The 115,343-nt window shown below is 59.5% G+C and carries 99 protein-coding genes, 2 tRNA genes, 1 other RNA gene and 1 pseudogene (2 of these 103 only partly in view); 65 read left to right on the forward strand and 38 right to left on the reverse strand.

Annotation, left to right across the window (positions count from 1 at the left end):
• On the reverse strand, positions 1-93 hold the start of the coding sequence (locus JMV15_RS16895) for an Lrp/AsnC family transcriptional regulator (RefSeq protein ID WP_014720049.1). Its footprint begins 369 nt before the window's first position; the window shows 93 of its 462 coding nt (coding positions 1-93); its start codon is at positions 91-93; its stop codon lies beyond the left edge, outside the window.
• 160 nt (positions 94-253) lie between these two features.
• Here JMV15_RS16895 and yedA point away from each other — a divergent pair, with 160 nt between their 5' ends.
• Together yedA and JMV15_RS16905 are read left to right on the forward strand one after the other, a co-directional pair.
• Positions 254-1,150 carry a drug/metabolite exporter YedA gene (gene yedA / locus JMV15_RS16900; protein WP_014720048.1) on the forward strand — a complete coding sequence of 299 codons (897 nt, stop codon included), beginning with the start codon at positions 254-256 and terminating at the stop codon, positions 1,148-1,150.
• Between the two features lie 48 nt (positions 1,151-1,198).
• Positions 1,199-2,533 carry a DEAD/DEAH box helicase gene (locus JMV15_RS16905; RefSeq protein ID WP_014720047.1) on the forward strand — a complete coding sequence of 445 codons (1,335 nt, stop codon included), beginning with the start codon at positions 1,199-1,201 and terminating at the stop codon, positions 2,531-2,533.
• 113 nt (positions 2,534-2,646) lie between these two features.
• Here the strand turns inward: JMV15_RS16905 and JMV15_RS16910 are convergent, their stop codons facing one another.
• Positions 2,647-3,873 carry a TIGR03862 family flavoprotein gene (locus tag JMV15_RS16910; RefSeq protein WP_038451603.1) on the reverse strand — a complete coding sequence of 409 codons (1,227 nt, stop codon included), beginning with the start codon at positions 3,871-3,873 and terminating at the stop codon, positions 2,647-2,649.
• Between the two features lie 171 nt (positions 3,874-4,044).
• Positions 4,045-4,965 carry a histone deacetylase family protein gene (locus JMV15_RS16915; protein WP_032904157.1) on the reverse strand — a complete coding sequence of 307 codons (921 nt, stop codon included), beginning with the start codon at positions 4,963-4,965 and terminating at the stop codon, positions 4,045-4,047.
• A gap of 77 nt (positions 4,966-5,042) precedes the next feature.
• Between JMV15_RS16915 and JMV15_RS16920 the strand changes: the two genes are divergently transcribed.
• From JMV15_RS16920 to JMV15_RS16930, 3 genes are read left to right on the forward strand one after another with little or no spacing between them, the layout of a single operon-like run.
• Complete coding sequence (locus JMV15_RS16920) at positions 5,043-5,612, forward strand: GNAT family N-acetyltransferase (RefSeq protein WP_014720044.1); 570 nt, start codon at positions 5,043-5,045, stop codon at positions 5,610-5,612.
• Between the two features lie 38 nt (positions 5,613-5,650).
• Positions 5,651-6,520 carry an acyl-CoA thioesterase II gene (tesB, locus tag JMV15_RS16925; RefSeq protein WP_038451600.1) on the forward strand — a complete coding sequence of 290 codons (870 nt, stop codon included), beginning with the start codon at positions 5,651-5,653 and terminating at the stop codon, positions 6,518-6,520.
• Positions 6,517-7,104 carry an HAD family hydrolase gene (locus tag JMV15_RS16930; RefSeq protein ID WP_014720042.1) on the forward strand — a complete coding sequence of 196 codons (588 nt, stop codon included), beginning with the start codon at positions 6,517-6,519 and terminating at the stop codon, positions 7,102-7,104. The genes tesB and JMV15_RS16930 overlap by 4 nt, the downstream gene beginning before the upstream one ends.
• Positions 7,105-7,236: 132 nt before the next feature.
• Here the strand turns inward: JMV15_RS16930 and JMV15_RS16935 are convergent, their stop codons facing one another.
• From JMV15_RS16935 to JMV15_RS16945, 3 genes are read right to left on the reverse strand one after another with little or no spacing between them, the layout of a single operon-like run.
• A complete protein-coding gene (locus JMV15_RS16935; protein WP_038451597.1) occupies positions 7,237-8,211 on the reverse strand; it encodes a lipoprotein in 975 nt (324 codons plus the stop codon).
• On the reverse strand, positions 8,212-9,099 hold the full coding sequence (gene ypfJ / locus JMV15_RS16940) for a KPN_02809 family neutral zinc metallopeptidase (protein WP_014720040.1): 888 nt from the start codon (positions 9,097-9,099) through the stop codon (positions 8,212-8,214). It lies immediately after the preceding gene.
• 45 nt (positions 9,100-9,144) lie between these two features.
• Positions 9,145-9,558 (reverse strand): lipoprotein, encoded by a 414-nt coding sequence (locus JMV15_RS16945; RefSeq protein ID WP_014720039.1) that lies wholly within the window; start codon positions 9,556-9,558, stop codon positions 9,145-9,147.
• A 199-nt stretch (positions 9,559-9,757) separates the two neighbouring features.
• On the opposite strand from JMV15_RS16945, the gene JMV15_RS16950 reads away from it, so the two are divergent.
• The gene (locus JMV15_RS16950; protein ID WP_003194370.1) at positions 9,758-10,636 is read left to right on the forward strand and encodes a DMT family transporter; all 879 of its coding nucleotides are present in this window, start codon (positions 9,758-9,760) and stop codon (positions 10,634-10,636) included.
• Between the two features lies 1 nt (position 10,637).
• On the opposite strand, the gene JMV15_RS16955 is transcribed toward JMV15_RS16950, so the two are convergent.
• Positions 10,638-11,972, reverse strand: a complete 1,335-nt coding sequence (locus JMV15_RS16955) for an MFS transporter (protein ID WP_032904159.1) — start codon at positions 11,970-11,972, stop codon at positions 10,638-10,640.
• Between the two features lie 226 nt (positions 11,973-12,198).
• Between JMV15_RS16955 and quiC the strand changes: the two genes are divergently transcribed.
• Both quiC and JMV15_RS16965 read left to right on the forward strand, forming a co-directional pair.
• Positions 12,199-14,100, forward strand: coding sequence for a 3-dehydroshikimate dehydratase QuiC (gene quiC, locus JMV15_RS16960; protein WP_038451593.1), 1,902 nt, complete (start codon positions 12,199-12,201; stop codon positions 14,098-14,100).
• A 77-nt stretch (positions 14,101-14,177) separates the two neighbouring features.
• Positions 14,178-14,843 (forward strand): TetR/AcrR family transcriptional regulator, encoded by a 666-nt coding sequence (locus JMV15_RS16965; protein ID WP_014720036.1) that lies wholly within the window; start codon positions 14,178-14,180, stop codon positions 14,841-14,843.
• A 53-nt stretch (positions 14,844-14,896) separates the two neighbouring features.
• Here JMV15_RS16965 and JMV15_RS16970 read toward each other — a convergent pair whose 3' ends face one another.
• Positions 14,897-15,745 carry a shikimate dehydrogenase gene (locus tag JMV15_RS16970; protein ID WP_038451591.1) on the reverse strand — a complete coding sequence of 283 codons (849 nt, stop codon included), beginning with the start codon at positions 15,743-15,745 and terminating at the stop codon, positions 14,897-14,899.
• Positions 15,745-16,191, reverse strand: a complete 447-nt coding sequence (gene aroQ, locus JMV15_RS16975; protein ID WP_019818037.1) for a type II 3-dehydroquinate dehydratase — start codon at positions 16,189-16,191, stop codon at positions 15,745-15,747. Before aroQ ends, JMV15_RS16970 begins: the two co-directional genes overlap by 1 nt.
• A 39-nt stretch (positions 16,192-16,230) precedes the next feature.
• Between aroQ and JMV15_RS16980 the strand changes: the two genes are divergently transcribed.
• The 3 genes from JMV15_RS16980 (at position 16,231) to JMV15_RS16990 (ending at position 17,435) form a co-directional block, all read left to right on the forward strand.
• Entirely contained in the window at positions 16,231-16,458 is a 228-nt protein-coding gene (locus JMV15_RS16980; protein WP_155766222.1) for a hypothetical protein, read from the forward strand.
• An 84-nt stretch (positions 16,459-16,542) separates the two neighbouring features.
• The gene (locus JMV15_RS16985) at positions 16,543-16,971 is read left to right on the forward strand and encodes a DUF4160 domain-containing protein (RefSeq protein ID WP_038451588.1); all 429 of its coding nucleotides are present in this window, start codon (positions 16,543-16,545) and stop codon (positions 16,969-16,971) included.
• A complete protein-coding gene (locus JMV15_RS16990; RefSeq protein ID WP_038451586.1) occupies positions 16,968-17,435 on the forward strand; it encodes a DUF2442 domain-containing protein in 468 nt (155 codons plus the stop codon). Before JMV15_RS16985 ends, JMV15_RS16990 begins: the two co-directional genes overlap by 4 nt.
• Positions 17,436-17,490: 55 nt before the next feature.
• On the opposite strand, the gene trmA is transcribed toward JMV15_RS16990, so the two are convergent.
• Positions 17,491-18,570, reverse strand: coding sequence for a tRNA (uridine(54)-C5)-methyltransferase TrmA (trmA, locus tag JMV15_RS16995; RefSeq protein WP_032904164.1), 1,080 nt, complete (start codon positions 18,568-18,570; stop codon positions 17,491-17,493).
• Positions 18,567-19,862 carry an NCS2 family permease gene (locus JMV15_RS17000; protein ID WP_038451583.1) on the reverse strand — a complete coding sequence of 432 codons (1,296 nt, stop codon included), beginning with the start codon at positions 19,860-19,862 and terminating at the stop codon, positions 18,567-18,569. The genes trmA and JMV15_RS17000 overlap by 4 nt, the downstream gene beginning before the upstream one ends.
• Before the next feature lie 188 nt (positions 19,863-20,050).
• Between JMV15_RS17000 and JMV15_RS17005 the strand changes: the two genes are divergently transcribed.
• From JMV15_RS17005 to JMV15_RS17020, 4 genes are all read left to right on the forward strand, one after another.
• Positions 20,051-20,497: a DUF4879 domain-containing protein gene (locus tag JMV15_RS17005; RefSeq protein ID WP_032904795.1), complete on the forward strand. Its 447-nt coding sequence runs from the start codon at positions 20,051-20,053 to the stop codon at positions 20,495-20,497.
• A gap of 96 nt (positions 20,498-20,593) precedes the next feature.
• Positions 20,594-21,118 carry a (2Fe-2S)-binding protein gene (locus JMV15_RS17010; protein ID WP_019818032.1) on the forward strand — a complete coding sequence of 175 codons (525 nt, stop codon included), beginning with the start codon at positions 20,594-20,596 and terminating at the stop codon, positions 21,116-21,118.
• On the forward strand, positions 21,115-22,104 hold the full coding sequence (locus JMV15_RS17015) for an FAD binding domain-containing protein (protein ID WP_020301733.1): 990 nt from the start codon (positions 21,115-21,117) through the stop codon (positions 22,102-22,104). The genes JMV15_RS17010 and JMV15_RS17015 overlap by 4 nt, the downstream gene beginning before the upstream one ends.
• Complete coding sequence (locus tag JMV15_RS17020) at positions 22,101-24,284, forward strand: xanthine dehydrogenase family protein molybdopterin-binding subunit (RefSeq protein WP_038451580.1); 2,184 nt, start codon at positions 22,101-22,103, stop codon at positions 24,282-24,284. Before JMV15_RS17015 ends, JMV15_RS17020 begins: the two co-directional genes overlap by 4 nt.
• A 28-nt stretch (positions 24,285-24,312) precedes the next feature.
• Here JMV15_RS17020 and JMV15_RS17025 read toward each other — a convergent pair whose 3' ends face one another.
• Both JMV15_RS17025 and JMV15_RS17030 read right to left on the reverse strand, forming a co-directional pair.
• Entirely contained in the window at positions 24,313-27,282 is a 2,970-nt protein-coding gene (locus JMV15_RS17025) for a membrane-targeted effector domain-containing toxin (protein WP_063613469.1), read from the reverse strand.
• A gap of 152 nt (positions 27,283-27,434) precedes the next feature.
• Positions 27,435-28,673, reverse strand: coding sequence for an MFS transporter (locus JMV15_RS17030; RefSeq protein ID WP_032904166.1), 1,239 nt, complete (start codon positions 28,671-28,673; stop codon positions 27,435-27,437).
• A gap of 316 nt (positions 28,674-28,989) precedes the next feature.
• Between JMV15_RS17030 and JMV15_RS17035 the strand changes: the two genes are divergently transcribed.
• From JMV15_RS17035 to JMV15_RS17045, 3 genes are read left to right on the forward strand one after another with little or no spacing between them, the layout of a single operon-like run.
• The gene (locus JMV15_RS17035) at positions 28,990-30,429 is read left to right on the forward strand and encodes a cytochrome ubiquinol oxidase subunit I (protein WP_003194330.1); all 1,440 of its coding nucleotides are present in this window, start codon (positions 28,990-28,992) and stop codon (positions 30,427-30,429) included.
• 1 nt (position 30,430) lies between these two features.
• Entirely contained in the window at positions 30,431-31,438 is a 1,008-nt protein-coding gene (gene cydB, locus JMV15_RS17040; protein ID WP_034126946.1) for a cytochrome d ubiquinol oxidase subunit II, read from the forward strand.
• Positions 31,439-31,450: 12 nt separating this feature from the next.
• Positions 31,451-31,615 (forward strand): DUF2474 domain-containing protein, encoded by a 165-nt coding sequence (locus JMV15_RS17045; RefSeq protein WP_003194328.1) that lies wholly within the window; start codon positions 31,451-31,453, stop codon positions 31,613-31,615.
• Between the two features lie 49 nt (positions 31,616-31,664).
• Here JMV15_RS17045 and JMV15_RS17050 read toward each other — a convergent pair whose 3' ends face one another.
• Both JMV15_RS17050 and JMV15_RS17055 read right to left on the reverse strand, forming a co-directional pair.
• Positions 31,665-32,789, reverse strand: a complete 1,125-nt coding sequence (locus JMV15_RS17050) for a methyltransferase (protein WP_014720022.1) — start codon at positions 32,787-32,789, stop codon at positions 31,665-31,667.
• A gap of 138 nt (positions 32,790-32,927) precedes the next feature.
• Positions 32,928-33,639, reverse strand: a pseudogene (locus JMV15_RS17055) (helix-turn-helix transcriptional regulator).
• A 436-nt stretch (positions 33,640-34,075) separates the two neighbouring features.
• Between JMV15_RS17055 and JMV15_RS17060 the strand changes: the two are divergent.
• A complete protein-coding gene (locus tag JMV15_RS17060; protein ID WP_019818025.1) occupies positions 34,076-34,852 on the forward strand; it encodes a ferredoxin--NADP reductase in 777 nt (258 codons plus the stop codon).
• Positions 34,853-34,893: 41 nt separating this feature from the next.
• Here the strand turns inward: JMV15_RS17060 and mscL are convergent, their stop codons facing one another.
• Positions 34,894-35,310 carry a large-conductance mechanosensitive channel protein MscL gene (gene mscL, locus JMV15_RS17065; protein WP_014720019.1) on the reverse strand — a complete coding sequence of 139 codons (417 nt, stop codon included), beginning with the start codon at positions 35,308-35,310 and terminating at the stop codon, positions 34,894-34,896.
• Between the two features lie 287 nt (positions 35,311-35,597).
• Here mscL and katB point away from each other — a divergent pair, with 287 nt between their 5' ends.
• The 3 genes from katB to radA are packed head-to-tail and all read left to right on the forward strand — an operon-like array spanning position 35,598 to position 39,139.
• On the forward strand, positions 35,598-37,139 hold the full coding sequence (gene katB / locus JMV15_RS17070; RefSeq protein ID WP_020301753.1) for a catalase KatB: 1,542 nt from the start codon (positions 35,598-35,600) through the stop codon (positions 37,137-37,139).
• A 57-nt stretch (positions 37,140-37,196) separates the two neighbouring features.
• Positions 37,197-37,736, forward strand: a complete 540-nt coding sequence (locus tag JMV15_RS17075) for an ankyrin repeat domain-containing protein (RefSeq protein WP_014720017.1) — start codon at positions 37,197-37,199, stop codon at positions 37,734-37,736.
• Between the two features lie 35 nt (positions 37,737-37,771).
• Positions 37,772-39,139, forward strand: a complete 1,368-nt coding sequence (gene radA / locus JMV15_RS17080) for a DNA repair protein RadA (RefSeq protein WP_019818022.1) — start codon at positions 37,772-37,774, stop codon at positions 39,137-39,139.
• Positions 39,140-39,267: 128 nt separating this feature from the next.
• Here the strand turns inward: radA and JMV15_RS17085 are convergent, their stop codons facing one another.
• Entirely contained in the window at positions 39,268-39,636 is a 369-nt protein-coding gene (locus tag JMV15_RS17085) for a PilZ domain-containing protein (protein ID WP_020301754.1), read from the reverse strand.
• A gap of 174 nt (positions 39,637-39,810) precedes the next feature.
• On the opposite strand from JMV15_RS17085, the gene JMV15_RS17090 reads away from it, so the two are divergent.
• The 3 genes from JMV15_RS17090 to yjiA all read left to right on the forward strand — a co-directional run bounded on the left by JMV15_RS17090 (position 39,811) and on the right by yjiA (position 43,231).
• The gene (locus JMV15_RS17090) at positions 39,811-41,877 is read left to right on the forward strand and encodes a carbon starvation CstA family protein (RefSeq protein ID WP_201491813.1); all 2,067 of its coding nucleotides are present in this window, start codon (positions 39,811-39,813) and stop codon (positions 41,875-41,877) included.
• Between the two features lie 15 nt (positions 41,878-41,892).
• Positions 41,893-42,090: a YbdD/YjiX family protein gene (locus JMV15_RS17095; protein WP_003194308.1), complete on the forward strand. Its 198-nt coding sequence runs from the start codon at positions 41,893-41,895 to the stop codon at positions 42,088-42,090.
• A gap of 184 nt (positions 42,091-42,274) precedes the next feature.
• On the forward strand, positions 42,275-43,231 hold the full coding sequence (gene yjiA, locus JMV15_RS17100; protein WP_014720013.1) for a GTPase: 957 nt from the start codon (positions 42,275-42,277) through the stop codon (positions 43,229-43,231).
• Positions 43,232-43,419: 188 nt separating this feature from the next.
• Here the strand turns inward: yjiA and glyA are convergent, their stop codons facing one another.
• The gene (gene glyA, locus JMV15_RS17105; RefSeq protein WP_003194304.1) at positions 43,420-44,673 is read right to left on the reverse strand and encodes a serine hydroxymethyltransferase; all 1,254 of its coding nucleotides are present in this window, start codon (positions 44,671-44,673) and stop codon (positions 43,420-43,422) included.
• Between the two features lie 235 nt (positions 44,674-44,908).
• On the reverse strand, positions 44,909-48,760 hold the full coding sequence (locus tag JMV15_RS17110) for a sensor domain-containing protein (RefSeq protein ID WP_038451569.1): 3,852 nt from the start codon (positions 48,758-48,760) through the stop codon (positions 44,909-44,911).
• Positions 48,761-49,045: 285 nt separating this feature from the next.
• Here JMV15_RS17110 and ettA point away from each other — a divergent pair, with 285 nt between their 5' ends.
• Positions 49,046-50,710: an energy-dependent translational throttle protein EttA gene (ettA, locus tag JMV15_RS17115; RefSeq protein ID WP_014720011.1), complete on the forward strand. Its 1,665-nt coding sequence runs from the start codon at positions 49,046-49,048 to the stop codon at positions 50,708-50,710.
• 66 nt (positions 50,711-50,776) lie between these two features.
• Here the strand turns inward: ettA and JMV15_RS17120 are convergent, their stop codons facing one another.
• Positions 50,777-51,706: a LysR family transcriptional regulator gene (locus tag JMV15_RS17120; RefSeq protein ID WP_019818018.1), complete on the reverse strand. Its 930-nt coding sequence runs from the start codon at positions 51,704-51,706 to the stop codon at positions 50,777-50,779.
• Between the two features lie 95 nt (positions 51,707-51,801).
• On the opposite strand from JMV15_RS17120, the gene JMV15_RS17125 reads away from it, so the two are divergent.
• From JMV15_RS17125 to gdhA, 7 genes are all read left to right on the forward strand, one after another.
• The gene (locus JMV15_RS17125; protein ID WP_020301756.1) at positions 51,802-52,995 is read left to right on the forward strand and encodes an MFS transporter; all 1,194 of its coding nucleotides are present in this window, start codon (positions 51,802-51,804) and stop codon (positions 52,993-52,995) included.
• A 34-nt stretch (positions 52,996-53,029) separates the two neighbouring features.
• Entirely contained in the window at positions 53,030-53,854 is an 825-nt protein-coding gene (locus JMV15_RS17130) for a hypothetical protein (RefSeq protein ID WP_038451565.1), read from the forward strand.
• Positions 53,855-53,887: 33 nt separating this feature from the next.
• A complete protein-coding gene (locus tag JMV15_RS17135; protein ID WP_019818015.1) occupies positions 53,888-55,105 on the forward strand; it encodes an MFS transporter in 1,218 nt (405 codons plus the stop codon).
• 39 nt (positions 55,106-55,144) lie between these two features.
• A complete protein-coding gene (locus JMV15_RS17140; RefSeq protein WP_038451562.1) occupies positions 55,145-56,374 on the forward strand; it encodes a pyridoxal phosphate-dependent aminotransferase in 1,230 nt (409 codons plus the stop codon).
• A gap of 24 nt (positions 56,375-56,398) precedes the next feature.
• The gene (locus JMV15_RS17145) at positions 56,399-57,244 is read left to right on the forward strand and encodes a hypothetical protein (RefSeq protein ID WP_019818013.1); all 846 of its coding nucleotides are present in this window, start codon (positions 56,399-56,401) and stop codon (positions 57,242-57,244) included.
• A gap of 48 nt (positions 57,245-57,292) precedes the next feature.
• Complete coding sequence (gene aepX, locus JMV15_RS17150) at positions 57,293-58,183, forward strand: phosphoenolpyruvate mutase (RefSeq protein WP_032904173.1); 891 nt, start codon at positions 57,293-57,295, stop codon at positions 58,181-58,183.
• Between the two features lie 346 nt (positions 58,184-58,529).
• Complete coding sequence (gene gdhA / locus JMV15_RS17155) at positions 58,530-59,867, forward strand: NADP-specific glutamate dehydrogenase (RefSeq protein WP_038451559.1); 1,338 nt, start codon at positions 58,530-58,532, stop codon at positions 59,865-59,867.
• On the opposite strand, the gene JMV15_RS17160 is transcribed toward gdhA, so the two are convergent.
• The 4 genes from JMV15_RS17160 to JMV15_RS17175 form a co-directional block, all read right to left on the reverse strand.
• Positions 59,864-60,361 carry a GreA/GreB family elongation factor gene (locus JMV15_RS17160; protein ID WP_201491816.1) on the reverse strand — a complete coding sequence of 166 codons (498 nt, stop codon included), beginning with the start codon at positions 60,359-60,361 and terminating at the stop codon, positions 59,864-59,866. The genes gdhA and JMV15_RS17160 overlap by 4 nt on opposite strands.
• 153 nt (positions 60,362-60,514) lie before the next feature.
• Positions 60,515-60,871, reverse strand: coding sequence for a hypothetical protein (locus tag JMV15_RS17165; RefSeq protein ID WP_019818009.1), 357 nt, complete (start codon positions 60,869-60,871; stop codon positions 60,515-60,517).
• 197 nt (positions 60,872-61,068) lie between these two features.
• Positions 61,069-62,922: an Lnb N-terminal periplasmic domain-containing protein gene (locus JMV15_RS17170; RefSeq protein WP_019818006.1), complete on the reverse strand. Its 1,854-nt coding sequence runs from the start codon at positions 62,920-62,922 to the stop codon at positions 61,069-61,071.
• 92 nt (positions 62,923-63,014) lie between these two features.
• The gene (locus JMV15_RS17175; RefSeq protein WP_003194274.1) at positions 63,015-63,503 is read right to left on the reverse strand and encodes a DUF3015 domain-containing protein; all 489 of its coding nucleotides are present in this window, start codon (positions 63,501-63,503) and stop codon (positions 63,015-63,017) included.
• Positions 63,504-63,766: 263 nt separating this feature from the next.
• Here JMV15_RS17175 and JMV15_RS17180 point away from each other — a divergent pair, with 263 nt between their 5' ends.
• Together JMV15_RS17180 and JMV15_RS17185 are read left to right on the forward strand one after the other, a co-directional pair.
• A complete protein-coding gene (locus JMV15_RS17180) occupies positions 63,767-66,205 on the forward strand; it encodes a Lon protease family protein (protein WP_201491818.1) in 2,439 nt (812 codons plus the stop codon).
• 314 nt (positions 66,206-66,519) lie between these two features.
• Positions 66,520-66,837: a PA4575 family protein gene (locus JMV15_RS17185; protein WP_003194269.1), complete on the forward strand. Its 318-nt coding sequence runs from the start codon at positions 66,520-66,522 to the stop codon at positions 66,835-66,837.
• Between the two features lie 59 nt (positions 66,838-66,896).
• On the opposite strand, the gene JMV15_RS17190 is transcribed toward JMV15_RS17185, so the two are convergent.
• The gene (locus JMV15_RS17190) at positions 66,897-68,720 is read right to left on the reverse strand and encodes a hypothetical protein (RefSeq protein ID WP_081339087.1); all 1,824 of its coding nucleotides are present in this window, start codon (positions 68,718-68,720) and stop codon (positions 66,897-66,899) included.
• Between the two features lie 162 nt (positions 68,721-68,882).
• On the opposite strand from JMV15_RS17190, the gene JMV15_RS17195 reads away from it, so the two are divergent.
• Positions 68,883-69,371 carry a TIGR00645 family protein gene (locus JMV15_RS17195; RefSeq protein ID WP_014719996.1) on the forward strand — a complete coding sequence of 163 codons (489 nt, stop codon included), beginning with the start codon at positions 68,883-68,885 and terminating at the stop codon, positions 69,369-69,371.
• Positions 69,372-69,386: 15 nt separating this feature from the next.
• Here JMV15_RS17195 and JMV15_RS17200 read toward each other — a convergent pair whose 3' ends face one another.
• The 4 genes from JMV15_RS17200 to JMV15_RS17215 form a co-directional block, all read right to left on the reverse strand.
• Positions 69,387-70,820: an ArnT family glycosyltransferase gene (locus tag JMV15_RS17200; protein WP_038451553.1), complete on the reverse strand. Its 1,434-nt coding sequence runs from the start codon at positions 70,818-70,820 to the stop codon at positions 69,387-69,389.
• A 116-nt stretch (positions 70,821-70,936) separates the two neighbouring features.
• Positions 70,937-71,962: a hypothetical protein gene (locus tag JMV15_RS17205; RefSeq protein ID WP_038451551.1), complete on the reverse strand. Its 1,026-nt coding sequence runs from the start codon at positions 71,960-71,962 to the stop codon at positions 70,937-70,939.
• Positions 71,963-72,068: 106 nt separating this feature from the next.
• A complete protein-coding gene (locus tag JMV15_RS17210) occupies positions 72,069-72,323 on the reverse strand; it encodes a DUF6124 family protein (RefSeq protein WP_038451549.1) in 255 nt (84 codons plus the stop codon).
• 348 nt (positions 72,324-72,671) lie between these two features.
• On the reverse strand, positions 72,672-73,190 hold the full coding sequence (locus tag JMV15_RS17215) for a cysteine hydrolase family protein (RefSeq protein ID WP_038451547.1): 519 nt from the start codon (positions 73,188-73,190) through the stop codon (positions 72,672-72,674).
• A 383-nt stretch (positions 73,191-73,573) separates the two neighbouring features.
• Here JMV15_RS17215 and JMV15_RS17220 point away from each other — a divergent pair, with 383 nt between their 5' ends.
• Genes JMV15_RS17220 through JMV15_RS17240 form a run of 5 tightly spaced genes read left to right on the forward strand, consistent with a single transcriptional unit; the run spans position 73,574 to position 81,009 of the window.
• Positions 73,574-76,399 carry a Z1 domain-containing protein gene (locus tag JMV15_RS17220; protein ID WP_201491820.1) on the forward strand — a complete coding sequence of 942 codons (2,826 nt, stop codon included), beginning with the start codon at positions 73,574-73,576 and terminating at the stop codon, positions 76,397-76,399.
• A 3-nt stretch (positions 76,400-76,402) separates the two neighbouring features.
• The gene (locus tag JMV15_RS17225; protein ID WP_038451544.1) at positions 76,403-78,448 is read left to right on the forward strand and encodes a hypothetical protein; all 2,046 of its coding nucleotides are present in this window, start codon (positions 76,403-76,405) and stop codon (positions 78,446-78,448) included.
• The gene (locus tag JMV15_RS17230) at positions 78,445-79,404 is read left to right on the forward strand and encodes a hypothetical protein (RefSeq protein WP_201491822.1); all 960 of its coding nucleotides are present in this window, start codon (positions 78,445-78,447) and stop codon (positions 79,402-79,404) included. Before JMV15_RS17225 ends, JMV15_RS17230 begins: the two co-directional genes overlap by 4 nt.
• Positions 79,401-80,099: a hypothetical protein gene (locus JMV15_RS17235; RefSeq protein WP_051661116.1), complete on the forward strand. Its 699-nt coding sequence runs from the start codon at positions 79,401-79,403 to the stop codon at positions 80,097-80,099. Before JMV15_RS17230 ends, JMV15_RS17235 begins: the two co-directional genes overlap by 4 nt.
• Complete coding sequence (locus tag JMV15_RS17240) at positions 80,092-81,009, forward strand: PD-(D/E)XK motif protein (RefSeq protein WP_038451539.1); 918 nt, start codon at positions 80,092-80,094, stop codon at positions 81,007-81,009. The genes JMV15_RS17235 and JMV15_RS17240 overlap by 8 nt, the downstream gene beginning before the upstream one ends.
• Before the next feature lie 69 nt (positions 81,010-81,078).
• Here the strand turns inward: JMV15_RS17240 and JMV15_RS17245 are convergent, their stop codons facing one another.
• Positions 81,079-81,504 carry a very short patch repair endonuclease gene (locus tag JMV15_RS17245; RefSeq protein ID WP_051661114.1) on the reverse strand — a complete coding sequence of 142 codons (426 nt, stop codon included), beginning with the start codon at positions 81,502-81,504 and terminating at the stop codon, positions 81,079-81,081.
• Positions 81,505-81,822: 318 nt separating this feature from the next.
• On the opposite strand from JMV15_RS17245, the gene JMV15_RS17250 reads away from it, so the two are divergent.
• Entirely contained in the window at positions 81,823-83,505 is a 1,683-nt protein-coding gene (locus JMV15_RS17250; protein WP_081339085.1) for a DNA cytosine methyltransferase, read from the forward strand.
• Between the two features lie 195 nt (positions 83,506-83,700).
• Here the strand turns inward: JMV15_RS17250 and ssrA are convergent.
• From ssrA to JMV15_RS17270, 4 genes are all read right to left on the reverse strand, one after another.
• Positions 83,701-84,097, reverse strand: a transfer-messenger RNA (tmRNA) gene (gene ssrA / locus JMV15_RS17255).
• 94 nt (positions 84,098-84,191) lie between these two features.
• Positions 84,192-84,470 carry a hypothetical protein gene (locus JMV15_RS17260; protein ID WP_003194233.1) on the reverse strand — a complete coding sequence of 93 codons (279 nt, stop codon included), beginning with the start codon at positions 84,468-84,470 and terminating at the stop codon, positions 84,192-84,194.
• A gap of 136 nt (positions 84,471-84,606) precedes the next feature.
• Positions 84,607-87,417 carry an FAD-binding and (Fe-S)-binding domain-containing protein gene (locus JMV15_RS17265; RefSeq protein WP_038451534.1) on the reverse strand — a complete coding sequence of 937 codons (2,811 nt, stop codon included), beginning with the start codon at positions 87,415-87,417 and terminating at the stop codon, positions 84,607-84,609.
• A 70-nt stretch (positions 87,418-87,487) separates the two neighbouring features.
• Positions 87,488-89,182 carry a lactate permease LctP family transporter gene (locus JMV15_RS17270; RefSeq protein WP_034126995.1) on the reverse strand — a complete coding sequence of 565 codons (1,695 nt, stop codon included), beginning with the start codon at positions 89,180-89,182 and terminating at the stop codon, positions 87,488-87,490.
• Between the two features lie 251 nt (positions 89,183-89,433).
• Here JMV15_RS17270 and JMV15_RS17275 point away from each other — a divergent pair, with 251 nt between their 5' ends.
• A complete protein-coding gene (locus JMV15_RS17275) occupies positions 89,434-90,201 on the forward strand; it encodes an FCD domain-containing protein (protein ID WP_014719963.1) in 768 nt (255 codons plus the stop codon).
• Between the two features lie 27 nt (positions 90,202-90,228).
• Here the strand turns inward: JMV15_RS17275 and smpB are convergent, their stop codons facing one another.
• The gene (gene smpB, locus JMV15_RS17280; protein ID WP_014719962.1) at positions 90,229-90,711 is read right to left on the reverse strand and encodes an SsrA-binding protein SmpB; all 483 of its coding nucleotides are present in this window, start codon (positions 90,709-90,711) and stop codon (positions 90,229-90,231) included.
• A gap of 167 nt (positions 90,712-90,878) precedes the next feature.
• Here smpB and JMV15_RS17285 point away from each other — a divergent pair, with 167 nt between their 5' ends.
• Both JMV15_RS17285 and JMV15_RS17290 read left to right on the forward strand, forming a co-directional pair.
• Positions 90,879-91,313, forward strand: a complete 435-nt coding sequence (locus JMV15_RS17285; RefSeq protein WP_003194226.1) for a type II toxin-antitoxin system RatA family toxin — start codon at positions 90,879-90,881, stop codon at positions 91,311-91,313.
• On the forward strand, positions 91,306-91,608 hold the full coding sequence (locus tag JMV15_RS17290; protein WP_014719961.1) for an RnfH family protein: 303 nt from the start codon (positions 91,306-91,308) through the stop codon (positions 91,606-91,608). The genes JMV15_RS17285 and JMV15_RS17290 overlap by 8 nt, the downstream gene beginning before the upstream one ends.
• Positions 91,609-91,914: 306 nt before the next feature.
• On the opposite strand, the gene JMV15_RS17295 is transcribed toward JMV15_RS17290, so the two are convergent.
• Complete coding sequence (locus JMV15_RS17295) at positions 91,915-92,442, reverse strand: outer membrane protein assembly factor BamE (RefSeq protein ID WP_014719960.1); 528 nt, start codon at positions 92,440-92,442, stop codon at positions 91,915-91,917.
• Between the two features lie 98 nt (positions 92,443-92,540).
• Here JMV15_RS17295 and fur point away from each other — a divergent pair, with 98 nt between their 5' ends.
• Entirely contained in the window at positions 92,541-92,945 is a 405-nt protein-coding gene (fur, locus tag JMV15_RS17300) for a ferric iron uptake transcriptional regulator (RefSeq protein ID WP_003194220.1), read from the forward strand.
• Between the two features lie 81 nt (positions 92,946-93,026).
• Here the strand turns inward: fur and recN are convergent, their stop codons facing one another.
• On the reverse strand, positions 93,027-94,700 hold the full coding sequence (gene recN, locus JMV15_RS17305) for a DNA repair protein RecN (RefSeq protein WP_038451530.1): 1,674 nt from the start codon (positions 94,698-94,700) through the stop codon (positions 93,027-93,029).
• Positions 94,701-94,954: 254 nt separating this feature from the next.
• Here recN and grpE point away from each other — a divergent pair, with 254 nt between their 5' ends.
• From grpE to JMV15_RS17345, 8 genes are all read left to right on the forward strand, one after another.
• Complete coding sequence (gene grpE, locus JMV15_RS17310; RefSeq protein WP_003194215.1) at positions 94,955-95,515, forward strand: nucleotide exchange factor GrpE; 561 nt, start codon at positions 94,955-94,957, stop codon at positions 95,513-95,515.
• Positions 95,516-95,617: 102 nt separating this feature from the next.
• Positions 95,618-97,534 carry a molecular chaperone DnaK gene (gene dnaK, locus JMV15_RS17315; RefSeq protein WP_014719959.1) on the forward strand — a complete coding sequence of 639 codons (1,917 nt, stop codon included), beginning with the start codon at positions 95,618-95,620 and terminating at the stop codon, positions 97,532-97,534.
• 316 nt (positions 97,535-97,850) lie between these two features.
• Entirely contained in the window at positions 97,851-98,975 is a 1,125-nt protein-coding gene (gene dnaJ, locus JMV15_RS17320; RefSeq protein ID WP_014719958.1) for a molecular chaperone DnaJ, read from the forward strand.
• Between the two features lie 10 nt (positions 98,976-98,985).
• Positions 98,986-99,792 (forward strand): 4-hydroxy-tetrahydrodipicolinate reductase, encoded by an 807-nt coding sequence (gene dapB, locus JMV15_RS17325; RefSeq protein WP_014719957.1) that lies wholly within the window; start codon positions 98,986-98,988, stop codon positions 99,790-99,792.
• Between the two features lie 259 nt (positions 99,793-100,051).
• Positions 100,052-101,188: a glutamine-hydrolyzing carbamoyl-phosphate synthase small subunit gene (gene carA, locus JMV15_RS17330; RefSeq protein ID WP_003194208.1), complete on the forward strand. Its 1,137-nt coding sequence runs from the start codon at positions 100,052-100,054 to the stop codon at positions 101,186-101,188.
• Positions 101,189-101,293: 105 nt separating this feature from the next.
• The gene (carB, locus tag JMV15_RS17335; RefSeq protein ID WP_003194205.1) at positions 101,294-104,515 is read left to right on the forward strand and encodes a carbamoyl-phosphate synthase large subunit; all 3,222 of its coding nucleotides are present in this window, start codon (positions 101,294-101,296) and stop codon (positions 104,513-104,515) included.
• 2 nt (positions 104,516-104,517) lie between these two features.
• Entirely contained in the window at positions 104,518-104,994 is a 477-nt protein-coding gene (gene greA / locus JMV15_RS17340; protein ID WP_032873232.1) for a transcription elongation factor GreA, read from the forward strand.
• A 28-nt stretch (positions 104,995-105,022) separates the two neighbouring features.
• Positions 105,023-105,427 (forward strand): hypothetical protein, encoded by a 405-nt coding sequence (locus JMV15_RS17345; protein WP_014719955.1) that lies wholly within the window; start codon positions 105,023-105,025, stop codon positions 105,425-105,427.
• 9 nt (positions 105,428-105,436) lie between these two features.
• Here JMV15_RS17345 and JMV15_RS17350 read toward each other — a convergent pair whose 3' ends face one another.
• The gene (locus JMV15_RS17350) at positions 105,437-105,745 is read right to left on the reverse strand and encodes a YhbY family RNA-binding protein (protein WP_003176146.1); all 309 of its coding nucleotides are present in this window, start codon (positions 105,743-105,745) and stop codon (positions 105,437-105,439) included.
• Between the two features lie 107 nt (positions 105,746-105,852).
• Here JMV15_RS17350 and rlmE point away from each other — a divergent pair, with 107 nt between their 5' ends.
• The 11 genes from rlmE to infB all read left to right on the forward strand — a co-directional run.
• On the forward strand, positions 105,853-106,503 hold the full coding sequence (gene rlmE, locus JMV15_RS17355) for a 23S rRNA (uridine(2552)-2'-O)-methyltransferase RlmE (protein ID WP_014719954.1): 651 nt from the start codon (positions 105,853-105,855) through the stop codon (positions 106,501-106,503).
• A gap of 200 nt (positions 106,504-106,703) precedes the next feature.
• Positions 106,704-108,614: an ATP-dependent zinc metalloprotease FtsH gene (ftsH, locus tag JMV15_RS17360; RefSeq protein ID WP_019817951.1), complete on the forward strand. Its 1,911-nt coding sequence runs from the start codon at positions 106,704-106,706 to the stop codon at positions 108,612-108,614.
• Positions 108,615-108,622: 8 nt separating this feature from the next.
• Positions 108,623-109,474, forward strand: a complete 852-nt coding sequence (gene folP / locus JMV15_RS17365; RefSeq protein WP_014719952.1) for a dihydropteroate synthase — start codon at positions 108,623-108,625, stop codon at positions 109,472-109,474.
• A 16-nt stretch (positions 109,475-109,490) separates the two neighbouring features.
• Positions 109,491-110,828, forward strand: a complete 1,338-nt coding sequence (gene glmM, locus JMV15_RS17370) for a phosphoglucosamine mutase (RefSeq protein WP_003194195.1) — start codon at positions 109,491-109,493, stop codon at positions 110,826-110,828.
• 66 nt (positions 110,829-110,894) lie between these two features.
• Positions 110,895-111,650 (forward strand): triose-phosphate isomerase, encoded by a 756-nt coding sequence (gene tpiA, locus JMV15_RS17375; RefSeq protein WP_003194193.1) that lies wholly within the window; start codon positions 110,895-110,897, stop codon positions 111,648-111,650.
• A 4-nt stretch (positions 111,651-111,654) separates the two neighbouring features.
• The gene (gene secG, locus JMV15_RS17380; RefSeq protein ID WP_003194191.1) at positions 111,655-112,038 is read left to right on the forward strand and encodes a preprotein translocase subunit SecG; all 384 of its coding nucleotides are present in this window, start codon (positions 111,655-111,657) and stop codon (positions 112,036-112,038) included.
• 22 nt (positions 112,039-112,060) lie between these two features.
• A tRNA-Leu gene (locus tag JMV15_RS17385) sits at positions 112,061-112,146 on the forward strand.
• Between the two features lie 96 nt (positions 112,147-112,242).
• A tRNA-Met gene (locus tag JMV15_RS17390) sits at positions 112,243-112,319 on the forward strand.
• 140 nt (positions 112,320-112,459) lie between these two features.
• Complete coding sequence (rimP, locus tag JMV15_RS17395; protein ID WP_032873230.1) at positions 112,460-112,918, forward strand: ribosome maturation factor RimP; 459 nt, start codon at positions 112,460-112,462, stop codon at positions 112,916-112,918.
• A 47-nt stretch (positions 112,919-112,965) separates the two neighbouring features.
• The gene (gene nusA / locus JMV15_RS17400) at positions 112,966-114,447 is read left to right on the forward strand and encodes a transcription termination factor NusA (RefSeq protein ID WP_003194187.1); all 1,482 of its coding nucleotides are present in this window, start codon (positions 112,966-112,968) and stop codon (positions 114,445-114,447) included.
• A 27-nt stretch (positions 114,448-114,474) separates the two neighbouring features.
• Positions 114,475-115,343: the 5' portion of a translation initiation factor IF-2 gene (gene infB, locus JMV15_RS17405; RefSeq protein ID WP_003194185.1), read on the forward strand. It continues 1,648 nt past the right edge of the window; the window shows 869 of its 2,517 coding nt (coding positions 1-869); the start codon lies at positions 114,475-114,477; the stop codon falls past the right edge of the window.

A 115,343-nucleotide genomic window follows, 5' to 3' on the forward strand; every position in this document is an offset into this window, starting at 1 on the left:
GGCGGAGAGGTTCACGGTGCGCGCCAGTTGCGCGTAGGAAGCACGGCCATCTTCAAGCAGGGCGCTGAGGAGCATGCGGTCGTATTTGTCCATGATAAGGCTCCGGTTGCGCATGGCTTTCGAAAGCACGGTTTATAGCCTTGATAACCATGGTTTGAGAAGTGTATTGGCGTTTTAAACAGGTTTTGTAACTTAAGTTTATCCACCTTCGTTTCTAGAATAAGTCTCCCATTTCCTGCCATAGAGCCGCCCAATGCCTGGCCCACGTCGCTTTCCCTTACCGTTGATCGCCGCCTTTTTTGCGTTGTATGTGATCTGGGGTTCCACCTATCTGGTGATCCGCATTGGCGTGGAGTACTGGCCGCCGCTGTTGCTGGCGGGGATTCGGTTTTGCACGGCGGGTGCGTTGATGTACGGCTTTCTCAGGTGGCGCGGGGTGCCAGCGCCGACCTGGCCGCAGTGGAAGGCGGCCGGGATGATCGGCATTTTGCTGCTCACCGTGGGCAATGGTGGCGTGAGTGTGGCCGAACATATGGGCGTGTCGTCCGGCGTGGCCGCGCTGGCGGTGGCGACGGTGCCGCTGTTTACCTTGCTGTGTGGGTTTTTCTGGGGCGCACGTAATACACGGTTGGAATGGGCCGGGGTGCTGCTGGGGATTATCGGCATTGCCATGCTCAACATGGGCAGTACCTTGCAGTCGAGCCCACTGGGCGCGGTGTTGCTGTTGATGGCGGCGGCGTCCTGGGCCTTCGGCTCGGTGTGGAGCCGGCATTTGCCGCTGCCCCAAGGCGCCATGGCCAGTGCCGCAGAAATGCTCGTGGCCGGCGTGGCGCTGCTGCTGGTCAGCGCGTTGTCTGGCGAGCACCTGCAGGCCATGCCGCCGCTGGAGGGCTGGCTGGCCCTGGCGTACCTCACGGTGTTCGGCTCGATCATCGCCTTCAACGCTTATATGTACCTGCTCAAGCACGTACGCCCGGCGGCGGCGACCAGCTACGCCTATGTGAACCCGGCCGTGGCCGTGTTACTGGGGATTGTGTTCGTCGGTGAGAGCATCGGCCTGGAAGAAGCCTTGGCAATGCTGGTGATCATCAGCGCGGTGTTGCTGATCAGCCTGCCCCAATGGCGCAAGCCCAAACCGGAAATAAGGTAAACTGCCGCGCATTACGCCCTTGCGCTGAATTTTTCCTACGGTAACTACATGACTTTCGCCACCCTTGGCCTGATCGAACCCTTGCTGCGCGCCCTTGAGACGCTTGGCTACCAGACCCCGACGCCGGTGCAGGCCCAAGCCATTCCGGCCGTGCTGGCCGGTCGCGACCTGATGGCCGCAGCCCAGACCGGCACCGGCAAGACCGCAGGTTTCGCCTTGCCGCTGCTGCAACTGCTGACCCTGGAAGGGCCGAAAGTCGCCGCCAACTCGGCGCGTGCGCTGATCCTGTGCCCCACTCGCGAGCTGGCTGAGCAGGTTCACGCCAGCGTTGCCGAGTACGCCCAGCACCTGCCGCTGACCACTTACGCGGTGTACGGCGGCGTGAGTATCAACCCGCAGATGATGAAGCTGCGCAAGGGTGTGGATATTTTGGTCGCCACCCCTGGCCGCCTGATCGACCTGTTCCGCCAGAACGCGCTGAAGCTCAACCAGCTGCAAACCCTGGTGCTGGATGAAGCCGACCGTATGCTCGACCTGGGCTTCTCCGAAGAGCTTGCCAACATTTATCGCATGCTGCCGAAAAAGCGCCAGACCCTGCTGTTCTCCGCGACCTTCTCCGATGACATCCGCCTGCTCGCCGGGCAAATGCTCAACGACCCGCTGAGCATCGAAGTCAGCCCACGCAACGTTGCCGCCAACACCGTCAAGCAGTGGGTGGTGCCGGTGGACAAGAAGCGCAAGCCGGAGCTGTTTGTGCACCTGATGCGCAAAGGCCGTTGGAAGCAAGTGCTGGTGTTCGCCAAGACCCGCAACGGCGTAGACGCCCTGGTGGACAAGTTGCAGGGCCTGGGCATCAACGCCGACGGCATCCATGGCGACAAACCCCAAGCCACCCGCCAACGCGCACTGGACCGCTTCAAGGCCAGCGAAGTGCAAATCCTGGTGGCCACCGATGTGGCGGCCCGCGGCCTGGATATCGAAGACCTGCCGCTGGTGGTCAACTTCGACCTGCCCATCGTGGCCGAAGACTACATCCACCGTATCGGCCGTACCGGGCGTGCGGGCAACACCGGTGAGGCGATTTCCCTGGTGTGTGCCGACGAGGTGAACATGCTCTCGGCGATCGAGATGCTGACCCGTCAGACCCTCACCCGCAAGATGGAACCGGATTTCGAGCCGGAGCACCGCGTGCCGGACACCGATGCCAGCGGGCAGGTGGTCAAGAAACCGAAAAAGCCGAAGAAGCCTAAAGCGTCCGGCGGTGGCGGCAAGCGCAACCTGGGCAAGTGGGTGGACAGTGGGGAAGTGGCGCCGGCCGAGCCTTCGATCAAGCCGGTGCGCAAGGTGCCGGTGTTTAACACTGGGCCGCGTAAGAAGAAGTGATTGATCGTTCCCACGCTCCGCGTGGGAACGCATCCTGTGACGCTCTGCGTCACGAACCTAAAGCGGGACGCAGAGCGTCCCTGGCGGCATCCCCACGCAGAGCGTGGGAACGATCAGCGTTGGAGCCACTCCAACATCCCCAGCCCAGCCGTCCGGCCACTGGCAAAACAGCCGGTCAGCAAATACCCACCGGTCGGCGCCTCCCAATCCAGCATTTCCCCCGCACAAAACACGCCAGGCAATGGCTTGAGCATCAACCGCTCATCCAGCGCTTCAAACGGCACACCACCGGCCGTGCTGATCGCCTCATCCATCGGCCGCGTCCTCACCAGCGTCAGCGGCAGCGCCTTGATATCCACCGCCAATTGCGCCGGATCGGTGAAGTGTTCAGCGGGCGTCAGCTCGCGCAACAACGCCGCTTTCACGCCATCCAATCCCAACTGACTGTGCAAGTGCTTGCTCATCGACCGCGAGCCACGGGGCTTGGCCAATGCGGCCTGCACCTTGTCCAGCGGCTTGCTGGGCAGCAAATCGATATGCACCGTGGCCGCACCGTCGCGGTTGATCGCTTCGCGAATCGGCGCCGACAAGGCGTAAATCAAACTGCCTTCAATGCCGGTGGCAGTGATCACGCATTCGCCCAACCGAGGCTTGTCATCCCCCAGGCCAATGGCGACGTTTTTCAACGGTGCGCCCGCGAATTTGCTGACCATCAACGCGCTCCATGCCGACACTTCAAACCCGCAGTTGCTCGGTTGCAGTCGCACATAGGGCAGGCCTTTGCCTTCAAACAGGTTGAGCCATGCACCGTCGGAGCCCAATCGCGACCAGCTGCCGCCGCCCAGGGCCAGCAGCACAGCGTCGCTGTGGACAACTTTTTCGCCGTCCGGGCTGTGGATAAGTAAATCGCCCTCAGCATTCCAACCCGTCCACCGATGCCGGGTGTGGATAACCACACCTTGCTCCCGCAGACGCTTGAGCCAGGCGCGCAGCAGTGGCGCGGCTTTCATATCGGTAGGAAATACGCGGCCGGAGGTGCCGACAAAGGTCTGGATACCCAGGCCATGGATCCATTCGCACAACGCCTCGGCGCCAAAGCTGCGCAGCAGCGGCGCCATGTGCGGCGCGCGTTCAGCGTAGCGCGACAGGAACGCCGGGTACGCCTCGGAGTGGGTGATGTTCATGCCGCCCACGCCGGCCAGCAGGAACTTGCGCCCCACTGAAGGCATGCCGTCGTACAGATCCACGCGCACGCCCGCCTGGCTCAAGACTTCGGCGGCCATCAGCCCGGCGGGGCCGCCGCCGATAATGGAGACGTGGTGGGCAGAAGTCTGAGGCATGGGCAGGGCTACGGTGATGTAAATAGGCCGAGCATTCTACCCGACCATGACGCCGCTGCCTGATCAAAAAACGTACACTTTCCTACAGGCCATGCGGTCAAACGCTTGTAGCCGCTTACGCTCAAGTTATCCACAGGCCGTTCCACAGGCATTGTGGGTAACGCTCACACTTCAATGACAGCCTGATGACGTCCACACCCGCTGCGCGCTGTGGTGCAGGATGCCGTGGCGGCGGGCGAGGGCGGGGCGGTCCTTGCTGTAACCGCCGCCGATCACGCCCATCACCGGTATGTCGCGGCCCAGGCAGTGGCGCATCACGCTTTCATCACGGGCGGCGACGCCTGCATCTGTCAGCTTGAGGTAACCAAGGGCGTCGTCCTTGTGCACATCCACGCCGGCGTCGTACAGCACCAGATCCGGCTGGTAGAGCGGCAGCAGGTAGTTGAGCGCGTCATCCACCACCTTGAGGTAGTCGGCATCGCCCATGCCCATGGGCAGCGGGATGTCCCAGTCGCTCTGGGCCTTGCGTGCCGGGAAGTTCTTTTCGCAGTGCAGCGACACGGTGATGGCGTCCGGCGTGTCGTGCAGGATGCGTGCGGTGCCGTCACCCTGGTGTACGTCGCAATCGAAGATCAGCACGCGATTGACCCGGCCGTTGGCCAACAGGTAATGGCTGATCACCGCCAGGTCATTAAAAATGCAGAAACCCGCCGGATAATCGTAATGGGCATGGTGGGTGCCACCGGCCAAATGGCAGGCCAGGCCATGTTCGAGGGCTTGTTCGGCGGCCAGGATCGAGCCGCCCACCGCGCGCACCGTGCGCCGGGCCAGGGCTTCGCTCCACGGCAGGCCGAGGCGGCGTTGGTCTTCGCGGGACAGTTCGCCGCTCATGTAGCGTTCGATATACCCCGGTTCATGGGCCAGGGCCAAAATGTCTGCCGGGCACAGCGGCGGGCGCAGCAATTGGCTGTCTTCGGTCAGGCCGCTGTCCACCAAGTGGTCACGCAACAGGCGAAACTTGTCCATTGGGAACCGGTGGTCCGCCGGGAACTCAGGGCTGTAGTCTTCGTGGTAGATCAATGGCAAGGGCATGGGATTTTCTGACGGGAACCTGCGACGAATCTTAACAGCGCTGTACACTCACGCACATGGCAAGGCAGGGGGGACCCATGGAGCCGATACTGGAATTGGAAAGTGCACGCTTGGTGCTGCGCCAATGGCGCGACAGCGACCTGCCGGACTTTGCGCGCATGTGCGCCGACCCGCAGGTGATGCGCTACTTTCCGGCTCAATTGAGCCACTTGGAAAGCGCCGCGCTTATCGGCCGGATTCGCGGGCATTTTGCTGAATATGGCTTTGGTTTTTGGGCCTTGCAGCGCAAGGACACGGGCGAATTTATCGGCCTGACCGGGCTTGCGAATGTCAGCTTTGAAGCCGGCTTTACCCCAGCGGTGGAAATCGGCTGGCGCCTGGCCCGCGAACATTGGGGCCTGGGTTATGCCAGTGAGGCCGCCTGGACAGCGTTGCGCTGTGGTTTTGACCGCTTGCAACTGGACGAAATCCTGGCCTTCACCACCGAGAGCAACCTGCCCTCACAAAAAGTCATGCAGGCCATCGGTATGCATTACGATCCGCAGGCAGATTTTGAACACCCGAAAGTCGCAGCCGGTGACCCGCTGCGACCGCATGTTTTGTACCGCATCACCCGCGCCCAATGGTTGGACACGCTGCACGGATAAGCAGCCCGGAATGCCCTATTGATTGTAGGAGTTGCTCTATGAGCCAAGTATTGGAAGATCTGGTGGACTTGCTGACCCTGGAGCCGATCGAGGAGAACCTCTTTCGCGGCCGCAGCCAGGACCTGGGCTTTCGCCAGCTGTTCGGCGGCCAAGTGCTCGGCCAGTCGCTGTCGGCGGCCAGCCAGACCGTAGAAGAAGCGCGGCATGTACATTCCCTGCACGGTTATTTCCTGCGCCCTGGCGATGCCGCGTTGCCGGTGGTGTATTCGGTGGACCGCGTGCGCGATGGTGGCAGTTTCAGCACGCGTCGTGTCACCGCGATTCAAAAGGGCAATCCGATCTTCACCTGCACGACCTCGTTCCAGTACGACGAACAAGGCTTCCAGCACCAGACCACCATGCCGGTGGTAGTGGGCCCGGAAAACCTGCCGTCGGAACTGGAGCTGACCCAGCAACGTGCGCACCTGATCCCCGAGCACATGCGCGACAAGCTGCTGTGCCCCAAGCCCATCGAAGTGCGCCCGGTCACCGAAAAAGACCCGTTCAACCCGCAGCCGTCCGACCCGGTCAAGTACGTGTGGTTTCGTGCCGACGGTGCCTTGGCGGACACACCGGCGTTGCATAAATACCTGTTGGCCTATGCCTCGGACTTTGGCCTGCTGACCACCTCGCTGCTGCCCCATGGCAAGACCGTGTGGCAGAAAGACATGCAGGTCGCCAGCCTCGATCACGCGCTGTGGTTCCACGCCGACCTGCGAGCCGATGACTGGTTGTTGTACGCCATGGACAGCCCGTGGGCTGGCAACTCCAGGGGGTTCTCCCGGGGCAGCGTGTACAACCGCGCCGGGCAACTGGTGGCGTCGGTGACCCAGGAAGGTTTGATCCGCCATCGCAAGGATTGGGCATGAGCCTCGGCGACGTTAGGCACTGGGTGTTCGACATGGACGGCACCCTCACGGTGGCCGTGCATGATTTTGCCGCTATCCGCGTGGCGCTGGACATTCCACCTGAAGACGACATCCTCACGCACCTGGCGGCCTTGCCTGCGCCGGTTGCAGCCGCCAAGCACGCCTGGTTGCTGGAGCACGAGCGCGAGCTGGCCCTGGGTTCGGTGGCGGCGCAGGGCGCGGTGGAGCTGGTACAGGAATTGGCCGGGCGCGGTTACCGCCTGGGGATCCTGACCCGCAATGCGCGGGAGCTGGCCCATATCACCCTGGAGGCGATAGGCCTGGCGGACTGCTTTGCGATTGAGGATGTGCTGGGGCGCGATGATGCGCCGCACAAGCCGGATCCCGGTGGGTTGCTGAAACTGGCGGCGGCTTGGGACGTAGCACCCCGCGACATGGTGATGGTCGGGGATTACCGCTTTGACCTGGATTGTGGTCGGGCAGCGGGCACCAAGACGGTGTTGGTGAACTTGCCGGAGAACCCTTGGCCGGAATTGGCGGATTGGCATGCCGAGGATTGTGCGGCGCTGCGCCGAATGATCTAAGCCGGGCGACAGAGAGCAAATGTGGGAGCTGGCTTGCCTGCGATAGCGGTGGGTCAGCTGACACTTTATCAACTGACAGTCCGTCATCGCAGGCAAGCCAGCTCCCACATTTTGATGGGGTTCCTTCAGGTGCTACTGGGCGAACAGTACCTTTTCTCCCTCTGGCGAGGTAAACATCTTATCCCCGTCATGCCCCACCCCTGGCACTTCTACCAGCCGGTGGCCTAACTGCGGATGCCGCTGCTTGAGGTAGTCAAAATAGTTGTGGCCACGCATCAGCCGATACGCACCCTGGGTTTCGGCTTCGCAGCTTTTATCCAATGCTGGGTGGTTGGGGTCGGTGTCCTGCTGGCCCAACAGGTAAGTGATGTCGCGTGAGACGTAGTCTTGTTCCAGTTGCTGGGCACCTCGGCCCCCCACGTAATCCGGCAGGTTTTGCATGCCGTACTTCCAGTCGTTAAAGCCTGGGCAATTGGCGATGTCGAACGTCACCGGGCGCTGCGGGCTGAAGTACGCATAGGACGACGGGTTAGCCACCACATACCGCAGGCGGATGCCCTCGGAGTTCAGCAACGGGTGGTCGTGGCCGGTGAGGGCGAAGCGCTGCACCACTTGGCCGCCACCGGAATGCCCGGCGACCACGATTTCTTTCAACGCCGGGAACAGTTGGTGGTTGCCCAAGTGCTTGATGATCTGGTCCAGAGCGCCATAAGAGCTGATCTGCCCTGGGCCGGTGGACGCTTCGCCGGCCATCCAGTCGTTACCCATCCAACGCACCACCTCGTGGCCCAGGTGATTGCGCTTCACGTCGGCTTGATTGAGAAACTGCGGCGCGATCACCAGCGTAGTACCGCCCACCCCGGCATGCTCGGCGGCGTCGATGCCGCTTTGCAGGTAGGTTTGTGCATTGCGCAGGCGGCCATGCACGATGATCAATGCGCGTGTGACCTTGGGCAATGGTTCGCGCCAATCCTGGCTCAGGCCCAGGCTGAGGTCGCCGGCCTCCAGATGAAAGCGATCGGGGCTGACCACCTTGACGCCGTGTTCGGCTGCGAAGGTGCAACAGGACACGAGCACACCCAGCAGTAACCCCCATCGTTTGATCATTTAGAGACTCTTGGCCGCGAAGGTATCGCATTGAGTGATCTGGCCCTGGGCGAAGCCGGTCTTGAACCAGCGCACGCGCTGGGCCGAGGTGCCGTGGGTGAACGAGTCTGGTACCACGCGCCCCTGGCCTTGTTGCTGCAAGCGGTCATCGCCGATGGCATTGGCTGCGTTCAGGGCTTCTTCGATATCGCCGGGTTCCAGCCAGTTCAGACGTTTTTGCGCATGGTTGGCCCACACGCCGGCAAAGCAGTCGGCTTGCAGCTCCTGGCGAACCAGCAGGCCACCGTCGCCTTCCATCTGCCGGCCCTGTTGGCGCGCCGCCTGGATCTTGGACGAGATGCCCAGCAACGTTTGTACGTGGTGCCCGATTTCGTGGGCGATCACGTAGGCCTGGGCGAAATCACCGGCGGCCTGGAAGCGTTGCGACATTTCCCGGAAGAAATCCAGGTCCAAGTACACCTGCTGGTCAGCCGGGCAGTAGAACGGGCCGCTGGCCGAGGTGGCGCCACCACAGGCTGAGTTCACCCGGCCACGGAACAGGATCAGTTTCGGGTTCTTATAGGCCAGCCCATTTTCCTGGAACACTTGGCCCCAGGTGTCTTCGGTATCGCCCAGCACAGCGCGCACAAAGTCGGCTTGCTCATCGTTGGCTGGCGGCGCTTGACGCGGCTGGGTACTGACCGATGGCGCCTGTTCCATCTGGCCGGTCAATTGACCAAGAATCTGCATCGGGTCCTGGCCGGTCAGCCAGCCAATGCCAACGATCAGCACGATGGCCGTGAGGCTCAGGCCCTTGCCGCCGCCGAAGCGCATACCGCCACCGCCGCCACCACTGTCGTTACGGGCATCCACCACGTTGTCGCTGCGTCGGCCTTTTTTCCATAGCATGGGAGCAATCCTCTGTGTGCAAACCGTGATTGATTATGGTCGGTATTAACGGCAATAGCCTTCGCCAGTGGCGACGATCAGGCAGTCTTTTTTATCTGCCAGCCATTTCAAGCCGGTGGCGGCGCCGTCGCCAGCGCGCAACAACTGCGGGCCGTCGGGGCGGATGAAGGCGATGCCGTCTTCGGTGGCCTCACCTTTGAAGGTGCCGGCGTCATCGGCGTCGAGGCCGTATTGCATGGTCAGCAGGTAGTGGCCACGGCCAATGCTGTCGTCCTTGGCGATGGTCAGGTGCAAGCCTTCGACACCGACCCACTTGCCTACCCATTTATCGGTCGGCGGAGTCTCGGGCACCAGGGTCGCTTGCACGGAAGCCGGCGCGGGCTTGGGGGCTTCTTTCGGGGTTTTATCGCAGGCGGCGAGCAGGGCGAGGGCAGACAGGGCAAAGAGAATTTTTTTCATAGCGGCAAGGCCTTGGTTAAAAAGTGTGCAACGCCGGGGCAAGCGTGCAGCGTTGGACTCGAATCCACCGATTTAGTGCGCTGTTCGCCCGGTGTTTGGTTATGCTCTTGGGGCAGACTCCGGCCCGGCTGCTAGATTACCGGGTTGAGCGCGACTTGGTTCAGCGCTCAGCGTCCCGCTCGCCACACAAGAGAATTCAATGACTGTCAGTACCCCGCTCTCCGGCGTCAACCATCCGTTCAAAGGCATCCTGCTGATTGTGCTGGCGACGTTCCTGTTCTCCAGCCACGACGCCTTGTCCAAATACCTGGCCGGGTTTTACCCGATCGTGATGGTGGTGTGGGCGCGGTACATGGTGCACACCTTGCTGATGGCCGGGATCTTTCTGCCGCAATCGGGCCTGCGCGTGTTGCGCAGCAAGCGGCCGGGCATGCAGGTGGTGCGGGCGTTATGCCTGTTGGGCACCAGCCTGTTCTTCACCACGGCGCTGCATTACATCCCGCTGGCCGAAGCTACAGCGGTGAACTTCCTGGCGCCGATCCTGGTGACGGCGCTGTCGGTGCCGTTGCTCGGTGAGCACGTGACCCGAGGCCAGTGGCTAGCGGTGATCTGCGGGTTTATCGGCGTGGTGATCATTATCCACCCCGGCGGCGAGCTGTTTACCCCGGCGGTGTTGCTGCCGCTGTGTTCGGCGCTGTTCTTCTGCTTCTACCAGTTGCTCACGCGCATCCTCAGCCAATACGACAGCCCGACCACCAGCAACTTCTTCGCCGGCCTGTGCAACACCTTGGTGATGAGTGCAATGGTGCCGTTCTTCTGGCAAGTGCCGACGCTGTGGCACGCGGTGATGATGCTGGCGCTGGGCACCTGCGGGATGACCGCGCACCTGATGCTCACCCAGGCGTTCCGCTTCGCGGCGCCGGCCTTGCTGGCGCCGTTTGGCTATTGCCAGATCGTGTTTGCGGGGTTGTTGGGCTGGCTAGTGTTCAGCCATACCCCCGATATGACCACGGTGGTGGGTATCGGGGTGATCTGCATGAGCGGGTTGGCCGCTGCCTGGCAGCAGCGGCGCAGGTAGATCAAACGTCTACGGTAGGGATCTTGCGCGGCGCCATGAAGTACATCCACACCAGTGCGATGAAGTACATCGCCGGGATCAGGGTGAACAACACCGTGTAGTTGTTGTTGGTCACCGTGAGGATATGGCCGACGATCTGGGTCATGAACATGCCGCCGATGGCCGCGCACATGCCGCCGAAACCGAACACCGTGCTCATCATGTGCTTGGGCGTGTAGTCCATCACCAGGCTCCAGATGTTGGCGGTCCAGGCCTGGTGCGCGCCGATGGCCAGGGAGATGGCAAACACCGCGACCCACAGCTGGCTGGAGCCGGCCGCCATGATCACGCCGACGATGCAGCAGGCGAACAGCAGCATCGACAACAGCCGCGCCTTGATCGAGTTCATCCCACGGCCAATCAGGAATGACGACAGGATCCCGCCCCCGACGCTGCCAAAGTCGGCGGTGAGGTAAATGATGATCAGCGGAATGCCCATCTGGGTCACGTTGATGCCCAGGTTGTATTGCTGATTCAAGAACGGCGGCAGCCAATACAGGTAGAACCAGAACACCGGCGCGGTCAGCGAGTAGGCGAGGGCGAAGGCCCAGGTGCCACGCATGCGCAGGATGCGGCTGAACGGCACGCGGGGTTGTTCCGGTTCGACTTCCTGTTGCACGTAGTCCAATTCGGATTGTTTAACCGTGGGGTGCTCTTCCGGGTTGTAGTACTTCAAGCCCCAGAGCACCAGCCAGATACCGCCCAGTGCCGACATGCACAGGAACGCTGCCTGCCAGCCCCACACGTGCAGGATCAACGGCAGCAGCATGGGCGTCATCATCGCGCCGACGTTGGTGCCGGCGTTGAAGATGCCGGTGGCCACTGCCCGTTCACCCGCCGGGAACCACAAGCGTGTGGTCTTGACGCAGGCCGGGTAGTTGGCGGCTTCGGTCAGCCCGAGGATAAACCGGCAGACCATAAAGCCGACCGCCGAGGTGGCCAGGCCATGGGCGCCGGTGGCCAGGCTCCACAGCAGCACGGCGCAGAAGAACACGCGCTTGACGCCGACCCGGTCAATCAGGCGGCCTTGCAGCACAAAGCCGATGGCGTAGCCGACCTGGAACCAGAAGTTGATGTTGGCGTAGTCCATCGCCGTCCAGCTCATTTCCTTGGCGAGGATCGGTTGCATCACGCCCAGGGCGGCGCGGTCGATGTAGTTCAAGGTGGTGGCAAAGAACACCAGGGCCAGCATGCCCCAGCGCGTTTTACCCACGGCCAGGGCACCGCGGATCTTGTCGCCGATGCCGGCGTGCGGGTTGCCCGGGCGCGCGGCCAGGGCTGAATTTTGCAGAGGCATGAGGTTTGTACCCGTTTTTTGAAATTCTTATGGTGTGTTCTGGGTCTTTGTTACGTGAGCGAATTGCCCGGTCGATGGTGCGCAGTGGTTAAAAAGTCGTCAATTCGCCAAAGGGGCTTAGTGTTCGATAATCGCACCAAAAACTAACCGGTTCGTACATTTTAATTGCTGCCTGTAGGCTGGGGGCGAATAATTTGCCACAAACAACAATTGCCGGGAGTCTTCCATGCAACGTTCTATCGCCACTGTGTCCTTGAGCGGCACCCTGCCGGAAAAACTCGAAGCCATCGCCGCCGCCGGGTTTGATGGGGTGGAGATCTTTGAGAACGACTTGTTGTATTACGACGGCAGCCCTCGGGAAGTTAGGCAGATGTGTGCCGACCTCGGCATCGCCATCACCCTGTTCCAGCCGTTTCGCGACTTCGAAGGCTGCCGCCGTGATCGCCTGGCGCGCAACCTGGAGCGCGCCGAACGCAAATTCGATCTGATGCAAGAGCTAGGCACCGACCTGGTGCTGGTGTGCAGTAACGCCTCGGCCGACAGCGTGGGTGACGAACGCATTCTGCTCGATGACCTGAGCCTGCTGGCCGAACACGCGGCCAAGCGCGGCCTGCGCATCGGCTATGAAGCGTTGGCCTGGGGCAAGCATGTGAACACCTGGCAGCAGGTATGGAACCTGGTGCGCCAGGTCGATCACCCAAGCCTGGGCGTGTTGCTCGACAGCTTCCACACCTTGTCGCTCAAGGGCGACCCGAGTGGCATCGCCCAGATCCCCGGCGACAAGATTTTCTTTGTGCAAATGGCCGACGCGCCGATCCTGGCCATGGATGTGCTGGAGTGGAGCCGGCATTTCCGTTGCTTCCCCGGCCAGGGCGAATTTGACCTGGCGGACTTTCTCGCGCCGATCATCCAAAGTGGCTACACCGGGCCCTTGTCCCTGGAAATTTTCAACGATGGCTTCCGCGCCGCGCCCACTCGTGCGAATGCGGCAGATGGCTTGCGCTCGTTGCTGTACCTCGAGGAAAAAACCCGCCAGCGCCTGGCGCAAGAGGCACCCGCTGCGCCAGTGGACATCCTGTTTGAAACCCCGGCGGCCAGCGAGTACGACGGGATCGAATTCCTCGAATTTGCCGTGGATGAAAGCCTTGGCGCCAAACTGAGCAATTGGCTGGAACGCCTGGGGTTTGCCAAGGCCGGCCAGCATCGCTCGAAGAATGTAAGCCTGTTGCGCCAGGGCGATATCAATCTGATCCTCAACTGCGAACCCTATTCCTTCGCCCACAACTTTTTCGAGGCCCACGGCCCGTCGCTGTGCGCCACGGCAATTCGGGTCAAGGACAGTGCCAAGGCCCTGGAGCGGGCGGTGGCCTACAAGGGCCAGCCTTATCGCGGCCTGGTCGGCCCCAACGAGCTGGAATTGGCCGCCGTGCGTGCACCGGATGGCAGCCTGATTTACCTGGTCGATCCCAGCGAAGGCGGGCTGTACGACACCGATTTCAACCTGCAGGCGGCCACACCCGCCAGCGGCGGCTTGTTGCGCATCGACCACATGGCCATGGCCTTGCCGGCCGACAGCCTCGACAGTTGGGTATTGTTTTATAAGAGCCTGCTGGATTTTGAAGCCGACGATGAAGTGGTGCTGCCCGACCCTTACGGCCTGGTGAAAAGCCGTGCGTTGCGTAGCCGCTGCAGCTCGATCCGTCTGCCGCTGAACATCTCCGAAAACCGCAACACCGCGATTTCCCACGCGCTCTCCAGCTATCGCGGTTCGGGCGTGCACCACATTGCCTTCGATTGCGCGGATATTTTCGCCGAGGTACGCCGGGCCAAAGAAGCCGGTGTGCCGTTGCTGGATATCCCGCTCAACTATTACGACGACCTGGCGGCACGCTTCGATTTCGACGAGGAGTTCCTCAGTGAGTTGGCGTATTACAACGTGCTGTACGACCGCGACGCCCAGGGCGGTGAGTTGTTTCATGTGTACACCGAGGCGTTCGAGGGGCGGTTTTTCTTCGAGATCATCCAGCGCAAGAATGGCTATGCCGGCTACGGCGCTGCCAACGTGGCGGTGCGTCTGGCGGCGATGGCCAAGTCGCGCAGTGGGGCGGTACGCCAGGCTCGGCTATAACCGCAAGGCAGGTGCTTCCTTCGGGGAGCGCCGCGGCCCATAATCAGCGCCTGCACAACAATGGCCGTGAGCGCACCATGACCTCGAGTCCCGATCTCCCCGCGGTAGCTGACGCACCGCGCAAGAGTCGCAAGAACAATCCGGAAAAGACCCGGGAGAATATTCTCCAGGAAGCCATTGTCGAGTTTGTTCAACAGGGCCTGGCCGGCGCTCGCGTAGACGCCATCGCCGAGCGCATTCACACCTCCAAGCGCATGATCTATTACTACTTCGGCAGCAAGGAGCAGCTATACGTCGAGGTGCTGGAGAAGCTCTACGGTGATATCCGCAACACCGAAACGCGCATGAACCTCACCGCCCTGGAGCCGCGTGAGGCGATTCGCCGGCTGGTGGAATTCACCTTTGATCACCACGACCAGAACGTGGATTTCGTGCGCATCGTCAGCATCGAAAACATCCACAACGCCGAGTACGTCAAACGCACCGAGACCATCAAGGCGATGAACAGCAAAATCCTGGAAGGGTTGGGGGAGACCCTGCGCCGCGGGGCTGAGTTGGGGCTGTTTCGCGAAGGGCTGGAGCCGCTGGATGTGCACTTGCTGATCAACTCGTTCAGTTTCTACCGGGTGTCCAACCGGCACACCTTCAGCGAGATTTTCCAGATCGAACTGTCGGATGAGGCGATCAAGCAGCGCCATCGGGAAATGATTTGCGAGTCGGTGCTGCGCTACCTGCAAGCCTGAGAACTGATCGTTCCCACGCAGAGCGTGGGAACGATCATGATGGGGCTGCATCCCTAGACATTCATGCTCTGGAAGTGCGCCAGCATTCTGTCTGCATCCGCCACTTCGCCGCTGAACAACTCAAATGCCTTCACCGCCTGAAACACCGCCATATTGCCGCCATCCAGGGTACGGCAACCCAAGGCGCGCGCGTCGCGCAGCAGTTGGGTTTCCAGCGGGAAGTACACAATTTCCGCCACCCACAATTCAGCCCGCAACAACGCCGCAGGCACAGGCGTGCCGGGCAGCTTGGCCATGCCCATCGGCGTGGTGTTCACCAGGCCATCGGCCTCGGCCATGGCGTTTTCCAAGTGGCTGCCGACCTGAGCGCGACCGGTGCCGAACTGCTGGGCAAGGTTATCCACAAGGTCCTGGGCGCGAGTGCGGTCGACATCGAAGATGCTCAAGTACTCCACGCCTTCTGCCAACAGTGCATGGGCCACTGCCGCGCCCGCACCACCGGCGCCCATCTGCACCACGCGTTGGCGCGGCACGTTGTGCAAGTTGCGCCGAAAGCCTTCGACGAACCCCAGGCAGTCGGTGTTATGACCGATGCGTTTGCCGCCCTTGAACACCACGGTGTTGACCGCACCAATACCCCTGGCCTCATCGGAGAGCTCATCGAGCAACGGCAGAATCGCCTGCTTGCACGGGTAAGTAATGTTCAAACCGGTGAAGTGCATCAACTCAGCGGCCCGTAGTAATTCCGGCAGGGCTTTGAGGTCCAGGTGCAGCGGCTCCAGGTCGATCAGGCGATACAGGTAGCGCAAGCCTTGGGTGTCGCCTTCCTGCTCATGCAGTGCCGGTGTGCGTGAGGCCTGGATGCCGGCGCCGATCAGGCCAGCGAGAATGCGTGGTTTCATTACGTGCGTCCCTTCAGCGTCAGGCTGAAATGTTCCAGGGCCAGGTGGTAGCCATGGCTGCCAAACCCGGCCAGCACGGCCTGAGCGATCGGTGACACAAACGAGTGATGACGAAAGGCTTCACGGGCATGCACGTTGGATAAATGCACTTCGATCACTGGCACTTCACTGGCCACCAGGGCATCGCGGATCGCGACCGAAGTGTGAGTCCAGGCCGCCGGGTTGATCACAATACCCGCGCAGCGGTTGCGGGCGCCGTGGATCCAGTCAAGCAATTCGCCCTCGTGGTTGGTCTGGCGAAACTCGATCTTCAGCCCGAGCTTGTCGGCGCTGCGACCACACAGGGCGGCAATGTCGGCCAGGGTTTCATGGCCATAAGTGGCAGGCTCGCGGGTGCCGAGCAGGTTGAGATTGGGGCCGTTGAGCACCAGCACGATGGGCGGCATAGAAGCTTCTCCACAGTTCTTATTGGTTGTGGAGTCAAAATGTACTGGTTGGTTAATTTGGTCAATGGATGGCTGCGGATCTGTTCGGTGATCGAACGTTTAATCAGTGCAATTGCTGGATTACCGGCTGATGGGCATTCGGTTGAAGTATTGCGCGAGGTTGCTGAACGAGGCGGACTTTCGAGCATTGGCCGGGTCGTTCCAGTTGTTGGCATCCCTGGTTACAACCCGGCATTCGCCGGGTTTTTTGTGCTTACTAATCTGTGAAACAGCTTCGGGAATAGGAGCCGGTTGTCGGGTGGCAGAGGGAAATTGTTACCTGACGGAAAATAACCTAACGGATGGGTTACGATGAGAGTAGGTGCTTACAAAGGCTATGTCATTTCGGTGTTTATCAGGGATGAGCATTGCCCGCCCCATGTGCATGTCAGGGGCAAGGGATGGGATGCGCGGTTTCGTTTCAGTTTCCTGGATGGGGAAGTTGAGTTGTGGGATGTAGAGCCTGAACGCAGACGGCCACCCATGGCGGTACTGAAGGAAATACGCGCGACGATCATGCAGCGGCACTACTTGGCGCGGGCACGCAGGATCTGGTGGGAAAAACTGCAGACGGTTTGCCTGGAGAATCATTCCTGGAATTGGGAAACGGATGAACTCATTCCTGGATTGGTCATTCAGCGTGGTGTTTACGTGATTGCACGTGCCCGACACGATGTCGTAGGGCAGAAAACAATTTTGAATCTGGTCAGAGCCCCAGGTTTTGTGGAGATCGATTTATGAGAAAGATCATAAAAGCCAAAGTCACACCTTATGTACCTCTCACTGAAGCCGACGTTGACAAGGCAATCGCCCGAGGACGCAGGTTGAAACGCCTGTACGCCAACGCCAGTAACGTACGTTATGAAAACGATTGCCTCTCCATTGGCTTCAGCGATGGCAGCCGCGTTGTGTTGCCGGTGGCTGGCCTGCCGGAGTTCGAAGGGTTTTCAGAGAAGGATTTCCAGCAGTTGGAAGTGACTTTCGGAGGCAAGGCGATTAGCTGTGAAGCGCAGGACCTGGATGTTTCGATCACTGGTTTGATCGCTACAAGCCAGCCGCTGATGGACCTGGCAACCAGCCTGGTGGCATCGCGCAATGGTCGCAAAAGCAGCGCGGCCAAGACCGCAGCGGCCCGGGCCAATGGCAAGAAGGGGGGGCGGCCACGCAACGAAGTACCGCAGCCCCCAGAGAAAACAGACACTTGAATAACCAACAGGGGAACTGTAGGAGCGAGCAAGCTCGCTGCTACAACCCGCAGATTTATCGGCGGGTCAGCAACACACCCGACTCCATATGGTGCGTCCACGGGAACTGGTCAAACATTGCACACTGGGTGATCCGGTGCGTGTCGTGCAGTTGCGCGATGTTCGCCGCCAGCGTCTCCGGGTTGCAGGAGATGTACAGGATGTTGTCGAAGCGCCGGGTCAGCTCGCAGGTGTCCGGGTCCATGCCAGCGCGGGGCGGGTCGACGAAGACGCTACCGAATTCGTAGCTTTTCAGGTCGATGCCGTGCAGGCGGCGGAACGGGCGCACGTCATTCAGGGCTTGGGTGAGTTCTTCGGCGGAGAGGCGCACCAGGGTGACGTTATCCACGCCATTTTCATCCAGGTTGCTCAGGGCCGCATTCACCGAGGTCTTGCTGATCTCGGTGGCCAGCACCTTGCGCACGCGGGTCGCCAGCGGCAGGGTGAAGTTGCCGTTGCCGCAATACAGCTCCAGCAAATCGTCCGGGCGATCGCCCAGCGCTTCGTAGGCCCAGTTGAGCATCTTCTGGTTCACCGTGCCGTTGGGCTGGGTGAACGCGCCTTCGGGTTGGCGGTAGCTGAAGGTGCGCCCACCGACGTCGAGTTTCTCCACCACGTAGTCGTGGCCGATCACATCGCGCTTGCCCTTGGAACGGCCGATGATGCTCACATTCAGCTCAGCGGCCAATGTGTTCGCGGCGGTGTGCCAATGTTCGTCCAGCGGGCGGTGATAACACAGGGTGATCATCGCGTCGCCGGCCAGGGTGGTGAGGAACTCCACCTGGAACAGCTTGTGGCTCAGGGCGGCGCTGGCTTGCCAGGCGGCCTTGAGTTGCGGCATCAACTGGTTGATGCGCTGGCTGGCGATGGGGAACTCTTCGATGAGGATCGGCGTGCGCTTGTCCTCCTGGGAGAACATCGCGTAGTGGCGCTCGCCGCCTTCGCGCCACAGGCGGAACTCCGCGCGCAGGCGGAAGTGCTGCAGCGGCGAGTCGAAGACCTGCGGCTCGGGCGCGTCGAACGGTGCGAGCAGGTCACGCAGGCGCGTGACCTTGTCTTGCAGTTGAGCGGTGTAGCTTGCGGCGTCGAAAGTCATGCGTTGAACCAGCCCAGCTTGATCACAAACAGGATCGACAGGATCACCAGTGCCGGGTTCAGCTCACGGTAGCGGCCCGAAAGCAGCTTGATGGCGGTCCAGGCGATGAAACCGAAGGCGATGCCGTTGGCGATGGAGTAAGTGAAGGGCATCGCCAGGGCGGTGATCACCACCGGCGCTGCCACCGTAATGTCGTCCCAGTCGATTTCGGCCAGGCCTTGGCTCATCAGCACCGCCACAAACAGCAAGGCTGGCGCGGTGGCATAGGCCGGTACGCTGGCGGCCAATGGCGAGAAGAACAGCGCCAGCAAAAACAGGATCGCGACCACGATGGCGGTCAAGCCGGTACGGCCACCGGCGCTCACGCCTGCGGCCGATTCGATGTAGCTGGTGGTGGTCGAGGTACCCAGCAGGGAACCGGCCATGGCAGCGGTACTGTCGGCGATCAGTGCACGGCCCATTTTCGGCATATGGCCGTCCTTGCCCATCAGGCCGGCGCGCTTGGCGACGCCGATCAGGGTGCCGGAGTTGTCGAACAGGTCAACGAACAGGAAGGCGAAGATCACGCTGACCAGGCCGATGTCCAGCGCGCCCTTGATATCCAGATGCAGGAAGGTCGGCGCCAGGGACGGCGGTACTGAGGTCACACCGATGAACGGCGTGAAGCCCAGAACGATGGAGGCGACGGTCACCGCCAGGATGCCGATCAGCACCGCGCCGCGTACGGCCAGGGCTTCCAGCGCGACGATCAGCACGAAACCCAGGGTGGCCAGGATCGGCGCCGGTTGTTTCAGGTCGCCCAGGCCCACCATGGTGGCCGGGTTGCTCACCACGATACCGGCGTTATGCAGGGCGATCAGCGCCAGGAACAGGCCGATGCCGGCGGCAATCGCCGAGCGCAGCGGCAGGGGGATGGCGTTGATGATCCACTCACGAATGCGGAAGATCGACAGCAAGAAAAACAGCACCGCCGAAATGAATACCGCGCCCAGCGCCACCTGCCAGGTGTGGCCCATGTGCAGGACCACGGTGTAGGTGAAGAAGGCGTTGAGGCCCATGCCCGGTGCCAGGGCAATCGGGTAGTTGGCGATCAGGCCCATCACGGTCGAACCGATGGCCGCCGCCAGGCAGGTGGCGACAAACACCGCGCCCTTGTCCATGCCGGTCTCGCCGAGGATGCTCGGGTTCACGAACAGGATGTAGGCCATGGCCAGGAAGGTGGTGATCCCCGCGAGAATCTCGGTGCGCACATTGGTGTTGTGGGCTTTGAGTTGAAACAGCTTTTCCAGCATGCCGGCTCCCTGTGACGCTAGTGTGCGTCGTGATTTGTTGACCTCTAAGTCAAAGCACAAACTGCGCCAAACGCTTGTGGTTTCAGAGAGGATCGGAAAAAGCGGCGCATCATACCAGCAGCCGAGGCTGTGTGGCGCATGGGCTTGAGGCATACTGCGCCGACGTTCAACAGCCGGTCATCGACAGCATGAAAAAAGCCAACCCGTGGAGTCTAGCTCTGATCGCCAGTATCGGCCTGTGGCTGGGCGCAGCACCGGCGTGGGGCGCGACTGCACCGGCCTTGAGCGAGGTGCGGGTGTTCAAGGTGGAATCGGCCGACTGCAGCGAAGCGATCCCGGAGCGGGTCAACACCACCCAGATGTGCGAGCACCGCGGGCCCACCCAGGTCTCGGTGATGGAAGTCGGCCTGGGCAACAGCCCCATGGGCCGCTTTAACGGCGCAGAGTTGAATGGGCAACGCACAGCGGTGTGCCAGGTCGGCAACATCAGTGAGGCGTGCAACGGCGTGGGCACCTTGATGGGCTACATCTATGTGTTCGACCTGAACGTCCAGGCCCAGGGCTGGTTCGAATTCACCAATACCTCGATCAACCCACCGCAAAACACCCTGAAAGCCCAGCTCAATATCCGCTGATCAATCATCTTGAACGCTCAAAACACCCGGAAGTCGTACCCCTAAGACGGCGATTTTCCTGAACGCCGCGGATGTACACCAACCCGTGAGGTGTTTATGAGCGCGACCCCCCATGGCGCGGCGGCCCAGCCGTTCGTTGCCCACCCGATACGCCTGACACTCAACGGCCAGGCTCGCCAACTGAACGTGTTGCCCTGGACCACCTTGCTGGACTTGCTGCGTGAGCAGTTGGACCTGGTGGGCAGCAAAAAAGGCTGCGACCACGGCCAGTGCGGCGCCTGCACCGTGTTGCGTGACGGTAAACGCGTGAATGCCTGCCTGACCCTGGCCGTGATGTGCGACGGCGCCGAATTGACCACCATCGAAGGCCTGGCTGACGGCGACCAACTGCACCCCATGCAACAGGCCTTTATCCAGCACGACGCGTTCCAGTGCGGCTATTGCACCCCCGGCCAGATCTGTTCTGCCGTGGGCCTGGCCAATGAAGGCCGCGCCCACGACCGTGCGCAGATACAGGAATTGATGAGCGGCAACCTGTGCCGCTGCGGCGCCTACAACAACATCCGCGATGCCATCGAAGACGCGCTGCCGGCATGCCGTCGCCAGGGAGGTGAATCATGAACCCCTTCCACTACAGCAGGCCGACCGATGTGCAGCAGGCCGTTCAGATGAGCAGCGCCGCCTCGCGCTTTATCGCCGGTGGCACCAACCTGCTGGATCTGATGAAGGAAAACATCAGCCATCCCGAGCATCTGATCGACATCACCGGCTTGCCGCTGCATGACATTCAAGAGACCGCCGAGGGCGGCCTGCGCATTGGTGCGTTGGTTAGCAACGCCGACCTAGCCTGGCACCCGCTCATTGAGCAGCGTTACCCGTTGCTGTCCCAGGCCATCCTCGCCGGGGCGTCGCCGCAGTTACGTAACATGGCCAGTACCGGCGGCAACCTGTTACAGCGCACCCGTTGCTATTACTTTTACGACGCCGCGGTGCCGTGCAACAAGCGCCAGCCCGGCAGCGGCTGCCCGGCGCGCAACGGTTTGAACCGTATCCATGCGATCCTCGGCGCCAGTGAACAGTGCGTGGCCACCCATCCTTCGGACATGTGCGTGGCCCTGGCGGCGCTTGCGGCGCGGGTGCATGTAGAAGGACGCGGCGGCGCGCGGGTGATCGAGTTCGCCGACTTCCATCGCTTGCCAGGCGATGCGCCGCAACGTGACAACCAGTTGGCCGACGATGAGCTGATCACCGCGATTGAACTGCCCGCCGATCACTTGGCCCGCCACAGCCACTACCTGAAGATCCGCGACCGTGCCTCCTATGCCTTCGCCCTGGTTTCGGTGGCCGCCGCCTTGGAGCTGGACGGTGATGAAATCATCGACGCCCGCCTGGCCCTCGGCGGTGTGGCGCATAAACCCTGGCGTGACCGCGCAGTGGAAGCCTTGCTGATCGGCCGCACGGTCAGCCGCGAAACCTTCAGCGCCGCCGCCGACGCCCTGCTGCAAGACGCCGAACCGTTGGAACACAACGGCTTCAAGGTCAAGCTGGCGCGACGCGCAATCATTCGTGCCCTGAGCGACGCCGCCGTCGCAGGAGAACAGCCATGAGCGCCATCGGTAAACCCCTGGACCGTGTCGACGGTCTGCTCAAGGTCACCGGCCAAGCACGCTACGCCGGTGAATTTCCCGAGGACGGCCTGCTGCATGGCAGCGTGGTGTCGAGCACGATCGCCAAAGGCCGAGTGCTGCGCATCGATGCGTCCAAGGCGTTGGCGTTGCCGGGTGTGGTGGACGTGATCCATCACCTCAATCGGCCGAAGATCGCCAGCTATGATGAGGCGTTCGCCGATGCCGATGCGGCCGATGGCTCGCCTTTTCGCCCGCTGTATAACGACCGCGTACTCTACAGTGGCCAGCCCCTGGCCTTGGTGATTGCCGATAACCTCGAACTGGCGCGGCACGCTGGCTCGCTGGTGCAGATCGACTACGCGCCTGAAGCCTTCGAAACCGACCTGCTCACCCAGCAAGCGGCGGCGCACCCGTCGCCCCAGACCCCACCCAAACCGCGAGGCAACTTCGAGGCTGAATGGGCCGGTGCCGCAATCAGTCTGGACTTGCACTACAGCACGCCCATCGAGCACCACAACCCGATGGAGCCCCACGCCAGCACCGTGCTGTATCAGCCCGACGGCACCCTGCATATTCACGACAAGACCCAGGGCCCGCAGAACTGCCAGGCCTATGTGCAAAAAGTCTTCGGCCTGGATAAGAACCAGGTGCGCATCTTCGCTGCCTTTGTCGGGGGCGCCTTCGGTTCGGGCTTGCGCCCGCAATACCAATTGCCGCTCGCGGTGATGGCGGCCATGGCGCTCAAACGCTCGGTGCGCGTCACCCTGACGCGCCAGCAGATGTTTACCTTCGGCTATCGCCCGCGCACCTTGCAGCGTTTGCAGATGGGCGCCGCCGCCAATGGTCGCTTGCTGGCGCTGGGGCATACCGCGATTGGCCAGACCTCGCGCTTTGAGGATTTCAGCGAGCACGTGGTGGAGTGGAGCGGCATGCTCTATCACTGCGACAACGTGCAATTGACCTACAAGCTGGTGCCGCTGGACGTCTTTACTCCGCTGGATATGCGCGCGCCCGGTGCGGCACTGGGCGTGATCGGCCTGGAGTGTGCCATGGACGAACTGGCCTGCGCCCTGGCCATCGATCCGGTGCAATTGCGCCTGATCAACTACGCCGAACGCAACCAGAACGAAGACAAACCCTGGTCGAGCAAGGCCCTGCGCGAGTGCTACAGCGAAGGCGCCGAACGTTTCGGCTGGAGCCAGCGCAACCCGGAACCGCGCAGCATGCGTGACGGCCGCCAACTAATCGGCTGGGGCATGGCCGGTGGGGTGTGGGAAGCCATGCAGATGAAAGCCAGCGCCAAGGCCCGCATCGATAGCAACGGCAAACTCACCGTGAGCAGTGCCACCACGGACATCGGCACGGGCACCTACACAGTTATGACCCAGATTGCCTCTCAAACCAGTGGCGTGGCGATGGCCGATATCAGCTTTCTGCTGGGGGATTCGTCATTGCCCACGGCGCCGTTGCAGGGCGGTTCGTTTACCGTGTCTTCCGTCGGCACCGCCGTGCAGCAAGCGTGCGAAGCGCTCAATGCCAAGTTGCTGGAGATCGCCCGGCAGACTTACCCGGTATTTAAGGATGCCGATTCCATTCGGTTTGAAGACGGCCAGCTACAGAGCGGTGACGTGAGTGTGTCGTTGGCGCAACTGGTCAAGGACAGCGGTGAAGAAGCCTTGCAGGTACAGGTCGACAGCGAGCCCGACAAGAAGCGCGAGAGCTATGCCAGCGCTACCCACTCGGCGGTGTTCGTCGAAGTGCGCGTCGATGAAGACCTGGGCACCATCAAGGTCAGCCGTGTGGTCAGCGCGGTAGCCGCCGGGCGCGTGGTCAACCCGAAGATGGCCCGCAGCCAGATCCTCGGCGGCGTGGTATGGGGCATTGGCATGGCGCTGCATGAAGAGACTCAGGTCGACCACCAATTGGGACGCTACATGAACCACAGCCTGGCCGAATACCACATCCCGGTTAACGCCGATATCGGCGAGATTGACGTGCTGTTTGTCGAAGAACACGACGAGGTGGTCAATGCGCTGGGTTCCAAGGGCGTAGGGGAGATCGGTATCGTCGGCGTGGCGGCGGCGGTGGCGAATGCGATTCACCATGCCACCGGCAAGCGGGTGCGGGAGTTCCCTGTAACGCTGGATAAGGTGCTCTGACACAGCCCCCTTAAGGGGTTGCACATTTTCAACGCTCTGCGAGGTCAATATAGATCTGCGTTTTGTCTCGGGATTGAACGACAGAGGTTGAGACATTCGCAGGCGCGTTGTCCACAGTAACCCCTGTTGCGCCTGTCAGTGTATCGAGGCCTTGAACATCTTTATACTTAAACACATGGTAGCTGCCGACCCGTGCAATCCATTTTGTTCGGGGGGCGGCAGCTTGATCTTGCTCGATCACGTTGGCCGCATAATAGTTCATGTTTTTAATACGCCTGGCGATGGGCTCCACCGAGGGCACGTCAATTGCTTTAACTCGAATGCCATATTTTCGCATCGTCAGAAGAAGATTTTTATTGGTGTAGGGCTCATGGGCGACATGCGCGCGGTCAATTAACCTCAACCGTTCCCTCAATGCTTGAGAAAACTCACCCGTCTCGAAAAACCTATCAAGGTCTGGCTGCAAAGAGTGTTCAAAGCCCTCTGAATACAGCAGGCTCACATTATTGGCTTTGAATGTAGGCGCTTCATCCATAAGCACTCGCAACACCGCCGATTGCGTATGGTCTTCGCCAAAAATCATACCGGGTGATTTTTGGAGTACGGAATTGATGACTTCTTTGGGCGGTGTGTTGGATGGCAGGTCCGAATGAATGGGCATCGTTTTCGGTTTTGCTTTTTTTAGGTAGTGATCTGCATCTTGCTTCAGCCGTTTATCTACTTTCCCGGACGCTTCTGATGAAGAGGCTTCCCCCTCGCGGGGATAGTCGTAAGCGCCGGGATCAAATGGCTGCGTTCGAGAGCTTCCTGATTGCCAAGGGAATTTTATCCCCCCAGGCCCATTGATCGGCGTCCACTCTCCCTGCGCAGTGGCCTGCACGGTCATCACAGGTTTTTTGGTCAATGGGTCAATGATCTGGGCATAACCATCACTGAGCTTAAACCGGCCGTCGATCTCATGTACTTGGCTGTTTCCTGCGTCATCGGTTATTCGGATCATCCATCGGTCTTCGCCGTTGGGCCCCTTGATTTGATAGATGCCTTTGGCGTTTGGGGTAACGCCTGAGATCAGTTGCTCACCCTCTGGTACCACATGGCTGCTGATGTCCTTCCATTGAGATGGACGTAGACGATTGACTGTCGATTCGCCGGCCCCTACAGGGGGGGCGGTATCTGGCGGGTAGTGGGGGGGCGAAGGTGCCTCGCCGGGTTTTACCGTAGGCGCCTTGAGTTCGTTAACGGCACCTTCCCCCGCTTTGCCAGCCTTTACGATACGCGGTATCGCCACAGTTGCGGCATTGAACACGCCGAATATGATTCGTTGGTTGCCAGTCGGTTTGCCATGTATTTTGTCATCGATACCAATACCCGTATTGGTGGCTCCGCTGGCCAGATAGAACGCATCCAATGCCAGTCCCACTTCAGGCATCGCGAAAGCCAGTGGAGTCAGGAACATCGCTACTTTTGTAGCCTTTTCAAAACCAGAGAGAATATTTTTCTTGGTGACGTCGCTGTCACTGGTGATATCCACGGCAGCATCTGCATAAGATCGGTCTTTCTGACGCTTTGTGAGTTCGTCGAAGGGCGAATGGCTGGGTTCTGCCTTAATGTAGTTTTGTGGGTCCCAGTAACCGCTGAACGCCCGATGGTCATAGGACAATAACCCTCCCGGGGTCTCGCGCTTTTCAGGCCAGGTACCGAGCCCGGTCAGCGTCTCTTCTGTGCCTGCTTGCGCATAGCCGTTAGGTTTATCTTTGAGGGGGAAGTGCGCGACCATCGCTTCGCGCTTCACGGGATCGGCCATCTGCTTGGCGAACCATGCCTTCATTTCAGCCTGGCTGTTGAAAGTGTGAATGGGGGAAGAGTTTCCGGGTATGTACAAAAGCGTCAGGGGTGGAAGCTTGTTGCCGTTGGCATCGTATCTGACCTTTTTGTCCGTGATGTACATAAGATCGGTAGATTGAAAGTTTCCGACTTTCAGCATCCCCATTTCGATGTTGGGATCTTTTGGAGGTTTTTTTTGCAGGTCTTCAAGTTTGATGTCCGGCCAGGCGGTCTCTTCGCCTGACAAACCGAGGGCCCGCATGACCAAGTCGTGGGCGTCCTTAGTGAGGCTGTGCTCTTGATGCTGGGTTTTGGCGGCCTTGATCAGAGACGCTTTGGAGAGTAACGGATAGTTTTTCTCGTTCTGGTTCCAGAACTCATTCAGGAATTGATCGTAAGGCTTTTTATAGTCCGCCTTCCAAATCATTTTCCTGAACTCATCGGGAGTGAGCGCACTCTGGTTTCCTGCGTTGTAAACCAGTGCAGGTTCTTCGGCGGACTCTCGGTAAATGCCTTGAAAGGTATGGGTAGTGTCAGCCTTTTCAGTGTAGGGGTTGAACCGGCTGAAGCTCAAGATGCCAGGTGTATGCGTTTTTAATTCAGGCTTAACGATGACCTCAGGGCCGCCTGGGTAGAAAGCGACTGGGTAACCATTACCCTTTGGTACGTCCTGATCGTTGGTAATGAGTGCCTCGGTCAATGAGATGCGCTTGATGATTTTCGCGGGATAAGGTCTTTCACCCTGGGTGTTGTAGTCGTACGTCACTATGTAGGTGTTATCGGGATCTATATCCCACTTTTCTTTTTCGGCAGGGGTCTTGGCTTTGGCCGCCATCTCGGCAAATTTGTTCTTCAGGTAAATCGAGGCTTCTTGTTGAACGCTTTTGAAGTCGTCACTTATCTTTTGTGTGACTGGGTCGACGCTGGTGTTTGGGCCAAGGTCGACGGTCGCGGGGGCTTTCTGCCCCACCCCGACGCTTTTGCCCGGATCAGGGTTAACAGTGATTTGAGTATATCCATTGCCTGAGTCTGGGTCTGGCACGGTCTCCTTCACTAGTTCCTGTTTTTGAGGTGGACTGGAATCGATTGAGCGTTTCTGGCGCTGACCAACATTTGCCGAAGCAGGCTCGGGCAGTGCGGGGTAGGTGTTAGGGCGAGGGGAGCCGACTAGCATGAAAAACCTCAGGTTTTATGACTGAACTAGGTAGCCCCTGAGTGGTGATGCTGTAGGTAAAGTTCCATTGGCTGTGTAGCTCTTTGCAACCTTTGGGATCGGCTTGGTTCCTACTTATCCTCCCCGGTAAACGTGCAATGGTCAAAACGTTCTCAAGTACTCTTTTCTTCGACCGGTACGTGCATACGATCACGGTTGGCCAGCGTCGGGAACAGCTTGATCCACACCCCGGTCACCACCAAAGTGCCAACCCCGCCCATCACCACCGCAGGCACGGTGCCAAACCAATGGGCGGTAATCCCGGATTCGAATTCGCCCAATTGATTGGACGCACCGATAAACAGGCCATTGACCGCACTCACCCGCCCGCGCATTTCATCTGGCGTTTCCAACTGCACGAACGACGCACGGATCACCATGCTGATCATGTCTGCCGCGCCCAGTACCACCAGCACCGCCAGTGAAAACCAGAACGAAGTCGACAGGCCGAAGGCAATGGTTGCCACCCCGAACACGCCGACGGCGGTGAACATTACGCGGCCCACCTGGCGGTCTACCGAGAACCGCGCCAGCCACAATGACATCAGCAATGCCCCCACGGCCGGGGCCGACCGCAGCAGGCCCAGGCCCCAAGCGCCGGTCAGCAGGATGTCCTTGGCGAACACCGGCAACAGCGCGGTGGCGCCGCCCAGCAGCACGGCAAACAGGTCCAGGGAGATGGCGCCGAGAATGTCCGGGCGGCTGCGGATAAAGCGAATACCGGCCAGCAGCGAGTCCATCGTGGCCTTGGCTTTGTTCAGCGGGGTCTGGCGGGCGGGCAGGTTCAGGGTCAGCACGCAGGCGATCAGGTACAGCGCCACGGTGGGGCCGTACACCCACACGCTGCCAAACGCGTAAAGCAAACCGCCCACGGCCGGTGCGACGATGGTCGCCAGTTGCTGGGCCGATTGCGAGGCGGCCACAGCGCGGGGGAACAGCGCGCTGGGCACGATGCTCGGCAACAGCGCCTGGGTGGTAGGCATTTCAAACGAACGTGCGGCGCCCAGCAGGAAGGCGAGGATAAAGATCATCTCGCGGGTCACGTTGCCGGTCAGGCCGCCGATGGCCAGGGACAAGGCAATGAGTGCCTGTAACGTCTGGCAGATAGCGGCGACCCGGCGCCGTTCATAGCGGTCAGCCACGTGACCGGTGTGCAGCATGAACAGTACGCGCGGTATGAATTCCACCAGGCCGACCAGGCCCAGGTCCAGGACGTTGCCGGTCAGTTGGTAGAGGTTCCAGCCAATTGCCACAGTGAGCATCTGGAAGCCGCTGGCCGTGAAGATCCGCGCCAGCCAGAACGCGATGAAAGGGCGGTGGTGACGTAACAGCAACGCAGGTTCACTGGGCATCGGGAATCAGGTCGGCAACGGGAGAATGGCGAGATTAGCATCAAGCTGTAACAAATAGTTGCAAGAACTGAGCTGAGGCAAGCTGTCACGCGGCAAAAGACCACACAGTCCTACGGCAAAAATGGGACTACTCTTTCAACGATGCTTGATCCAGATCAAAACCTGCCCCGGGATTGTTCTGGTGGCCGAAAGGCCAGATTCCCCACGCGATGGGTAATAAAAGAAACGAATTGAAATTCGCCACACTCCATATCCGTGGGGGCAGTGGGTGCAGGCTCCCAGCCAGCAGCCGGTATTACCTGACAGAGGAAGACTTATGTTCGGTTTGGAGGCGCTAGATCTCGCCCGAATTCAATTCGCGTTCACCATCTCATTCCACATCCTGTTCCCGGCGATCACCATCGGCCTGGCCAGTTACCTTGCGGTGCTGGAGGGCTTGTGGCTCAAGACCCACAACGACACCTACCGTGACCTCTATCATTTCTGGTCGAAGATCTTTGCCGTCAACTTCGGCATGGGTGTGGTATCGGGCCTGGTCATGGCCTACCAGTTCGGCACCAACTGGAGCCGCTTCTCAGACTTCGCCGGTGCCGTCACCGGGCCGTTGCTGACGTACGAAGTGCTCACGGCCTTCTTCCTCGAGGCCGGTTTCCTGGGGGTGATGTTGTTTGGCTGGAACAAGGTGGGGCGCAAGCTGCACTTCTTCGCCACCGTGATGGTGGCCGTGGGTACGTTGATCTCCACGTTCTGGATTCTCGCCTCCAACAGCTGGATGCAGACGCCCCAGGGCTTTGAAATCATCGATGGCCGCGTGATACCGACCGACTGGTTGGCGGTGATCTTCAACCCCTCGTTCCCCTACCGCCTGATGCACATGGCCACAGCGGCGTTCGTGGCCACGGCCTTCTTCGTCGGCTCGTCGGCGGCCTGGCATCTACTGCGCGGCAAGGACAACCCGGCGATCCGCAAAATGCTCTCGATGGCGATGTGGATGGCCTTGATCGTTGCGCCCATCCAGGCGGTGATCGGCGACTTCCACGGCCTCAATACCCTCAAGCATCAGCCGGCCAAGATCGCCGCGATTGAAGGCCACTGGGAAAATATCGGCAACGAACCCACGCCGCTGATCCTGTTCGGCTGGCCGGACATGAAAGCCGAGAAAACCAAATACGCGGTCGAGATTCCGTACCTGGGCAGCCTGATCCTGACTCACTCCCTCGACAAGCAAGTGCCGGCGCTCAAGGAGTTCCCGCCTGAAGACCGCCCCAACTCCACCATTGTGTTCTGGTCGTTCCGGGTCATGGTCGGCCTGGGGTTCCTGATGATCTTCACCGGTCTGTTCAGCCTGTGGCTGCGCCGGGGCGACAAGATGTACACGTCCAAACCGTTCCTGTACCTGGCGTTGTGGATGGGCCCGTCTGGCCTGATTGCGATTCTTGCCGGCTGGTTCACCACCGAAATCGGTCGCCAGCCCTGGGTGGTCTACGGGTTGATGCGCACGGCGGATGCCTCCTCCGGGCATAGCCTGACGCAGATGACCATTACCCTGGTGTTGTTCGTGGTGGTGTACTTCGCGCTGTTCGGTGCGGGCCTGGGCTACATGATGCGCCTGGTACGCAAAGGCCCCGTGACCCACGACAGCACCGAGCCAGCCCACGGTGGCCCTGGCCAGAAACGCACCCCGGCGCGTCCGTTGTCTGCTGCCGACGATGGCAGTGATAACGACCACGACCACATCCAGCACAAGGGGAATTGAGATGGGTATTGATCTTCCGCTGATCTGGGCCGTGATCATCATCTTCGGCATCATGATGTACGTGGTCATGGACGGCTTCGACCTGGGGATCGGCATTCTTTTCCCCTTTGTTCCGGGCAAAGTCGACCGTGACGTGATGATGAACACCGTGGCGCCCGTATGGGACGGCAACGAAACCTGGCTGGTACTCGGCGGCGCGGCGTTGTTCGGCGCGTTCCCGCTGGCCTATTCGGTGGTGCTGTCGGCGCTGTACCTGCCGCTGATCTTGATGCTGATCGGGCTGATCTTCCGCGGCGTGGCCTTTGAGTTCCGCTTCAAGGCCAAGGACCACAAGCGTCACCTGTGGGACAAGGCGTTTATTGGCGGCTCGCTGGCGGCGACTTTCTTCCAGGGGGTGGCGTTGGGCGCCTTTATCGACGGTATTCCGGTGGTGGATCGCCAGTTCGCCGGCGGCTCACTGGACTGGCTCACACCCTTCACGATGTTCTGCGGCGTGGCGCTGATCGTGGCGTATGCCTTGCTCGGCTGCACCTGGCTGATCATGAAGACCGAAGGCAAGTTGCAGGAGCAGATGCACAACCTGGCGCGGCCATTGGCCTTCGTGGTGTTGGCGGTGATCGGCATCGTCAGCATCTGGACGCCGCTGACCCACCCGGAAATCGCGTCGCGCTGGTTCACCTTGCCGAACCTGTTCTGGTTCCTGCCGGTGCCGATCCTGGTGCTGGTTACCATGTACGGGCTGATCCGCGCCGTGGCACGTAATGCGCACTACACGCCGTTCCTGTTGACGCTGGTGCTGATTTTCCTCGGCTACAGTGGCCTGGGGATCAGCCTGTGGCCGAACATCATCCCGCCGTCCGTGTCGATCTGGGATGCCGCCGCGCCGCCGCAAAGCCAGGGCTTCATGCTGGTGGGCACGTTGTTCATCATCCCGTTCATCCTGGGCTACACCTTCTGGAGCTACTACGTGTTCCGCGGCAAGGTCACCCACGAAGACGGCTATCACTAGGAGGGTTGAAACATGTCCAAACCTTCGTTGCACGAAATTGAACAGGCCGAGAAGCAGCCATTGTGGCGGCGCCTGGGGTGGCTGGCGATGATCTGGACCGGCAGCGTGCTGGCCCTGTTTGTGGTGGCCAGCCTGATGCGCATGTTCATGAATGCGGCAGGCCTGAGCACGCACTGATACTCCTACGAAAAAGCCCTGCTTTTCTTGATCGAAAAGCAGGGCTTTTTTATTTACGCGCCTTGAGGATCACGAACTTGGGCGTGGCCGCTACTTGCTCGACACCACGGAACAGCCGCGCCAGCTTGCTGTGGTAGCCCAGGTGACGATTCCCGACGATGTACAAGGCGCCACCGACCACCAGTGCTTCGCGTGCCTGCTGGAACATACGCCAGGCGAGGAAGTCACCGACCACTTGTTGTTGGTGGAACGGCGGGTTGCACAGCACCACGTCCAGCGATTGCGCCTCCTGGCCGGCCAGGCCATCGTCGGCACGTACGCTGACGTCCCGTTCACCCAAGGCGGCTTGCCAGTTTTCGGCGGCCGATTGCACTGCCATATACGACTCATCCACCAAGGTGTAGTGCGCGTCGGGGTTTTGCAGGGCGCTGGCAATCGCCAGTACGCCGTTGCCGCAGCCCAGGTCCGCCACGCGGGCGCTGCCCAGGCTTTTTGGCAGATGCGGCAGGAAGGCACGGGTGCCGATGTCCAGGCCTTCGCGGCAAAACACGTTGGCGTGGTTACACAACTCGATGACCGGCGCATCCAGGGTATAGCGGGTCGGGTAGGGCGAGACCGCGGCAGGGCGCTGCTCGACGCTGGCGATCAGCAACCGTGCCTTTTTGACCGCCAATGAGGCGTGCATGGGCCCGATGTAACGCTCCAGCAATTCACCTGCGGCCCGGGGCAAATGCTTGACCATCGCACCTGCGATCACCTCGGCGCCGGGCGCCAGTTGCCCTTGCAGGCGGATCAGTTGTTCTTCCAGCAACGCCAGGGTTTTCGGCACGCGGATCAACACGCGATCGAACGGCCCGGTCGCGAGCTGGCTAGCCGGTATGAAGGGCACGGCATCGAAGGGCTTGCCGTTGCGCACCAGGTTTTTTTCCAGGCCCTGGGCGGCGAGGAACGAATCGCCGCTGGAGGTTACCTGTACCTGGCCCTGAAGGCTGGCCGCCAGGGCGCCGAAGCTGTCATTGAGGACCAGCACGCGGGTGGCGGCAGTGGGCTGTTGCGCGGCGAGGTGGCTGAGCAGGTATTCGTCGGCGGCATCGAAGGCTTGCAGCGGATCATTGTGTTGCTCTGGCTGACGAATCAGGTCGAGCTGGGCGAAAGGGCTGTCAAGCAGGGGCATGGCGGGGCAAGGCTCTGGGTAATCGACGGACCGTCTGAGTGAACGGCGGGGGCCACGCGAAGCGCACCCTCAACACTCAGAATTGGCCGTAAATATTACGTTTTTTTCAACGCGATGACATGCGGTGTTTTGCGTGGGCTAAAACAGCCCGGCTTTAGCGGCACGCAGCACCGCCTGGATCTTGTTATGCACGCCCAGCTTCTTGAAGGTACTGCTGATATGAAAGCCCACGGTGCGCTCGGACAGGCAAAGAATCGCGGCAATCTCGGAGGCGGTCTTGCCCATCGCGGACCACTTGAGTATTTCTGTTTCCCGGGCAGTCAATTTGCTGGGCGCTTTGATCTCGGGTGCGTTGGCGTACTTGCGCGCGACCACCGCATGCATCACATGGCAAAGCCACAACACCTGGGCGGTTTTTTCGTAGAGCTCTGCAGGGGTGACCTTGCCCTTGCTGCGAACCAGGGTCAGCATGCTGAACACCCCCCTGGAAATCATGCACGGGTTGGGTCCAGCCGAAATGCACTCCGCATGCCTGGGCCAACTCCCACAGCTGGGGGGCGTCAGCAAAGGTTTTTTGCTCCCAGAGAATGGGCAGTACCGAAGTTTTACAGTGGGTTACAACGGGGTCTACATCGAAGAAGTGTGCTTTTTTATAAATACTGAGCCATTCATTTGGATAGTTATTGAATAAAATTGGTTTTGTAGGGGGGCATTGTGATTGGGTGCTCATGGTAAAGGAGCAATATTCGAAGCCTAGTTCATAGGTGTGGTTTATCACCATCTCAAACACACTGGTGATTTCACTCTCGCCGTCCAGCTTGGGTAGCCGGGTATTATGCCAATTGACCATCGGTGACTCTCCATAGGTGTCTGTGTAACCTGGGTACGTCCTGATCTCCCAATGCAACTCGAAAAGAAGTGTAGGGTAAGTCCTACAACTGAGTTTAAAAAAAATTTTATCTACAGGGCTCGTTTAGTTCGCCGGTTTTGTACAAGACTCGAAGTTTTGTATAGGAGCGCTTGGCAGGGGCTTTTTTTTCAATGTTTTGAAGGTGGTATCAAAATGATGTCGCTGTAAGTGCCGTTGCTTCTAGTGAGGTATTCGGGGCACGTTAATAGCCAAATAGTTAGTTCCGGAGTGGAGTGCATGGTTGACCCCGTGATGGGCAAAAAACGTGCAGCCCAGCTGAGTGTGCTTTGAGCGATTGCAAAGCCAGTACCAATCATCGGTGTTTGCGCGGGCTGTTTTGAGGGACACTAAAGGCCTGTGCAAAACGGAGCCCCCCATGACGGCCAGTGCTGAGAAATTTACCCGCCAGACCCTGCTCGATGTGCAATCGCTGACCCCCAGCCTGTTCACCCTGCGCACCACCCGCGATGCCGGTTTTCGTTTTACCGCCGGCCAGTTCGTGCGCCTGGGCGTTACCAAGGCGGATGGCAGCACCGTGTGGCGTGCCTATTCCATCGTGTCTTCGCCGTTTGATGAGCATCTGGATTTCTTTTCCATCGTGGTCCCCGGTGGTGAGTTCACCAGTGAACTGAGCCGTCTGAAGGTGGGCGATACCTTGCTGGTAGAGCGCCAGGCTACGGGTTTTCTGACCCTCAACCGCTTTGTCGACGGGCGCGACCTGTGGTTGCTGGGAACCGGTACGGGCGTCGCGCCGTTCCTGTCGATCCTGCAGGACTTCGAAGTCTGGGAAAAATTCGAGCGCATCATCCTGGTGTACAGCGCCCGGGAAGCCAAGGAACTGGCCTACCAGTCGCTGATCGACACGCTGGGTGAGCGCGAGTACCTGGCCGAGTACGCCCACAAGCTCACCTACATTCCCATCGTCACCCGCGAGCAGCATCCGGGCGCGTTGAATGGGCGTATTACGGCCTTGATCGAAAATGGCGAATTGGAGCGGGCCGCCGGCGTGGAGCTGACGGCGCAGGATTCGCGCGTACTGATTTGCGGCAACCCGCAGATGGTCGATGACACGCGCCAGTTGCTCAAGCAGCGGGACATGCAACTGAGCCTGAGCCGACGGCCTGGCCAGGTGGCGGTAGAAAATTATTGGTAGAAAAAAGGCGCCTTGCGAGGCGCCTTTTTTGCATCCGCCGGTTAAAGCGGCTTGTTGTTCTGTGCCTTGAGCAGATCGCGGATCTCGCCCAGCAGCACTTCTTCCTTGCTCGGCGTCGGCGGCAGGCTTGGGGCCACGGCTTCTTCGCGCTTCAGACGGTTGATCGCCTTCACGCCCATGAAGATTGCAAACGCGACGATTATAAAGTCGATGATGCTCTGGATGAACTTGCCGTAGGCCAGGACAACAGCGGGTACATCACCTTGTGCTGCCTTGAGCGTGACGGCCAGATCGGCAAAGTCCACGCCACCGATCAGCAGGCCGATGGGAGGCATTATCACGTCGCCTACAAATGAGGAAACAATCTTGCCGAAGGCAGCACCGATGATGATACCGACGGCCATGTCGACCACATTACCTTTGACCGCGAAGGCCTTGAACTCACTGATCACGCCCATAGGTTATTCCTTGTTACAGTTGAGGAGGGTGGAGGTCAGTGTAATTCAGTCGAACAGCGCTTGCTCGACACAACTGTTAACACTGTCGGTTTTTATCGACACATCAAATCGCAAATAGTTTGCAAAGTGCCATCAATCGCGCGCGAATTAGCCGCTATTTCAGCGAGTTACCAGATTTTTTTCTTAATCGGGTCTGTGGTGTTTTTCTATTTATCTTCTGACTCGCAGGTCACTAGCCTCTGACAAGCACAACAGAATGTGCGCTAAAAAAACCAGAGGAAACCTCGATGAACACTCCAATCAGCCGCAGGCCCGTGTCGGCGCGCCATGCGCTGGCACTGGTAACCGCCAGCCTGCTTTCCCTCTCTGTGCAAGCCGCCAACCTGACCCGCGATAACGGGGCCAACGTCGGTGATAACCAGAACTCCCAGACCGCCGGCGCCAATGGCCCGGTGTTGCTGCAGGATGTGCAACTGATCCAGAAGCTGCAGCGCTTCGACCGCGAACGCATCCCGGAGCGCGTGGTGCACGCACGCGGCACGGGCGCCCATGGCACCTTCACCGTGACCGACAACCTCAGCGACCTGACCAAGGCCAAAGTGTTCGCCGCCGGTGAAACCACGCCGGTGTTCGTGCGCTTCTCGGCGGTGGTGCATGGCAACCACTCCCCGGAAACCCTGCGGGACCCACGGGGCTTCGCCACCAAGTTCTATACCGCCGAAGGTAACTGGGACCTGGTCGGTAATAACTTTCCAACGTTCTTTATTCGCGATGCCATCAAGTTCCCGGACATGGTCCATGCCTTTAAACCGGACCCGCGCACTAACCTGGACGATGACTCGCGCCGTTTCGACTTCTTCTCCCATGTTCCAGAGTCCACTCGTACACTGACCGAGTTGTACTCGGACTCCGGCACCCCCGCCAGTTACCGCGAAATGGACGGCAATGGCGTACATGCCTACAAGTTGATTAACACTAAAGGTGAAGTGCACTACGTCAAGTTCCATTGGAAGAGCCTGCAGGGCATCAAGAACCTTGATCCCAAGCAAGTTACCGAAGTGCAAGGGCGTGACTACAGCCATATGACCAATGATCTGGTCACGCACATCAACAAAGGCGACTTCCCTAAGTGGGACCTGTATGTGCAGGTGCTCAAGCCTGAAGACCTGGCCAAGTTTGATTTCGACCCACTGGATGCCACCAAGATCTGGCCGAATGTGCCCGAGCGCAAAGTCGGGCAAATGGTGCTGAACCGCAACCCGGCCAATGTGTTCCAGGAAACCGAGCAAGTCGCGATGGCCCCGGCCAACCTGGTACCGGGTATCGAGCCGTCGGAAGACCGTTTGCTGCAGGGGCGGGTTTTCTCCTACGCCGATACGCAGATGTACCGCCTGGGCGCGAACGCCCTGCAGTTGCCGATCAACGCTCCACGGGTCACCGTCAACAACGGCAACCAGGATGGCGCGATGAACTTTGGCAAGACCACCACCGGTGTGAATTACCAGCCAAGCCGCCTGTTGCCGCGCGAAGAGCCGCAAGCCGCACGCTACAGCCAGGCGCCGCTGTCGGGCAGCACCCAGCAGGCCAAGATCCAGCGTGAGCAGAACTTCAAGCAGGCCGGTGACCTGTACCGTTCCTACACCAAGAAAGAGCGCGAAGACCTGATCAACAACTTCGGCGGCTCATTGGCCACCACCGATGACGAGAGCAAGCACATCATCCTGTCGTTCCTCTACAAGGCCGATCCCGAATACGGCACCGGCGTGGCCAAGGTCGCCAAGGGCGACCTGGCTCGCGTAAAGGCGCTGGCGGAAAAACTGACTGACTGATTCGTTGGTTATGGTCGGCGCCTTCACGGGCGTCGACCTTTGGCAGGAGAACACCCTATGCGCATCACTATCGGTTTACTGATGGCCATGCTGGCCTTCGCTGCCCATGCCGAGTCCCCCGACCCGGTGGCGCTCAAGGCACAGTTGCAGGACTACTATTTCGACGCCGCCCGTCGTGGCGACCTCGACATGCTCAACACCTTCATAGAGTCCGGCTACGGCCTCAATGCCCAGGATGACAAGGGCTACACCGCATTGATCCTGGCTGCTTATCACGGCCAGGGCCCGTATGTGGAGCGTCTGCTCGATGCTGGCGCCGACGCCTGCGTGCAGGATAAACGCGGTAACACAGCGTTGATGGGCGCCATCTTCAAAGGTGAGCTGAAAATCGCCCAGCGCCTGTTGGCCACCGACTGCAACCCCGACCAACGCAACGGCGCAGGGCAGACCGCCGCCATGTACGCCGGGTTGTTCAAGCGCGTCGAGTTGCTGGGCGCGCTGCAAGCCAAAGGCGCCGACCTGAACGCCGAAGACCCCGTCGGTAACAGCGCTTCACGTTTGGCTAATGGCGAAATCCGGACCCCAGCGTCGCGCTGAGCTATCATCGCGGTTTTTCGGTTGGAGGTTCTCATATGGCAAAGGCCAAGCGCATGTACGGCTGCACAGAGTGCGGCGCGACCTTTCCCAAATGGGCGGGCCAGTGCTCCGAATGCGGCGCGTGGAACACCCTGACTGAAACCATGATCGAGAGTGGCGGTGCCGCGGCCCCCACCGGCCGTGCCGGCTGGACCGGGCAACAGGCGCAGATCAAGACCCTGGCCGAAGTCAGCGTCGAAGAAATCCCGCGCTTTTCCACCGCCTCCGGCGAATTGGACCGGGTGCTGGGCGGTGGCCTGGTGGACGGCTCGGTGGTATTGATTGGCGGTGACCCGGGCATCGGCAAGTCCACGATCCTGTTGCAAACCCTGTGCAGCATCGCCAGCCGCATGCCTGCGCTGTATGTCACCGGCGAAGAGTCCCAGCAGCAAGTGGCCATGCGCGCCCGGCGCCTGGGCTTGCCCCAGGACCAACTGCGGGTCATGACCGAAACCTGCATCGAAAGCATCATCGCCACGGCGCGCATCGAAAAGCCCAAGGTCATGGTTATCGACTCGATCCAGACGATTTTCACTGAACAACTGCAATCGGCACCCGGCGGCGTGTCTCAGGTGCGCGAAAGCGCGGCGCTGTTGGTGCGCTACGCCAAGCAGAGCGGCACGGCGATCTTCCTGGTCGGCCACGTGACCAAGGAAGGCGCACTGGCCGGGCCACGGGTGTTGGAACACATGGTCGACACCGTGTTGTATTTCGAAGGGGAATCCGACGGTCGCCTGCGCTTGCTGCGAGCGGTGAAGAACCGCTTTGGCGCCGTCAACGAACTGGGGGTGTTCGCCATGACCGACCGGGGGCTGAAAGAAGTCTCGAACCCCTCGGCGATTTTTCTCACCCGCGCCCAGGAAGAAGTCCCAGGCAGTGTGGTGATGGCCACGTGGGAAGGCACCCGGCCGATGCTGGTGGAAGTCCAGGCGTTGGTGGATGACAGCCATTTGGCCAACCCCCGCCGGGTCACGCTGGGGCTGGACCAGAACCGCCTGGCGATGCTGCTGGCGGTGCTGCACCGGCATGGCGGCATTCCGACCCACGACCAGGATGTGTTCCTCAACGTGGTGGGCGGGGTCAAGGTGTTGGAGACCGCGTCCGACCTGGCGTTGATGGCGGCGGTGATGTCCAGCCTGCGTAATCGGCCGTTGCCCCATGACTTGCTGGTGTTTGGGGAGGTGGGGTTGTCGGGCGAAGTGCGCCCGGTGCCGAGTGGGCAGGAGCGGTTGAAGGAAGCGGCCAAGCATGGCTTCAAACGGGCGATTGTGCCCAAGGGCAATGCGCCGAAGGAGGCGCCGTCGGGGTTGCAGATTATTGCTGTGACGCGGCTGGAGCAGGCGTTGGATGCGCTGTTCGAATAATCCGCAACACTGCTGAACACCTGTGGGAGCTGGCTTGCCTGCGATAGCGGCGGGTCAGCTTACCCATCCTTGTCTGATACACCGCCATCGCAGGCAAGCCAGCTCCCACCCTTGATTCATGTTGGCGGCTAGAGCTCCAGCAGGGCGCCCAACTCGCGCTCCAGTTCTTGCTCATCACCCAGGTTCAACTCAACGAACCTACGCAAATGGCTGATCGAGTCCAGATCAATGTGCTTGCACACAAAGCCCAATTGGCCCTGATCTTCATGGGTCAGCCGCGCTTGCATCTTTATATGCGTCTTCTGTTCCAGGCGTATGTCGACGTCAAAGGGCAGCGCTTTATTCCCCTTCCAGTCGTCAGGCCGTTCCACCAGCAATCCCTTGAGTGACAGATCCACCAGTTTCACCGGCCATTCGCTGCCGTTTTGCCGAAGTTCGGCCGTGGCATCAAAGGCGATTCGGCGAAAACGGCGACGTTCAGACGCATGTTCGGTCATGGTATAGCCCTCTGTGAATGGGAGGAGTGTAGCCTGGGGCCATCAAGGGGCGTTTATTTCGGCTTTTTTTAACGGTTGAAGGCTCTAGACCAACGTAGGGGGCTGGTCTTTAAGGCCAGTAGCGCTAAACTCGGGCTGGCTGTCCTTTCTGTCCACCCTGGCTGGAATATAAAAATGAAAAATAATAATAGCCTGCTACGCCACTTACCCTGGCTGGTGCTGGCAATTGTAGGAGCGTGCGCCCTGGGCGTAGTGGCCTTGCGCCGCGGCGAGGCGATCAACGCCTTGTGGATTGTGGTCGCTGCTGTGGCCATCTATCTGGTTGCGTACCGTTACTACAGTCTGTTCATCGCCAACAACGTGATGCAACTCGATCCACGGCGGGCAACCCCTGCGGTGGTCAACAACGATGGTCTGGACTACGTGCCGACCAACAAACACATTCTTTTCGGTCACCACTTTGCAGCGATTGCCGGTGCAGGCCCGTTGGTGGGCCCGGTGCTGGCGGCGCAAATGGGCTATCTGCCCGGTACCCTGTGGCTGATTGCCGGGGTGGTGCTGGCCGGTGCGGTGCAAGACTTCATGGTCCTGTTCCTGTCCACCCGTCGCAACGGCCGTTCCCTGGGGGATATGGTGCGCGAAGAGATGGGCCGTATTCCCGGGACCATCGCGCTGTTCGGCTGCTTCCTGATCATGATCATCATCCTCGCGGTGCTGGCGCTGATCGTGGTCAAAGCCCTGGCCGAGAGCCCATGGGGCATCTTCACGGTGATGGCGACCATCCCGATCGCGATGTTCATGGGCATCTACATGCGCTACATCCGCCCGGGCCGCATCGGTGAAATCTCGATCATCGGCGTGCTGTTGCTGCTCGGTTCGATCTGGCTGGGCGGGCAGATTGCCGCTGATCCGGTGTGGGCCAAGGCGTTCACCTTCACCGGTATCCAGATCACCTGGATGCTGATCGGCTACGGTTTCGTGGCCGCTGTGCTGCCGGTGTGGCTGATTCTGGCGCCCCGCGACTACCTGTCGACGTTCCTGAAAATCGGCACCATCATCGCCCTGGCGATTGGCATCCTGATCACCATGCCTGATCTGAAAATGCCGGCTCTCACCCAGTTCATCGACGGCACCGGCCCGGTGTGGAAGGGCGGCCTGTTCCCGTTCCTGTTCATCACCATTGCCTGTGGCGCGGTCTCGGGTTTCCATGCGCTGATCTCCTCGGGCACCACGCCCAAGTTGCTCGCCAGTGAGAGCCATGCCCGTTACATCGGTTACGGCGGCATGCTGATGGAGTCGTTCGTGGCCATCATGGCGATGGTTGCCGCCTCGGTGATTGAGCCCGGCGTGTACTTCGCCATGAACAGCCCGGCTGCCATTGTCGGCACCGACGTGGTCACCGTGGCGCAAACCGTCAGCAGTTGGGGCTTTGCCATTACGCCTGAGGCGCTGTCGGCCGTTGCCCACGATATCGGTGAAACCACCATCCTGGCACGTGCCGGCGGCGCGCCGACTCTGGCGGTAGGTATCGCGCAGATCCTGCACAGCGTGCTGCCGGGTGAAAACACCATGGCGTTCTGGTACCACTTTGCGATCTTGTTCGAAGCGCTGTTCATCCTCACGGCGGTGGACGCCGGTACCCGTGCCGGCCGCTTCATGCTGCAGGACCTGCTGGGTTCGTTCGTGCCTGCGCTCAAACGCACCGAGTCCTGGACCGCCAACCTGATTGCCACGGCCGGTTGCGTGGCCATGTGGGGCTACTTGCTGTACCAAGGCGTGATCGACCCGCTGGGTGGCATCAACACCTTGTGGCCGCTGTTCGGTATCTCCAACCAGATGCTGGCCGGTATCGCGCTGATGCTGGCGACCGTTGTGCTGATCAAGATGAAGCGCCAGCGCTACATCTGGGTGACCATGTTGCCAGCGGTGTGGCTGTTGATCTGCACCACCACGGCAGGCTTCGTCAAGCTGTTCGACGCCAACCCGGCGATCGGCTTCCTGTCGCTGGCCAAGAAATACAGCGATGCCCTGGCTAACGGCCAGATCCTCGCCCCGGCCAAGAGCATCGACCAGATGCAGCACGTGATCTGGAACGCTTACACCAACGCAACGCTGACGGCGCTGTTCCTGTTCGTGGTGTTCAGCATCCTGTTCTATGCGCTCAAAGTCGGCGTCGCCGCCTGGGGTAACAAAGAACGTACAGATAAAGAAGCCCCGTTCCAGGCTGTACCGGACGCGTAAACGAGGATTGCAAGCATGTTCAATGACATCAGTCGCCTCGGTAAATACCTCGGTCAGGCCGCCCGCCTGATGGTCGGCATGCCCGACTACGACACCTACGTCGAGCATATGCAAACCAAACACCCGGACAAGCCGGTGATGGACTACAAGGCGTTCTTCCGGGAACGCCAGGAAGCCCGTTATGGCGGCAAGGGTGGGCCCAAGTGCTGCTGACCCGGTAACGCGGGCCAATGCGATATCCCTGTGGGAGCAGGGCTTTCTGTGGGAACTGGCTTGCCTGCGATAGCATCACCTCGGTCTGACGCAAGCACCGAGTTGTCTGCATCGCAGGCAAGCCAGCTCCCACAGGGGCCTTTGCTCCCACATTTGTTTCTGTGTTTCCTCAAGGAGAATCTCTTTGTCCTCTCCCATCCCCGTCACCATCCTCAGCGGCTTTCTCGGCGCCGGCAAGACCACCTTGCTGCGCCACCTGCTCAAAGCCGAGCACGGCTTGAAAATCGCCGTGATCGAAAACGAATTCAGTGACGCCGGTATCGACACCCAACTGCTGGGCGACGAGCCGGTGCAAGTGATGACCCTGTCCAACGGCTGCGTGTGCTGCACCATCCACACCGACCTGACCAAAGCCCTGTACCTGCTGCTGGAACGCCTGGACAGCGGCGAGATCGCCTTCGACCGGCTGGTGATCGAATGCACCGGCCTGGCCGACCCGGCGCCGGTGGCCCAGACGTTCTTCATCGACGAAGAACTGCGCGAGCGTTATATCCTCGACGGCATCATCACCTTGGTGGATGCGGCCCACGCCGAGCATCACCTGACCCAGACCATCGCCCAGGCCCAGATCGGCTTTGCCGACCGCTTGCTGGTGAGCAAACGCGACTTGGTAGACGACGCCAGCTTCGACGCCCTCAGCCAGCGCCTCACCCGCATCAACCGCCGTGCGCCGATTCGCGTAGTGGACCACGGCAAGATTGATTTGGCCGAGCTGCTGGACGTGCGCGGCTTCAACCTCAATGCCGGCATGAGCCTGCGCCCGGTGAGTGCAGCGCCGTCGGTGGACCGTATTTCCAGCCTGGTGCTACGCACCGACCAGCCGCTGGATATCGACCGTCTCAGCGAGTTCATGAACGAACTGCTGGAAGACCATGGCAAGCAACTGCTGCGTTACAAAGGCGTGTTGAACATTGCCGGGGAGGATCGACGCATGGTGTTCCAGGGCGTGCTGAAGCTGTATGGCTTCGACTGGGATACCGAATGGGCCGAGGGCGAGGCGCGGGAGAGTGTGATCGTGTTTATTGCCGATGAGCTGCCCGAAGACAAGATTCGCCAAGGCTTTGAGCGGGTCTACCAATAACCCGGGCTTGTAATGCAAACAAATGTGGGAGCTGGCTTGCCTGCGATAGCGGTTTTCAGTCAGCCCATCAGTGACTGACCCACCGCCATCGCAGGCAAGCCAGCTCCCACACTTGACCCTGTTTCAAATTGAAATCGGCATAAAAAAGCCCGGCTCATGAGCCGGGCTTCTTATTCACGCAACTGCCATCAAGCGCCGTATACCGGCAGCTTCTTGCAGATGGCCTTGACCTTCTCACGTACCGCGTCGATCACGGCTTCGTTGTTCAGGTCGGCCAGGATGTCGCAGATCCAGCCCGCCAGTTCCTTGCACTCGGCTTCCTTGAAGCCACGGGTGGTCACTGCCGGGGTGCCGAAGCGCAGGCCGGAGGTGACGAACGGCGAACGTGGGTCGTTCGGCACGGAGTTCTTGTTCACGGTGATGAAGGCTTTGCCCAGGGCAGCATCAGCATCTTTACCAGAAATGTCCTGCTTGATCAGCGACAGCAGGAACAGGTGGTTTTCAGTACCGCCGGACACCACGTCAAAACCGCGCTCGATGAACACGCTGGCCATGGTCTTGGCGTTCTTGACCACTTGTTGCTGGTAGGTCTTGAACTCAGGCTGCAGTGCTTCCTTGAAGCAGATCGCCTTGGCCGCGATCACGTGCTCCAGCGGGCCGCCTTGGGCGCCCGGGAAAACGGCGGAGTTGAGCTTCTTCTCGATCTCGGCGTTGGCACGCGCCAGGATCAGGCCGCCACGTGGACCGCGCAGGGTCTTGTGGGTCGTGGTGGTGACCACGTCAGCGTAAGGCACTGGGTTGGGGTAAACGCCCGCAGCCACCAGACCGGCCACGTGGGCCATGTCGACGAACAGGTAGGCACCGACCTTGTCGGCGATTTCACGGAAGCGTGGGAAGTCCAGGATCTGCGAGTAGGCAGAGAAACCGGCCACGATCATTTTTGGCTTGTGCTCAACCGCCAGACGCTCGACTTCGTCGTAGTCGATCAGGCCGTTGGCATCGATACCGTACTGAACGGCGTTGTACAGCTTGCCGGAGGACGAAACCGTGGCGCCGTGGGTCAGGTGACCGCCGTGGGCCAGGCTCATGCCCAGGATGGTGTCGCCGCCTTGCAGCAGGGCCAGGTACACGGCGCTGTTGGCTTGGGAACCGGCGTGTGGCTGGACGTTGGCGTAATCGGCGCCGAACAGCTCTTTTGCACGGTCGATGGCCAACTGCTCAACCACGTCGACGTACTCGCAACCACCGTAGTAGCGCTTGCCTGGGTAGCCTTCGGCGTACTTGTTGGTCAGAACCGAACCTTGAGCCTCCATCACCGCAGGGCTGGTGTAGTTTTCCGAAGCGATCAGCTCAATGTGCTCTTCCTGGCGCACGGCTTCTTGCTCCATGGCGGCGAAGAGATCGGCGTCGTACTTGGCAATAGTCAAATCACGGCTGAACATGGCGGTCCTCAAGGATCGGGGGCAGAAAAGGAGGGCATTCTAACCCAATGGGTTTTAGATGGCATATGAAAGGACATCATGTCGCGGACAAGTGGTTTTCACTCAGCCCCTGATCGTTCCCACGCTCTGCGTGGGAATGCATCCCGTGGCGCTCTGCGTCACATTTAAAAGCGGACGCAGAGCGTCCAGAATTGCGTTCCCACGCGGAGCGTGGGAACGATCAGGGACGGCACTTTCAGTCAAACATGAACAGCGCATCATTACTGAACTGCACCTCAAACCGATTCGCCGGCATTGGCCGCCCGAACAGGTAACCCTGCACCTCATCACAGCCATGCTCACGCAGGAAGTCCAACTGCTCATGGGTTTCCACCCCTTCGGCAATCACCGCCAGGTTCAGGCTGTGGGCCATGGCAATGATCGCCCGGGCAATCTGTGCGTCCTGCTCACCCGAGGGCAGGCCGTCGACGAAGGTGCGGTCGATCTTCAGCACATCGATGGGGAATTGCTTGAGGTAGTTGAGCGACGAATAGCCGGTGCCAAAGTCATCCACCGCGATGCTCAAGCCCAGGTTTTTCAGGCTGGCGAGGATCTGCAGGGCTTCGTTGACTTCACGCATCAGGATACTTTCGGTCAGTTCCAGCTCCAGGCACGCCGGCGGCAGGCCGGTGTCCTTGAGAATGGTGGCGATACGCGTGCCCAGTTGGCCGTCGGAGAACTGCCGCGCCGAGATGTTTACCGAGACTTTAGGGACTCGCACCTTGTTCTGGTGCCAGGTCTTGAGCTGGCGACAGGCTTCGCCGATCACCCAGTCGCCCACATCCACCACCAGCCCGAGCTCTTCCAGCACCGGGATAAAGTCCCCGGGCGGTACCAGGCCACGGCGCGGGTGGCGCCAGCGCAGCAGGGCTTCGGCGCCGGTCAGGCGTTTGCCGTCGCCGCTGAATTGCGGCTGGTAATAGAGCACGAATTCGTTCTGGTCCAAGGCGTGGCGCAGGTCGCTTTCCAGTTCCAGGCGCTCCAGGGCGCTGGCGTTCATGTCGGCCTGGTAGAACTGGAAGTTGTTCTTGCCGCGCTCTTTAGCGTGATACATCGCCGTGTCGGCGTTTTTCATCAATTGGCTCAGCTCGTTGCCGTCTTGCGGGCTCAGGGCGATGCCGATACTGGCGGTCACGAAGAATTCGCGGCCCTCCAGCACAAAAGGTTTGACCAGGCTGGCGAGGATCTGCTCGGCCACATGAATGGCGCGGTTCAGCGCCATGTCGCGGCTGACCCGTGGTTGCAGGAGCAAGGTGAATTCGTCGCCGCCCATGCGCGCCACGGTGTCGTCCTCGGCCACGCAGCCGAGCAGGCGCGTGGCCATTTCCTTGAGCATCCGGTCGCCGGCCGCGTGGCCGAGGGAGTCGTTGATCGGCTTGAAACGGTCGAGGTCGAGGAACATCAGCACCACCCACGACTTCTGCCGTTCGGCGGACTGCAACGCGGTGTGCAGGCGGTCCTGGAACAGCGTGCGGTTGGGCAGGTGGGTCAGGGCGTCATAGTAGGCCAGGCGGTGGATGCGCTGCTCACTGGCCTTGCGCTCGCTGATATCGCTGAAGAAACACACGTAACTGGCCAGGTCGCCTTCGTCGTCGAACACCGCGGTAATGCCCACCCAGGCCGGGTAATGCTCGCCATTGAGACGCTTGAGCCACACCTCGCCTTCCCAGGTGCTGTGCTGGTGCAATTGCTTGAGCACATAACGCAGATGGGCTTCCTGCTGCTCATCGACGGTGAGCATATTGGGCAACTGGTCGAGCACATCGCTCACCGCATAGCCGCTGACCCGGCTGAACGCCTCGTTGGCTTGCACGATATAACCGGCCGGGTCGGTGATCAGGATCGCCGAGGTGGAATGCTCGAATACCGTGGCCGCCATGCGCAGGTCTTTTTCGGCGCGGCGTTGCTGGCTGATATCGCGGCCCACGCCGAGGATGCCTTCAAACGCGCCATGTTCATCCCACACCAGCACCAGGCGCAGTTCTATCGGCACCTTGCGCCCGTCGGCGCGCAGGCAGTCGAACAGAAACAGTTGGGTCTGCAGTTCATCGCGCAAGGTGTTCAAGGCGTCGGGGTTGCCGAGGGCGCGGCTGACCTGTTCCATCAGGCTGTAAATGCCGGTCAACTGCTGAGGGTTGGCAACGATCGACTGCCAGCCGTTCTTGAACACCCAGTCCACGTCATAGCCCAGGACGGTGTTGACCGAGGGGCTGATGTAGTTGAGGGCCAGTTGGCTGTCGGTGGAGCAGATCACGTCGCTGATGCTTTCGGCCAGCATCCGGTAGCGCTGTTCACTGTCGCGCAGCGATTCACTGGCCTCGATCTGGTCGGTAATGTCCTTGGCCACGCCGATGATCCGGGTGACCACCGTAGACGTATCGCGGGCCAGGGCCTGTTCGCGGATATCGAAGCGGCGCCACTGGTTATTGCGGTGACGAAAGCGCAGTTGGCAGTGCAATTGGGTCGTATAGCCGACCTGGCGTTGTTGTTGGCGCGCGTCATGGTAGTGCTCGGCGTCTTCGGGGTGCAGCAGGATTTCCCAGAAGTACTCACCCATTTGCTGCAACTCGGCTTTGTTGTAGCCCAGGGTGTGACCCAAATGATGGTTGCTGAAAATCATGCGCTGGCTGATCACGTCTTGCACATACAGGTGGTCGGGCACGGTGCGCACCACATCCGACCAGAAGCTTTCACGCTCCACCAGCGACAACTCGATCAGCTTGCGGCTGGTGATGTCGCTGATGCTGAGAATCACGGCCTTGACGTCATCCTGCTGCTCGGGCAAACGCATCACCAGCCACAGGTACTGTTCGTTGCCGGCCACGTCGTTGAGCTGGATTTCCAGCTCCAGCTGTTTTTGCCGAGTCAGTACGGCTTCCAGCACCTGATAGCCGATGGACGTGGCATTGCGCGGGCAGTCATCGATCAGGCGTTCCCACGCCTGATCGCAGGACGCGACGTTGAGCAGGCGCACGGCCATCTGGTTGACCTCGGTGACGCGCAACTCCTTGAGCAGTTGCTTGCGCTCCGTGGGGTTGGCCTGCAACCAGGCGTGCAACTGCTCACGGCTTTGCACCTGGGTCTTGTTGCAAAACGCCTTGAGCCCCGACAGGTCCAACACGCACAACGCGACGCCGGTGCCTTCGAAGATGTCCTGGTAGCGTCGCCGGCCTTCGTTCACCTGGCGTTGGCGGCGGCGCATGTTGAGCAGCACGATCACCGGGATTAGCGAGAACGCCAGGCCCAGCAGGCACTTGCCGATAAAGGCGGGCAGTAGTTGTTCCAGCACCGCGCTGCGGTCAAACATGCCGCGCAGTTGCCAATCGCTTTTGCTCAACGGCGTGACCAGCACGCTGCGGTTCAATTCTTCCGGTGTCAGGGCGCCGGACCACTGCGCCGGCATGCCGCTGTCACGGCTGACCACACGATGGTTCAGGCTGTTCTCGATTGCCCACATCGGGCGCTGGCCCTGGACATCCTGGCGTGTGAGGTTGGCCAGATAATTGGGCGCCAGGCGCAAGGCCCAGTACACCTTGGAGCCACCGCTGGGTTGGTGCAGCAACAGATAGATGACCGTGCCGTCATTATCATTGCTCAGATAGTAGGACTGGGCGTGACTGCGTTTGACCAGGTCTTCAAGCAGGGCACTGTCTTGGCTGCCTTCGGCAGTGTCGCTGATCAGTGCGCCGCTGGGGGCGAGCAGGGCGAAGCTGCGCAGGTCCGGTAATGAGCGCTGCAGCGTGCGCATCAGGGCCTGCTGCTGTTCGGCATTGCGCGGCGGCTCGACAATCGGCAACAGGTTCAGGGCGATCTGTGCACTCAGGGCCATGTTCTGGCTGATCTGCTCGGCCAGGTCGGCGCTGTAGTCGATGGTGTATTGCTGTTGGTTTTTCTGGTTTTGCTGCAATTGGTCCAGCAGTTGCCAGAACAACAGGGCGAGCAACAGCAGGACAAGCGTCGCCAACGCGCCTTTCAAGGTGCCGTGCAGGGGCGCTCCCGGCGCAATATGAGCGGCGCGCAAGGGCGTGGGCGGCGTGACGTTGGACAAACTGTGATCCTGCGGTTTGGCTGGACTGGCGCGCGACGTGCACTATAAGCCGGACGCCCGAAGGGCGGCTAGCATGCCTTGAGTTGTGGCAAAGTGCCAGTCCTGCCTGGCTGGACTGCCCCAGCGCATTCAGGTAGCTTTGCCGGTTACGCGGGGGCGTTCCAGCCCCAGACATTCAGGCTTTTTTTGCTCGCTGGCATTGATGATAGTCAAAGGCCCGCGCGGCGCATGGCCTGGCACGGGCTTCGTCCGCTTAATTCATCAGTCACTGACGCTAGGTTCACCATGGCTCAATACGTCTTCACCATGCATCGGCTGGGAAAAGTTGTTCCGCCGAAGCGGGAAATCCTGAAAAACATTTCGCTGTCCTTCTTCCCAGGCGCCAAGATCGGCGTGCTCGGCCTCAACGGTTCGGGTAAGTCCACCCTGCTGAAAATCATGGCGGGCGTCGACACCGAGTTCGAAGGCGAAGCCCGTCCGATGCCGGACCTGAACATCGGTTACCTGCCGCAAGAGCCGATCCTGGACCCGACCAAGACCGTGCGCGAAGTGGTCGAAGAAGCCGTCAGCGTGATCAAGGACGCCCAGGCCCGCCTTGATGAGGTGTACGCCGCCTACGCCGAACCGGATGCCGACTTCGACAAGCTGGCTGCCGAACAGGCCAAGCTCGAAGCGATCCTGCAGGCGGGCGATGGCCACAACCTGGAGCGCCAACTGGAAGTCGCCGCCGATGCGCTGCGCCTGCCAGCCTGGGACGCCAAGGTCGAGCACCTGTCCGGTGGTGAGAAGCGTCGTGTGGCCCTGTGCCGCCTGCTGCTGTCGGCCCCTGACATGCTGCTGCTCGACGAACCGACCAACCACTTGGACGCCGATTCCGTCGCCTGGCTGGAGCACTTCCTGCACGATTTCCCGGGCACCGTAGTTGCGATCACGCACGACCGTTACTTCCTGGACAACGTCGCCGGCTGGATCCTCGAACTCGACCGCGGCGCCGGTATCCCTTACGAGGGCAACTACTCCGGTTGGCTGGAAGCCAAGTCCGACCGTCTGGCCGCCGAATCCAAGCAGCAATCGGCCCACGAAAAAGCCATGAAGGAAGAACTGGAGTGGGTGCGCAAAGGCGCCAAGGCCCGCCAGTCCAAATCCAAGGCCCGTCTGCAACGCTTTGAAGAAATGCAGTCGCAGGAATTCCAGAAGCGCAGCGAAACCAACGAGATCTACATCCCGGCCGGTCCGCGCCTGGGTGACAAGGTCATCGAGTTCAAGAACGTGACCAAAGGCTATGGCGACCGCGTGCTGATCGACAACCTGTCGTTCGCCATGCCAAAAGGCGCGATCGTCGGCGTTATTGGTGGTAACGGTGCGGGTAAATCCACACTGTTCCGCATGCTGATGGGCAAGGAAACCCCGGACTCCGGCAGCATCGAGATCGGTGACACCGTGCAACTGGCCTGTGTGGACCAGAGCCGCGACGACCTCGACGGCAGCAAGACTGTGTTCCAGCAGATCTCCGACGGTTCCGACCAGATCCGTATCGGCAACTATGAAATCCCGTCGCGCACCTACGTCGGCCGTTTCAACTTCAAGGGCGGCGACCAGCAGAAGTTCGTCAAGGACCTGTCCGGTGGTGAGCGCGGTCGCTTGCACCTGGCCCTGACCCTGAAAGAGGGCGGCAACGTGTTGCTGCTCGACGAACCGTCCAACGACCTCGACGTTGAAACCCTGCGTTCCCTGGAAGAAGCCCTGCTGGACTTCCCGGGCGCCGCCATTGTGATCTCTCACGATCGGTGGTTCCTTGACCGCGTCGCGACCCACATCCTGGCGTACGAAGATGACTCCCAGGCGGTGTTCTTCGAAGGCAACTACACCGAGTACGAAGCCGACCGCAAGAAGCGCTTGGGTGAGGCCGCTGCCCAGCCGCACCGCGTACGCCACAAAAAGCTGGCCTGATGCTGCAATAGCCGCTACAGCCTGTTGAAAAAATACCCCTCACGCAGGGGTATTTTTTTGCCCGCGTTATGCCGGAAGCGTCGTGGGCGCCAGCGTTGGGCGGCTGCGCAGCAATTCTTCGACCACCCCCATAAACGCCTCGACCAACAATGAGCGTGACGGTGAGCGCGTGAGTATCAGCAGGTGTACCCAGGCTTCGGGGTCTGCCAAGGGGCGGTAGACCACGCCTTCCCTGGCCAGGGTGCGGGTGCACTGGGGCACGAGCGAGACACCTTGGCCTGCCGCCACCAGGGCGATGATCGAGGTGATCTGACGCCCCGCAGGGCCCGGGCGCAGCGCCAGGCCACGGCGTTGATACAGGTGCTCGATGGAGCCGTTGAGGCCCGAACCGTAGTCGCTGGGGAACAGAATCAACGGGTACTCACTGAGCTGGGCGAGGGTGACTTCGCTCTGCTCCGCCAGCGGGTTGTCGCTGCAAAGAGCCGCCACCAGTGGTTCTTGCCCCAAGGACAAAGCCTCGACACCGGTTTGCCCGGCCTCCGGCAGCAGGCGGCTCATGCCGACGTCGATGCGCCCGTCCAGTACGTGCGTGTGCAGGCTACCGGAAGCGCTTTCCACCAGGGTCAGTTGCACATCGGGAAAACGCTGGGCGAAGGCTTGGAGGGTTTGGCTGAAGAGTTCCGACAACGCGATCGAGCTGGCATAGCCTACGACCAGTTGGCCGGTCGAGCCGGCAGCCAGCTTGGCGGCGATGTCTTGTGCAAGCCTGGCGTGCTCCAGCGCTGCGCGGGCATACGGCAAAAAGTGCTGGCCTTGGGCGGTCAGTGTGACCGTGCGACTGGTGCGGTCGAACAGGCGAAAGCCAAGCTCGGTTTCCAGGGCCGAAATCTGCCGCGTCAGGGGCGGCTGGGCAAGGTGCAGGCGCTGGGCTGCGCGGCCGAAGTGCAGCTCTTCGGCGACCGTCAGGAAGTACCGTAACTTGCGTAGATCAAGCATTCTGTTTCCTGGGTATTGATCGGTCCGAATTCGGTATTGGTGTTCCCTGCGCTGGGTATTCTATAAACATCCTCGACTATAAGACGAGAGGCCACATGAACCCGCGCATGCATCACGCCCGCTTCGCCGTGTTCCTGTGTGGCTGTGCGGCGTTTCTGAATCTTTATGCGACACAGAGCATCCTGCCTGCGTTTGCCGAAAGCTTCCAGGTGAGTGCCCGACAGGCAGGGTGGAGCATCACGGTGACCACGTTGGCCGTGGCGTTGACCGCGCCGTTTGTCGGGCGCCTGACCGGCCGTTTCGAGCAGCGCACGGTGATTGCCGTGGCCGCATTGCTGCTGGCGCTACCGACGCTGCTGACGGCCTATGTGGACAGTTTTGCCGAGCTGCTGGTGTGGCGTTTTGTCGAAGGGATGTTGATCCCAGTGGTGTTCGCCACCAGCGTGGCTTATATCGGTGATCGCTGGCGTGCGGCCACGGTCACCGAGATCACCAGTTTGTACGTCGCGGGGACGGTGCTCGGTGGGTTTGCCGGGCGCTTTGTTTCGGGTGTCATGACCCAATATGTGGGCTGGCGCGAAGCCTTCGAACTGTTGGCGGTGATCAGCCTGCTGGTCGGCCTGCTGATTGTGTGGCTGTTGCCGGCCAATCCGGTGGCGCGGCCCGGCGTTGCGGCCGTGGGCATGCACGGGGTGCGCCGGCTCCTGCGCAAACCCTTGCTGGCGGCCTATGGCGTCGGTTTCTGCGTGCTGTTCTCCCAAGTCGCAACCTTTACCTATGCCGGGCTGTATCTCAGCCAGGCCCCGTTCAACCTGGGCGCTGCAGCCTTGGGCACTTTGTATGCGGTGTTCCTGCTGGCGCTGGTGGTCATTCCTGTTGCGGGGCGCTTGAGCAAATCGCGACCACAATCGCAGTTACTGACCGGCGCTGTGGCGCTCGGCATCTGTGGCTCGGCGCTGACATTGTTGCCGTCCCTGTGGCTGATCGTGCTGGGGCTGGCCCTGAGCTCCACCGGCGTATTCCTGGCACAGGCATCCGCCAATGCGTATATCGCCACCACGGCGGGCCCGGACAAGTCCGGCGCCGTGGGGCTGTACCTGACCGGTTATTACCTGGGCGGCAGCGCCGGCGCCGTGGCCCCGGCCATGCTCTGGAATCAATGGGGCTGGCCGGGCTGCGTGGCGTTGGTCGCAGGTTTTCAGCTGTTGTCGCTGGCGATTGCCCTGCTGGGCTGGAAACCGGTAAAGCCCCAGGCCCTGATCGCCGGACAGCGCGGCAAACCAGCCTGATTTTTCATCCAATAAAGGACTATGAGAGGTGAACATGACTAACACCGTGATCAAGCGCAGCCAGTTGTTGAAGCTCATCGAACCGGTATTGAACGACATGCCGGCCGGTGCCTTGCGTCACGCGCTGTTCGAAGCCTTCTGGGCTCAGGAAGACGCGCTGGTGGATATCGAAGACGCTTTTGCGCGACTCACCTCGCGTCGGCATTCGCCGGCGGTACTGCGCAAGTTCTTCGCCAGTTGGTCCAAGACCAATAATTCGGCAGCCAGTGTGTCCGGTCTGGCCAACCGCATTACCTTGCTGGCGCGCTCCGATGAAGGCTCCGCCGCCGCCGCGCAGTTGTACCGCGCCTGCGGCAGCCTGCAACGCATCACCGATGAAGATCTGGGCGCGTTGGGCAACACCTTGCACGCAGACCTGTTCTACACCATGGCCACCGCGCTGTGCGGTGATGACCAGTGGATATTGAAGGACAATTGCCTGCCCTCGGCACAGGCGTTCAAGGACTGGACCGACACCCGCCGCCTGCGTGATCGCGACCTGCTGCAGGGGTTGCTGACCACGTTGATCCACGAGGTGTACACCCATGGCGAAGTGGAATTCATCCACCCGTTGTACTCGCAGTGGTTCGTGCGGGACATGGGCGTGCCGCCGGAGAAATCCCGTGCGACGGTGGCCTGGGTCACGGTGCACACCGGCGGTACTGAGAGCAACCATTTCGCCCATGCAGTGGCGGCGGTGAATGAGTTCACCACTGCCGTGCAGATTGAAGTGGACCCCGCCACGGCACGCGACATTTTTGCCCAATACCTGCAGCGTAAAGCCAGTGTGATGAGCGACTGTGCGCAGTTGCTGGGTTAACCCGGCCTTTTTGCCTGAGAGCCTCTGACCCAGATGAACACCCTGAAGCAGACCGCAGCGCCATCGTTGTCGCCGCCTGACCCGGTCAGCGTGCGTCGCCGCGCTCTGGTGGCCGGCTGCGGCGCGCATGCCGTGCACGACGGGCTGACCGATGTGATTTATGTGCTGTTGCCGATCTGGCAAGCGCAGTTCGGCCTCAGCTACGCCCAGATCGGCCTGTTGCGCGGTGCCTATGCGGGCATGATGGCCGGTTTTCAGTTACTGGCCAGCCGGGCTGCCGCGCGCTGGGGGCGTGAACGCTTGCTGGTAGGTGGCACGGCGTTGGCGGGCCTGGCCTACCTGCTGGCCGGCCAGGCCGGTGGGCTGGGCGTGTTGTTATTGGCGCTGCTGCTGGGCGGGCTCGGCGCGAGTACGCAGCACCCGCTGGCCTCGTCGTTGATCACCGATACGCACGAGGCCGGCGGGGGCGTCAAACAAGCGCTGTCGCAGTACAACTTCAGCGGCGATATCGGCAAGACCCTGATCCCGGGGCTGATCGGCCTGTTGCTGGCGGTCATCAGTTGGCGCGCCAGTGTCACCCTGCTGGGTGTACTCGGGTTGCTGGCGGCAGGCCTGTTGTGGTGGCTGATCCCGGCACGCACCGAGGCGACGGCGGCGCCGCTGAAAGCCACCCGTACGGGCGACGGCGCCGGCTCCGCGAGCGGCCTGCGTGCGCTGATCGTGACCGGCACGCTGGACAGCGCCGTGCGCATGGGTTTCCTCACCTTCCTGCCGTTTTTGCTCAAGGCCAAGGGCGCCGGGCCTGCGGGCATCGGCCTGGCGCTGACGATGCTGTTCGTCGGGGGCGCCTTCGGCAAATTGTTGTGCGGTTACCTCGGTGCGCGCATCGGCATGATGAAAACGGTATGGGCCACGGAGTTCACCACGGCTGTGCTGATTGTCATGGCGGTGTACTTGCCCTACGCCGGCTTGATGGTGATGTTGCCGCTGCTGGGGCTGGCGCTGAACGGCACGTCGTCGGTGCTGTACGGCGCAGTCCCGGACCTGGCAGGGCCGGGCAGGCGCGACCAGGCGTTCGCCGTGTTCTACACCGGCACCATCGGTGGCGGCGCCTTGGCGCCGGTGCTGTTCGGCAGCCTTGGGGATGCCACCGGTGTGCCCATGGCCGTCCTGTTGCTGGCCGCCACCCTGTTGCTGACCTTGCCGCTGTCCTGGCGGGTTCAGCAAGGGCTGGAGGCCCAAGCCCGGTAGGGCGAACGAACGTTCCAACGTGTTCTGGCAGGTATAACAATGAATAACAGTGAACCGTCTGCCGTGTCATTGCCGTTGTCCCAGCGTGCGCAACGTCTTAGCGCACCCGGCACATCCAGCATGCGCAGTAAAGCCAATGCCTTGAAAGAAGCCGGCGTCAACGTGGTCAACTTTGCCGCGGGCGAATTGTCCTTCGATGCCTGCCCGATCATGAAAGCCGCCGCGGCCGATGCGCTCGCCACTGCCCGCAACCGCTACACGCCGCCCATCGGCCTGCCCCAGCTTCGCCACGCGCTGGCGCAGCAGGTCACTCAGCGCTGCGGGGTGAATTACGCCGCCGATGAAATAGCGGTGACCGCCGGTGCCAAGCAGGCGCTGTATAACGCCGCAATGGTGCTGCTCAATCCGGGGGATGAAGTCATCGTCGCGGTGCCGTACTGGGAAACCTTCCCCACCCAGATCCAACTGGCCGGTGGCGTTCCCGTCTATGTCGACACGGCTGCGGATGACTATCGCCTCACCTGCGCAGCGGTCCAGAAGGCCCTGACCCCGCGCACCCGGATGATTGTGATCAACACCCCGAACAATCCGACGGGCACGGTTTATCAGCGCGAAGAACTGCTGGGGATTGCCCGGCTCGCCTTCGCACACAGGCTTTGGGTGGTGTTCGACGAGTGTTACCGCAAACTGGTGCGCGCGCCCCATGAACATCACAACATCGTGTCGCTGTTTGCGCCGCTTAAACATCAGACGGTACTGGTCGATTCGTTTTCCAAGAGCCACGCGGTCACCGGCTGGCGGGTAGGGTATGCGTGCGCGCCCGCCCCAGTCATCGCCGCCATGCACAACCTGCAAGGGCATACGACGTCCAACCCCAGCAGCCTGTCCCAATATGCCGCGCTCGGCAGCCTGATGGCGGACGCGCCGCACTTTACCCGCCAGGTCAATGCCTTCCTCGACCAGCAATTGCTCGCGGCCTGCACCTGCCTGGGGCATGTCGACGGCATTCGGTGCGCCCCGCCAGAAGGGGCGTTCTATCTGTTTATCGATGTGTCCCGCAAGTTGGGGGGCCGCTACCTGGGCACCGTTATTCGTGACGTCGACCACTTGGCCGATCTGTTATTGACCGAGGCCCATATCGCGGTAGTGCCCGGCTCTGGCTGTGGCGACGAAAACAGCATCCGCATCTCCTACGCCGTTGAGCGTGAAGCGCTGATTGAGGGCCTCACACGCTTTAGTCGTTTCATGTCAGAAATCGTTGCGCATTAACCCCACCTTAAAAGGATATGAGCCGTGGAAAATCTGAGCCGCCAATTGATCGGGTACGTGAATCAGGCGCTGGTGGATGTCGAGGATGGACATCTGGCCCAAGCCCTGCTCAGCGGTTTCAACAGTCAAACCGCCGCGCTGGACACGTACTGCGAGACCTATGTCGACATGACCTCCAGTAATTGGAGCGAGTCGTCACTGTGTACGTTCTTCTGTGGCTGGCGTAGCCCGGACGGCGCCGCCCATGCCGTCTCGAGCGTCATCGTGCGCATCCTCCAGGAGTCGGCATCGTTGACGGATGACGCCCGGTTGAAAATGCTCGAAGCGGCGGCCCATTGTGGGGAGATCATTGTCGAGGACATCGGGCTGGGTGAAATGCATGGGCATCCGCACCATTCCAAGCTGTATTACCGCATGGCTTCGGCCATCTGCGGCTCCGATGATTGGCGCCTGCAAGACAAATTCCTCAACCCGATTACCAAAGAGTTCTCCGGTTGGGTGGGGGAAAAACGCCCATTGGCGCCGCAACTCATCGAAGCGCTGGAAATGATGGCCATGACGGAGTTGTTCAATACCGGCGAATACAACCTGATGACCCCGCTATGGAAGCAGTGGTTGCGCGATGTACGGGGCTACAGCGCCGGTGAGGCCAGCCGCGTCGCAAGTTTTCTCAGCGTGCATTGCGGCAGCGTGGAAGCACGCCACTTCAAGCATGCCGCTGAGGCGTTGCGGCTGTATGCCAGCGCCACCGGGCAGGCCGTGGATTACGCGCGTATCGCACGGCTCTCCAGGGAGTACGTGGCCAGGGCCTGCGAACATCTGCAAAAGATGGCGTCGGTGCTCAAGTGCGAACAGCCCGCCTGGGATTGAGGCTGTCCGATAACCCTTGTTGTGCCGCTGATAAGGAGCCTGAACCCTATGATGGATACCGAAGCGCGCCGACGCCCTCTGTCGGCGCTGTTGGATAGCAACCGTTGCCTGCGTGTACTCGAAGCCCATAGCCCGATATCGGCGTTGCTTGCGCAGCGCGCCAGGCTGGAAATCAGCCCAGGGCATACGGTGGGGTACGACGCCATCTGGTCGAGTTCGCTGACCGACTCGACCCAGCGCGGGTTACCCGACATCGAAATCCTTTCGCCCAGTAACCGATTGCCGGGGATTCGCGAAATATTCGATGTGTGCTCGCTGCCGCTGATATTCGATGCCGATACCGGCGGCAAGGCCGAACATTTCGCGATTCATATCAAGATGCTGGAGCGCGCGGGCGTCTCGGCGGTGGTGATCGAAGACAAGTGCGGCCTGAAGAAGAACTCACTCTTGGGCATCGAGGTCGACCAGGCGCAGGAGTCCATCGAGGCCTTTTGCGCCAAACTCCAGGCCGGCTGTGCGAGTCGCACCGGCTCAGGGCTGATGATGATTGCCCGGTGTGAAAGCTTGATTCTGGATCGCGGCATGGAAGAGGCGATGGCGCGGTGCCTGGCGTATGTCGAGGCGGGGGCGGATGGCATCATGATCCACAGCCGCAAGCAGGATGGCCTGGAAATTCTGGAATTCGCCCGGCAGTTTCGCCTGCAGCGGCCCAGGGTACCGCTGATTTGTGTGCCGACCAGCTATGTTCACCTGAAGTTCGAGGTGCTGGAGCGAGCAGGTTTCAACGCGGTGATTTATGCCAATCACATGTTGCGCAGTGCCTACCTGGCCATGCGCGATACTGCCGTCGGCATACTCGCCAATGGCAGGACGCTGGAACTGGAGCCACGTTGCCTGGGCATTGACGAGATACTCGACCTGGTGCCGGGCACGCGCTAGTGCCCTGCGCGAGTCTGTGGGCAAATGCAGTGCGGGCTTGCTCGCGAAAGCGGTGGGTCAGCCGCTGCATCTGTAACTGCACCGCCGCTATCGCAGGCAAGCCAGCTCCCACATGACCGGTGTACTCGATCCAATGTGGGAGCTGGCTTGCCTGCGATAACGGCCTACCTGTTGGTGCAAAACTCAGAGTGAAATCCCCATTTAAGGGCAAAAGAAGGCAGTTATTTATACTTATTGCACCATTTAATTTCACAAAAGCGACATTTTGCCCTGTCACGGTGCGAAACGAATTGATAAAGTCCGGCTCAATCTCCGTTTAACAACAATCAATTTGCCGAGACTGTTCATGACCGAATCCGTCGATTCCTTCCTTGCCCGCCTCAAGAAACGCGACCCGGACCAACCGGAATTCCACCAGGCTGTAGAAGAAGTCCTGCGCAGCCTGTGGCCCTTTCTTGAAGCCAACCCGCACTATCTGAACTCGGGCATCCTGGAGCGCATCTGCGAGCCAGAGCGCGCGATCACGTTCCGGGTGTCGTGGGTGGATGACCACGGCAAGGTCCAGGTCAATCGCGGTTTCCGTATCCAGATGAACAGCGCCATTGGGCCCTACAAAGGTGGCTTGCGCTTCCACCCTTCGGTCAACCTGGGTGTGCTGAAATTCCTCGCCTTCGAACAGACCTTCAAGAACTCCCTGACCTCGCTGCCCATGGGCGGCGGCAAAGGCGGCTCGGACTTCGACCCCAAGGGCAAGAGCGACGCCGAAGTGATGCGCTTCTGCCAGGCGTTCATGAGCGAGCTGTACCGCCATATCGGTGCGGACGTGGACGTACCGGCCGGTGATATCGGTGTGGGCGCACGGGAAATCGGCTTCCTGTTCGGCCAGTACAAACGCCTGAGTAACCAATTCACCTCAGTGCTGACCGGCAAGGGCATGACCTACGGCGGCAGCTTGATCCGTCCGGAAGCCACCGGTTTCGGCTGTGTGTATTTCGCCGAGGAAATGCTCAAACGCCAAAGTCAGCGCGTTGAAGGCAAGCGTGTGGCCGTGTCCGGCTCCGGTAACGTGGCGCAGTACGCGGCGCGCAAGGTCATGGACCTGGGCGGCAAGGTGATTTCCCTGTCGGACTCCGAAGGCACCCTGTACGCCGAAAGCGGGTTGACCGAAGAACAATGGTCGGCCCTGCTGGAGCTGAAAAACGTACAGCGCGGGCGTATCAGTGAGCTGGCCACACGTTTCGGCCTGGAGTTCCGCAAAGGCCAGGCGCCGTGGGAACTGGCCTGCGATATCGCACTACCTTGCGCCACCCAGAACGAACTCGACGCCGAAGCAGCGCGTACCTTGCTGCGCAACGGTTGCCTCTGCGTGGCCGAAGGCGCGAACATGCCGACCACGTTGGAGGCTGTGGATATCTTTATCGACGCGGGCATTCTGTTTGCACCGGGCAAGGCGTCCAATGCCGGTGGTGTGGCGGTGAGCGGTCTGGAAATGTCGCAAAACGCCATGCGCCTGCTGTGGACCGCAGGGGAGGTGGACAGCAAGCTGCACAACATCATGCAGTCGATCCACCATGCCTGCGTGCATTACGGTGAAGAAAACGGCCGTATCAACTACGTCAAGGGCGCCAACATCGCAGGCTTCGTGAAAGTGGCTGACGCGATGCTGGCCCAAGGCATCGTTTAAATCTCGGGTTCGACGCGTAACACTTCGATCAACTGATCGCCGACGGGGCGCTGCCACAGCACCTCGTCGCCCACGTGGGCGCCCAACAAAGCACGGCCCAGGGGCGAGCCCCAGTTGATCAAGCCTGCGTTGGCATCGGCCTGGTCTTCACCGACCAACTGGATGCGCTGCTGTTCGTCCTGCTCGTTGGCGAACGTGACCCAACTGCCGATCTGCACCTTGTCGGTGGACGTGGCCGGCGCGACCACCTGGGCACTCTGCACTCGTTGGTTGAAGTAGCGCAGGTCCCGCTCAAGATCCGCCTGGCGCTGTTTATCGGCCTGCTCACCCTTGGCGGCTTCGTCGCTGTGCTCCCCTTGCAACTGTGCCACCCTGGCCTGCAATTGCGCCAACCCTTGCGCGGTCAGGCGGTTAGGTTGCGCGCTGACCTGACGCTCCACCGGCTGATCAGCCTGGTCCGCCGCGTTATCTTCATTTACAAAAGCTCGGCTCATGGCGTTCTCCTTCCTATGAAGGTTGGGCCACGTTCGCTGCCTGATCGTTCCCACGCTCCGCGTGGTAATGCATCCTGTGACGCTCCGCGTCACGACCTCGCGAGCGGACGCGGAGCGTCCAGGGCGGCATTCCCACGCAAAGCGTGGGAACGATCAGCGTGAGCGATAGGCTTTGGCGGCGTCACGATCTTTTTCCTGCTGCCAATCGCGCTCGCGGTCGTCCCTGCGGTTTTCCTCGTAATCGCGCAGTTCCTGGCTCTCGCGCATGGCCTTGCACTGACGAAACCCATCTTCCCAGCCTTCGGCGTATGGCCGGTCTTTGAGGTAGCGTGGCACATTCTTGCGAAACGCCCCGGTAATCACCCCAGCGGCCTGGCGACCGCTGCTGCAACCGTCATCAAAACCATCGGCGAAGGCGGGTGGATAACCTTTGGCCAGCAATTCCTGATGGGTTGACTGGCAACCCGACAACCCCACCACCGCGCACAGCATGACCGCATACCGCCACATGGCGTACTCCCTGGCCGTTTTACGGCTGATAAGGGAAGTCTAGAAGGGGATTTGTTGGGGCGGTGTGAAAGGCGGGTCAGAAAGTTGTGGGCCGAGTATAAAACCTGTGAGAGCTGGCTTGCCTGCGATGGCGGTGCGTCAGTCACTTAAACCTTGGCTGATATACCGTATATCGCGAGCAAGCCCGCACTCATTAATCAGTAGTGGTACCACTTCAGCTCAAGCATCACTTCATTCACTGGCGTGGACAGGTGGCTGTATTCACGCTGGGCGCTCAAGCGCAGGCCCAGGTTGCGCGACAGTTCCCACTGCTGGTTGAGGCTGATGCTGCGCCGCACTTCGCCATTGGTGAAGAAATCCCCCTTGGCTTCCAGGCTCAGATTGCCCAACGGGTTTTTCCACAGCACGCCGGTATTGAACCCTGCCGCCGGGGAGATGGCTTCGCTGAAGTCGTTGTTGTGCTCCACGCGCACGGTGCCGAGGGCGAAGCCGAGCATGTCGTCGGAGAGTTGCCAGGTGCCACCGGCGCCGCCGTTGACGTGGGCGACCAGGGTTTCGTCGTCGTGTTTGCCCGGCACCCGCTCCAGGCCGCCGGTGACTTGCCACGACCAAGGTTGCAGCAGCGCATTGCGTGGCGTCAGCGAGCGGATGGTGGCCAGGTCCAGTTGCTGGAGCTGCCAGTGATTGCCCTCGTACTGGCGCAATTTCATTTGCAGGATTTCGATCTGCGCGCCCAGGGGGAAGCCTTCGGCGTTGTCGTTGAGGTCGTGGTAGGCCATGCGCAGGCCGTATTCGCCGAAGGCTTTGTCGCCACGGGTGCCGATGCCGGCTTGCCAGGTGCGCGATTCGTGGCCGTTTTCCGGCAGGCCAGGCGGGGTGATTTTCAGGTCTGGTGCCGGGTTCTGGTTGATCGCGCGCAGCAGTTCGAAGCTGCGCTGGGAGCGTGTCGCGTCGCGCTCCAGGCCATTGGCGCGGTAGCGGCCCAGGCGGTAAGCAGCATCCACGATCAGTGCCTGGCGCTCGCGGGGCAGTGCTTTGAATGCCGGTTCCTGCAGTTGCTTTTGGTCGTCGCTGATTTTCAGCACCCACTGTTGCTCATCGCTATCGAGTGGCTTGGCGCGTTCCAGCAGTTCACGTTCACGGGAGGGGCGATAGTCGATCTTTTCCACCAGCCCTGCGTCTTTTACCGCTTTGACCGTGTCGGTAGGGATCGCGGTGAGTGGGAATTGCTCAGTCAAACGCAGGCCAGGGCGGGCCACTTGCAGCAGTTCGAGCAGGCGGTAGGAGCAGTTTTCGTCGAAGAAGAAGTAATCGAACTGGATCTGCTTGAGCTCCCACACGTGCTCGACCATACGCTTGGTCTCGACCTCGGTGAGATTCAAGCGGTATTCCCACAAATCGCGGTTTTCGAGGCTGCGGTATTCCGAGAGTTTCTCCTGATAGGGCACCAGGGCGAACAGGCCCGGATAACCGCCCATCAAGCCCTTCCAGGCATAGAGGATGCTGTTGTCGGAGCCTTCGATATAGGCGCCGAAGTTGATCGCATAGCTGAGCAGCGCGGTGTTGTTGCTTTGCACGTCGGCCTGGTCGATGCGCAGCAGGGTGTGGCCGAACATCGACGACGGGCTGTTGAGGTAGGCTGCCGGGAAGATCATCACCGCACTATGGGGCGCGACATCCTTGAACCACTGGGTGAACTCTTTGCACTCCAGGGCGGGCAGGTCGTTCAGTTGCAACTGGGCCTTGAGCCAGCGGGTGCGTGCGGGGTAGACGCATTGGGCGTGCTTTTCACCCAGGCTGGCCGGTGCATACAGCGCATCAACGGTGGCCTTGAGTTCGGCGTCCGGATGGTGCGCGCCATCGGGAGCGATGAAGAATTTCTTGTCGCTGACATAGCTGCGCCAGCCACTGATCTTGCCGGCTTCGTAGTGCCCCAGCGACAGCCAGAACGGATCATTGGCCAGTTGCTGCAAACGTTGATCGTCGAGGTGCGGTGCCGCATGCAGCGGGGCGCAGGCGAAGAGAGCCAGGCAAGCGAGGCGTTTGAGCATGGGGGCTACTTAAGTCGGACGGAAAAAAAGACCCAAGGTGGGCGGGTCGAAAAAATAAAACCCGCGCCTCGAAAGGCGCGGGCAGGTCGAGCTTAAGCCTGGGTTGCGTATTTCGCCAGACGGGCATCGCTTTTCAGTACAGCAATGGTGTTGTTGTGCACGTCGTCAGCGGTCACGTCAGCCTTGCTGAAGATCTGCTGGAAGTGCTCGTGGGTCACGGCCGCGAAGTGATCGCGATCTTCCGGCGCAACACCCAGTACCACCGCGTAGGTGGTCAGCGCTTCGCCGTTGCCTTTGGCCATGTCTTCGGACAGCTCGTTCATCATGCCATTCATGGCAATCCAGGACTTGCCGCCGTAGGTCAGGGCGCTGTTGGTGCTGCAACCGTTGGTGCCCGAGGTCATGCCGAAGGTGGCGTTACCCGAAGTACCGTTGGTGGTGGAGGCGAGGAAGTGGGCCGGAGTACCGCGCTGGCCTTCGAACAACATGTTGCCCCAACCGCAGTTCGGGCCACCTGGTGCTTCTGCCATTGCATTGAGGGAGACGACGGTGAAGAGAGTACCAAGAAGGATCCGTTTCATAGCTTTGTTCTCTTTGTGTGCAAACCAATGGACAAGGGTTCAGGTGCTCAACGCACCCTAGGGGCCAGTTATTAGTCCAACCCGCGCAGTTTGGAGTTTAGGCACGTTCCCAGGGTTCCGTGTTTTTTTATAAACATTCAGTGGCGGGCGATTTTTTTGCAGGACGCGTGCGGTGGCTATGCTTTCCCGAAAGCGCGCCTTGCCAGAGCGCTCAACCGGGAGCCAGAATGCCCCATCTGCCCCGCCTGATGTAAGGAAGCCCGATGCCTGATCCTGTTGCTGCCAGCTTGCGTCTAGCGCCCGAAGCGCTGACTCGCCCTTTCTCCGCTGAACAGTTCAGCTTCTCGACCACCAATGATTTGGAGCCCTTTCGCGGTGTGCTTGGCCAGGAACGTGCGGTTGAAGCCTTGCAGTTCGGCGTGGCCATGCCACGCCCCGGTTACAACGTGTTTGTCATGGGCGAGCCGGGCACCGGCCGCTTTTCGTTCGTCAAACGCTACCTGAAAGCCGAAGGCAAGCGCCTGCGAACCCCGGCGGACTGGGTTTATGTGAATAATTTCGATGAGCCCCGCGAGCCTCGTGCCCTGGAATTGCCGGGTGGCGCCGCCGCGGCGTTTATCGCCGATATCAACGGCCTGGTCGACAACCTGGTCGCCACCTTCCCGGCGGTGTTCGAGCACCCGACTTATCAACAGCGTAAAAGCGCCATCGACCGGGCGTTCAACCAGCGCTACGACAAAGCGCTGGACGTGATCGAGCGCCTGGCCCTGGAAAAAGACGTGGCGCTGTACCGCGACAGCTCCAACATCGCCTTCACGCCGATGCTCGACGGCAAGGCGCTGGATGAAGCCGAGTTTTCGCAACTGCCGGAAGCCGATCGCGAGCGCTTCCACACCGATATCTCCGAGCTGGAAGAGCGCCTCAACGAAGAGCTGGCCAGCCTGCCGCAGTGGAAGCGTGAGTCCAACAACCAGCTGCGCCAGTTCAACGAAGAAACCATCACCCTGGCCCTGCAGCCTTTGCTGGCGCCGTTGTCAGAAAAATACGCAGAAAATGCCGGCGTCTGTGGCTACCTGCAGGCCATGCAGGTGTACCTGCTCAAAACCGTGGTGGAGCAATTGGTGGACGACGCCAAGACCGACGCCCAGGCGCGCAAGCTGCTCGAAGAGCAGTACTGCCCGAGCCTGGTGGTGGGCCACTCGGTCAACGGCGGCGCGCCGGTGGTGTTTGAACCGCACCCGACCTACGACAACCTGTTCGGCCGTATCGAATACAGCACCGACCAGGGCGCGCTCTACACCACCTATCGCCAGTTGCGTCCAGGTGCGTTGCACCGCGCCAACGGCGGTTTCCTGATTCTGGAAGCCGAAAAAATGCTCAGCGAACCCTTTGTGTGGGATGCGCTCAAGCGTTCCCTGCAATCGCGCAAGCTGAAGATGGAGTCGCCCCTGGGCGAACTCGGCCGCCTGGCCACCGTGACCCTCAACCCGCAGATGATTCCCTTGCAGGTCAAGGTGATCATCATCGGCTCGCGCCAGTTGTATTACGCCTTGCAGGACGCCGACCCGGACTTCCAGGAGATGTTCCGCGTATTGGTGGACTTCGACGAAGACATCCCCATGGTCGACGAGAGCCTGGAGCAGTTCGCCCAGTTGCTCAAAACCCGTACCTCGGAAGAAGGCATGGCGCCGCTGACTTCGGACGCGGTGGCGCGCCTGGCGACCTACAGCGCACGCCTGGCCGAACATCAGGGGCGCTTGTCGGCGCGTATTGGTGATTTGTTCCAGTTGGTGAGCGAGGCGGACTTTATTCGCCACCTGGCCGGCGACGAAATGACCGATGCCGGGCATATCGAGCGCGCCCTCAAGGCCAAGGCCACGCGCACCGGCCGCGTGTCCGCGCGGATCCTCGACGACATGCTCGCCGGCGTCATCCTGATCGACACCGCCGGCGCCGCTGTGGGCAAGTGCAACGGCTTGACGGTGCTGGAGGTCGGCGACTCGGCATTCGGCGTGCCGGCGCGGATTTCCGCCACGGTGTACCCAGGTGGTAGCGGTATTGTCGACATCGAGCGCGAAGTTAACCTCGGCCAGCCGATTCACTCCAAGGGCGTGATGATCCTCACCGGTTACCTGGGCAGCCGCTATGCCCAGGAATTCCCGTTGGCCATCTCCGCCAGTATTGCCCTGGAGCAGTCCTACGGGTATGTGGACGGCGACAGTGCGTCCCTGGGCGAGGCGTGCACCTTGATCTCGGCTCTGTCGAAGACGCCGCTCAAGCAATGTTTTGCCATCACCGGCTCGATCAACCAGTTTGGTGAAGTGCAGGCGGTGGGCGGGGTCAACGAGAAGATCGAAGGCTTCTTCCGCCTCTGCGAAGCCCGTGGGTTGACTGGTGAGCAGGGTGCGATCATCCCTCAGGCCAACGTCGCCACGCTGATGCTCGACGAGAAGGTGTTGCAGGCCGTGCGTGCCGGGCAATTCCATATCTATGCGGTGCGCCAGGCGGATGAGGCCTTGAGCCTGCTGGTGGGCGAGGATGCCGGTGAGCCGGACGCCGAGGGGCAGTTCCCGGAAGGCACCGTGAATGCGCGGGTGGTGGAGCGCCTGCGCGCGATTGCCGAGATGATCAGTGAGGAAGATTTGAAGGAGGCGGAGAAAGAGCTGGCGCAGCAGGCGTTGGCCGAAGCCAAGCCGACCTGATAGCTGTCATCACTCGGTCAAGGTGGGAGCTGGCTTGCCTGCGATAGCGGTGTATCAGTCAACTGGGACGTTGGCTGTGAGTCTGTCATCGCAGGCAAGCCAGCTCCCACATTGGTCCGTGGTGTTTTGGGGCGCGTTTAGCGTGCCACAAAATTGACTCCATTCTCGGGGACCAACGCCCGTTGGTCCCTACAACCTTGGTTTGTGGTGTTTTTCTTCTATTCTCAGACTCAGGGATATCCACAGGAGTCGCAGGATAGAAACAGCCTCGCCTTGCGCTGGGGCTGAACACCGATCTACCGAGGGGCGCCGCCATGTCGCGCAACCTTTGCCTTACTCGCCAGTGCCTGGGCCTGGTCACCCGTATCGAATGCTCCATTCGCCCTCTCGCTGGGGATAACGGGATGTGGACGCTGTTGTTTGCCGCCGGCATGTCGGGCGAGCAGCCTTCCACCGTCAAATCCCAGGGCCCGTTCCATGGGCCCTTCGTGGCAGAACGCATGCTGGGCACCATCGTTGATAGCCTGACCTTGCACGGCTACGAGCAAATGGACGAGCCGCAGATCTGGTGTCTGCACCTGCAGGCTCATCTGCGCCAACTCAATGGCGGCCAGGAGCGGCTGGCCCTCTGAGGATCGTTCCCACGCTCCGCGTGGTAACGCCGCCCCGGACGCTCCGCGTCCACCCAGGGCTATTTGCTCTCAGGCCTGTCCAGCTTCACCTCAAAGCCGTACTGCACGGTGCTGAGGTCGGTGCGCTGGTAACTTTCCAGCGTGGTCGGCTGGCCGTAGAAGTAATGCACGTCAAACATCGCCGTGCCGTATTCCTCGGCGCGGTGGCTGACGCCGAGGATCTCCTTGAGATAATTGCCGCTGGCATCCTTGGCGTAGAAGCGCCAGCTGTCGGCGGGGAAGTCCTTCTGGTCGACGATCAGCGCGTTGTCCTTGAGCGACAGGCCCTTGGGCAGCTTGGCGGCGTCAATCGTGGCCTTCTCGATGGTGGCCAAAAACAACGGTACCGAGCCCACCACAAACGCCGGTGTTTCCGGGAACAGGTTGAGGTCGTAGGTGAGCGTGCCGCTGACGGCGTTCAGCTCGAAAGCCTCGGTCGGCAGCTCGATAGGCTCGCCCCGTTCGCCTTTGTCATCGGCGGTGAAAAAAGTGATAGGCGCGTCACTGTTGTTGCGCTCGGCACCGACCAGGTCGTCATTGAAGGTGAACGGGTGGTCGAACACGATTTTTGCGGCACTGGCGTCTTCGGTCGATTGGCTGATGGTGACGCTGTTTTTCAGTTGGTCCTCGGTCATCGAGGCATCCTTGAGCCAACTGGCGGCGCCGTCGTCATACACCGTGACCGGCATTGGCAGGGGCTGTACGGTGTTTTGCAGGCTGTTCCTGTCAAAGCGCATCACCGGCAGGTCCAGATCTTTACGGGTGAGCGTGGCCTTGGAGAAATCCAGCACATTCACCTGCAGGTTATCGACCAGCCCGTTGAAATACACCTTGGCGTAATGGCTGGTCTGCTGGCGCTCGAAGGCTTTTTGCGCGTCGGTGAGCTGTTTATCGAAGGCATCGGACCACGCGGTCTGTTTTTGCATCTCGGCCAGTTGTTTTTCATAGAACGCCACTTGCGCGGCACTCTCGTTGATCGAGCCTGAGCGGGTCAGAAACTGCCCGGTGCTGTCCCGTGCCTGCACCAGCAGTGGGTTGGGTGACGCATCGCCCACTTCGGCGGCCAGGGGCTGGCTGTTGGTCAGTTCGATCTCGGCGTAGTTTTTTTCCAGCGTCAGCAGGTTGAGGGTGATATTGCCGTCGGTGCGTTTATGGCCCACGTCTTGTTTGGTCAGGTCGAACGTCAGCACCTTGCCCGGGGTGATCACCTCCACCGCGCCCTTGAGGCTGATGGGTTGTGGCTGGCTCTTGTTTTCCGTCTCGATCCCTTCAATAAACGGGTAGGTCACCGTCAGGTCGTCGGGGTTGGTCAGGTTGGAACTGCTGGGGCTCAGTTGGATGCCGGGGTCGGTTTCTGACCATTCCGGCTGGAAGGGAATGACTTTATTGTTGCTCAGGGTGACCGACTGCCATTCCAGGCCATGGGGGAAGGGGAACTGGTCCGGGGCGTTGAAGTTGAACGGGAAGACCGGCTGCAAATCCGTCAGGTAGTCGGAGTGCGAGGTTTTGCGCAGCACGAACAGGCCATTGATGTAGGTGTCCACCAGCGCTTGGGGCGTAGGGTAATGCTTGAGCAGGGCCAGGCTGTCTTCGCCGTATTCGGCTTGGATGGGCTTGCTGGCGAGCTTGGCGCGCGCACGTTCCAGCAACAGCAGCGAGCCGCCAAGGTCGGCGATGGCATCGCGCAGCTTGGGGTCCTGAATACTGTCCAGGGACTGTTCGAACTTCGTGGTTTTCTCTTCGAGGGTCGCCTGCTTCTGCTCTTCTTTGGGGGAGCAGCCGCTGGCCATCAGCAACGCCGCGCACAGGCCGAGAGTGGCCAAAGGGGATCGCACATCCATCATCTGAGTTTTCCTGTCCGACATCATCGAGCCGAGTGAATGGCCTCGACACTAGCAGAAAAATTCTCTTACAGATGCCACTTGGGTCAGTTTTCTCGCGGTGACAGGGGCCGGGTGGCGGCTGGTATACTCGGCGCCATTTTTAGCCAAGCTGTGTGAGATTCAATGGAACGCTTTATCGAAAATACAATGTACGCCTCGCGTTGGCTGCTGGCGCCGATCTACCTGGGCCTGTCCCTGGGCTTGCTGGTCCTGGCGCTGAAATTCTTCCAGGAAATCATTCACGTGATTCCCAACATCTTCACCATGTTGGAAGCCGAAGTGATCCTGCTGCTGCTGTCGTTGATCGACATGGCCCTGGTCGGTGGCTTGCTGGTGATGGTGATGATTTCCGGCTACGAGAACTTCGTCTCGCAGCTGGATATTGACGAGAACAAGGAAAAGCTCAACTGGCTGGGCACCATGGACTCTTCGTCGCTGAAGATGAAAGTGGCGGCCTCCATCGTGGCGATTTCCTCCATCCACCTGCTGCGCATCTTCATGGACGCCAAGAACGTCGATCCACAGCACCTGATGTGGTACGTGATCATCCACATGACGTTCGTGGTCTCAGCGTTCGCCATGGGCTACCTGGACAAGCTCACCAAGCATTGATACCCCGCGCCGGCCTTACTGCTCCACGAAGTAATAAGGCTGGCGGTTGACTGCCATTTGCTTGATCACCGTAACCGGCGCTTTCAGCCGGTCGGTGTGGTCCGTCAACGCCACGTTGCCGGGCTTGGCGCTGAGGAAGGCGCGCAGTTCGGCTTCGGTGTTCAGGATTGGCAAGTAGGCCTGTAGGTAGAACACGCTGGCCCCGTCGATGCGCTCGTTGGGTTGGTACATCGCCACCGTCCTGCCTTCGTCTTGCAGGGTCTGGATCTGGCTGATCACGGGTACGAATGAATGGCGCACATCGGCTTTGGGGGCAAACCAGAACGCTGCGCTCAGGTAGCAGGCGATCGCCAGGGTGAAAACCCCGCCGATGATCTGCCGGTGATAGCGGTACAGCCCCGGCTTATGGTCCTTGGCCCACTCCAGCAACACCCGCGCATACTCGGCAGCCAGTACCGCGGCAGCTGGCGTCAGCGCCATCAAGTACACCGTGCGTTTGCTGGAAGCCAGGGTCAGCAGGGTGAACTGCGCCACCAGCCACACACTGAAAAACAACCGATAGCGGTTGCGCACTAGGCTTTTGCGGAAGTGCCACAGGCCCAAGTACACCAGGATGTTCCAGGGCAGGAAGGCCTCGGGCAGTTTGGCGAGGTAATAGTAAAACGGCTCGTAATGCCCAGCCTCGACAAACGAACCGCTGAAGCGCCCGACGCTATTGGTCCATAACACTTCACCCACCGCCTGCATCCCACCGCGCTGAAACAGAAACCCCAGCCAGATCAGCAGCGGCACCAACGCCAACAGCGTGAACAGCGCCGGCTTGAGCCAATCGCCCAGCCGCAGGCGTTTATCCATCAGGCTGGTGCTGAACAGGTACACGAAAATCACAATGCCCGGCATCGCCAGGCCCAACACACCCTTGCTCAACGTAGCGATGACCATCCCGGCGGTAAACAACGCCCAGGCCCAAGTACTTGAACCTTCACGCTCAGGCCGCACAGCCTGGTAAAACCCCAGCAGGGCAGCCGTGACACCGAGGCTGAGCAACGAATCCTCACCCACACCCCGCACATTGCCCCAGTAACTGGCCATGGTCGCCAGGATCAACGCGGCACTGAACGCCAGCGCCTGCGGCCGCCCGAACCGACGCAACATCCCGTACAACAGCATCACACTGAACAACCCGGCAAACGCCGACGCCAAGCGCACCGCCCCGGTGCTGGCGCCAAACAGGCGAATCGCCCCGGCGTCCAGCCACAGGCTCAGGGGTGGTTTTTCCAGGAAGGGTTCACGAAACAGACGCGGCACCACCCAGTCATTGTCCAGGTGCATCGCCATGGCGATCCCGGACACCCGGGCTTCGGTAGAGCCTTGCAGCTCGTGGTTGCCGAGGGCGAAGAAGAACAACAGAGCAGCAAGCAAGAGCAGCAGGGGAGCGGGGCGCGTCATGGAGTCTGGCTACCGAGGCATGAGACCGATCGGGCGACCGGTCATGGGTAGTCAGGGAGTATACGAGTGCGATTCTTAACCTTTGGTGAACGGCCGTAGGGTTTTTCTCCGGCGAATCAAGGGAGTTTCAAACTGGGCACTGCCGCTTTGCCTTGTGCGGTCAGCACCGGCTCCAACTGCTCCCAGGTGAAGGCCAAGTCGTTGTCGCAACCGTCACCATTGGCCGGTGTCGAGAGTTGCAGGCCCTGGGTGTTGAAGCTGAGGTGAAAGTTGGAATAATCGGTGATCGCCGGGCAGCCCTCGTCGGTGGTGGTTTGCTTGGCCAGCCAAGTGCTGAAGGCGGCCGGCAGCTTCAAATGGCCGGAGTAGGCGTCATGCCATTGCTGATGGCCGCCGAGCCAGGCCCATGGGTCCACACTCTCGCCGGTTTGCAGGTTCCAGGAGTGCAGGCCCCAACTGATGCCCATGGCGCCTTGGCCTGCGGCCCAGCGGTAGAACCGCACGGTGAGAAATTGCGATGACCAATAGGCAGGCTCAACCTCGATTTCACTGGTATAGACCGAACCGTTTCGACCCAGGTATTCACGCCGTTCATAAAAATAGTCGGTTAGATCTTCGTCATTGACGGCCAGGGCGGCGAGTTGCTGATTGATCTTCTGCACCGCCGGGCCGTCACCCGCAAGCTTGAGCGTGACGCGGGGGCCTTGGGTCTTGAGCTGGTAGGTGTGGTTGTGGAAAGTTTTCTCCTCAGTCTTGATCGGCAACGGCGCGGCTTCCATGGGCGCGTTATAGGCATCGCTGCCGCAGCCGTCCGTGCCAATGCGGCGTAAAGCCAGTGGCAGCGGCGCACCGCCATCGGTTTTGCTCCAGGCACCAGAAAGGGTATCGCCCTGAGGTTTTTGCAGGGCCCAGAAACCGGTGTTGCCTTCCTCCACCCAAGGAGCGTTGTCATTGGCCTGAGTCAACTGGATAGGGGTATGGATGCGCTGGTAGTAATAACTGCCATGCTCCCCGTCGGCGCCGTTGAAACACACGGTGATAGCGGACTTGCCCAAAGTACCTTGCCAAACCCCGGCCAGCTCGGCGGCTGTTGCGAGTAAAGGCATGACGGAGAGGGCGATGACGGCGAAGGGCTTGAACACGGGTATCTGACTTCCGGTTGTCTGATAAAGGCCGTCAGGGTAATGGGAAGTGTGAGGGGATGCCAGGGGGCGAGATGCGGTGAGGCGTCTCGCCCGTTTGCGTGTTTTAGGGTTGTGGAGGCTGGGTAGTGAATGGTTGGGTGTTCAAGACCCGTTCTACCAGTAGCTCACCCAGAACGATCAATTGTTGGGCTGCCAGCAACTTGTGGCGGTGCGCGCCTTCAAGTTCGAAAGCCAGGTCGGTGGTCATGGCGTTGAGGGAGGCGAGGGTTTCGCTGGCTTGGATTAGCAGGGTTTCGGGGTGGATGTTTTCAGCGAGGGTGAAGAGGGTGGTTGGGGGATTGGGGGTGATCTTTTTCATGGCTTAAACTCCTTGATTGATGGAGTCGCCAGACATCGCTGCTAAACGAAAAGGGTGGCGACCGTACGCGGGTTAGCAGACCAGGAATCAAGGAACCCGGCGCACCCGAAAGTGCCCCACGCACAGCCGCCATGATACGAACCAGCGGATGCTGAAAGCATCGCTCGAACGGATGGTGGCTTTGCAGGCCTTGATATTAACCGAGCTGCTAAACCCGGTCGCTGATTTTGCAGCGACAGGGGGAGGCTAGGCTTGTTGGGCTGAGTGCGCTAGTTCACCGACAGCTCGGCATCTTGCGGGAAAATTCCGAAGCCCAGCCCTGTTAACCTCCCCCGTCGTCAGGCTCTGTTAAAAACTCCAGTCCTCAGCCTGAACCAACTGGCAGAACGGCCCGTTGAGCGTGGCATTGTGATGAGCCACGATGGCCTCGGCTTTCATCAAGGGCGTGTCAGAACAGGTATGACCGTCGGCGATAAGCACCGCATCGAAGCCAAGATCACGCGCGGCACGGCAGGTGCTGTCGACGCAGTACTGCGTTTTCATCCCGGTAACTACCACGCCGGTGGCGCCGCTGGAGCGCAGATGGTCAGCTAGGTCAGTCATTGCAAAAGCGTTAGGACGACGCTTTTCGAACACCACTTCCCCACCCAGCAGCTTCAGTTCCTCTGCAATCAGCGTAAGCGGGCTGCCCGATTCGATTGGCGAGCCTGCGGGCCCGATATGACGCGCGAGAAAAATCGGCGCACCTGCGCTGCGAGCCTTGTCCATCAGGGTATTGAGCGTGTCCAACAGCTCGTCGCAGCGCCAGGGTTTCTCCGGGCCGTGGATGAGTCCGACTTGGATATCCAGTATCAACAGGGCGTACATGGGTGCATCTCCTTGCGTGTGAACCAGCGACACAAGGCATAAAAAAAGGCCCTGTCCATCGCTGGCGGGCCTGTGAAGTGTTCGTTGGTTATTGGCTCACGACACCTCGCACGCTCCGCTTGATGCGGTCGTGGTGGTGGTTGTCGAGGTGAGGTAATGGGTAGTCATGGGTTGACACTAGCATTGAGGTTGAGGAAATGCCAAGTTCAAAAAAGAGTTCTGACGCGATGGAAAGCATCCGCGCAACAGAAGACTCGCAATTCAAGACCGCTTGGTGACAGGGTTTTGTAAGGTGGCTAGCTCTGTGCCACTATCTCCGCTCCTGACTTGGATGTGGGCGATGTTCCTGCTTCGAGTTGTCTTCCGAATACAGTAGGGATGCTATGGCTGATTACAGTATCAACCCAGCGTACGACAAATGCCGCGCGTTCATTGATGGTTGGCGTCTGAAAGGCAGGAGCTGGGAAGATATTGCCAGGCTCGGCCGGATGGGGGAGTCGCTTGAGAAAGTCAATGACTGGTTCCTATCGCAGGAGGAAATGGACGACTGGCCTCCGCTAGGCAACAGCCCAGAAGAGCGATTTGAACGCTGGAAGGAGGTCGTTCGGCGCAAGGAGCAGGCGGAACAGCAATCTGTCGCCGCAACGAGACCCTTGATCTTTTTAGGAGCAGAAGAGGCCGAGCCGGGCATGGCTGTGCCGCAAGACGCGCGAAGTGCATGGCAGCTCTACAAAAAACACCTAATCGCACAAGGCTGGAAAGAAGACTCGGTCGATAATATTCAAAGGTCTGCGGTGCGCGTCCTCCAGAGCCTTCGGCAGGTCACAAAAGATCGCATGGCTGTAAAAGGGTTGGTGGTCGGGCATGTACAGTCCGGCAAGACAGCCAATATGGCTGGCTTGATTTCCATGTCAGCCGACTATGGATGGAACCTTTTCGTCGTGCTGACCGGGACGCTCGAGAACCTGCGGGTGCAGACCAGTAAACGTCTGGTCGGCGACCTGTTCCAGCATGATGGTAACGTCAGTTGGAAGTCGATCGAGCATCCGTCGAGAAACAGCCCCTACGGTGCCCGTGCGCAGGACATGCAGTTCGACGCTGGTCGAAGAGACCGCCATCTTGTTGTTTGTCTGAAGAACCCGGCCCGACTGAGGCATCTCATTGACTGGGTCAAGGCACACCCGTTGGGGATGTCGCAGATGCGGCTCGTTGTTATTGATGACGAAGCGGATCAGGCGGGTATCAATTCGAATGACGTTTCGAAGGCTGAGCGTACCGTCATCAATGGACTCATCCTGCAGTTGATCAGTATGCCGCTGAAATGCGTGAATTACGTAGCGTTCACTGCCACACCCGCCGCTAACTTTCTCAATGAAGGACCTGGCGACACCCTGTACCCATCGGATTTCATAGCCGCGCTGCCCCAGGCGGACGAACATTTCGGGCCCGTGCAGATTTTCGGTTACGCCGAGAATGAGAAGGAGCCGCTTGGAATCGTTCGTGAAGTTTCCAAAGAGGATCTGGAGCAGGTTGGTAGCCTTCACCGGGGGGAAGACCTGGCACTGCCTCATGCGCTGGAAGAAAGCCTGATCTGGTATGTGTGCTGTGTAGCAGTAATGCGACTGTCCGGAGCGGTAAAACCCGTGAGCATGTTGATCCATACCAGCGCAAGGCAACTTCATCATGATTTTATGAGCAAAGCGGTGCAGGCAGCTCTCGAAAAGTGGTCGGAGTATGATGACGATCAATTGACCGCCACTTTCAGGCCTGTGTGGGATAGGGTCTCGTCGGGCTTAGATGTTGCACAGTTTGCCGAGCGTTTCCCTGACTACGGACGGCTCTCCGAACTTTTGGAGCTGCCAACGTTTGTCAGTTTTTTTGCAGAAGTCCGGACACTTCTGAATATGGTGACGGCTATCCAGTTGGATGCGGACTCTGAACGGATATACCATCGTGGTATTCATGTGTGCGTCGATAACTGCGCCAATAATGGGGTGACCGATGAGAACGAGGTTCGGCGGCTCTTCTACCCAGACGCGGCGCAAGGCCTGAATTTCTGTACGGCGTTCATCGTTATCGGCGGCGGCACGCTTTCTCGGGGACTGACAATCGAAAATCTTGTCAGCACGTTTTTCCTGCGCGGGTCGGCGCAAGCAGATTCCCTCATGCAGATGGGGCGCTGGTTTGGGTACCGCAAAGGCTATGAGCTGTTGCCTCGCATCTGGATGACCGATGATACGAGAGGAAAGTACGAGTTCTTGACGGTCGCGGAGGAGGAGCTTCGTGACGATCTGCAGCGCTTCATGCATGGTGGCGCCAAGCCTGAGGAGTTCGGTCCTCGCGTCCGTGTGCATGCGAGGCTCTCCTGGATTCGCCCGACAGGTGCGAATAGGATGCAGCGGGCGATCAAGGCAACCTTCGACTTTTCGGGAATCAATCGGCAAACAACCGTTTTTCATGACGGCGATGATGCTGCCGCAGTGCTCGATGCCAATTTATCGTTAACGGAGAAATTTCTGAGCTCTGCAGGTGCCCACCTCGAAAAATCCGAGTTGAAGGGCGCCAACAGCCTTGTCTGGCGTAACGTTAAAGTAAATCGAGTAGCCGATTATCTGGCAGGCCTGTCGTTCCATCCCGGAAACCAGTTCTTTTCGGATATGAAAGCCTTTCAGAAGTGGCTCAACGAGCATGCTGAAAAGGCCGGCTACATGAATTGGAACGTCGTGGTGGCGGGTAGCGCACCGAATCAAAAAAACAGCTGGGAGATTTCTGGCAAAACTGTTGGTCGGGTCAACCGTAGTCGCTTCGCCGATAAACGTTCGGATGGCGGCGTGTCCATTGGTGCGCTGAGAGATCCGAAAGATCTGTTGGCGGATGCCCGCGACCTTGAAGAGCGTGATCTTTCCACGGCGAGTTTCCGTAATTCCGACGTGGCAAAGCTTCGTGGCAAAGGTGGTGTCGGAACAGTACCTCAACTACTGATCTATCTCATTGATAAAGACAGCGGTGTACGTCCTCCAAAGGTCGCTGCTGCGCCGCGTCGCGAGAGGCAACCCCTCAAAGCCAAGGCGCACATCATAGGTATCAGTCTTTATCTGCCCGGTTCGCAAGGCAAGCAGAAAAGCTACGTCACTCACGTGACGGTCAATATTCCCGAAATTTTCATGACATCGGAAGATGATCTTGAAGAGACGGTAGGCGTGATCTGACCTATGAAGTATTACAGCCTCCAACTGCAGCCCATGCAGGAATCCGGCGCATTCCTGCTTCGTGCGTTGCAGAACGAACAAACGCCTTTGCTGGATCTACTGGTACGCGAGTCCGTTCAGAACGCGCTCGACGCAGGGCGCAACGGTAATCAGGCTCTACCGGTTTCGGTGGACTTTCATATTCGTGAGCATTCGCTGGACGCTATCGCCTCCACGTTCACTGAAGGGCTGAACCTGCAGACGCTTGGGGAACGCTATCCGCGTACTCCGAAACTGCTCGAAATTCGCGATTCAGGTACCGAGGGGTTAACGGGACCGATGACCTTCGACAGCGTGGAGGCTAACGGTCAGCATGGGAACTTCCTGAAGCTGGTGTTCGAAATCGGGCGGACTCGCACGGATGATAGTGCGGGCGGTTCGTGGGGGTTGGGCAAGACCTGTTACTTCCGCATGGGAGCTGGCTTGGTCATCTACTATAGTCGGATCAAGACGGCCGGCGGATATGAAGAGCGGTTGGTGGCTTCGCTAGTCGAAGATGAAAATCGTGTCGACCGGCTGCAGCTCATGACGCAAACCGGCATTGCCTGGTGGGGTGCGAATGACAGCTTGCGAGCGATCACGACACCGGAGCACATTCACGAAATCCTAAAGGGATTGGGTGTCCGGCCGTTCACCGGTAAAACAACTGGAACGGCAATCATCATTCCATTGCTCAAGGACAATCTACTACCCGTGTTCGACGAAGAAGGCGGGCCGGCACCATGGTGGTACAGCAGTTACGAAGATTACGTGAATGTTGCGATCCAGCGCTGGTTCAGTGCACGGCTGGATAACCCCTTCTTCGCCAGTGGTAGATATCTAAGTGCATCGGTGAACGGCAAGGAGATAGCCAGCGCGGACATGCTGCCGACATTCCGGGTAAGCCAATGCCTGTATGACCGCGCGGTAGGAGAGGCTCCAGAGGAGGAAGATTATCTGACCGCCAGAGGTGTCAAGAGTAATGATGTGCTCTGCAGAGCTATTCAACTACGCGGTGAGTTCGTGGGTAGTGGTCAGGCGGGCTGGGTGCTTGCTGTGGCGATAAGCTCACGCCAGTTGCAAATGGATGCGCCAGACAATGCGCCCAGCCCGGAAACCTGCATCTTTTCTAAGACAGACAGCAGCGCGCCCCATCGACCGATAGTGACGTTCATGCGCTCGCCTGGAATGAATATCTGTTGGGACGACAGTATCGATTCGCGAGGCTGGGCCGGTGGTTTTGCCGGTTTTGCGGACGGCCGATACGTTGTGGCGCTGTTTCTGCCAGATTCGGATCAGGTGCTCCTGCCATCTAAAGCCCGAGGGCTCCGCTCAACCATACAGAATTTAGAAGGGTATCTGAGGAGTTGTGAGCGTGCGGATCATGCCGCTTGGATAGACGTAAACGGAGGGCGAGTGGTTGAGAAAATTCGTGCTCAGTGTGGCCGCGCGATGAAGGATTTCGGCATACCGCCCCAGCCCAGCGTGACCGTCAAACCTTTGATGCGGATGTCACGCAAACTTGCCGAGCTCGTGCTGCCCAGTCGTGGGTTTGGCGGCGATGGGCGGTTTGGCAAAGTGCCGCCGCGTGTGGCCATCGGACATGGGGCCAGAGGAGGTGCGGTGCTTTCGCCCGAGCTGGAGATAATGGAAGTCAGGTACGCAACATCCGCCATCGTCATGAAGTGGTGTTTAAGATGGGGGATGGTGCAGCCAAACATTCCGAGGGAAATCACTGTTTCTGTAGATTCCGAAGCCGGGCCGATCACCTTTGATACATGGGTTGATAGCGGGCTCGGCGCGTTCCCCTTTCGACTGGAGTCACCCCGCATCAGCAGCGCCGTCTCTTCTGTAAAAAGCATGGTAATTGCAGATGGAACAGGTGTCAGGCTCACGGTTAGTACCGCGTCTGTTCAACCGGGACTCATGCTGGAAGGGGAGCTTCACGTCAGGATGACTGAATCCGGTGGCAAGTTGTTGCGGCCAGTGATCGGTGTCCAAATTTCGGATGCAAATGGAGTCGCGGAATGAGTACTCGATTGCCGCTATATCGAATGCTGAATGCGCCGCTCGGCGACGGAAGCGAGTCTGAAGTGACCTATATCTTCCGGTCAGATGACGGTATTGATCCGGGCGCGACGGCGGTGAGTGGCGATCAATATGCCTTGGGCAAGGACAGTGACTGGAACCCGGCCGAACATCCCTTGGTGGTTCAATGTTTGATCGAGCGGGCTCCGCTTTTGGAGGCCATCTTCGGTCCCCACGGTGTGGTGAGCAGGGACGCTGAGGTTTTACTGGCGCTGGAGTGGGCCTCTGCGGACTCCTGCTGGCGAACGCTTGGACCTATTCATGGCCTACGGCACGAAGCAGATGACGAGGACGTGCTGCTCGACATCGAACTGGAGCCCGGGACGGTCAGAGGTAGCGGTCTACTATCGGTTCAAGCGTTTCTAGGCCGGTACGCAGTAGAGTTCGTTCCCGGATTTGCGCATCAGCCAGGTGCACGGCTGGGCCTCTTGGCACAGCCAATCGAAATCGTCATCGACGGTGACGGCTCCCTTTTTCCTGTGCTGGAGGAGTCTCTGGGCGCAGAAGGACCGTTGTGGGAATTGAAAGCTTGTTGGAGCGATCCGCAGGATGAACCATTCTCCAGCGACTACGTCGCGCTTGTACTTAACAACGCCCACCCGCATTTCGAACAGCTGCGCGACCGCCGGGCTCTGAATATCGAGCAGTCGCCGTTGATGCGTCAGGTGTTCGCAGCCTGGCTTGCGCTAGTCATTGCTCAGGTCCAGGAAGACATGGGCGCACAGTTTGATATGTATCTGAGCGCGCCCGATGCCGATGAAGGCATCGCGAGTATTGCTGACGCAGTTCGTTCATTCATTCGACTGGGTGATCTGAAAACAGGCTCACTTCCAGAGTTGTTCATATCTACCCAATGCTGGCTTGATCACCGGGTCCGGGAATTGGAGAGCGCAGCATGAGTTTCCCGACACTGAACCTCAAACTGTCGCAGCGCCACTTTGACGAGATGGTCAAAAGCGATGTGTTTCTCCCCGACATGTCCAGTCCCACAATGGACGAGATACGCCGTCAATTCCTCGCCATCGTGCCGCTGTATGACGCCACCGCGAGAAGCAATGCGTCAGGCCCTGGCGCATATGACATGAAAGTTGGCCTTGCCCTGTACCGGGTATTGTCAGAAGCAGGGATGGACATTCGCACTGCCGCAGATGATGGTTGGTGGCGCTTTCTTTCCCTGAGGGTGCTGCCGGATCTGGTGAGAAGTCGTTGGGACAGCGCACCACCTGTGCGGTACTGGAAGGGCCGAAGCCGCATCTGGTTGCGGGCAATGTGGTGGACCGTCCACCTTACGTGGCAGGGCTCCGAGGAAAGTACCCGAAAGGTACTGGAGAGTGTGACCACGGATACGGTAGTGCAACTGGTCGAGCGACCTGGTAAGGGCGGTTTCAGGATTGATCTGACGCGGCTGATTTTCAAAATGCGTCGGTTGCGCAAACCTTCCCAAGATCAGTTCAGGGCAATCATGAAGCTCAATACGGCTCAGATCGTGCTGAAGGAACCTCTGTTTTGCGAGGGCGGTTTGTTCGGCTACGTGGATGCGCTATTTGCCGATGTGGGATGCGCGCCCATCGATTTGGATAGTGACCATGACTGATCTTCTGAAAGAGATTCAAGAAGGCTTTGCCAACCTTGACGAGAGCGGCCGAATGTTGCCCATCAAGGCGATGCCAGTAGCGTGCCCGGCGTGGGTCTTTCGAGAAGGTGACAGGTTTGGTGTTGCTGTCGAATGCTCTGCCCCCCTACAGATTTCAGAAGGGTTCGCCGGAGCCAGCCTCCGGACAGTGGAGCGGGTTGTGGGGGGGCATCATCGGCATTTTCTGCGGCTGGAGTCGTCCATTGAATGGCTCCGCAACGAGTTCGGGGTGATCTGCGAGCATATGGTCAGCGTCGAGTCCGGAACCGCGGTGCGACAGGCGTTGCTGGCTGATCCTCTGGTTTGGTGGGAAAGGTGGCGGCACCTGCTGGGGAATGCGCTGGTCGACAAGCATGGCTATGACGTGCTCGCTGAACTGCTGACTCTGGAGACGCTGGTTATGGGAGGGGCCACCTATGAGTGGAGCGGCCCTTTCGGCGGCGTAGTTGACATCAGAACTCCAGCGACCGACTACGAAGTCAAGTCGACGATCAGCCGTTACGGAAGCGTTATCAACATTTCCGGGCAGTTCCAGTTGGCCGCTTCATCGGGTAAGCCGCTACAGCTGATTCATTTCAGGTTTGAGCCTGTCGATGATGAAGGTGTGTCGATTGATCTCGTTTGCGATCGTCTCGTTGCGCTCGGCATCGATGCCGCCGTGCTGGAAATAGCACTGCAGCGTCTCGGCATGGAGGCAGGATGTTCGGCGCGAAAAGAAGCATATAACCTGCTCGAGGCAAGATCCTATACGGTTGATGACAGTTTTCCCCGAGTAACGCCTGCATGCTTCATAGGTGGAGTAATGCCCGCAGGCGTTGTTCAGTTCGAGTACAGCGTTGATCTTTCGGGTCTAAAGTCCAGCCTGCTATAGAGATTGACTCAGGTTGAGTAACGGTTCGATTGAGACTCAGTTGTCTGTTTGGTAGCCCGAGCGCCCCGGTCAGTTGGACGGCTCGGTATGGAAAGCGGGCCAGGAAATATAGCGTTGTTCGCAATCCGGCACGGCCTTTAGAAGCCATTGGATCTCTGCTTCCGGCCTGCGAATTCCGCACTCCCAGAGTTCGAAGACGCGCCACCCCTGTTGCAGCAGTTCGTTCCTGTTTCTTATATCTCGCTTCACGTTCTGCTCGAACTTCGCGCGCCAGAAATCTTCGCGAGACTTGGGATTGGTCGCATATGGGCATCCGGGGTGCCTATGCCAGAAGCAGCCATGAATGAATAAGCAGAGGCGGTAGCGAGGTAGCACCACGTCGGGGCGGCCTGGAAGCTGTCGTAGGTGCAATCGATACCTGAAACCATGACTGTGCAGCAGCTTTCGAACCTTCATCTCCGGCATCGTATTGCTGCCGCGGATGCCGGCCATCATGCGAGATCTGACTTCTTTGCTGACTACGTCCACCTATTACCCTCTAAATGTGGCTGCGCTTGCTGAAGTTACGACCTTTGAACTGCGCTTCCGCTCCCGAGGCCTATATAAATGGTTGGTATTTCTCGCTCGGCTCGGTGGGACAACAGTTTTGCTGTTTATGGTCCATAATTTAAAGATTGTCATTTCCGCGAAGAAACTTTAGTTGGCAATCGTCGTGAGCGTGGCTAAAGCTGCGCTGGTGTGCCAATCCTGGTAAAGTATCGCTGCTCGGCTACCTACGCTGTTGCCATTCCTGTTTTCTTGACTGATGAGCCCATGACTCAATACCAGAACTCTCTTTTCCCGCCGAGGGCGACCGCCGAGCCAGCTGTTGCAATTGAGGACGCTATCCAGATCGTCGATCTTTTCGCTGGCCCTGGCGGACTGGGTGAGGGTTTTTCATCCTCCGGTGATGGCAAGCGGTTCGACATCATCGTTTCCGCCGAAATGGATCCTGTGGCTAGGAAGACACTTAAGCTGCGTGCCTTCTATCGCTTGCTCAAGCGCGAGTATCCCCGAGGGCTTCAGGACTACTATCGGTACTGCAATGGTGAGGCCGAAGAGCCTAGCACCCCTGAAACGACAGAGTTCTGGATCCGAGCCGAGGAGGAAGCACGGCAGATCACTCTAGGATCGGAGGAGGGCGACTCCGAGCTAAACGGACTCATCGATGCCAGATTAAATAAGGATGGACGTCCTTGGGTCCTCATAGGCGGCCCTCCATGCCAAGCGTATTCGATAGTTGGTCGGGCCAGAAACCAAGGCAAGCAGGGTTACGTCGCTGAGAATGATCATCGACATTTTCTCTATAAAGACTATCTGCGCATCATCAAGAACTATCGCCCTACTGTTTTTGTCATGGAAAATGTAAAAGGGATATTGTCCTCCAAGGTTGGAGGTGAAGGGATCTTTGCGCAGATTCTCCGAGACCTAGTGGACCCTACCCAAGCATTGGATCAGGTAGAGGGCGGGCAGAAATACAAGATCTGTTCTCTGGTTTCCGAAGAGTCGATCAGCTCTGCTGATTGCATCGGCAGGGTAAACCCGAAGTCTTTTATCATCGAAGCAGAAAAATACGGGATTCCGCAAGCTCGCCATCGAGTCATTCTTCTGGGAATAGCGCTCGACGAGCACGGTAATACTCCATTTTATGACCTCCTGAAAACAGCCGACCCGGTATCGGTCAGGCAAGCGATCGGTGGCCTGCCCAAGCTTAGAAGCAAGCTGTCGCGGCGTTCTGACTCCCAAGAAGACTGGTACCGTGCGGTTGCCGACGAAGTAGACGATTTACTGCGTCACGCGGAAAGGGAAAATGGAAAACTGATTGCGCCTCTGCGAGCTACTCGTCAAGCGCTTCTCAATGCGCCTCAGAGTTCTGGCGGTCTGCGAGTGCCTAAGGAGCAAGGTCTAGGCAACACGGGTATACCTTCCCTTGATGCTTGGTACCAAGACGTCAACATTAAATACTGGATGAGCCACGATGCCCGCGGACATATGAAGTCAGACCTACGGCGATACGCCTTTGCGAGCACCTTTGCTGAGCACAACAAGTATTCTCCAAAGGGCCATCAGCAATTTTCACTGCCTGGCCTTGCTCCCGCTCACAAAAACTGGGAAAGCGGTAAGTTCAGTGACCGTTTCAGAGTGCAGCTCGCAGAGCTTCCGGCAACGACTATCACCAGCCATATCTCGAAGGATGGCCACTACTTTATTCACTACGACCCTGCGCAATGTCGTAGTTTGACCGTTCGAGAAGCAGCGCGACTTCAAACCTTCCCAGATAACTATTATTTTGAAGGGAATCGAACCCAGCAGTACCACCAAGTGGGCAATGCGGTACCGCCTTTATTGGCAAACAAAATTGCGAAAATTGTTTATGACGTTGTGTGCCGGCGGGTAGCCGAGCGTCAAGATATTATGAAGCGCCCTGCGCAAAATGAATCGCCACTGCTGCCGTAGGCGCTTACTGGCCCCTTTTTGGTGGGGCTACCTCCAGCACCGTTTTGGTATCCTGAAAATAGAATTTGGCAGTCCGGGATGCCAAAGCGGCAGGAACTCAAAAAATCTCCAAAGCTCCCATAAGCACTGAAGCCCGTGTATTAACTGGATTCCAGACAAAAAAAAGACGTCCAAAGACGTCTTTTTTCGTTGATTTGGTGGAGCCGGGGGGATTTGAACCCCCGTCCGCCAGTACTCCGCTGTCGGTACTACATGCGTAGCCGTTTCTATTAAGTTAACCCTCAGCGACCCGAAGGGCAGGGTGCTTTGGGCGAGTTGTGTAAGTTTTAGCCGCTTCGTCCACAACGTACTGCACGGCGATTCTGTTCTATATGACAATCACTTTGGGTTTACAGACATCCCCTGGTGATTGCTGGACCCGAAGGTACCAGAAGCTCAGGGCTAAGGCTGCTTACGCAGCGAGAGCGAATTCCTGGCCGTAGTTTTCGTCATTGGCAACTATAAGAAGTTGCAACAGTGGATTTACGAGTTCTGTTACCAACTCGGCATGCACCTAAAGTTTCGCGACCGGCGTCGAATCCTAAACGGCCCCGTGCTTGTAACTCGTTGTTTCTTAGTGAGTGACAAGCCTGTGCAGTGTACGCCAAAACGTCAGCGAAGGCCAACCCGAAGGTTGGCCCTCTCGCTTACTGGCCGCCTTTCTCGCTGTTCTGCAGGTCTTGCAGGGCCTTGGAGGTGATTTCGATGCACTTCTTCTCATCACCGGCGGCGTGGGCGGCCTTGGCCTGGGAGACGGCGGTGTCTATTTCGCCACTTTTACCGCTGGTGTCGGTGGCGAGCAGGGCTTTGCCGTTGTTGATTTTGTCCAGGTTGATCTGGCACAGGTCTTTGTCACTGGCGGCGAAAGCGGGGGAGGCGAGCATCGCAGCGGTCATGAACAAGCCAGCAAGAGCGGAACGCTTCATAGGGTGTCTCCTTGCGCAAAAGGGCTCGACGCTGCTGGCGTGCAACCGCTGCCAGCGACATCACTGATGGGCCTCGTTTGTCGAGGCCTATGCAGATGACTGCGCCGGCGCGCGAGGGTTCGGTTTTTTTGCCGGGTCAGTGGGCGCGGGCGCGGGTGACGCGGTCTACCAGGTAGACCAGGCCGTGGTAGTCGATGCCGCCATGCTGGCTCAGGCCGATCTCGCAGGTGCGGCTGGTGGAGATGCCTTCGCTGCAATATTGCACGGCGTCCTTGAGTGAGCGCAGGGCGTGGGCGTTGAGTTCCGGGGTGGTGAAGCCTTTGTCGCCGGCAAAGCCGCAGCAATGAATGCCTTCGGGGATCACCACGGTTTTTGCGCAGCGTCGCGCCAGTTCGATCAGGGCCTGGCTCTCGCCCAGGTGTTGGGTGCTGCAGGTGACGTGCACGGCGATGGGCGCTTCCTGGGGTGTGAAGTCGAGGCGGTCCATCAGGTGGGTGCGGATAAAGCGCACGGGGTCGTAGAGGTCCAGGCGCGTTTCTCCCAATTCTTGCACCAGGCGCAGGGTGCAGGGGCTGGTGTCGCAGTAGATGGGGTCGAGGCCGCCGCGGCTGGCGTGGAGCAGGGCGCCGATCAGTTCCTGGCGCTTGTGTTCGGCCTGCTCGGCGTAGCCTTTGGAGGCGAAGGGTTGGCCGCAGCAGAGGCTGTCCTGGTTGTCGGGGAAGACTACCTGGTAGCCGGCTTTTTCCAGCAACTGGCGGGTTTTGTCGTACAGCGACATTTGCTCTTTATCGCCGACTGCCGGGCCCATGGCGCGGGAGACGCAGGCGGCCAGGTAAACCACGCGTGGGCGCGCGTCCGTCACTGCCGGGCTGAAGCGGATGGCTTTTTCGGGCTGCGGCATGGCGTTGGTCCACTGCGGAATTTGCCCTTTGGACAGCTTGGTCAGTGTGCTCGAGAGCTTGGCCAGCCGTGGGGCGCCCAGCAGCATGCGTGCGCCATTGGCGACGTGCAGGGTAAAGCGCGCACCTTGCAGTGCGGTGGCGAAATGGCTGGCGAGCCAGTCGGCGGTTTTCGTACGGTCGGCTTCGCGGCTGCGCAGCTTTTTCACCAGGTCGCCGGTATTGATGCCTACAGGGCAACGTTGCGCGCATAAGCCGGTGGCGGCGCAGGTGTCTATGCCCTGGTAGTGGTAGGCCGCTTCCAGTTCGGAGGTGTCGACGCCTGCGCGTTTTTTCGCCTGGATATCGCGCCAGATCACGATGCGCTGGCGCGGGCTCAGGGTCAGGCCTTTTGAAGGGCACACCGGTTCGCAGAACCCGCATTCGATGCACTTATCCACAAGCTCATCGGCGGCGGGCAGGGGCTTGAGGTGTTTGAGGTGGATTTGCGGGTCTTCGCTGAGCACCACATCGGGGTTGAGGATGCCGTTAGGGTCGAGCAGGCGCTTGAGTTGCCACATCAGTTGATAGGCGTCGCTGCCCCATTCCAGTTCAACGAACGGCGCCATATTGCGGCCGGTGCCGTGTTCAGCCTTCAGCGAGCCACCGAACTCCACGGCCACCAGTTGCGCGACGTCGTCCATGAATGCTTGATAGCGTGCGACTTCTTCGCTGCTGTTGAAGCCTTGAGTGAACACAAAGTGCAGATTGCCTTCCAGGGCATGTCCGAAAAGGATGGCTTCGTCGTAGTGATGTTTGTCGAACAGTGCGATCAAGCGGTTCACGCCAATCGCCAGTTGTTCGACCGGGAAGGTCACGTCTTCGATGATCACGGTGGTGCCGGTTTTGCGTACGGCGCCTACGGCGGGGAAGGTGTCTTTGCGGATCGCCCACAGGCGGGCGTTTTCCAGGGGGTCTTCGGTGAAGTCGACTTGTTGCTCCACGGGAAACGCCGCCAGGGAGGCCATGATGCGCGTCAGTTGTTCGTGCAGCAGTGATGACGAAGCGGCGCGGGATTCGATCAGCAGCGCGCAGGCGTTTTCCGATAGGTGCTGTACGAAAGCAGGCATGCCCGGTTTGTCCTGCACCGAACGCATGCTGCGTCGGTCCAGCAGTTCAACGGCGGAGACTGGCTGGGTTTTCAGCGCGGTGACTGCGTTGCAGCAGGTTTCGACGTCCGGGAAGACGATCAGCGCCGAGGCTTTGTTGGGGTGATCGATCACGGTGTCGTAGGTGACCGCACTGATAAACCCCAGGGTGCCCTCGGAGCCGACCAGCAGGTGGCTGAGGATATCCAGCGGGTCATCGAAATCCACCAAGGCATTGAGTGACAGGCCGGTGGTATTTTTCAGGCGGTATTTGTGGCGGATCTTTGCCGCCAGCTCAGTATTTGCCCGTGTTTCGCGACCCAACAGGGCCAGGCGTTCAAGCAGTGCACTATGTGACTGGCGGAAGGCTTGCACGCTGGCGGCATCTTCGGTGTCCAGGCGGCTGCCATCGGCCAGCACCAGACGGATGCCCGCCAGGGTGTGGTAGGTGTTTTGCGCCGTGCCGCAGCACATGCCACTGGCGTTGTTGGCGACGATACCGCCGATCTTGCAAGCATTGATGGACGCAGGGTCCGGGCCGATCTTGCGCCCGAACGGTGCGAGCCAGGCGTTGGCCTGGGCGCCGATCACACCCGGTTGCAGGCGTATCTGGGTGCCTTGCCCGCGAATTTCGCGGTGGTTCCAGTTATCACCCAACACGATCAGCACCGAGTCGCTGATGGCCTGGCCGGACAGGCTGGTGCCCGCGGCCCGGAAGGTCACCGGCACGCGGTCGCGCTGGGCCAGTTGCAGCAGAGTTACCACTTCGTCTTCTGACTCCACGCGGATCACCAGCTGTGGGATCAGTCGGTAGAAGCTGGCGTCGGTGCCGAAGGCGAGGGTGGAAAGTGGATCGTCGAAGCGGCGATCTTGCGGGATCAGTTGTGCGACGTCGCTCAGGAAAGCAGCAGGCAGGCTCATCGGTCCTCCAGAAATAGCAGACGCCGGAAGGATGCCCCGGCGTCGATTCTTACCCTATTACGTGCAGGCCTCAGTGCACCAGCATACCGGTGAACCAGTACGCCTGCGCCAAGGTGATCAGCCCGACGATGGTGGCAAAAAACAGGCTGTGCTTGAGGGTAAAGCGGAACAGGTCGGATTCCTTGCCCACCAGGCCGGTGGCGGCGCAGGCCACGGCGATCGATTGCGGCGAGATCATTTTGCCGGTCACGCCACCGCTGGTGTTCGCGGCTACCAGCAGGGTGTCGTTGACGCCGATCTGGTGCGCGGTAGTGGCTTGCAGTGAGCTGAACAGGGCGTTGGATGAGGTATCGGAGCCTGTCAGGAAAACTCCCAGCCAGCCAAGGAATGGAGAGAAGAACGGGAAGGCAGCACCGGTGCCGGCCAGAACCAGGGCCATGGTCGAGGACATACCGGAGTAGTTGGTGACGAAGGCGAATGCCAGCACCATGCCGATGGACAGGATCGGCCAGCGCAGCTCAAAGAAGGTTTCTTTTAAAGTGGTAAGACCAGTTTTGAAGTCGATTTTCAACACCAACATGGAGACCAGTGCCGAGAAGAAGATCGCAGTGCCGGTGGCAGATATCGGGTCCAGCTTGAATACGGCCGGGATCGCGGTGGGGTTGGTCACGATGGGCGCGACTTTAACCACCAGTTGATCCAGGTGCGGGATCGCGAAATTGAACACCCAGCCGTACATCGAACCGCCCGCGGCGAACAGGGCTTTGAAGGGTTTGAGGGTCCAGATAGTCACCAGTACGGTGAGGATCAGGAACGGCGACCACGCCTTGAAAATTTGCCCCAGGCTGTAGGGCGAAACCACGGTGTTGCGCGGCAAGCCGAAGCCGCCGGCGCTGGAAGTGACCGCTACGCTGGAGGTGGCGCCGGCAATTTGTGCGCCTGCGGTGCGCTTGGGTTGCCAGACTTTCAGGAACAGCGTCAGGGCAATCAGGCTGGCGAGTGCCGAGGTAATGTCCGGCAGTTCCGGGCCAATGAAGTTCGAGGTGAAATATTGGGTGACGGCAAAGCTCAAGCCCGCCACCAAGGCTGCCGGCCAGGTTTCGCGAACGCCGCGCAGGCCGTCCATCATGAACACCAGCCAGAATGGCACGAACAGCGACAGCAGCGGCAGTTGGCGGCCGGTCATGGCGCCAATCTTGAACGCATCAATACCGGTGACCTGGCCGGCGACAATGATCGGAATGCCCAATGCGCCGAAAGCCACGGGCGCGGTATTGGCGATCAGGCACAGGCCGGCGGCGTACAGCGGGTTGAAACCCAGGCCTACCAGCAGCGCGGCGGTGATCGCCACGGGCGCGCCAAAACCGGCCGCACCTTCCAAGAAGGCACCAAAGCAAAAACCGATCAGCAACACCTGCAAGCGCTGGTCGTCGGTGATCGACAAAACGGAGCTGCGGATGATTTCGAACTGGCCGCTCTTGACCGTCAATTTGTACAGGAATACCGCTGCGACGATGATCCAGGCGATGGGCCACAGGCCGTAGGCAAAACCATAACCGGCCGCAGCCAATGCCATGTCTACGGGCATCTGGAAGGCGAAAATGGCGACCAGGATCGACAGGGCCAGGGTGATGCTGCCGGCCACATGGCCTTTGAGGCGGAACACGGCCAGCGCCAGGAAGAAGAATACGATAGGAATGACGGCGGCCAGTGCGGACAGGCCGAGGCTGCCGAGTGGGCTGTAAAGCTGTTGCCAGGTTTGCATATGGGGTGGCCCCTGATTGTTGTTGTTTGGTGAGCTTGGTTAATTGGTAATACCAATTTACAGTCGCTGTGGGCTAGATTAAGAGCCTGGGCAGGGGTGTGTCAATTTGCCGCCTGCGAAACTTTGGTCGTAGGTCGGTAGGCGGGGCGTTCTGATCGGCGAAATTGAAGGCGTTCTGATAGGTGCTGCCGGCACGTCGATAGGCCAGAATAGGGGCCCCGGCGAGTGGTCGGGATGGTGGAGAGTGAGTTATGGGGTTTGATCAGGTGCGTCAGCGCCGTTTGTCTGACGATATTGTCGAGCAGCTTGAGGGGATGATTCTCGAGGGCACGCTGAAGTCGGGCGAACGCTTGCCGGCCGAGCGCGCGTTAGCCGAGCGCTTTGGTGTGTCGCGCCCGTCGTTGCGTGAGGCGATTCAGAAACTGGCGGCCAAGGGGTTGCTGGTCAGTCGTCAGGGCGGTGGCAACTATGTGGTGGACTCCCTGGGTTCGACCTTCAGCGATCCGCTGTTGCACTTGTTGGAAAGCAATCCCGAAGCGCAGCGCGATCTGCTGGAGTTTCGCCAGACCCTTGAGGCTTCGTGTGCTTATTACGCGGCGTTACGCGCCACGGAAGTCGACCGTGAACGGCTGACCGCAGCGTTTGAAGCGTTGCAGGATTGCTATGCGCGCGCCGACGAAGTGAGCCGAGTGGAGGAGGGTGCTGCGGATGCAAGGTTTCACTTGGCGATTGCCGAAGCCAGTCATAACGCCGTGTTGCTGCACACCATTCGCGGGCTGTTCGACCTGCTCAAGCGTAACGTGGTGACGAATATTGGTGGCATGTACCAGCAGCGTACCGAGACCCGCGACATGCTGATCAATCAGCATCGGGACTTGTACCTGGCCATCATCGAGGGGCGGGCCGAGCAGGCGCGCGAAGTCTCGACACGGCATCTGCTGTATGTGCAGGAGGTGTTGGAGGAGGTGCGTCAGGAGGTTCAACGCGTGGCTCGGGCGGAGCGGCGCAAAGGGATGTAGCCCGCCTGGGCTACACCGTCACAAGGATTACTCTTCCTTGCCTTTGTTGCGCACGGCGCGATGCAGCTCGCGATTGGAATCGCGCTCGCGTTCGGTGTCGCGCTTGTCGTATTCCTTCTTGCCCTTGCCCAATGCGATCTCGCATTTGACCAGGTGCTTGCTCCAGTACCAGGACAAGCAGACACACGCGTAGCCTTTTTGCTGCACGGCTGCGGCGAGTTTTTCGAGCTCGCGGGCATTGAGCAACAACTTGCGCGTACGCACCGGGTCGGCAATCACGTGGGTGCTCGCGGTGGTCAGCGGAGTGATATGACTGCCAAGCAGCCATGCCTCGCCATCCTTGAGCAGCACATAACTGTCGACCAGCTGCAGTTTGCTGGCACGCAGACTTTTTACTTCCCAGCCGGCCAGGACCAGACCAGCCTCGAACCGATGTTCGATGAAGTAATCGTGTCGCGCTTTTTTATTTTGCGCGATGGTCCCTGTGGGGTGTTTCTTTTGTTTAGCCATAGGGGCGGCATTATAGGGAGTTGCGAGCGTGTCGGCTACGGTCAACCTGTGTGCTTGAGCGAGTTGGACGAATCCCGGACAATGCGGGCAGTTCTTTGGTTTTTTTCTCTCGCGGATTGGGCTGTTCTTTCGCGATGTTTGCCTTAAGCAGTGGAAGTAACGCTCACATGACGACGCATATTCAACGTTCGGCCCTGTTGCCCTACCCGGCGCAGGCGCTCTATGACCTGGTCAACGACGTGGCGCGTTACCCGGAGTTTCTGCCTTGGTGCTCGACGGCCGAGGTTCTGGAGAGCAGTGACGAGCACATGGTTGCCAGCGTGGGGGTGGCCAAGGGCGGCCTCAGCCAGCATTTTGTGACGCGTAATGTGCTGGTGCCGGGTCAGTCCATCGAAATGAACCTGCAGGAAGGGCCGTTCACCCAACTGCACGGTGTGTGGGTGTTCAAGGCGCTGACGGACAAGGCCTGCAAGATCAGCCTGGATCTTTCGTTTGATTATGCCGGGCCGATTGTTCGTGCGACGTTGGGGCCTTTGTTCAATCAGGCAGCCAATACCCTGGTGGACGCGTTCTGTCAGCGCGCCAAGCAACTGCATGGTTGAGATTGAGGTGGTGTTCGCCGCTGAGGATCGCCAGGTGTTGCTGGGGGTAAAGGTGGCTGAAGGCACTAGTTTGCGCGAGGCGGTGCGGGCGTCGGGAATAGCGGCGCATTTTCCTGACGTTGATCTGGCTGATTGCCCGCTGGGTATATTTGGCAAGGTTGTCGTGGATGCCGGGGCGCGTTGCGTGCAAGCGGGCGACCGTATTGAGATCTACCGGCCTTTGCTGGCCGACCCTAAAGAGGTGCGCAGGTTGCGCGCGGCCAAGGCGGCATTGGCCAGGCAAACGAATTCTTGAGCTTGCCAAATGGCAGCCTAGCTATCTGGAGCGCCGCGATCCAACTGTGGGAGCTGGCTTGCCTGCGATGACGCCCTGATAGCCGGCGCATATCTACCTGATACCCGCGATCCAAATGTGGAAGGGGCGGTCCCGATAACGGGTATGTTCTCGATCTGATCCAGGATCCTGGTTGACTGTCAGATCGCTTTCGCAGGCAAGCCAGCTCCCACAGGTTCAGCGTCGCACCAAGGTTATGTAGAGATGCCTATGTAAATGGCAGGCAACAAAAAGCCCGGCATGCCGGGCTTTTTATCGAGCGCAAAATTATTGCGGGCTGGTGTCCAGAGGCTCAGGCGTCGGGACGGGCACGGTTTCCACGTTGTCGATGTCTTTCTGGATGGTGTCCAGCAACGAACCTGGCTTGGCCGGTACCTCGGATTTTGGTTTTTCAGCTTCCTGCGTAGGTGCGGTCACGTTGGTGCCGCTGTCCTTGCCCAGCAAGGCTTCATCGCGGCTTACGCCGGGCATGAAGTCGCCGGACAGGCTCACGAGCTGGTCATTGCCATTGAAGATGACACTGACGCGCTCCTGCTGGCGTTCACCGCCACCAGGCTGCAGGCTGTAGAGATAATCCCAGCGATCGGCATGGAAAGTGTCGGTCAGCAGGGGATTACCCATGATAAACCGTACTTGCCGTCGGGTCATTCCCGGGCGTAACTGGTCTATCATGTCCTGCGTGACGACATTGCCCTGCTGGATGTCGATTTTGTAAACCCCGGGGAATGAACAACCGGCGAGTGCGAGCAGTCCCACAAAGGTGAAACTGGTTAGCAAGAGCTTGGTGTTTTGCATCGGTGGGCGACTTCCACTATCTTGGCTGGGACAACGTAAACGCCGATCATACCCGTATTAAGAGAAGCTGCGAAGCAGCATCCGCGAGAAAGCTAACCATGGTTGAAAATAGCGAACTACGCAAAGCCGGTCTCAAAGTGACTCTGCCACGAGTCAAGATTCTACAAATGCTCGATTCTGCTGAGCAGCGTCACATGAGTGCCGAAGATGTTTACAAGGCGCTGATGGAGTCTAACGAGGACGTCGGCCTGGCCACGGTCTACCGTGTACTGACCCAGTTTGAAGCCGCAGGGCTGGTGGTTCGTCATAATTTCGACGGCGGTCATGCGGTGTTTGAATTGGCTGACGGTGGTCACCATGACCACATGGTTGATCTGGACACCAATGAGGTTATCGAGTTCACCAGCCCTGAAATCGAAGCGCTGCAGCACAAGATTGCTGAAGAGCATGGGTTCGATTTGGTCGACCATAATCTCGTGTTGTACATCCGTAAGAAAAAGTAAAAATCGACGCAGTTTTGCTTTGCGAAACGATTGAAGGCGACCCTCGGGTCGCCTTCGTGCTTTAGAGTGGAAAATATCGCTTCAGGCCTTCGCGGCCACCACCATTTTTTTCGCGTGAGCCAAGGACTCCTTGGTCAAGTCGATACCGCCGAGCATCCGCGCCACTTCTTCCACCCGTTCCGACTTGTTCAGCTTGGAGACGGCGGTGTGTGTCGCGTCACTGCCGCGCACCTTGTGCACAAACAGGTGCTGATGCCCTTGGGCTGCCACTTGCGGCAAGTGGGTCACCGTAAGCACCTGGCCGCGATCCCCCAGGCGACGCAGCAATTGGCCAACAATTTCTGCGGTCGGCCCGCCAATGCCCACATCCACTTCATCGAATACCAGGGTGGGTACCCGTGAGGTCTGGGCGGTAATCACTTGGATCGCCAGGCTGATCCGCGAGAGTTCGCCGCCGGAGGCCACTTTGGCCAGGGCCTTGAGCGGTTGGCCGGGGTTGGCACTCACCAGCAGTTCGACGTGCTCCAGCCCATGGGGCTGCAATTCTTGACTGGCGTTGGGATGCAGCTCGATGGTGAAGCGCCCGCCTGGCATGCCCAGGCGTTGGATTTCCAGCTCAACGGCGCTTGCCAGGCTAGTAGCTGCCTGCTGGCGCAGAGCGCTCAGCTCCCGGGCTTTTTCCTGATAATGACGGGCAAACGAAGCGAGCTCTTCGCCCAGTCGTTCGATAGATTCGTCGTTCGCGTTGAGTGTTTCGATTTCATCCAGCAGTTTCTGCTGCATGGTTGCGACTTCTGTCGGCTGGATTCGATGCTTGCGAGCCAGTGTATAAATAGTGTCCAGGCGTTCTTCTATTTCCTGCAGGCGAGCTGGGTCGGCGTCGAAATGGTCCAGGAAACGATTGAGTTCGCCCACGGCCTCTTCAACCTGGATCTGCGCGCTGGTCAACAGGGTGGTCGCTTCGCTCAGTGAGCCGGAAGCATTGTTCACGCTGGACAGGCGGTTGAGGCTGGCGGTCAGTGCATTAAGGACATTGCCGGAGTCGCTCTCACTACATTGCTCGACGACCTGGCGGCAGATACCCAGCAGGGTCTCGGCGTTGGTCAGGTTCTTGTGTTCCTGCTCAAGTTGCTCCAGCTCTGTCTCACCCAGGCCCAGACTCTCGAGCTCTTCCAGCTGATAGCTGAGCAACTGGTGGCGGGCGCGTTGTTCGTCGCCGGAGTTGGAGAGGCGTTCCAGTTCCTGGCGTGTCTGGCGCCAGCGTTGGGCGGCCAGTTGAACTTGCCGGGAAAGCTCGGTGGCGCCGGCGTACTCATCGAGCAGGCGACGGTGGGTATCGGTTTTCAACAGGGATTGGTGTTCGTGCTGACTGTGGATATCGATCAGCAATTCGCCCAGGGATTTCAAGTCGCCCAGTGGGCAAGGCGTGCCGTTGATATAGCCGCGCGAGCGCCCCTCGGCGGTGATCACCCGGCGCAGAATGCAGGGGCCTTCATTATTAAGGTCGCGCTCGGCCAGCCATGCCTCGGCTTCGGGGATGTCCGCCAGGTCGAAGGTGGCCAGGATGTCGGCCTTGTCGGAGCCAGGGCGTACCACGCCACTGTCGGCGCGGTCGCCAAGCGTCAGGCCGAGGGCGTCGAGCATGATCGACTTGCCGGCGCCGGTTTCGCCTGTGATTACGCTCATCCCGCGATCCAGTTCAAGATCCAGATGTTCAACGATGGCGTAGTTATGTACAGACAGGTGCACGAGCATGACGGCCGCTCCCAGGCTTTAGGTCTGGTTATTTATACAGTGTTTTGTTCGGGCCTGACAATCCTGGCACTTAGCTCGATTTGCTTGAGTCGTTAATTTTTTTAGCGCGATGTGGAATGAGCGTGAAGGAAATGATCCAGGTCAATCGAAAGACTTTTGGTAACGCCTGCGCCCTTGAACCTGAAAATTGTGGCCCCATATACCGGAGCAGAAGCGCGAGTTGAGTTCGCGCATGATTTTGAAAGGAGAAATCTATGGCTGACGAACAGACGCAGGATACGCAAACTCCAGACGCCAATTCGGCTGCCGGTGATGAACTGGCGACTCGTGTGCAAGTGCTCGAAGAGCAATTGGCCGCTGCGCAGGATCAATCGTTGCGTGTTGCCGCCGATCTGCAGAACGTCCGCCGCCGTGCCGAGCAGGATGTAGAGAAGGCTCACAAGTTCGCGCTGGAAAAATTCGCCGGTGACCTGCTGCCGATCATCGACAGCCTGGAGCGTGGTCTTGAGTTGTCCAACCCGGACGATGAAAACATCCGCCCAATGCGTGAAGGCATCGAGCTGACCCTGAAAATGTTCCAGGACACCCTGAAGCGTTATCAGTTGGAAGCTATCGATCCGCAAGCCGGCGAGCCGTTCAATGCTGAACATCACCAAGCCATGGCCATGCAGGAAAGCCATGACCTGGAACCCAATAGCGTGATCAAGGTGTTCCAGAAGGGTTACCAGCTCAACGGTCGCCTGATGCGTCCGGCAATGGTGGTGGTGAGCAAGGCTCCTGCACCCGTTGCACCTTCTATTGATGAGCAGGCTTGAAATTCGCCGCAAGGCCCCCATTTATAAGTCAAGCGTTTAAGTGCTACCGCAGTTAGCCAAAACTGCTGCGGCAACCAAATTCAAGTTTCGGGAGAGTAAATCATGGGCAAAATTATCGGTATCGACCTGGGGACCACCAACTCCTGCGTCTCCGTGCTGGAAAACGGCGTTGCAAAAGTTATTGAGAACGCCGAAGGCGCACGTACCACTCCGTCGATCATCGCTTACGCCAACGACGGTGAAATCCTCGTCGGTCAATCGGCCAAGCGTCAGGCGGTGACCAACCCGCACAACACCCTGTACGCGGTAAAGCGTCTGATTGGTCGTAAGTTCGACGAAGAAGTCGTACAGAAAGACATCAAGATGGTGCCTTACAAAATCGCCAAGGCCGACAACGGTGACGCCTGGGTTGAAGTGAACGGCCAGAAAATGTCGCCGCCGCAAATCTCGGCTGAAATCTTGAAAAAGATGAAAAAGACCGCCGAAGACTACCTCGGTGAAGCGGTGACTGAAGCGGTGATCACCGTTCCGGCCTACTTCAACGACAGCCAGCGCCAGGCTACCAAAGACGCCGGCCGCATCGCGGGCCTGGATGTAAAACGTATCATCAACGAACCAACCGCAGCCGCGCTGGCTTACGGTATGGACAAGGCCAAGGGCGACCACACCGTGATCGTTTACGACCTGGGTGGCGGTACGTTCGACGTCTCCGTGATCGAGATCGCAGAAGTTGACGGCGAGCACCAGTTCGAAGTGTTGGCCACCAACGGTGACACCTTCCTGGGTGGTGAAGACTTTGACATTCGTCTGATCGACTACCTCGTTGACGAATTCAAGAAAGAAAGCGGCATGAACCTCAAGGGTGACCCGCTGGCCATGCAGCGCCTGAAAGAAGCCGCTGAAAAAGCCAAGATCGAGCTGTCTTCCGCTCAGTCGACTGACGTGAACCTGCCGTACATCACTGCAGACGCTACCGGTCCTAAGCACTTGAACGTGAAGATCTCGCGTTCCAAGCTCGAAGCATTGGTTGAAGACCTGGTTCAGCGCACCATCGAACCTTGCCGCATCGCGCTGAAAGACTCCGGTATCGACGTTGGCTCGATCAACGACGTGATCCTGGTGGGCGGTCAGACCCGTATGCCACTGGTTCAGAAGCTGGTTACCGAGTTCTTTGGCAAAGAAGCCCGTAAAGACGTGAACCCGGACGAAGCCGTTGCCATGGGTGCTGCCATCCAGGGTGCGGTACTGGCCGGTGATGTGAAAGACGTGCTGCTGCTGGACGTAAGCCCGCTGACCCTGGGTATCGAAACCATGGGTGGCGTGATGACTGCGCTGATCGAGAAAAACACCACGATTCCTACCAAGAAATCTCAGGTGTTCTCGACTGCCGATGACAACCAGGGCGCCGTGACTATCCACGTGCTGCAGGGCGAGCGTAAGCAAGCCGCACAGAACAAGTCCCTGGGCAAGTTCGACCTGGCTGAGATTCCACCAGCACCACGTGGCGTGCCACAAATCGAAGTGACCTTCGACATCGACGCCAACGGCATCCTGCACGTCGGCGCGAAAGACAAGGCCACCGGCAAAGAGCAGAAGATCACCATCAAGGCCAACTCCGGCCTGTCTGATGAAGAAATTCAACAGATGATCCGTGATGCTGAAACCAATGCTGAAGCCGACAAGAAGTTCGAAGAGTTGGCAGGCGCCCGTAACCAGGGTGACGCGCTGGTTCACTCGACGCGCAAAATGATCGCTGATGCTGGCGACAAAGTGACCGACGAAGAGAAAACCGCAATCGAAGCGGCAGTGGTTGCCCTGGAAGCCGCCATTAAAGGCGACGACAAGGCTGCCATCGAAGCCAAGGTTGAGGAGCTGTCGAAAGTCTCCGCGCCAGTTGCTCAGAAAATGTACGCCGAGCAAGGCCAGCCGGCTGACGGCGCTGCGCAACAAGCCGAGCCTGAAGCCAAGCACGACGATGTTGTCGATGCTGAGTTCGAAGAAGTTAAAGACAACAAGTAAGTTGTCGCCCGGTTGACCGCGCACAAGCGGTGACTGGTAGGATGTCGCCGCGCGGGAGCTTGCTCCCGCGTTGGCGTGTCTGGGGTATGCGAATTTTTACAGCATGCGACAACGCTCGGATGCTGGCGGTGTGAACGGGAATGCTCCTGCTTTCCGAATGACAGTCACCGCGTTTTTGGCCGGCTCCCTGGCTGAAAGCAGTAATGACCAGGATCGTTGAATTGACGTGAGTTGGGTCCGGGCCTGTATTGGGGCTCAACGAGTTTGGCAGGGTTCAGGAGGGCCAGGTCGAACGTCCTTAAGAGTGCAAAGACTTATGGCAAAGCGTGACTATTACGAAGTATTGGGTGTGGAGCGTGGCGCCAGCGAGGCGGAGCTGAAAAAAGCCTACCGTCGCCTGGCGATGAAGCACCACCCGGACCGTAATCCGGATAACAAAGAATCCGAAGAGATGTTCAAAGAGGCCAACGAGGCCTACGAATGCCTGTGTGATCCCAATAAGCGTGCGGCCTACGACCAGTATGGCCATGCTGGCGTCGACCCGAGCATGGGCGGCGGCGGTGCCGGTTTTGGTGGCCAGAACTTCTCCGATATTTTCGGCGACGTATTCAGCGACTTCTTCGGCGGCGGCCGTGGCGGTCAGCGTGGCGGCCCTCAGCGCGGCAGCGACCTGCGTTACACCCTGGAGCTGAACCTGGAAGAAGCCGTGCGCGGCACCAGTGTCAATATCCGTGTGCCGACGCTGGTCAACTGCAAGCCGTGCGACGGCTCGGGTGCGAAGAAAGGCTCCTCGCCGATCACGTGCCCGACCTGCGGCGGTATCGGGCAGGTACGCATGCAGCAGGGCTTCTTCTCGGTGCAGCAAACCTGCCCGCGTTGCCATGGCCAGGGCAAGATCATTTCCGATCCGTGCGACTCCTGCCACGGCGAAGGCCGCGTCGAAGAGTACAAGACGCTGTCGGTGAAAGTGCCGGCGGGTGTGGATACCGGTGATCGTATTCGACTGTCGGGCGAAGGCGAGGCGGGTGCCCAGGGTGGCCCTACGGGCGACCTGTACGTGGTGATCAATGTGCGCGAGCACTCGATCTTCCAGCGTGACGGCAAGCACTTGTTCTGCGAAGTGCCGATCAGCTTTGTTGATGCGGCCCTGGGTGGCGAGCTGGAGATTCCGACGCTGGATGGTCGGGTCAAGCTCAAGATTCCCGAGGGGACTCAAACCGGCAAGCAGTTCCGCATTCGTGGCAAAGGCGTTGCGCCCGTGCGCGGTGGCGGTGCTGGCGACCTGATGTGCCGTGTGGCGGTGGAAACCCCGGTGAACCTGAATCGTCGTCAGCGTGAACTGCTGGAAGAGTTCCGCAGCTCGCTGGAAGGCGATGACTCGCACTCGCCGAAGACTACGGGCTTCTTCGACGGTGTAAAACGCTTCTTCGGCGACCTGTAAGGATCTGAATATGCGACGTATAGCCGTAATGGGCGCTGCCGGGCGCATGGGCAAGACGCTGGTCGAGGCGGTGCAGCAACGCTCGCCGGCCTCCGGGCTGACGGCGGCGATTGTTCGCCCAGGCAGTACGTTGATCGGCGCGGACGCAGGTGAGTTGGCCTCATTGGGCCGCATCGGTGTTTCGTTGTCTGGCAACCTTGAGCAGGTGGCTGACGAGTTCGACGTGCTGATCGACTTCACCCTGCCGGAAGTGATGCTGAAAAATCTGGCCTTCTGCCGTAAGGCGGGCAAGGCTATGGTGATCGGTACCACCGGTTTGAGCGCCGAGCAGAAACAGTTGCTGGTGGAGGCGGGCAAGGATATTCCGATCGTCTTCGCTGCCAATTTCAGCGTGGGCGTAAACCTGTCGCTGAAATTGCTGGACCTGGCGGCGCGCGTGCTGGGTGATGAGGCTGATATCGAGATTATCGAGACTCATCACCGTCACAAGATCGACGCCCCGTCGGGCACTGCGTTGCGCATGGGTGAAGCTATTGCCGATGCGCTGGGCCGCGATTTGTCGAAAGTGGCGGTATACGGGCGTGAAGGCCACACAGGGGAGCGCGCACGCGACACCATCGGTTTTGCAACCGTGCGCGGTGGTGATGTGGTTGGCGATCACACCGTGCTGTTCGCCACCGAAGGCGAGCGCCTGGAGATCACGCACAAAGCCTCCAGCCGCATGACTTTCGCCAAGGGCGCGGTGCGTGCTGCGCTTTGGTTGGACGGCCGCGAGCCGGGCCTGTACGACATGCGTGACGTGCTGGATTTGCACTAACCAGTAGCTAAAACGGGGGCTCAGGATTATCCTGTGGCCCCGTTTTTACCCGCTAGGCGACGTCCTGTCGCATTCCCCTGCCTTTAAGGCTCATTAGCGGTGGACCAAAAAAGCCTTTTTCTGTAAGCTACAGCTTTAGTGTGTCCACTAAAAGCGCGCAGAATAATTCAGTGAAGAAGCGGGGTGACGTGTCCATACGTCACTCCGCTTTTTTACAACCTGCGATCGCCCTTTCAGGCTTTATTTACGGGAGGTCTTCTTGACTAAGCCAGCCATACTCGCCCTTGCTGATGGCAGCATTTTTCGCGGCGAAGCCATTGGAGCCGACGGTCAGACCGTTGGAGAGGTGGTGTTTAACACCGCCATGACCGGCTATCAGGAAATCCTTACCGATCCTTCCTACGCCCAACAGATCGTTACCCTGACCTATCCGCACATCGGCAACACCGGCACTACGCCGGAAGATGTCGAGTCTGATCGTGTCTGGTCGGCGGGCCTGGTGATTCGTGACCTGCCACTGGTTGCGAGCAACTGGCGTAACACGATGTCGCTGTCCGATTACCTGAAAGCCAACAACGTTGTGGCGATCGCCGGTATCGATACGCGCCGCCTCACGCGCATCCTGCGTGAAAAAGGCTCGCAGAACGGCTGCATCATGGTCGGTGACAATATTTCCGAAGAGGCGGCGATTGCCGCAGCGCAAGGTTTCCCCGGCCTGAAGGGCATGGACCTGGCGAAAGTCGTCAGCGTTAAAGAGAAGTACGAGTGGCGTTCCACTGTGTGGGATCTGAAGACCGACAGCCACGCGACTATCGAGGCTGCCGATCTGCCTTACCACGTGGTCGCCTATGACTACGGCGTCAAGTACAACATCCTGCGCATGTTGGTCGAGCGCGGTTGCCGTGTGACCGTGGTGCCCGCGCAAACCCCTGCCAGCGATGTGCTCGCGATGCAGCCGGACGGTGTGTTCCTGTCCAACGGCCCGGGTGACCCTGAGCCATGCGACTACGCTATCCAGGCCATCAAGGACGTACTGGAGACCGAGATTCCGGTGTTCGGCATCTGCCTTGGCCACCAGTTGCTGGCTTTGGCCTCCGGCGCCAAGACCCTGAAAATGGGCCACGGCCACCACGGTGCCAACCACCCGGTACAAGACCTCGACACCGGCGTTGTGATGATCACCAGCCAGAACCACGGTTTTGCGGTGGATGAAGCCTCCCTGCCGAGCAATGTTCGCGCCATTCACAAGTCGCTGTTCGACGGCTCCCTGCAAGGCATCGAGCGCACCGACAAGAGCGCGTTCAGCTTCCAGGGCCACCCTGAAGCCAGCCCGGGCCCGAACGACGTAGCGCCGCTGTTCGACCGTTTCATCAATGAGATGGCCAAGCGACGCTGACTGAGTGGCCTGCGGGCGGCCCCGGATTGCGGTGGCCCCCGCAGGCTCTTCAAAGATTGTTCAAGACGGCTTGCCGACTGACCTGCGGATTTGAGTGACAAACCCATGCCAAAACGTACAGACATAAAAAGCATCCTGATTCTTGGCGCTGGCCCGATCGTGATCGGCCAGGCCTGCGAATTCGACTACTCCGGCGCCCAGGCCTGTAAAGCCCTGCGCGAGGAGGGCTACCGCGTCATCCTGGTGAACTCCAACCCGGCCACCATCATGACCGACCCGGCCATGGCCGACGCCACCTACATCGAGCCGATCAAGTGGCAGACCGTTGCCAAGATCATCGAAAAAGAGCGTCCGGACGCGCTGCTGCCAACCATGGGTGGCCAGACCGCTCTGAACTGCGCCTTGGACCTGGAGCGCGAAGGCGTCCTGGAAAAGTTCGGCGTAGAGATGATCGGTGCCAATGCCGACACCATCGACAAGGCTGAAGACCGTTCGCGTTTCGACAAGGCCATGAAGTCCATCGGCCTGGCGTGCCCGCGTTCCGGTATCGCCCACAGCATGGAAGAGGCCAATGCGGTCCTCGAGACCCTGGGCTTCCCGTGCATCATCCGTCCGTCCTTCACCATGGGCGGCACCGGCGGTGGTATTGCTTACAACCGTGAAGAGTTCGAAGAAATCTGCGCGCGTGGCCTGGACCTGTCGCCGACCAAAGAGCTGCTGATCGACGAATCGCTGATCGGCTGGAAAGAATATGAGATGGAGGTTGTCCGCGATAAGAAGGACAACTGCATCATCGTCTGCTCCATCGAAAACTTCGACCCGATGGGCGTGCACACCGGTGACTCGATCACCGTGGCACCAGCACAGACCCTGACCGACAAGGAATACCAGATCCTGCGTAACGCCTCCTTGGCGGTATTGCGCGAGATCGGCGTTGAAACCGGCGGTTCCAACGTCCAGTTCGGCATCTGCCCGGACACCGGCCGCATGGTCGTGATCGAGATGAACCCACGTGTATCGCGTTCTTCGGCGCTGGCCTCGAAAGCGACCGGTTTCCCGATTGCGCGTATCGCTGCCAAGCTGGCTATCGGCTACACCTTGGACGAGCTGCAAAACGAAATCACCGGCGGCGCTATGCCGGCGTCTTTCGAACCGTCTATCGACTACGTCGTGACCAAGCTGCCGCGCTTTGCCTTCGAGAAATTCGCCAAGGCGGATGCGCGCCTGACCACCCAGATGAAGTCGGTCGGTGAAGTCATGGCCATCGGCCGCACGTTCCAGGAATCCCTGCAGAAAGCGCTGCGCGGCCTGGAAGTCGGTGTTTGCGGCCTGGACGAGAAGCTCGACCTGAGCAACCCGGAAAGCATGAGCATCCTCAAGCGCGAGCTGACCGTGCCGGGCGCCGAGCGTATCTGGTACGTGGCTGACGCCTTCCGTGCCGGCCTGAGCGTCGAAGATATCTTCGGCATGAACATGATCGACCCGTGGTTCCTGGTGCAGATCGAAGATCTGATCAAGGAAGAAGAGAAGGTCAAGACGCTGGGTCTGTCGTCTATCGACCGCGACCTGATGTTCCGCCTCAAGCGCAAAGGCTTCTCCGACCAGCGTCTGGCCAAGCTGCTGGGTGTGACCGAGAAGAACCTGCGTACTCATCGCCACAAGCTGGATATCTTCCCGGTCTACAAGCGCGTTGACACCTGCGCCGCAGAATTCGCCACCGACACGGCCTACATGTACTCCACCTATGAGGAAGAGTGCGAAGCCGCGCCGACGGGCCGCGACAAGATCATCATCCTGGGTGGCGGTCCGAACCGTATCGGCCAGGGCATCGAGTTCGACTACTGCTGCGTACACGCCGCCCTCGCCCTGCGCGAAGACGGATACGAGACCATCATGGTCAACTGCAACCCGGAAACGGTTTCCACTGACTACGACACGTCCGACCGTCTGTACTTCGAGCCGGTAACGTTGGAAGACGTATTGGAAATCTGCCGCGTCGAGAAGCCTAAAGGCGTGATCGTCCAGTACGGCGGCCAGACCCCGCTGAAACTGGCGCGTGCCCTCGAAGCCGCTGGCGTGCCGATCATCGGTACCAGCCCGGATGCAATCGACCGTGCCGAAGACCGTGAGCGTTTCCAACAGATGGTTGAGCGCCTGAACCTGCGCCAGCCGCCGAACGCCACCGTGCGCAGCGAAGACGAAGCCATTCGCGCGGCCAGCAAGATCGGCTACCCGCTGGTGGTGCGTCCGTCCTACGTACTGGGCGGCCGGGCGATGGAAATCGTCTACGAAGAAGAAGAACTCAAGCGCTACCTGCGTGATGCGGTGAAAGTCTCCAACGACAGCCCGGTGCTGCTGGACCACTTCCTCAACTGCGCCATCGAAATGGACGTGGACGCGGTCTGCGACGGTACTGACGTCGTGATCGGCGCGATCATGCAGCACATCGAGCAGGCCGGCGTTCACTCCGGTGACTCCGCGTGCTCCCTGCCGCCGTACTCGCTGCCGGCGCACATCCAGGACGAGATGCGCGAACAGGTCAAGAAGATGGCCCTGGAACTGGGTGTGGTCGGCCTGATGAACGTACAGTTGGCGCTGCAAGGCGAAGACATCTACGTCATCGAAGTCAACCCGCGTGCTTCGCGTACCGTACCGTTCGTGTCCAAGTGCATCGGTGTGTCCCTGGCCATGATCGCTGCACGTGTGATGGCCGGTAAGACCCTGAAGGAAATCGGCTTTACCAAGGAAATCATTCCGAACTTCTACAGTGTGAAAGAGGCGGTGTTCCCGTTCGCCAAATTTCCTGGTGTGGACCCGATCCTGGGCCCAGAGATGAAGTCCACCGGTGAAGTGATGGGTGTGGGCGATACCTTCGGTGAAGCATTCGCCAAGGCCCAGATGGGTGCCAGTGAAGTGCTGCCGACCGGCGGTACTGCGTTTATCAGCGTACGTGATGATGACAAACCACTGGTTGCAGGGGTCGCCCGCGATCTGATCAACTTGGGCTTTGAAGTCGTGGCTACCGCCGGGACCGCCAAGCTGATCGAAGCTGCCGGCCTGAAAGTACGTCGCGTGAACAAGGTGACGGAAGGACGTCCGCATGTGGTCGACATGATCAAGAATGACGAAGTCACTCTGATCATCAACACCACCGAAGGTCGCCAGTCGATCGCGGACTCCTATTCCATTCGTCGTAATGCCTTGCAGCACAAGATTTACTGCACCACTACCATTGCTGCTGGCGAAGCTATCTGTGAAGCGCTGAAGTTCGGTCCGGAAAAGACCGTGCGTCGCTTGCAGGATCTACACGCAGGATTGAAGGCATGAGCATAACCAAATACCCGATGACCGTTCAGGGCGCGCGCGCCCTGGAAGAGGAGCACGCCCATCTGACCAAGGTCGTACGTCCAAAGCTGAGCCAGGACATCGGTACGGCCCGCGAGCTGGGTGACTTGAAGGAAAACGCCGAATACCACGCTGCTCGCGAGCAGCAGGGTATGGTCGAGGCGCGGATTCGTGACATCGAAGGCCGTATGCAGAATGCGGTGATCATCGATGTCACCACCATCCCGCATACCGGCAAGGTAATTTTCGGCACGACCGTGGAAATCGCCAACGTCGAGACCGACGAAAGCGTGACTTACCAGATCGTGGGTGAGGATGAGGCTGACTTCAAGCAAGGCAAGATCTCTGTCGGCTCGCCGATTGCTCGCGCCTTGATTGCCAAGGAAGAAGGCGACGTGGTTGCCGTGAAAACGCCGAGCGGCGTCATTGAGTACGAGATTGTCGAAGTTCGTCACATCTGAAAGACGGCGCCCGCTGCGTGCGGGCGCCATGCTTTGGCAGCTCTCTCAGATGCTTTGGGTGGGCGGCCTATGGCTGTTACATATTGGTGTATTGCCGGCGTTGGGCCTGATTGGCCTGGCGCCGCTGCTGATCGATGAGATCGACGGATTGCTGAGTGCGCTGCTGGTGGGTTTTGCGGCGACGTGCGTGATGCTTCAGGTGTTGGTGCTGATCAAGGCCGAAGGCCTGAAGAGTTTGTGGCGGGATATCCGCGGGCAACTGCTGTTGATGGCGCTGTATGCATGCGCAATGTTTTGCGTGGTGCATGTGTGGCTGCCGCAAGCGTTGCGCTGGCAGTTATTCAGCTATCTTGTGCTAGGGTTCTCTGGCCTGGTGCTGGTTATGCAACCTGCGCCGGGATGGAGTGGCGGGGCGCGCGAAGCACGCCCTTGACCCTTTTCATCATTTGAAGCGATGAACGTTCGACAGTTGCTTGTTGACGCTGAAGTTCTTGCGATACAGCAGCGCCATCTTGCCGATGACCTGAACCAGGTCCGCTTTGCCGACCTTGCACAGTTCTGCAACGGCGGCCAGGCGCGCTTCGCGATCAAGGATGTTGACCTTGATCTTGATCAGTTCGTGATCGTTCAGTGCGCGCTCGAATTCGGCTAGCACACCCTCAGTCAAACCGTTGTCTGCCACAATCAGAACTGGTTTCAGATGGTGGCCAATGGATTTGTACTGTTTCTTCTGCTCTTGAGTGAGCGGCATAATCTGACCCCTGCGTCTGATCTTGTAAAAAGCGGCGGCCAGTTTACCCGAGCGAGTCCGGGACCGCCCAGTTAATCACGACCCGTTTTATTTTTTCGAGGTGGCCCGTGGCCCGTTCCAAAACCAGCCTTAAGTGGCTACAAGAACATTTCAATGATCCTTACGTCAAAAAGGCGCAAAAGGACGGCTACCGTTCCCGGGCCAGCTACAAGTTGCTGGAGATCCAGGACAAGGACAAATTGATTCGTCCAGGCATGAGCGTTATCGATCTCGGCGCGGCCCCCGGTGGCTGGTCCCAGGTGACCAGTCGTCTGATTGGTGGGCAAGGTCGATTGATCGCTTCGGACATCCTCGAGATGGACAGCATCCCGGACGTGACCTTTGTTCACGGCGATTTCACCGAGGACAAGGTATTGGCCGAGATCCTGGAGGCTGTGGGAAATTCGCAGGTAGACCTTGTGATTTCCGACATGGCCCCCAATATGAGTGGATTACCGGCTGTTGATATGCCGCGTGCCATGTTCCTGTGTGAACTGGCGCTGGATCTGGCAGGTCGGGTGTTGCGTCCGGGTGGCGATTTCCTGGTGAAGGTCTTCCAGGGCGAAGGTTTCGACGAGTACCACAAGAACATTCGCAAGTTGTTCGACAAGGTACAGACACGCAAGCCGGACTCATCCCGTGACCGGTCCAGGGAGCAGTATCTGCTGTGCCGTGGCTTCCGCGGTGTCGAAGGCGCTGCGAGCGAAGAGCGTTTTTGAGAAATTCGAGGAGGGCGATAGGTTTTTTTATATCGCTTTCGTCACGAAGCTTTACGAATATTGAGTAGTCAAAGTTTCACAAAGGGTTACAGACGGCGCCTGCCAGAGTTGTAGGTAATGTAGTAAGTTAGGCCGGTGAATATCATGCGAAGCGCGCGCCAGTAGCGGAGCTTGCTTCAGAGGGTAGTTAATTGAACGATATGGCAAAGAATCTGATCCTGTGGTTGATCATCGCGGCTGTCCTGGTGACGGTGATGAACAACTTCTCCAGCCCTAACGAGCCGCAGACCCTCAACTATTCCGACTTCATCCAGCAAGTTAAGGATGGCAAGGTCGAGCGCGTAGCGGTTGATGGCTACGTGATTACCGGTAAGCGCAACGATGGCGACAGCTTCAAGACCATTCGTCCTGCCATTCAGGACAACGGTCTCATCGGTGACCTGGTGGATAACAAGGTCGTTGTGGAAGGCAAGCAGCCTGAACAGCAAAGCATCTGGACCCAGCTCCTGGTGGCCAGCTTCCCGATCCTGGTGATTATCGCCGTGTTCATGTTCTTCATGCGCCAGATGCAAGGCGGTGCGGGAGGCAAGGGCGGGCCGATGAGCTTCGGCAAAAGCAAGGCGCGCCTGCTCTCCGAAGACCAGGTGAAGACCACCCTGGCTGACGTCGCAGGTTGCGACGAAGCCAAGGAAGAAGTCGGTGAGTTGGTCGAGTTCCTGCGTGATCCGGGCAAGTTCCAACGCCTGGGTGGCCGTATTCCTCGCGGTGTGCTGATGGTGGGGCCTCCGGGTACCGGTAAAACCTTGCTGGCCAAGGCGATTGCCGGCGAAGCCAAGGTGCCTTTCTTCACGATTTCCGGTTCTGACTTCGTCGAGATGTTTGTCGGCGTCGGCGCCAGCCGTGTTCGCGATATGTTCGAGCAGGCCAAGAAGCACGCGCCATGCATCATCTTCATCGACGAAATCGATGCCGTTGGTCGCCATCGTGGCGCGGGCATGGGGGGTGGTCACGATGAGCGTGAGCAGACCCTCAACCAATTGCTGGTAGAGATGGATGGTTTCGAGATGAATGACGGCATTATCGTCATCGCCGCAACCAACCGTCCCGACGTTCTCGACCCTGCGTTGCTGCGTCCGGGCCGTTTCGACCGCCAGGTTGTGGTCGGCCTGCCGGACATTCGTGGTCGTGAGCAGATTCTGAAAGTACACATGCGCAAGGTGCCAATGGGTGACGACGTGGCTCCGGCTGTGATCGCCCGTGGTACTCCCGGTTTCTCCGGTGCTGATCTGGCGAACCTGGTCAACGAGGCTTCGCTGTTCGCTGCCCGTACTGGCAAGCGCATCGTTGAGATGAAAGAGTTCGAATTGGCGAAAGACAAGATCATGATGGGCGCCGAGCGCAAATCCATGGTCATGTCCGAGAAAGAGAAGCAGAACACCGCTTATCACGAGGCAGGTCACGCCATTGTAGGTCGCGTTGTGCCTGAGCATGACCCCGTCTACAAAGTGTCGATCATTCCTCGTGGTCGGGCACTGGGTGTGACCATGTTCCTGCCGGAAGAAGATCGCTACAGCCTCTCCAAGCGTGCGCTGATCAGCCAGATCTGCTCGCTGTATGGTGGCCGTATTGCTGAAGAAATGACCCTTGGCTTCGACGGTGTGACCACTGGCGCCTCCAACGACATCATGCGTGCCAGCCAGATTGCGCGAAACATGGTGACCAAGTGGGGCTTGTCGGAAAAACTCGGCCCATTGATGTACGCCGAAGAAGAAGGCGAAGTGTTCCTGGGCCGTGGCGGCGGTGGGCAAAGCGCCAGCTTCTCGGGTGAGACAGCCAAGCTGATCGACTCCGAGGTTCGCAGCATCATTGACCAGTGCTACGGCACTGCCAAGCAGATCCTCACTGACAACCGTGACAAGCTGGACGCCATGGCTGATGCGTTGATGAAGTACGAAACCATCGATGCCGACCAGATCGACGACATCATGTCGGGCCGCACGCCGCGTGAGCCGCGCGACTGGGAAGGTGGTTCGGGTACTTCGGGCACTCCGCCTGTGGTGCAGAATGAGCGCCCTGAAACGCCTATCGGCGGCCCGGCAGCTGATCACTAAGGTTTGAAATGACTTCTGCTTTGTCCTCTACCCGGTTGCCTTGCGGCAACCGGGTTCTTGATTTGGCCCGGACGCATGTCATGGGCATCCTCAATGTAACCCCTGACTCCTTTTCCGATGGTGGCCGCTTCAGTCAGTTGGACGCCGCGTTGCGCCATGCCGAGGCGATGGTGGCTGCCGGTGCGACGCTGATTGATGTGGGTGGGGAATCGACCCGCCCCGGCGCCCGCGTTGTTTCTCCATTGGAGGAGCTGGAGCGGGTGGCACCGGTGGTTGAGCGCATAGCCCGCGAGCTGGATGTCATCATCTCGGTAGACACCTCCACCCCGGCAGTGATGCGCGAAACCGCGCGTCTGGGGGCTGGGTTGATCAACGACGTGCGCTCGCTTCAGCGCGACGGTGCTCTTGATGCGGCCGCTGCGACCGGCTTGCCCGTCTGCCTGATGCATATGTTGGGTGAGCCCGGCAACATGCAGGACAATCCGCATTACGACGACCTGGTTGGCGAAGTGGGTGGGTTTCTTGCTGAGAGGGTTGCCCAGTGTGTGGCTGTGGGTATTGCGCCCGAACAGATCATCCTCGATCCGGGGTTTGGCTTTGCCAAGACCCTGCAGCACAATCTAAGCCTGTTCAAACACATGGAAGCGCTGCACGCCCTTGGTCGCCCGCTGTTGGTCGGCGTTTCGCGCAAGAGCATGATAGGGCTCGCCTTGAATCGCCCCGTCGGCGAACGCCTGTATGGCGGCCTGGCGCTTGCGGCGCTTGCCGTGACCAAGGGCGCACGTATTTTGCGTGTGCATGATGTCGCCGAAACGGTCGATGTGGTGCGCATGCTCGCTGCTGTAGAATCAGCCGAATAAGAATGATGGAGTACTTATGACTAAAAAATATTTTGGCACCGACGGCATTCGTGGTCGGGTCGGCGAATTCCCGATCACCCCTGATTTCATGCTCAAGCTGGGTTGGGCGGCAGGCATGGCGTTCCGCAGCATGGGCGCGTGTCGCATCCTGGTGGGCAAGGACACCCGTATTTCGGGCTACATGTTTGAGTCTGCGCTGGAGGCCGGATTGTCCGCCGCCGGGGCCGATGTGATGTTGTTGGGGCCTATGCCCACGCCGGCAATCGCTTACCTGACGCGTACCTTCCACGCTGAAGCCGGTATTGTGATCAGCGCCTCCCACAATCCTCATGATGACAACGGCATCAAGTTTTTCTCGGGGCAGGGCACCAAGTTGCCTGACGAGATCGAGTTGATGATCGAAGAGCTGCTGGATGCGCCGATGACGGTGGTCGAGTCCAGCAAGCTGGGCAAGGTGTCGCGCATTAACGACGCGTCAGGCCGCTATATCGAATTCTGTAAAAGCAGCGTCCCGAGCAGCACCAATTTTGCAGGCTTGAAGATTGTTGTCGATTGCGCCCATGGGGCGACCTACAAGGTGGCGCCGAGCGTCTTCAAGGAACTGGGCGCACAGGTTACCGTGCTGTCGGCTCAGCCCAACGGCTTGAACATCAACGACAACTGCGGTTCCACCCACATGGAGCAACTGCAGGCTGCTGTGCTGGCTGAGCATGCGGACCTGGGCATCGCTTTTGATGGTGATGGCGACCGCGTGCTGATGGTGGATCACACTGGCACGATCGTGGATGGTGATGACCTGTTGTTCATCATTGCCCGTGACCTGCATGAGCGTAACAAGCTGCAAGGTGGCGTGGTCGGCACTCTGATGAGTAATCTCGGGCTGGAATTGGCGTTGGCAGAACTGGGGATTCCCTTTATTCGCGCCAATGTCGGTGACCGCTACGTGATCGCCGAGCTGCTGGAGCGTAACTGGTTGGTCGGCGGCGAGAACTCCGGGCACGTGGTCTGCTTCCAGCACACCACCACGGGTGACGCGATCATCGCCGCGCTACAGGTGCTGTTGGCCCTGCGTCGCCGCGAGGAGAGCCTGGCCCAGGCGCGTCAAGCCCTGCGCAAGTGCCCGCAAGTGCTGCTCAATGTGCGTTTTGCCGGTGGCGAAAACCCCATCGAGCACCCTGCTGTCAAAGAGGCTTGCGAGCGCGTGACCCAGGCAATGGCGGGGCGCGGGCGTGTGTTGCTGCGCAAGTCCGGCACAGAGCCGCTGGTGCGTGTGATGGTCGAAGGCGAGGACGAAACACAGGTTCGCGGCCATGCCGAAGACCTGGCAAAACTGGTAACTGAAGTTTGCGCCTGAATTCGGCTTGCCAGTGATGATGTGGTTGGGTAACATCTGCGCCCACTTTGACCGACGGGGTACAGCATGCGTCGCACTATGGTAGCTGGTAACTGGAAGATGCACGGTACCCGCGCCAGTGTCGCTGAGCTGATCAACGGCCTTCGTCACTTGGCCTTGCCTAGCGGTGTTGACGTCGCGGTGTTCCCGCCTTGCTTGCATATCAACCAAGTGGTTGATGGCTTGAAGGGCAAGTCGATTCAGGTCGGCGCGCAGAACTCTGCGGTAGAGCCGATGCAAGGTGCGTTGACCGGCGAGATTTCGCCGAGTCAGCTGGTTGATGCGGGTTGTTCCTATGTGCTTGTCGGGCACTCCGAGCGTCGCCAGATGATGGGCGAGCGGGATGGGACGCTCAACCGCAAGTTCGCCGCAGCACAGGCTTGTGGCTTGATTCCGGTGTTGTGCATAGGGGAGACCCTTGAGCAGCGCGAATCGGGCAAGACTCTTGAAGTTGTCTCGCGTCAGCTGGGCAGCATCATCGAGGAGCTGGGTGTTGGTGCATTTGCAAAGGCAGTTATTGCTTACGAGCCGGTCTGGGCCATTGGCACCGGGCTGACTGCTACGCCGCAACAGGCGCAGGATGTGCACGCAGCCATCCGCGCGCAGTTGGCGGCAGAGAATTCTGAAGTCGCACAAGGTGTGCGGCTTCTATACGGCGGCAGCGTGAAGGCGGCCAATGCGGTCGAACTGTTCGGCATGCCGGATATCGATGGGGGGCTCATTGGTGGAGCTTCCCTGAATGCAGATGAGTTCGGTGCGATCTGTCGCGCCGCGGGAAACTGAAAAAATGCTGGAAACAGTCGTAGTCGTTTTTCATCTGTTGGCTGCCCTGAGCGTAGTTGCTCTGGTTTTGTTGCAACAGGGTAAAGGTGCGGATGCTGGTGCGTCTTTCGGTGCAGGTGCTTCAAATACTGTGTTCGGAAGCCAAGGTTCCTCTACCTTTCTTAGTAAGTTTACTGCTATACTTGCCGCAGGTTTCTTCATAACCAGCTTAGGGTTAGGTTACTTTGCTAAAGAGAAAGCTCATGTGCTGACTCAAGTAGGTTTGCCAAACCCAGCAGTGTTGGAAGTTCCAAAAGCAAAACCGGCTTCTGATGATGTCCCGGTGCTTCAAGAGCAAAAGTCGGCTACTCCAGCGACTGACGTACCTCCAGCTCAAGAGCAGAAGTAAGAAGGGTTGTAAGCGCTGTATTGCCGAGGTGGTGGAATTGGTAGACACGCAACCTTGAGGTGGTTGTGCCCATAGGGTGTAGGGGTTCGAGTCCCCTTCTCGGTACCAATTATCAGGAGAGCCCGCTGTTGCGGGCTTTCTTGTAGGTGGAAGGTTACATTGACCCTGTAAGGGATCGGTCGTATACTTCCGCCCCAGCTTTGTCGCGGGGTGGAGCAGTCTGGTAGCTCGTCGGGCTCATAACCCGAAGGTCGTCGGTTCAAATCCGGCCCCCGCAACCAGTTTTAGCGGAGCCCCTTTTAAGGGGCTTTTTGTTAGCTGGACACTTTCAACGCCGCTGTTCGACGGCGTTTCAAGGATGGGCGTTTCGCCCATTTTTTTATTTTGCACAGCATGCACATACATGCACGAGGGGGTTCAGGTGTCGAGCAAGCTAGAAGAGTTGCAGGCCTTGTTGGCCCCGGTGGTCGTGGCCCTAGGCTATGAATGCTGGGGTATTGAGTTTTCGGCTCAAGGTCGCCACTCAATGTTGCGCGTTTATATCGATAAAGAGGGCGGTGTGCTGGTGGACGATTGTGCCATTGTCAGCCGTCAGATCAGCGGTGTGCTGGATGTTGAAGATCCAATCTCCGTTGAATACACCCTTGAAGTTTCCTCGCCAGGCATGGAACGCCCACTGTTCACTATCGAGCAGTTTGCTAAATATGCCGGTGAACAAGTGAAGATCAAGCTGCGCTCCCCCTTTGAAGGGCGACGCAACTTTCAGGGCCTTCTGCGCGGTGTAGAAGAGCAGGATGTCGTGGTGCAGGTAGAAGACCACGAGTTCCTGTTGCCGATCGATATGATCGACAAGGCCAACATTATTCCCAGTTTTGACTGAGACGCGGATCCCGCGGATCCAATGGCTTGCGAAAGGCGAGGCGTACGATGAGCAAAGAAGTACTGCTGGTTGTTGAGTCGGTATCCAATGAAAAGGGTGTACCGGCAAGCGTGATTTTTGAAGCGTTGGAGCTGGCCCTGGCCACTGCTACCAAGAAACGTTTTGAAGACGAAGTAGATCTGCGTGTGGAAATCAACCGCCACACCGGTGCCTATGAGACTTTCCGTCGCTGGACGGTGGTCGAAGAGGACGATCTTGATGATCCGGCCATCGAAACCTGGCCAAGCAAGGTTGCGCAAACGCATCCGGGCGCTCAGGTTGGCGATGTTGTCGAAGAAAAGATCGAGTCGATCGAATTCGGCCGTATTGCTGCACAGACCGCCAAGCAGGTCATTGTGCAGAAGGTTCGCGAAGCCGAGCGCGCTCAAGTCGTTGACGCCTATCGCGAACGCCTGGGTGAAATCATCTCTGGCACCGTGAAAAAAGTTACCCGCGACAACGTGATCGTCGACCTGGGCAACAACGCCGAAGCGTTGCTGGCCCGCGAAGACATCATCTCTCGCGAAACCTTCCGTGTCGGCGTGCGTCTGCGTGCGCTGCTCAAGGAAATCCGCACCGAGAACCGCGGCCCGCAGTTGATCCTGTCGCGTACCGCGCCGGAAATGCTGATCGAGCTGTTCCGTATCGAAGTGCCGGAAATCGCCGAAGGCCTGATCGAAGTGATGGCTGCGTCCCGTGACCCGGGTTCGCGTGCCAAGATCGCGGTCCGCTCCAAGGACAAACGCATCGACCCGCAAGGCGCTTGCATCGGTATGCGCGGTTCGCGCGTCCAGGCAGTGTCGGGAGAATTGGGCGGTGAGCGTGTGGACATCGTCCTGTGGGACGATAACCCGGCGCAGTTCGTGATCAACGCCATGTCGCCAGCTGAAGTGGCGGCAATTATCGTTGACGAAGATGCCCATGCAATGGACATCGCCGTTGGCGCAGACAATCTGGCTCAGGCCATTGGTCGTGGTGGTCAGAACGTGCGTCTGGCCAGCCAACTGACCGGCTGGACCCTGAACGTGATGACCGAATCGGACATCCAGGCTAAGCAGCAAGCTGAAACCGGTGACATCCTGCGCAACTTCATCGAAGAGTTGGAAGTCGATGAAGAACTGGCACAGGTGCTGGTAGATGAAGGCTTCACCAGCCTGGAAGAGATTGCCTACGTACCGTTGGAAGAAATGCTCAACATCGACGGCTTTGACGAGGATATCGTCAACGAGCTCCGCGCTCGGGCCAAGGATCGTTTGTTGACTAAAGCCATCGCTACTGAGGAAAAGCTGGCAGACGCCCATCCGGCCGAAGACCTGCTCTCGCTTGAGGGTATGGACAAGGATTTGGCGATGGAACTGGCGGTGCGCGGCGTAATTACCCGCGAAGACCTGGCCGAGCAGTCTATTGACGATCTGCTCGACATCGACGGCATTGACGAAGATCGTGCCGGCAAGTTGATCATGGCCGCCCGAGCCCATTGGTTCGAGTAATTAGGCGCGGCCTGAGGAGAGAAGTGCATGACGCAAGTCACGGTGAAACAACTGGCCGATGAGGTCAAAACACCGGTAGAGCGCCTGTTGCAGCAGATGCGTGAGGCAGGTCTGCCGCACACCGCCGCCGATGAAGGTGTGAGCGATAGTGAGAAGCAGTCTTTGCTGACTCACTTGAAGAGCAGCCACAAGGCGAAAGTGGAAGAACCGCGCAAGATTACATTGCAGCGCAAAACCACCAGCACCCTGCGGGTTGCAGGTAGCAAGAGCATCAGCGTTGAAGTACGCAAGAAGAAAGTCTTCGTACAGCGCAGCCCGGAAGAAATCGAAGCCGAGCGCAAACGCGAGCTGGAAGAACGTCGCGCAGTAGAAAATGCTGCACGTCAGAAGGCTGAAGAAGAAGCCAAGCGTCGCGCCGAAGAAGAAGCGCGTCGCCAGCCTGCTGCTGCGCAACCTGCTGCCACTGACGCGGTCGCCGCCCCTGTTGAAGCTGTGCGTGAGGCTGCCCCGGCTGCCGCCGCACCTGCTCCTGCAGCAGACGCCCGCAAGCGCGACGAGCCTCGTCGTCCGGACAAACCACGTGCTGACGACAACAATCGTCGCGGTGGTGGTGGCGATGGCGAGCGTAAAAACGCTCCGCACCGCGCCTCGGTCAAAGAGAAAGCGCCTGCGCCACGCGTTGCCCCACGTACCACCGACGAAGAAAGCGATGGCTTCCGTCGTGGTGGTCGCGGCAAGGCCAAGCTGAAGAAGCGCAACGCCCACGGTTTCCAGAGCCCAACCGGCCCTGTCGTGCGTGAAGTGAAGATCGGCGAGACCATCACTGTGGGCGATCTGGCCCAGCAGATGTCGGTCAAGGCTGCTGAAATCATCAAGTTCATGTTCAAGCTGGGCAC

The organism is Pseudomonas paracarnis (assembly GCF_904063055.1).
GTDB classification, from domain to species: domain Bacteria; phylum Pseudomonadota; class Gammaproteobacteria; order Pseudomonadales; family Pseudomonadaceae; genus Aquipseudomonas; species Aquipseudomonas paracarnis.

Coding starts and splice junctions, on each gene's coding strand:
- yedA (WP_014720048.1), top strand. CDS start 254: ATGCCTGGCCCACGTCGCTTTCCCTTACCGTTGATCGCCGCCTTTTTT.
- JMV15_RS16905 (WP_014720047.1), top strand. CDS start 1,199: ATGACTTTCGCCACCCTTGGCCTGATCGAACCCTTGCTGCGCGCCCTT.
- JMV15_RS16910 (WP_038451603.1), bottom strand. CDS start 3,873: ATGCCTCAGACTTCTGCCCACCACGTCTCCATTATCGGCGGCGGCCCC.
- JMV15_RS16915 (WP_032904157.1), bottom strand. CDS start 4,965: ATGCCCTTGCCATTGATCTACCACGAAGACTACAGCCCTGAGTTCCCG.
- JMV15_RS16920 (WP_014720044.1), top strand. CDS start 5,043: ATGGAGCCGATACTGGAATTGGAAAGTGCACGCTTGGTGCTGCGCCAA.
- tesB (WP_038451600.1), top strand. CDS start 5,651: ATGAGCCAAGTATTGGAAGATCTGGTGGACTTGCTGACCCTGGAGCCG.
- JMV15_RS16930 (WP_014720042.1), top strand. CDS start 6,517: ATGAGCCTCGGCGACGTTAGGCACTGGGTGTTCGACATGGACGGCACC.
- JMV15_RS16935 (WP_038451597.1), bottom strand. CDS start 8,211: ATGATCAAACGATGGGGGTTACTGCTGGGTGTGCTCGTGTCCTGTTGC.
- ypfJ (WP_014720040.1), bottom strand. CDS start 9,099: ATGCTATGGAAAAAAGGCCGACGCAGCGACAACGTGGTGGATGCCCGT.
- JMV15_RS16945 (WP_014720039.1), bottom strand. CDS start 9,558: ATGAAAAAAATTCTCTTTGCCCTGTCTGCCCTCGCCCTGCTCGCCGCC.
- JMV15_RS16950 (WP_003194370.1), top strand. CDS start 9,758: ATGACTGTCAGTACCCCGCTCTCCGGCGTCAACCATCCGTTCAAAGGC.
- JMV15_RS16955 (WP_032904159.1), bottom strand. CDS start 11,972: ATGCCTCTGCAAAATTCAGCCCTGGCCGCGCGCCCGGGCAACCCGCAC.
- quiC (WP_038451593.1), top strand. CDS start 12,199: ATGCAACGTTCTATCGCCACTGTGTCCTTGAGCGGCACCCTGCCGGAA.
- JMV15_RS16965 (WP_014720036.1), top strand. CDS start 14,178: ATGACCTCGAGTCCCGATCTCCCCGCGGTAGCTGACGCACCGCGCAAG.
- JMV15_RS16970 (WP_038451591.1), bottom strand. CDS start 15,745: ATGAAACCACGCATTCTCGCTGGCCTGATCGGCGCCGGCATCCAGGCC.
- aroQ (WP_019818037.1), bottom strand. CDS start 16,191: ATGCCGCCCATCGTGCTGGTGCTCAACGGCCCCAATCTCAACCTGCTC.
- JMV15_RS16980 (WP_155766222.1), top strand. CDS start 16,231: ATGTACTGGTTGGTTAATTTGGTCAATGGATGGCTGCGGATCTGTTCG.
- JMV15_RS16985 (WP_038451588.1), top strand. CDS start 16,543: ATGAGAGTAGGTGCTTACAAAGGCTATGTCATTTCGGTGTTTATCAGG.
- JMV15_RS16990 (WP_038451586.1), top strand. CDS start 16,968: ATGAGAAAGATCATAAAAGCCAAAGTCACACCTTATGTACCTCTCACT.
- trmA (WP_032904164.1), bottom strand. CDS start 18,570: ATGACTTTCGACGCCGCAAGCTACACCGCTCAACTGCAAGACAAGGTC.
- JMV15_RS17000 (WP_038451583.1), bottom strand. CDS start 19,862: ATGCTGGAAAAGCTGTTTCAACTCAAAGCCCACAACACCAATGTGCGC.
- JMV15_RS17005 (WP_032904795.1), top strand. CDS start 20,051: ATGAAAAAAGCCAACCCGTGGAGTCTAGCTCTGATCGCCAGTATCGGC.
- JMV15_RS17010 (WP_019818032.1), top strand. CDS start 20,594: ATGAGCGCGACCCCCCATGGCGCGGCGGCCCAGCCGTTCGTTGCCCAC.
- JMV15_RS17015 (WP_020301733.1), top strand. CDS start 21,115: ATGAACCCCTTCCACTACAGCAGGCCGACCGATGTGCAGCAGGCCGTT.
- JMV15_RS17020 (WP_038451580.1), top strand. CDS start 22,101: ATGAGCGCCATCGGTAAACCCCTGGACCGTGTCGACGGTCTGCTCAAG.
- JMV15_RS17025 (WP_063613469.1), bottom strand. CDS start 27,282: ATGCTAGTCGGCTCCCCTCGCCCTAACACCTACCCCGCACTGCCCGAG.
- JMV15_RS17030 (WP_032904166.1), bottom strand. CDS start 28,673: ATGCCCAGTGAACCTGCGTTGCTGTTACGTCACCACCGCCCTTTCATC.
- JMV15_RS17035 (WP_003194330.1), top strand. CDS start 28,990: ATGTTCGGTTTGGAGGCGCTAGATCTCGCCCGAATTCAATTCGCGTTC.
- cydB (WP_034126946.1), top strand. CDS start 30,431: ATGGGTATTGATCTTCCGCTGATCTGGGCCGTGATCATCATCTTCGGC.
- JMV15_RS17045 (WP_003194328.1), top strand. CDS start 31,451: ATGTCCAAACCTTCGTTGCACGAAATTGAACAGGCCGAGAAGCAGCCA.
- JMV15_RS17050 (WP_014720022.1), bottom strand. CDS start 32,789: ATGCCCCTGCTTGACAGCCCTTTCGCCCAGCTCGACCTGATTCGTCAG.
- JMV15_RS17060 (WP_019818025.1), top strand. CDS start 34,076: ATGACGGCCAGTGCTGAGAAATTTACCCGCCAGACCCTGCTCGATGTG.
- mscL (WP_014720019.1), bottom strand. CDS start 35,310: ATGGGCGTGATCAGTGAGTTCAAGGCCTTCGCGGTCAAAGGTAATGTG.
- katB (WP_020301753.1), top strand. CDS start 35,598: ATGAACACTCCAATCAGCCGCAGGCCCGTGTCGGCGCGCCATGCGCTG.
- JMV15_RS17075 (WP_014720017.1), top strand. CDS start 37,197: ATGCGCATCACTATCGGTTTACTGATGGCCATGCTGGCCTTCGCTGCC.
- radA (WP_019818022.1), top strand. CDS start 37,772: ATGGCAAAGGCCAAGCGCATGTACGGCTGCACAGAGTGCGGCGCGACC.
- JMV15_RS17085 (WP_020301754.1), bottom strand. CDS start 39,636: ATGACCGAACATGCGTCTGAACGTCGCCGTTTTCGCCGAATCGCCTTT.
- JMV15_RS17090 (WP_201491813.1), top strand. CDS start 39,811: ATGAAAAATAATAATAGCCTGCTACGCCACTTACCCTGGCTGGTGCTG.
- JMV15_RS17095 (WP_003194308.1), top strand. CDS start 41,893: ATGTTCAATGACATCAGTCGCCTCGGTAAATACCTCGGTCAGGCCGCC.
- glyA (WP_003194304.1), bottom strand. CDS start 44,673: ATGTTCAGCCGTGATTTGACTATTGCCAAGTACGACGCCGATCTCTTC.
- ettA (WP_014720011.1), top strand. CDS start 49,046: ATGGCTCAATACGTCTTCACCATGCATCGGCTGGGAAAAGTTGTTCCG.
- JMV15_RS17120 (WP_019818018.1), bottom strand. CDS start 51,706: ATGCTTGATCTACGCAAGTTACGGTACTTCCTGACGGTCGCCGAAGAG.
- JMV15_RS17125 (WP_020301756.1), top strand. CDS start 51,802: ATGAACCCGCGCATGCATCACGCCCGCTTCGCCGTGTTCCTGTGTGGC.
- JMV15_RS17130 (WP_038451565.1), top strand. CDS start 53,030: ATGACTAACACCGTGATCAAGCGCAGCCAGTTGTTGAAGCTCATCGAA.
- JMV15_RS17135 (WP_019818015.1), top strand. CDS start 53,888: ATGAACACCCTGAAGCAGACCGCAGCGCCATCGTTGTCGCCGCCTGAC.
- JMV15_RS17140 (WP_038451562.1), top strand. CDS start 55,145: ATGAATAACAGTGAACCGTCTGCCGTGTCATTGCCGTTGTCCCAGCGT.
- aepX (WP_032904173.1), top strand. CDS start 57,293: ATGATGGATACCGAAGCGCGCCGACGCCCTCTGTCGGCGCTGTTGGAT.
- gdhA (WP_038451559.1), top strand. CDS start 58,530: ATGACCGAATCCGTCGATTCCTTCCTTGCCCGCCTCAAGAAACGCGAC.
- JMV15_RS17160 (WP_201491816.1), bottom strand. CDS start 60,361: ATGAGCCGAGCTTTTGTAAATGAAGATAACGCGGCGGACCAGGCTGAT.
- JMV15_RS17165 (WP_019818009.1), bottom strand. CDS start 60,871: ATGTGGCGGTATGCGGTCATGCTGTGCGCGGTGGTGGGGTTGTCGGGT.
- JMV15_RS17170 (WP_019818006.1), bottom strand. CDS start 62,922: ATGCTCAAACGCCTCGCTTGCCTGGCTCTCTTCGCCTGCGCCCCGCTG.
- JMV15_RS17175 (WP_003194274.1), bottom strand. CDS start 63,503: ATGAAACGGATCCTTCTTGGTACTCTCTTCACCGTCGTCTCCCTCAAT.
- JMV15_RS17180 (WP_201491818.1), top strand. CDS start 63,767: ATGCCTGATCCTGTTGCTGCCAGCTTGCGTCTAGCGCCCGAAGCGCTG.
- JMV15_RS17185 (WP_003194269.1), top strand. CDS start 66,520: ATGTCGCGCAACCTTTGCCTTACTCGCCAGTGCCTGGGCCTGGTCACC.
- JMV15_RS17190 (WP_081339087.1), bottom strand. CDS start 68,720: ATGATGGATGTGCGATCCCCTTTGGCCACTCTCGGCCTGTGCGCGGCG.
- JMV15_RS17195 (WP_014719996.1), top strand. CDS start 68,883: ATGGAACGCTTTATCGAAAATACAATGTACGCCTCGCGTTGGCTGCTG.
- JMV15_RS17200 (WP_038451553.1), bottom strand. CDS start 70,820: ATGACGCGCCCCGCTCCCCTGCTGCTCTTGCTTGCTGCTCTGTTGTTC.
- JMV15_RS17210 (WP_038451549.1), bottom strand. CDS start 72,323: ATGAAAAAGATCACCCCCAATCCCCCAACCACCCTCTTCACCCTCGCT.
- JMV15_RS17215 (WP_038451547.1), bottom strand. CDS start 73,190: ATGTACGCCCTGTTGATACTGGATATCCAAGTCGGACTCATCCACGGC.
- JMV15_RS17220 (WP_201491820.1), top strand. CDS start 73,574: ATGGCTGATTACAGTATCAACCCAGCGTACGACAAATGCCGCGCGTTC.
- JMV15_RS17225 (WP_038451544.1), top strand. CDS start 76,403: ATGAAGTATTACAGCCTCCAACTGCAGCCCATGCAGGAATCCGGCGCA.
- JMV15_RS17230 (WP_201491822.1), top strand. CDS start 78,445: ATGAGTACTCGATTGCCGCTATATCGAATGCTGAATGCGCCGCTCGGC.
- JMV15_RS17235 (WP_051661116.1), top strand. CDS start 79,401: ATGAGTTTCCCGACACTGAACCTCAAACTGTCGCAGCGCCACTTTGAC.
- JMV15_RS17240 (WP_038451539.1), top strand. CDS start 80,092: ATGACTGATCTTCTGAAAGAGATTCAAGAAGGCTTTGCCAACCTTGAC.
- JMV15_RS17245 (WP_051661114.1), bottom strand. CDS start 81,504: ATGATGGCCGGCATCCGCGGCAGCAATACGATGCCGGAGATGAAGGTT.
- JMV15_RS17250 (WP_081339085.1), top strand. CDS start 81,823: ATGACTCAATACCAGAACTCTCTTTTCCCGCCGAGGGCGACCGCCGAG.
- JMV15_RS17260 (WP_003194233.1), bottom strand. CDS start 84,470: ATGAAGCGTTCCGCTCTTGCTGGCTTGTTCATGACCGCTGCGATGCTC.
- JMV15_RS17265 (WP_038451534.1), bottom strand. CDS start 87,417: ATGAGCCTGCCTGCTGCTTTCCTGAGCGACGTCGCACAACTGATCCCG.
- JMV15_RS17270 (WP_034126995.1), bottom strand. CDS start 89,182: ATGCAAACCTGGCAACAGCTTTACAGCCCACTCGGCAGCCTCGGCCTG.
- JMV15_RS17275 (WP_014719963.1), top strand. CDS start 89,434: ATGGGGTTTGATCAGGTGCGTCAGCGCCGTTTGTCTGACGATATTGTC.
- smpB (WP_014719962.1), bottom strand. CDS start 90,711: ATGGCTAAACAAAAGAAACACCCCACAGGGACCATCGCGCAAAATAAA.
- JMV15_RS17285 (WP_003194226.1), top strand. CDS start 90,879: ATGACGACGCATATTCAACGTTCGGCCCTGTTGCCCTACCCGGCGCAG.
- JMV15_RS17290 (WP_014719961.1), top strand. CDS start 91,306: ATGGTTGAGATTGAGGTGGTGTTCGCCGCTGAGGATCGCCAGGTGTTG.
- JMV15_RS17295 (WP_014719960.1), bottom strand. CDS start 92,442: ATGCAAAACACCAAGCTCTTGCTAACCAGTTTCACCTTTGTGGGACTG.
- fur (WP_003194220.1), top strand. CDS start 92,541: ATGGTTGAAAATAGCGAACTACGCAAAGCCGGTCTCAAAGTGACTCTG.
- recN (WP_038451530.1), bottom strand. CDS start 94,700: ATGCTCGTGCACCTGTCTGTACATAACTACGCCATCGTTGAACATCTG.
- grpE (WP_003194215.1), top strand. CDS start 94,955: ATGGCTGACGAACAGACGCAGGATACGCAAACTCCAGACGCCAATTCG.
- dnaK (WP_014719959.1), top strand. CDS start 95,618: ATGGGCAAAATTATCGGTATCGACCTGGGGACCACCAACTCCTGCGTC.
- dnaJ (WP_014719958.1), top strand. CDS start 97,851: ATGGCAAAGCGTGACTATTACGAAGTATTGGGTGTGGAGCGTGGCGCC.
- dapB (WP_014719957.1), top strand. CDS start 98,986: ATGCGACGTATAGCCGTAATGGGCGCTGCCGGGCGCATGGGCAAGACG.
- carB (WP_003194205.1), top strand. CDS start 101,294: ATGCCAAAACGTACAGACATAAAAAGCATCCTGATTCTTGGCGCTGGC.
- JMV15_RS17345 (WP_014719955.1), top strand. CDS start 105,023: ATGCTTTGGCAGCTCTCTCAGATGCTTTGGGTGGGCGGCCTATGGCTG.
- JMV15_RS17350 (WP_003176146.1), bottom strand. CDS start 105,745: ATGCCGCTCACTCAAGAGCAGAAGAAACAGTACAAATCCATTGGCCAC.
- ftsH (WP_019817951.1), top strand. CDS start 106,704: ATGGCAAAGAATCTGATCCTGTGGTTGATCATCGCGGCTGTCCTGGTG.
- folP (WP_014719952.1), top strand. CDS start 108,623: ATGACTTCTGCTTTGTCCTCTACCCGGTTGCCTTGCGGCAACCGGGTT.
- glmM (WP_003194195.1), top strand. CDS start 109,491: ATGACTAAAAAATATTTTGGCACCGACGGCATTCGTGGTCGGGTCGGC.
- tpiA (WP_003194193.1), top strand. CDS start 110,895: ATGCGTCGCACTATGGTAGCTGGTAACTGGAAGATGCACGGTACCCGC.
- secG (WP_003194191.1), top strand. CDS start 111,655: ATGCTGGAAACAGTCGTAGTCGTTTTTCATCTGTTGGCTGCCCTGAGC.
- nusA (WP_003194187.1), top strand. CDS start 112,966: ATGAGCAAAGAAGTACTGCTGGTTGTTGAGTCGGTATCCAATGAAAAG.